Origin of the sequence: Streptomyces sp. NPDC021562 (assembly GCF_040640875.1) — a bacterium.
Lineage (GTDB): Bacteria > Actinomycetota > Actinomycetes > Streptomycetales > Streptomycetaceae > Streptomyces.
Map to the genome: position 1 here is coordinate 1 of NZ_JBFACN010000014.1, position 114,730 is coordinate 114,730.

The following is a 114,730-nucleotide window of genomic DNA, read 5'->3' on the forward strand; positions in this document are numbered from 1 at the left end:
CGTCGGTGCAGACTTCGCAATCCACACCGAACCCAGAAGGCCCTCACCTCTTCAAGCACCCAGCCCGCGTGTCACCAACGTCCTGGGACAGCACAGCTAGGGCGTCGCCGGCTTCGTGCCGGACTGCTCGTCCACCATGAACCGGGCGTACCAGTCCGGCCAGTCGGGGTCCTCCGCGCCCGTGCGGGCCTCGTGCTCGCCGTGTGCCGCAGCGGCCCGGCGCAGGGCATCGGCCAGGTCCGCGGCCGAGGCGAACGAGGTGGCCGCGGGGTCCAGCCGTCCCGGGAGCCTGGTGGTGACCTCCTGGAGGAGCCAGCCGTTGCCGTCCGGGTCGCTGAACGACAGGAAGGAGCCGTAGCTGGCGCGTTGCGGGTCCGGGCCGGAGACCCGGGCGTCGGTGCCGGCGTGGTGGAAGACGCCGCCCGCGTCGTGGAACACCTCGCTCGGGCCGGCGCCGCGCCGCGCCAGTTCCTTGTGGGCGGCCTCGATGTCGGAGACGACGAGGTGCAGGCCGCGGGCCGAGCCCGGGGGCTGCTCGGTGACCGCCGTGCCGAAGATGACCGACGCCGGGGAGCCCGGAGGGGTCACCTGGACCACGCGGAAGTCGCCGTCGGGGGCCACGTCCGCGTCCAGCCGCCAGCCGAGTGCCGTGTAGAAGTCCTTGGCCCGGTCGACGTCCGACACCGGCACCACGACGACCTCGAGTTTCATGTCCATGGCTCGCGCCTTCCGTAAGGGCCGTCAGCGGGCGACGAGCTGCTGGCCGCCGTCGATGTCGTAGGTGGCTCCGGTGAGGGCGCCGTTGACCATGAGGTGCAGGGCGAGGGCGGCGACGTCCGCCGGGCCGACCACCCGCCCGATGGGCAGCGTCCTCTTCAACTCCTCGCGCCGTGCGTCGAGTTCGTCCCCGAGGAGGGCCGCCGACAGTGGTGTGTCGACGAAGCCGGCCGCGATGAGGTTGACCCGGACGGGGGCGATCTCCAGCGCCAGGTTGGCGGTCAGGGCCGGCAGCGCCGCGGTGAGGGCGCCCGTCACGGCCATGCCGGCTGCGGGCCGCCGCCCGCCGGTGCCGCCGACGAACAGCAGGGTCCCCCCGGCCCTGACCTTCCGGCGGCTCGCCCGCGCCACCGCCAGCATCATCGCGAGCCGGCCGCCGAAGTCCTGGCCGGCCGCGGTCAGGTCCAGCTCGTCGAGGGGCGTGTACACGGGACTGCCCGCCGTGACCAGGACGTGGTCGACCCGGTCGGGCAGCTCCCCGAGGAAGCGCTCCAGCCGCTCGGTGTCGCGGGCGTCGAACGCCGCCGTGCCGAGCGGGCGCAGTTCGTCCGCGACCTGTTCCAGGCGGGCGGTGTCGCGTGCCACGAGGACCACGTCGCCGCCGTTCGCCCGCACCTGGCGCGCGGTCTCCAGGCCGATCCCGGCGCTGCCGCCGACCACCACGGCGGTCTGCCCGGCGAGTGCGCCGCTCGTGTTGCCGGTATCCGCGTCGGTCCCGTTCACGGGAGGTCACCGCCGTTCGCGTCGAACTCGCTGTGGCCGGAATCCCCGCCCCCGGTACGGTCGGCTCCCGGGCCTGCGCCGCGGGCCACCGACTCCGGGGACCAGTCTGTCACCGACCCGGGCGAACGGCATCCGGGGCCCGGAGGACGGCATCCGGGCCCCGCAGGAGCGGTGTCAGCGTCCCGGGCGCGGGTTCTCGGCGAGCGGTGCCTCCTCCCGCACGGAGGCGCCGTACAGCTGCTTCGACGTGGTGATCAGCTCGCGCTGCTCCGTGCGTGAACCGACCATGGGGCGCGACCCCTTGAGCGGCACCTGCGCGCTCTCGGGCAGGAACCACACCGTCACCAGGCCGATCGCACCGGCCAGCATCAGGTAGTAGGCGGGCATCAGGTCGTCGCCGGTGACGTTGACGAGTGCCTCCGTCACCAGGGGTGTGGTGCCGCCGAAGGCCGCCACCGCGATGTTGAAGCCGATGCCCATCGCGGCGTAGCGGACGGCCGTCGGGAACAGGGCGGGCAGGGTGGCGGCGCTCGGTGCCGCGAAGCACGCCAGCAGGGTCGAGAGGACCAGGACCCCGAGGATGGGCGGCCAGGTGCCGTCGGCCTTGATGAGCAGGAAGGACGGCACCGCGAGCACGATCATGGCGGCCGCGGAGACCCCGTAGACGGGGCGGCGTCCGATCCGGTCGCTGAGCCGTCCGACGAAGGTGATCAGCAGGACGATCCAGACCATGCCGATCAGCACCAGCACGTCGGCGGAACCGCTGGACCGGTGCAGGGTCTCCGTCTGGTACGTCGGCAGGAACCCGGTGACCATGTAGTTGGTGACGTTGTACAGCAGCACCAGGCCCATGCAGATCAGCAGCGGCCGCCAGTACCGCGTCACGATGCCCTTCAGCTCGCTGCCCGCCGACTCCTGGGCGAGGCTCTTCTCGTGTTCGTCCAGCTGCTGCTGGAAGGCCGGGGACTCCTCCAGCTTCAGCCGCATGTAGAGGCCGATCACCCCCAGGGGACCGGCGATCAGGAACGGCAGTCGCCAGCCCCAGGTGAGCATCTGGTGGTCGGTGAGGAGCAGGTTCAACACGGTGACCAGGGCGGATCCGAGGGCGTAGCCGACGAACGTGCCGAAGTCGAGCCAGCTGGAGAGGAAGCCGCGCCGCCGGTCCGGGGAGTACTCCGCGACGAACGTGGTCGCGCCGCCGTACTCGCCGCCGGTGGAGAAGCCCTGCACCATCCGGGCGAGCAGCAGCAGGATCGGGGCGGCGATGCCGATGGTGGCGTAGCTGGGGATGAGCCCGATGGCGAAGGTGCCGAGGGCCATCATGATCATCGTGGTGGCGAGTACCTTCTGCCGTCCGAGGCGGTCTCCGAGCGGACCGAAGACGAGTCCGCCGAGGGGCCGTACGACGAAGGCGGCGGCGAAGGTGGCGAACGAGGAGATGACCTGGGCCCCGGGAGACGCGCCGGGGAAGAAGACCTTGCCGATGGTGGCGGCGAGGTAGCTGTAGACACCGAAGTCGAACCATTCCATGCAGTTGCCGAGCGCCGACGCGCCGACGGCGCGCCGCAGCAGCGGTGGCTCGACGACCTGTACGTCGTCGGTGCGGAACGCCCGCCTGTTGCGGCGGAGCCTGCGCTGGAGCTCGTCGCGGACCTGCCTGGGCAGTTCGGCGACCGGCCGCGGTGTCCGCGTCCGGCCGGGTTCGGGGACCTCGTCGGGTAGCGCCTGGGTCACGCCGCCTCCCCCTTTCGGGTACTTCCGCGCGCTGCCGCGCTCAGATGTTTCACTGGAGCGAATTCCATGACAGGTGTGAACGCCTGGCACGAGAACCTGCTGCCCCGGAACACTGAGGCCATGCGTGCGGCCTGTGCAGCTGCAACAAGGGGTCAGGCCTGGGTGACGGGCTCCAGGGCCTCCACCGCCGCGGCCGCCGCGGACGAGTCCTGGCCGTAGAAGATGTCGATGTCGACTTCCTCGCCGCCCATGGTCAGCGTGTCCCACGCGCCGCTCAGGACGAGCATGCGGAGGGTGTCGGGTTGCAGGGTGCCGAGGCGTTCGAGGATCGCCTCGTCGTCCGGCATGCCCGCGAGCCGGGGCGCGAGCCGGTCACGGATGGCCCGCATGCGTTCCAGCAGTGTCCTGGTGTCGGCCTCGCGGTCGGGTTCCTCGGGGACCCCGTCGATGCCGTGGCCGATGATGTCCTTGATCGCCCATGTGACGCCCTGGTCGTCGGTGGTGACCATCGCCTTCCAGGCCCGGCTCTTGTGCCGGTACTGGAGCATGGACATCGCCGCCTCGTGCCGCAGGAAGTCCGCGTCCCGGAACGGCCGCCCGTTCCAGGCGCTGTTGAGGGAGCGGGCCAGCGAGACGGCGGAGGCGAGGCCGCTGTTGAGGCCGCGGCCCGGCCAGAAGTGGATCGCGTTGGCCGCGTCGCCCAGCAGGAAGCCGTAGGTACCGGGCGAGTGGGTGGTCGGTGGCAGCAACTCGGCGGAGAAGCGCGGGCGCTGCACCATGTCGAGGCGGAAGCCGGTGACCGCGGTGAGGTCCTCGGCCTCGACGCCGAACAGCAGCAGCCCCTCCCGCACCCGCCGCCACAGCGGTGAACCCTTCACCAGCGCGGGCAGGAAGAGCGTGCCGTGGGTCGAGCACCGGAAGTCGCCGTGCTCGTCGCGGTCCATCAGGCACGGCCGGGAGGCGACGCACTCCTCGAAGACGCGGCGGACCGGATCGAGACCGATGACCTCCGCGGCCTCGGCGTCGGTGAGCCGCATGTTGAGGAAGCCCTCGCCGCGCAACGAGTTGAGCAGGAAGCGGTTCTGGGCGACGGTGAGGAGGACCGCCATGGGGTCGGGCAGGCCCGACTTCACCCGCAGGCCGAGGACGACGTCCTGGAGGTGGCGGCCGTCGAGGGAGTAGATCGACTCGTCTGCCTTGCCGAACCGGGCGGCGAAGTGGTCCCGGGTGCGCGACCGGCCGCCGTCGCAGATCGCCAGCACGTGCTGGGTGGCCAGGGCCTCCTGCTCCGCCGCCGCGTCGAAGCGGGCGGGTATGAGCCGTATCCGGTCCCGCTTCTCGTTGGCGATGTCGAGCAGCCGGTCCTCGATGTAGGCGATGCGCATGTTCCGCGGGTGGTGGTCGCCGACCGAGTCGGGGCCGGAGGGCCACATCTCCGTGTAGTGCTCCGGGTCGAAGAGACGGGCCCGGACCTCCTCCGGCCAGGCCAGGTACTGCCGGCTCTGTACGGTCACCACCTGCTGGCGTCTGACGTTGCCCTCGTCCCGGCCCTTCCAGGTCACGGTCCGGCCCTGGCGGCGCCACCGGCCGTCGTAGACGGTGATCTGCGCCTGGGGTCCGAGGAAGTGCTCCAGCAGCAGGGCGAGGGACAGGCCGACCGGTCCCCCGCCGGCGACGGCGACCCTCAGGACGGGTCCCTGTTCGCTCTCCTTCGGGCCGTGCGTCACCGACCGGGGCAGCGAGAGCGCCATGAGCGTCTGCATGGCGTCGGCGACCTCGAAGCGGAACTCCTGGTCGCCCAGGGTGATCACGTCCCCGGGCTGCAGCAGCCGGGACTCCACTTCGGCCCCGTTGACCAGGGTGCCGTTGCTGCTTTCCAGGTCCCGCAGTACGTAACCGTTGTCCTCGTCGAAGACGATCTCCGCGTGGAAGCGGGAGACGCTCAGGCTGGAGATGACGACGGCGTTCTCGGAGTTGCGTCCGAAGGTGACGCGGGTGTCCAGGACCGGGATGCGCTCCCCCGCCAGGGGACCTTCGAGTCCGACCAGCACCGGTGCCACGGCACTCCCCCTCGCCATCCGCCCCTTATGGGCGAGCATAGTTGCCCCGCCGGGAATTTCCAGAGCGCTCGGCGCTCCGATTCCCGTGCGCAGGACGGCACTTGGCTGGTAGATGGCCGGCTGTGGGCCGGGCGGACCTGCGGGCCGGGCGGCAGCCGCCCGGCCCGCCGGGTCAGTGGCCGTGGCCGTCGGAACGCCTGCGGTGGAGGGTGAAGTTCTCGAAGACCGACAGCTCGCCGTGCGGCTTGTTCACGTTGTAGTACGTGACGTGCATCCGGGTGGTGTCACCGGGGTGCCGGCCGGGGTCGACGGTGAACGCGGCGAAGCCGTAGGGGTGGTCGGTGTCCCGGACGCCCATCCACACCGCCTGCTCCCTGACATAGGTCGGGGTGCGCTTGCCGTTGGAGCCGGCGGTCGCCGACACGGCGGTGATCACCTTGCCCGTGCCGTCCTTGAAGAAGTTCTGGTTGGTGGTGCCGGAGACCCCGCCACCGCCGAGGATCATGTGCACGGTGCCGAGGCCGGCGTCGATGTCGTCGGTGGCCTGCGAGACCGGGTTGGGGGTGAGTGTCTCGCTGCCGGTCACGACGCCGCGGACCGCCAGGGAACGCTCGTAGTTGTGCTCGTGGCCGCACAGGACGAGGTCGACGCCGTACCGGTCGAACAGCGGCCCGTACTTCTCGCGCAGCCCCAGGTCCGCGCCGTTGGCGTCGGAGGAGCTGATCATGACCTGGTGCATGGCCACGACCACCCAGTCGACGTCCTTCGAGTCGCGTGCCGCCTTCAGCTCCTTCTCCAGGAAGGCGAGCTGACGGCCGCCCGAGTAGCCGCTGATGTAGACGTCGCCGCCGTCCTGGAGGCAGTTGTCGTCGTTCTGCAGCACGATCACCCGCACCGAACCGGCCGTGAACGCGTACCACAGGCCCGCGAGTTCGGGGTCGGACTCGGTGGAGGGGAGGGAGAAGTAGGCCTGGTACGCGCCGAGTCCGAGCGGGCCGTTGGCCTTCTCGATCTCGTGGTTGCCGGCCGCCGGCATCCAGGGGCGGAAACGCGCCGAACGGGTGTTGTTGGTGAAGAAGTTGTTCCACGTCCGCACCCGGTCGACATCCAGGTTGGCGTAGCACAGGTCGCCGTTGAGGAGGTGGAACAGCGGGGCGACCTGCTCGATGCCGGTGACGATGTCCTTCGTGGCGGGCGTGGAGTTGGCGTCCAGGGCGACCGTGCCGGCGGCCGACCAGGTGACCTGCGGGGCGGACTGGTCGCCGAAGCTGGTGAAGGTGACCGGCTTGCGCCCGCGGGGCGCGGTGCGGAAGGTGCCGCTGTCCGGGGTCGCCCCCTCGTGCGTGGCGAGGTAAAGGTAGTCCGTGTCCGGGGTGAGCCGGTCGAGCCGGGCGTGGTGGACGTACACGGTGCGGCCGGAGGTGCCGTCGACGTACGTCACGGTACGGGCGGCGGCCCTGGAGCCGAAGCCGTGCTCCAGGGTGCCGTAGTGCACGACCGGCTTGGTCACCGGGCCGTCGGTGATCCATGACACCGTCATCTGGGTGCGCGGGTCGGCCCCGAAGGTCAGGTGCAGGCCCTGGACGGGGGACGCTCCCGAGGCGTCCGCGGTGAGGTGGAGGGCCGGGGCGGCGAGCGGCGCGGCCTGTGCCGTGCCCGCTCCCAGCAGTCCGGTTGCGGCGGCGCCCGCCCCCGCGGTCCCGAGCAGGCCCAGCGCGTGACGGCGGCTGAGCCCGTCCGGCTCCTCCGTCGGTCTGTCCTCTGCGGACTCTGTCTGTGCGGTCATGACGCCCTCCCGACGAGCAGCTGTGCTGACAACGACCGCACCCTGGCCCAGCCCAACTGCCGCCACATGAACACCACATGACCACTTGGTCCGCACGACTCGGGCATCGGGCCACCAAGACCGACACCTGCCCTCGTCTTTGCCTGCCGCCGTCCCGCCCTTGACCTGGTACCGGCCGGCGGACTGCTCCTCAGGCCCCGACCAGCACCGCCGTCAGGCACAGCCCCATGGCGACGGTGATGAGGATCATCGCGGTCAGGGTGCCGCGCAGCCAGTGGCCGAAGCGGGCCCGGTGCCGCTGCTCGGCCTCGCTGACGCAGGCGGCGATGTGATCGGTCACCATGCGGGCCACGTACGCCTGTTCCGCGAGGTACCAACGCTCGATGTCCGCCTTCTGCGCCGCGGTCAGTCCCGGCTCCCGGCCGGTGAACGCCGCGACGCGGCGCCGGGCCGCTCGCAGGTGGGCCTGCTGGTACAGGAAGTCCTGGATGTCGGTCAGGCCGCGGGCGGCCTCCTCGCTCGTGTCCATGGTGTGCTCCACAGGTGGGGCGGCGGCTGTCCGGCCGGTGGCTGTGGTGCGGGGGAGCACGGTCCGCGCGTCAGCGCCGGGAGGGAGAGCAGCGCGCACGTGCGTATCGAGCCGGGACGGGCCGGGACCGGCGGTCTCGCGGACCCCGCGGAGACGCCGGGCGGGCGGTCCGCAGGACCAGCGTGGCAACTTCCGTGGCAAGCCGCAAGGGTACGGATGCCGGACGCCCGCGCTCCGGTTCACGGGTGCCGACGTGCGCGGTCCTCAACCGTCGTAGTCGACCGTCAGCGAGTCGGAGACCGGGAACGTCTGGCAGGTCAGGACGTAGCCCGCCCGCACCTCGGCCGGTTCCAGGGCGTAGTTGCGGCGCATGTCCGCCTCGCCGGAGGTGATGCGGGCGCGGCAGGTGCCGCAGACGCCTCCCTTGCAGGCGAAGGGGAGGTCGGGGCGGACGCGTGCGGCGGCGTCGAGGAGAGTGCTCCCGCGCGGCAGCAGGGCGGTGGTCGAGCGGCCGTCCAGGGTGACGGTGACCTCGCTGGCCGGACCGGTCGCCGCCGCCTCCTCGTGCCGGAGGGGTTCGATCGGCTCGTCGGCGAAGAAGAGTTCCTGGTGGATCCGGTGGGCGGGGACGCCCAGTCCGGCGAGCACCTTGCGCGCCTCGAGGACCATGCCGTGCGGCCCGCACAGCCACCAGTGGTCCGCTCCGGCGATGTCGACCAGGCCCGCGACGAGCGCGCCGAGCCGGTCGCCGTCGAGGCGGCCGGAGAGGAGCTCGGCCTCGCGGGGTTCACGGGACAGGACGTGGGCGAGGTGGAACCGGGTGCGGTACTCGTCCTTCAGGTCGGCCAGTTCGTCGGCGAACATCACGGTGGCGGTGCGGCGGTTGCCGTAGAACAGCGTGACCGTGGAGCGCTCGTCGGCGGCCAGGACGGACTCGGCGATGGACATCATGGGGGTGATGCCCGAGCCGGCCGCGATGAGCACGTGGTGGCCGGGGACCGTGAGGTCGGGGGTGAAGGCTCCGGCGGGGGCCATCACCTCGACGGTGTCGCCCGGCCGTACCTCGTGGACCAGCCAGGAGGAGAAGAGTCCGCCGGGCACCTCGCGGACGCCGATGCGCGGCGGGGCACCGGCCGGTGCGCAGATGGAGTAGGAGCGCCGCTCGTCGCGCCCGTCGATCTCACGGCGGAGCGTGAGCGACTGGCCGGGGCCGAAGGCGAACTCCTCGGCGAGGTGGGCGGGGATGTCGAAGGTGACCGCCACGGCGTCCTCGCACAGGGGCTGGACCGCGGCGACGTGCAGGGGATGGAAGGCTGGGCGGCGCCGGTGCACCGCGGTCGCGGGGACACCGGCGGCCGGTGCCGTCAGCTCTGCCATCAGATCTCCTTGACGTACTCGAACGGTTCCAGGCAGCCGAGGCAGCGCCACAGCGCCTTGCAGGAAGTCGCCGCGAACCGGGAGGTCTCCTCGGTGGCGGCCGATCCGCAGCGGGGGCAGGCCACCGTGCGCCGGGTCGGCGACAGGTCCAGCGGGACGGGGCCCGCGGGGCGCCGTGGTGCGGGGTGGGGCGGAGCGATGCCGTGTCCGGCGAGTTTGCGGCGCCCTTCGGGGGTGATCCAGTCGCTGGTCCACGGCGGGTCGAGGACCGTGCGGATCTCCACGCGGCCGAAGCCGGCGTCGCGCAGCCGGGCGGCCACCCCGGCCCGCATCTCGGCCATGGCGGGGCAGCCCGAATAGGTCGGGGTGAGGTCGGCGACCACGGTTCCGTCCGGCTCGACGGTGACGTCCCGCAGCACGCCGAGGTCGGCGAGGGTCAGCATGGGAAGTTCCGGGTCGGGCACCTGTCCGGCGATGTGCCGGGCCCGCCGGGCGTCGGCGAGGACGGTCACCATGTCGCCTCCGGGTGGGCGCGGGCCACGCTCTGCAACTCGGCCAGCAGCGGGGCGAGACGGTCGGTGTGCTCGCCGTCGCGGCCCTGTCCGGGCAGCGGCGCGGCGGTCGGCATGGGGAGTCCGGCCGCGTCGAAAACCTGGTTCAGGTCCGCCAGCACCGCGTCGCGCGCGTCGTGGGCGGCGAACAGCTCCTCCCAGTAGGGTGCCTGTGCTTCCAGGGCGGTCAGCATGCGCGCGTGGGACTCCTCGGTGCCGTCGCCCAGGCGTACCACCCACTCGGCGGCGTACTGCCGGTGGTAGGTGAGTTCCTTGACGCCCTTGGCCGCGACCGCCGCGAGCACCGGGTCGGCGGCTGCGGCCAGTGCGGTGAAGTGGGCGAGCCGCCAGCAGGCGAAGACCAGGAGTCGCAGGACGGAGAAGGCGAAGTCGCCGTTGGGGAGTTCGACGAGGCGTACGTTGCGGAAGTCGCCGGGGTCACGGAAGTACGCGTAGGCGTCCTCCCCGCGGCCGGTGCCGTCGGTCTGGCCGCAGCGGGCGTACAGCAGGCGGGCCTGGCCGAGCAGGTCGAGCCCGATGTTGGCCAGCGCCACCTCCTCCTCCAGTTCGGGGGCGCGGGTCACCCATTCGGCGAGCCGCTGGGCCAGGACCAGGGCGTCGTCGCCCAGTGCCAGGCACAGGGCGGCGAGCTCGGCGGCGTCGACGTGCCGGGGCACGGTGGTGTCGACGCCGTGCAGCGGGTCCTCGAAGCCGGTGCCGAAGGCCCACCGGGCGTCGCCGTCGTCATGGCCCTCGGCCAGGCTCAGGTAGACGTGGTCGTCGCTCATCGCCGGCTCCTAGATGTGCGGGACGTCGTCGGGGATGTCGTAGAAGGTCGGGTGGCGGTAGACCTTGTCGGCGCTGGGGTCGAAGAAGGGGTCCTTCTCGTCCCGGGCGGAGGCGGCGATGTGCTCGGAGCGCACGGCCCAGATGCTCACGCCCTCGTTGCGCCGGGTGTACAGGTCGCGGGCGTGGGTGAGGGCCATCCGGTCGTCCGCCGCGTGCAGGGAGCCGACGTGGACGTGGTTGAGGCCGCGCTTGCCGCGGATGAAGATCTCGTACAGGGGCCAGTTCTGCGCGTCGCTCATGCCGCTGCCTCCTTGCGCGCCCGGGCGGCCTGCTTGGCGGCGTGGGCGCCGGCGGCCGCGCGTACCCAGGCGCCCTCCTCGTGGGCGGTGCGCCGGCGCTCCATCCGCTGCGCGTTGCACGGGCCGTTGCCGCTGATGACGTCCTTCAGCTCGGCGAAGTCGGGGGTGCCGAAGTCGTGGTGGCCGCGCTCCTCGTTCCAGCGCAGCTCGGGGTCGGGCAGGGTGACGCCCAGCCTGGCCGCCTGGGGGACGGTCATGTCGACGAAGCGGCGGCGCAGTTCGTCGTTGCTGTGCCGCTTGATCTTCCACGCCATCGACTGCGCGGAGTTGGGCGAGTCGTCGTCGGGCGGCCCGAACATCATCAGGGACGGCCACCACCAGCGGTTCACGGCGTCCTGCACCATCTCCCGCTGGGCCTCGGTGCCGCGCATCATGGTCATCAGCAGTTCGTAGCCCTGCCGCTGGTGGAAGGACTCCTCCTTGCAGATCCGGACCATCGCGCGCGCGTAGGGGCCGTACGAACTGCGGCACAGCGGCACCTGGTTGCAGATGGCCGCGCCGTCCACGAACCAGCCGATGACGCCGACGTCGGCGTAGCTGAGCGTCGGGTAGTTGAAGATCGACGAGTACTTCTGGCGGCCTTCGAGGAGGCGCTCGGTGAGGTCCGTGCGGTCGGCGCCCAGGGTCTCGGCGGCCGAGTACAGGTACAGGCCGTGACCGGCCTCGTCCTGGACCTTGGCGAACAGGATCGCCTTGCGGCGCAGTGACGGCGCCCTGGTGATCCACTCGCCCTCCGGCTGCATGCCGATGATCTCCGAGTGCGCGTGCTGGGCGATCTGCCGGATCAGCGTCCTGCGGTACCCCTCCGGCATCCAGTCGCGGGGTTCGATCCGCTGGTCACGGGCGATCGTGGCCTCGAAATGAGACTCCAGCTCGGGCTCGGCGTCCCTTCCGGCCGCTTCAGTCATCTCCACCACTCCCAACCGACCATTCGTTCGGTTCATCATACGGCGCACCCTCCCCGGTCTGGCAAGGGTCCCCGCCGGGCATGTCCCCGGCCCGCCGTCGACCTCTTGACATGCGGGTGCCCGGCTGGATTACTTGACCTCGCCGCACGCTAACCGAATGTTCGGTCGGTTCACAAGATGGTGAACGGCCCCCGAGGAGCCGCGATGAGCAGCGAAGTGATCACGCCCGGCCCCGGGGGCACCCGCCGGGGAGCACCGCTCCCCGGGGCGCTGCTGGACGAGGCCGAGCGGCTGTCCCGCGAGGAGGTCCTGGCACTCCAGCTCACCAGACTGCGCGCGACGCTCCGGCACGCGTACGACAACGTGGAGCTGTACCGCAGGAAGTTCGACGCGGCCGGTGTGCGCCCGGACGACTGCCGCACCCTCGCGGACCTCGGCCGCTTCCCCTTCACCACCAAGGCGGACCTGCGGGACACCTACCCCTTCGGCATGTTCGCCGTCCCGATGTCCGAGGTACGGCGCGTGCACGCGTCCAGCGGTACCACCGGCCGCCCCACGGTGGTCGGCTACACCGAGCACGACCTGTCGGTGTGGGCGGACGTCGTCGCCCGTTCCATCCGGGCCGCCGGCGGCCGCCCGGGACACAAGGTCCACGTCTCGTACGGCTACGGCCTGTTCACCGGTGGTCTGGGCGCCCACTACGGCGCCGAACGCGCCGGCTGCACCGTGATCCCCGCCTCCGGCGGCATGACCGCCCGCCAGGTGCAGATCATCCAGGACTTCCGGCCCGAGATCATCATGGTCACCCCCTCCTACATGCTCACGCTGCTCGACGAGTTCGAACGCCAGGGCGTCGATCCTCGCTCGACCTCCCTCGAGGTCGGCATCTTCGGCGCGGAGCCGTGGACGGAGGAGATGCGCCGCGAGATCGAGGAGCGCCTGGACATCCACGCGGTCGACATCTACGGGCTGTCCGAGGTGATCGGCCCCGGCGTGGCGCAGGAGTGCGTGGAGACCAAGGACGGGCTGCACGTCTGGGAGGACCACTTCTACCCGGAGATCGTGGATCCGCTGACCGACGAGGCACTGGCCGAAGGAGACGGCGGCGAACTGGTCCTCACCTCGCTCACCAAGGAGGCGCTGCCGGTCATCCGCTACCGCACCCGCGACCTGACCCGGCTGCTGCCCGGCACGGCGCGCCCCGGGTTCCGCCGGATCGAGAAGATCACCGGCCGGTGCGACGACATGATCATCCTTCGTGGGGTCAACGTCTTCCCCAGCCAGGTGGAGGAGATCGTGCTGCGGACGCCGGGAGTCGCCCCGCACTTCCAGATCCAGATCGGCCGGCGCGGCCGGATGGACCACATGACGGTCCGGGTGGAGGCACGGCCGGACGCCGCCCCCGCCGACCGCGCGGCCGCCACCCGGATCATCGCGCAGGGCATCAAGGACGGCGTCGGGGTCAGCGTGGAGGTCGCCGTCGTCGACCCGGAGACGCTGGAGCGGTCGCTCGGCAAGCTCCGCCGGGTCAGGGACCTGCGGGAAGGATAACTCCGTGGCGGTGACCGGGCTTCGGTGCCTACTGTCGCCCGCATGCCGGAACTCCAGTTGCTCCGTCCCGACCACATTCCGCCGCTGTCGTCTTCGAGCAGGAGAACCGCGCCTACTTCGCGGCGACCGTCCCCGATCGCGGCGACGACTACTTCGCCCGGTTCGAGGAGCGGCTCCAGGCCCTGCTGGCCGAGCAGGAGGCCGGGATCTGCCACTTCCATGTGCTGGTCGACCCGGCGGGCGCGGTGCTGGGCCGGGTGAACCTGACCGATGCCGTTGACGGCGCCGCCGACCTGGGATACCGGATCGCGGAGCGGGCCGCCGGCCAGGGCCTCGCCACCTGGGGCGTGCGGGAGGTGTGCCGCCGCGCCGCCGGCGCCTACGGACTGGCCGCCCTGCGGGCCGCCACCACCCTCGACAACACGGCGTCGCGTGCCGTGCTGGCCCGGACCGGGTTCACCGTCACCGGCGAGACCCGGCTGTCGGGCCGTCCGGGGCTGACGTATGTGCGGCGGCTCCAGCCGTAGCCCCCTGGGGCGCTGCCGGGCCGTCCGCTCCCCGGCGGCCGCGGTGTCCGGGAGCACCGCGGCCGCCGGGGCGTCGGTCAGCCGGCCACCGGCCGGCCGCGGCCCCAGGCCCAGGCGAGGCGGTCGGCGCCGGACTGGTTGGTGGTCTCCAGCCAGGGCCGGTCGGCGGGGCCGGTCAGCTTCTGCATCGAGTAGATGTCGTCGGTGCGCAGACCGGGCCAGTACACCGAGCCCATGCCGAGCTTGCGGAAGGTGTCGGTGTCGGCCTGGATGAAGTTGACCGGGTTGCTCGACGGCGTCGGCACGTCGTAGTTCAGGCCCGTGGTCATCTCGGCGCCGAACTCGTCCGCGACCGTGCGGTTCGCGCAGTCGCCGAGGCGTTCCTTGAGGTCGGCCACCCACTGGTCGTAGGTGGCGTAGCTCTTCCAGAAGCCGTAGTGGTGCAGGGAGAGGTAGGTGCCCTTCAGACGCGGGTCGGCACAAACGCTGGTGACGTGGTCGTTGTAGCCGGCACCGCTGACGAAGACGCGGTCGTGCGGGACGGACGGGTAGGTGGCGAGCCACTTCGCGGCGATGTCGGCCCACTGCGCGTCGGTGTAGCCGTGCGGCTCGTTCATCGGCTCGAAGTAGACGCGCGGGTCGTGCCGGTAGGCCTTCACCACGGTGTCCCACATGGGCCAGTAGGTGGCCTCGTCGTCGATGAAGCCGTCCTTGTCGGCGCCGGTGCCCTCCCAGTAGGAGACGATCACCTTGAAGCCGCGGTCGGAGGCCGCGTCGATGACCGCCCGGTAGGACTTCCAGTAGGCGCCGTTGACCGTGTAGGGGTTGATGGGCAGCCGCACGGTGTTGGCGCCGAGGTTGGCGCGGAAGGCCGAGATGATCCGGCTCGACTTGGCGTAGGTCCGCGCGTAGTCGTCCGAGGTCGACAGGCCGGAGAGCTGCAGGTAGTCGTCGGCGTAGTTGTCGCGCGGGTCGGCCCAGTTGACGCCCTTGAACTGGCTGGTGCCGTGGCCCGGCGCGGCGGCGGCGGGACTGCCGGTGAGGGTGGTGGCGCCGATCGCGGCGATCGCGACCGCCGCGAGGGCGGCGCGGGTGCGAGGGGTGACACGGGTTCTGGCGGGGGTCTTGCGCATCAACGTGCCCTTTCGGAAGACGGCGGCTCGGCGCGAGGGGGGATCGGGACCCAGGCAACGTGTTCACGTAAACATCGGGCAGACGTGTTCACGTGAACATCCGTTGCGCGGCCCGCGGACGGGATCTCCGTCAGGGCTGGTCACGCGGCGATGTTTACGTAAACTCGAAAGCGTCGGAATCGTGGCACCCGCTTCTGCGGCCGTCAAGATTCCCGGTCCCGACTTCCCGCGCATGAAGGAGATTTGAGGGATGGGCCGATGGTCCTGAACGAACCCGGGCGGCCGGCCCCGCCGGCCGCGGGCGGTGCGGGGCGGGGCGGTTCCGGGGTGCCCGGCGGGCGCCGCAAGCAGCGGGTCTCCATGGCGGACGTCGCCCGACTCGCCGGAGTCTCCTCGCAGACGGTCTCGCGGGTCTCCAACGGGCATCCAGGGGTGATCGGTTCCACCCGGGAACAGGTGCTGGCCGCGATGCGCGAGCTGGGCTACCGGCCCAACAGCGCGGCCCGCGCGCTGCGTTACGGCCGGTTCAACACCATCGGCGTGATCCTTTTCAGTCTGTCGTCCACGGGCAGCAGCCGCACCGTGGAGGCGATCGCCACGCATGCCGCCGCCGAGGGCTACGCGATCACGCTCATCCCCATCGACGTGGCCACGCAGGACAACGTGCTGGGCGCCTTCACGCGGATGGGCGAACTGGCCGTGGACGCCGTCATCGTCATCATGGAGATCCATCTGCTGGACACCGCCACCGTGCAACTGCCGCCCGGCGTCCACGTGGTGGTCGTGGACTCGGACGCCGGGGACCGCTACGGCGTGGTCGACACCGACCAGGCCGACGGCGCGCGCCGGGCCGTACGGCATCTGCTGGAGCTGGGCCACCGGACCGTGTGGCACGTGGCCGGTCCCGAGTCCTCGTACGCGGCCCAGCGCCGCGCCCAGGCCTGGCGGACGGTGCTGGAGGAGGCGGGGCGCCCGGTTCCGGCCCCGCTCCGGGGTGACTGGTCGGCCGAGTCCGGTTACGCGGCCGGGCTCGTGCTCGCCGAAGAGCCGGAGTGCACGGCCGTGTTCGCGGCCAACGACCAGATGGCCCTGGGGCTGCTGCGCGCCTTCCACGAACGGGGCCGGTCCGTCCCGGCCGACATCAGCGTGGTCGGCTTCGACGACACCCCGGACGCGGCCTTCTTCATCCCGCCCCTCACCACCGTCCACCAGGACTTCGCCGAGGTCGGCCGGCGCTGTGTGGAGGACGTCCTGCGCCAGCTGCGCACCGGCGACGACTGCCGCCCCGGCACCGACCTCGTCCCGGCCCGTCTGGTGATCAGGGACAGCACCGCCCGGCCGCGCACGGCGTGACGGCGCCGGCGGGTCTGCCCGCGGGTGAGAGGGGCGGGTGCGGGGTACCCGGGGCGGGACCGTGGTGAAGGGCACCGCGCGGACCCGGGAGTCGCCCTGTGTCCATGACGCATCCTGCCGAGCGCTCCCGTGACGGTCGGGGCTGGTTCGAGCGGCTGGCCGAGGCGGGCTCGAACGTCACCAGTTCCGCGCTGTTCATGGGCTTCTGCGTGGCCCTGGTCGCCGCGTTCGTCGCCGTGCACCTCTCGGGCCTCGGCCTGACCTGGCAACTGTTCGTCGGCGATGTCATGACCTCCGTGAACCTGCTGCTGCTCGCCCTGCTGAAGAACTCCGAGCGGCGGGCGGAGCACGCCCTCCAGCGCAAGCTCGACAGCATCGCCGGAGCGCTGCTGGAGCAGCGGGAGGGCGGGGGCGCTCAGGAGTCGGCCGGGGACCTGCGCAAGGCGATCCGCATGGAGGAGGAGCTCTGATCGGGCGCGGCCGGACGCGATGACCGGCCCGGACACGGGTCGGGTCCTCGTACCCTGTGGGCTGTGTCTGCCGTCCGTCTGCATCGCGTCGCCGTCCTCGTGCTGGAGGGCGCCAAGCCCCTCGACGTCGGTATCCCGGCGCAGGTGTTCACGACCCGGGCGAGCATGCCGTACGAGGTACGGGTGTGCGGCGCGGCGCCCGGTCCGGTCACCGGCGGCGACGGGTTGTCGTACCACGTCGCCGACGGCCTGGACGCGCTGGAGTGGGCCGAGATCGTGTTCGTCCCGGGGTACCGGTTCCCGGACCGGGAGGACCCGCCGCGGGCGGTCGTCGACGCGCTGCTGGGCGCGCACCGACGCGGGGCGCGGCTGGCCGCCATCTCGACCGGGGCCTTCGCGCTCGCCGCGACCGGTCTGCTCGACGGCCGGCGCGCCACCACCCACTGGCACTACACCCGGGCCCTCGCCGAGCGGCATCCCCTGGTCAAGGTCGACGAGAACGTGCTCTTCGTCGACGAGGGCAGCGTGCTGACGTCGGCCGGCGCGGCCTCGGGCATCGACCTGTGCCTGCACATCCTGCGCGGCGACCTCGGCGTGGCCGCCTCCAACCACGCGGCCCGGCGGCTGGTGGCGGCCCCCTACCGCAGCGGCGGCCAGGCCCAGTACGTGCCGCGCAGCGTGCCCGAGCCGCTCGGTGAGCGGTTCGCCTCGACCCGCGAGTGGGCGCTGCACCGGCTCGGCGAGCCGCTCACCCTCGACGCGCTGGCCCGGCACGCGGGGGTGTCGGCGCGCACGTTCTCGCGGCGGTTCGCGGAGGACACCGGGTACACGCCGATGCAGTGGGTGATGCGGGCCCGCGTCGACCTGGCCCGGGAACTGCTCGAACGCTCGGAGCGCAGCGTCGAGCAGATCGCCGACGACGTCGGCCTCGGCACCGGAGCGAACCTGCGGCTGCACTTCCGGCGGATCCTCGGCACGACGCCGAGCGACTACCGGCGCACCTTCACCAAGGGCGAGTAGGGCGGCCGGTGTGACCGGTGGGCGGGGGGCTGGCGGGATCCTTGTGAACCATGGCGATCTCGCCGCTGTCAGGGCCGGGCCGGGGCCGCGAACCTGATGGCGTAGCGAAGGGACACCACTTATGACTCGTATCGCCGTCAACGGATTCGGCCGCATCGGACGTAACGTGCTGCGCGCCCTGCTGGAACGGGACAGCAGCCTGGAGATCGTCGCCGTCAACGACCTCACGGAGCCGGCCGCCCTCGCGCGGCTGCTCGCCTTCGACTCGACGGCCGGCCGCCTCGGCCGCCCGGTGAGCGTCGACGGGGACGTCCTCGTGGTCGACGGCCGCCGTATCAAGGTCCTCGCGGAGCGCGAGCCGGCGCGACTGCCGTGGGCCGACCTCGGCGTGGACATCGTGCTGGAATCCACGGGCCGTTTCACGTCGGCGAAGGCCGCCCGCGCCCACCTCGACGCGGGCGCGCGGAAGGTGCTGGTCAGTGCGCCGTCGGACGGTGCCGACGTGACGCTGGCGTACGGCGTGAACACCGACGCGTACGACGCGGAGCTGCACACGGTCGTCTCCAACGCCTCGTGCACGACCAACGCGCTCGCCCCGCTGGCCGCGGTGCTGGACGAGCTCGCCGGCATCGAGCACGGCTTCATGACGACCGTGCACGCGTACACCCAGGAGCAGAACCTCCAGGACGGTCCGCACCGCGACCCCCGGCGCGCCCGTGCCGCCGGTGTCAACATCGTGCCGACCACGACCGGCGCCGCCAAGGCGATCGGGCTGGTGCTGCCGAACCTCGACGGCAAGCTGTCGGGCGACTCGATCCGGGTACCGGTGCCGGTGGGCTCGATCGTCGAGCTGAACACCACGGTGTCGCGGGACGTGACGCGCGACGAGGTGCTGGCCGCCTACCGCGCGGCGGCCGAGGGACCGCTCGCGGGCGTCCTCGAGTACTCGGACGACCCGCTGGTGTCGTCGGACATCACGGGCAACCCGGCCTCGTCGATCTTCGACTCGGCCCTCACCCGCGTCGACGGCCGCCACGTCAAGGTGGTCGCCTGGTACGACAACGAGTGGGGTTTCTCGAACCGGGTGATCGACACCCTGGAGCTGCTGGCGCGCTGACGGGTACCGACGCCGGCCGGCGGGCCGCTCGCCGGAGGTGGGGGGACGGCCCCCCGTCCGGCGAGCGGCCGCGCGCCGAGCGGTCAGTGCTGCGGGTGTGCCCGGGCGTGGAAGAGCGGGCGCCGCCGGGTGGCCGTGTCGGGAGCGGCGTGGCCGAGTTCGACGCGTGTCCTGACGGCGCGGAACGCCTCGGTCAGGCCCAGGACGATGGCCATGACCCCCGTCACCAGGGTGAGGGTGGCGATGGAGGCGAACGGCAGAATGATCATCACGATGCCGGCCATGGCACCGATGATCCCGAAGGCCACGTGCCAGCCGCGCGCCGGCATGGCCGGATCGGAGGCCGCGGCGGCCGTCTCCAGGATGCCCCGCAGCAGCCAGCTGAAGCCGATCCACAGGGCGAGCAGGAAGATCGACTCAAGGGGGCCCCGGAAGCAGATCAGCCCCAGCAGGATGTAGGCCGCGCCGGTGAGGAAGTGCAGGACGCGAAGGTTCCGGCGCACGTGCGTGCCGAAGGCGGCGGCGAGCTGGAAGACGCCGGTGGCCAGCAGGTAGACACCGAAGAGCACGCCGACGACGCGGAGTGTCGGGCCTGGCCAGACGAGGGCCACGACGCCGAGGGCGATGGTGGCGAGCCCCATGGTGAGCAGGAGCTGCCAGCCCAGGTTCGCGAGCGCGGCCGCGCCGTCGGCGAGCGGAGTCTGCTGTGGGCCGGTGTCCCGTGGCGGGACAGGACCGGTGGAAGCGGAAGGAGATGTCATGTCAGCTGCCTCCTTCTGGGAACAGCGTCGTCAGGTCCCTACAGGTCCATCGTCACCCGATCGGCCGCATATCGCGTGCGGAGTGATGACGGCGCGTCCCTGGATCCTTCCGTCGTGCAGGAGCTGGTAGGCCTCGGCGGCGCGGTCCAGGGGGAAGTGTTCGACCACCACCTCGATCTTCTCCTGCTGGGCGAGGGTGACCACGTCCATCAGTTCGGTGAGGGAGCCCCAGTACGGCGAGGCGACCGAGCACTCGTGCGGCGGGCTGGAGAAGTTCACCGGCAGCGCTCCCCCGCCGAGGCCGACGATGGTCAGGTGGCCGAGCACCCGGGCCACCTGAGCGGCCATCCGCAGCGTCGGGTCCGTGCCGACCATGTCCAGCACCAGCTCAGCGCCCTGCCCTGCCGTCATGTCCTTGATACGGGCGATCGCCCCGTCACCCGGGAGCAGTGCCTCGTCGGCGCCCAGGCGCGTGGCGGTCTCCAGTTTGACCGGATCGGTGTCGACGGCCACGACGGTGGTCGCCGCGCTGAGCGCGCGCAGGATCTGGAGGGTCATCTGGCCCAGTCCGCCGGCTCCGATCACGACGGCGGTCGAGCCGGGGCCCAGCAGGTGCAGCGACCGTTTGACGGCGTGACAGCCGGTCAGTCCGGCATCGCTGAGCGGGGCGGCCCGGCAGGGGTCGAGACCGCCCAGCGGCACGAGGTGACGCGCCGCCGGGACCAGCAGGTACTCGGCCATGCCGCCGTGGTGCCCGCCGCCCAGGCCCGGGCCCTGACCGGCGAGGTGCTGGCAGTAGTTCTCCCGGCCCTGACGGCACTGGACGCACACCCCGCAGCCCCAGCAGCCGTACACGACGACCGGGTCTCCCGGTGCGAACCCGGTGACGCCTGCTCCCAGCCGGGCCACCCGTCCCGCGTTCTCGTGGCCCAGCGTGAGGGGGAGGTCCGTGAAGCCGGGCAGCGGTCCGGGTGCCCCCATGACGTGCAGGTCGGAGTGGCAGGCGCCGGCACCCGCCACCCGCACCAGGACCTGGCCCGGCCCGGGCTCGGGTACCGGCACCTCGCGCAGTTCGGGCGGCTGCTGCCAGCCGACGAGTTGGAAGGCCCACATGGCGGGATCAGTCGACGATGCCGTCGATGTCGACCAGAACGTGCCGCGGGCCGCGGAAGATCTGGTTGTGCCGGTACGGCGGCGGGTCCTGCACCAGCCGGGGGTTCTGCACCCGCCGGACGAACTCGCCCACCGCGATCTGCACTTCGAGCCGTGCGAGCGGAGCACCGAAGCAGAAGTGGATGCCCTGGCTGAACCCGAGGTGCTGGTTGTCGCGGCGCTCCAGGTCGAGTTCGTCGGGGTCGGTGAACCGTTCGGGGTCGCGGTTCGCCGAGCCGTACGCCAGGAAGATGGGCGCCCCCTTGGGGATGGTGGTGCCGGCGATGTCGATGTCCTCCACGGCGGAACGGGTGTGCCAGAACTGGACCGACGACTCGAAGCGCAGCAGTTCCTCCACCGCGGGCACGATCAGCTCGGGCCTGCGGCGCAGTTTTTCGAGCGCGTCGGGGTGCCGCAGCAGGGTGAGCACGCTGTGGGCGATGAGGTTCACCGTCGTCTCGTGCCCCGCGAAGATCAACAGCAGGGCGTTGCTCACGAGGACGCCCTTGGACAGCGGCCCTTCCGGGCTGTCGTCGTGCACCAGGGCCGAGAGCATGCCGGGGCCGGGCTCCCGGGCGTACCGGTCGAGCAGTTCGGCCGTGAACCGCCCGAAATCCTGCACGGCCTGTTGCCCTCCGGACTGCCGGCTCCGGATCTCCTCGGAGGCGGCCTCGGGGCCGAAGTCCAGGGCGTCCAGGGCCGTCTCCACCCAGTGGTGGAAGCGTGGCTCGTCCTCCAGCGGCACGCCCAGCACCTTGCAGATCACCGTCACCGGCAGGGGGTAGGCGAAGTCGTCGACGGCGTCGATCCGGTCCTTGCCCCTCATGTCGTCCAGGAGTCCGCCGACGATCCGGCGGATCTCGGGCTGCAGGTCGGTGATCAGGTGAGGCGCGTGGGGCGGCCCGACGAAGTGCGGCATCATCAGCCGGCGGTCCCGGTCGTGCTCGGGGGGATCACAGGTGATGATGTTCGGCTCGGTCAGCACCGCCCTGATCGGTTCGGCCTCCGGATCCGCCGGGCCCTCGCCCGGCGCCGCGCCCGGCCCGGGACGCTTGCGCGGGTCCGAACTGACCCGGGGGTCGTGCAGCAGCGCGACGACCTCCCGGTAGGTGCTGACGACATAGGTGCCGTCCGGCTGCCGCGCGACCGGCTCCTTGCGCAGTTCCTCGTAGAACGGGTACGGATTGGCCCGGTTGGCATAGCGGAGGGCCTGTTGCCAGGGGGTTTCCTCGACCACGAGGCTCCCCTCCTTCTTCCTGTCGGTGCTGTCCGCGGGTCGCACAGGACCCGACGGGCCGGGTCAGTGGCGCCGCGGCCGGAACTCGGCCTTGCGCTCGCTCGGCGCGTGGCCGGTCAGGACGACGTCGGGGATCGCCGTCGGGACCCTCGGGTCCGGGAACTCCGCCGGCACCGGCTTCGCGTCGGTCGGCCGGTCCCAGCCCGGCGGCGGAGGCGGGAACGGACCGGACCGTTCGATCAGCTTCCCGTAGTACTCCAGCCACTTGCCGTGGTCGAAGGTCACGGCCGCCACGATGCGGCCCCGGCGACCGTAGGCCGCGGCGAAGCGACGGTCGGCGACGGACCCCTGCGTGACGACGATCTCGTCACCGAAAGGCGGCACGCCGACGGACTTGATGTTGACGCCGAACTGACCGGACCAGAAGCCGGGCAGCAGCAGATGCGGGCGGTAGTGGGGCTCCAGGTTGACCATGTTGTGGGCCGCCACCTCGGCGCCCAGCACGGCGTTGTCCCAGTGCTCCATCGCCAGGAACTGGTACTCGTAAAGCACATGCGGCGCGCGTGCCACGTCACCGGCCACGTAGATGCTGTCGGTGACCACGCCGTTGATGTCGAAGGCACGGCCGCCGGCGTCGCACCCGACGCCCCAGAAGCCGGCTGCCAGCCCCGACCCCTCCAGCCACTCGACGTTGCGGATCGACCCGAGCGAGGCCACCACCACGTCGGCGTCGACGGTGGCGCCGTCGGACAGCCGCGCGCGCCGCACATGCCCTGCGGAGTCGCCCTCCAGCGCCGACACGCCCAGCCCGCAGCGCAGGTCCACGCCGTGTTCGCGCTGCATCTGCGCGGCGATCTCTCCGATCACCCCGCCGAGCGCGCCCGCCAACGGCGCCGGGCCGCGCTCGACCACGGTCACCGCGATGCCCAACTCGCGGCAGACGGAGGCCACTTCCGAGCCGATGAAGCCGGCGCCGATGACCAGCACCCGGGAGGGCGACGCGGCCAGTGCCTTCTGCAGCCGGGCGGCGTCGTCCCGGGTGCGAATCGTGCAGACGCCCTCCAGGGCGGCCTCGTCCGGGTTCGGCCACTGCCGCGCCCGGGTGCCCGTGGCGATCAGCAGCCGGTCGTACGGCACCTGCTCCCCGTCTGCGAGACGCACCTGCTTGGTGACGCGGTCCAGCCCGACGGCGGCCACTCCGAGCCGCCAGTCCGCGTTCACCTCGCGCATCCGGGGCAGTTTGGTGTGGTCGGCCGGCACCCAGCCCTTGAGTACCTGTTTGGACAGCGGCGGACGGTCGTAGGGCTCGTACGGCTCGTCCCCGATGATGGTCAGGGAGCCGGTGAAGCCCTCCGCCCGCAGGGACTCCGCGGCCCGCAGCCCGGCCAGGGAGGCTCCCACGACGACGATCCGGCCGCTGGCCCGGAACTCGCGCACCAGTTCGGCGACCGTTGCCCGCAGGGTCATGACGCCGCACTTCCCTCCGCGCCGTCCACACGGTCGATCACGATCGCCTGCACCGGACACGCGGCAGCGGCCCGCTCGACCTGCAGGCGCTGCTCGTCGTCGGGGTTCGGCTCATAGGTGAGCGCCTCCTGGCCGCTCAGCCTGAAGACGTCGTGCGCCAGATACACGCACTGGGCGTATCCCTGGCATCGGTTCAGGTCCACGACGATGCGCATGGGCAGACTCCCTTCGATCTGCCGGCCCGGCTGAGCGGTTCGCCCGGCTGTGTGGGGAGCTCACCGACGAGGACCTCGTGTTCCGGCCGTTCCGCCCACAAAAAATGTTCGTCCCGTGCGCGGACGATCGCAAACCGCCGGCCGCTCGCCCGGCCTCATCCCTCGGCCGGCACCACCCTGACGACCTCGCCCTTCCTGTCCGTCTGGAGGTATCCGCTCTGGCTGTACCTGTTGCTGAGGTAGACGGACATCCCGGCGGGGTCGCCGAAGGCGTCGCCCGGCAGGTCCACGACCAGGTAGCGGCTGGTCGGGGCGGGCACCTTGAGCTGCTTTCGGGCCTGGGCCAGCAGGGAGGGGACCTTGTCCCAGTCGAAGCCGTCGAGGCGGACGGGGGTCCCGGAACCGGGCAGGGTGCCCGAGACGATGTCCTTCCGCACGCCCTGCCCGGCGCGGTAGGTGTACATGTCGTACGCGGTGTCGCTGCCCTTCACCATCAGCCAGGCGATGACGTACTCCGGGTACACCGTGAGCTTGCCGAAGCGGTCCCGGCCGGTCTGCTTCTCGAAGGCCGCGACGGCGGTGCGTATGCCCTGCGGGGTCAGCAGGTCCGTACCGGCGGTCTGCTGCGCGGCGGTGGGGGCGGCGGTGCTCCCGGCCGAGGGTGATGCCGTGGTGCGCGGGGTGCCGGAGTCCGCGGGGCCGGGGGTGTGGGCGCCCGTGCCCGGCAGCAGGTTCCACGCGAGCACACCGGCGACGGCCACCGCGGCCGCGGGCAGGAGGAGCAGCGTCCGGCGGCGGCGTGGAACGGGTCCGGGGGAGGTGGGCGTCGGGTCAGGCGGTGAGGCGTCCCGTACGACGGGAAGCGGTGCGTCCCGCGGTGGGGCGGAGGGGGGTTGCAGCGGGAAGGACGTGGGAGACCCGGTCTCCCGGGCGGCTCGGGCCAGCATGCGGTCCAGGGCGACGGCGTCCGGGCGGGCCGCCGGGTCGCGGACCAGGACGCGGGTGAGGACCTCCGTCAGGGGGCCGGCCTGGACCGGTGGCGGGACGTCCTCGGCGAGGACCGCGGCGAGCGTGGCGAGGGTGGTGCCGCGGCGCAGCGGATGGTGGCCCTCGACCGCCACGTACAGCATCATCGCGAGGGACCACAGGTCCGCGGCCGCTCCGCCGTCCTTGCCGGAGACGCGCTCCGGTGCCATGTAGTCCGGGGTGCCGATGACCGATCCGGTGGCGGTGAGGGCGGTGGCCTCCCGCACGGCGGCGATGCCGAAGTCGGTGAGCACCGGGCGGCCGTCGGGGCGCAGCAGGACGTTGGCCGGCTTCACGTCGCGGTGTTCGACGCCGGCCTCGTGGGCGGCGCGGAGCGCGGCCAGCACCTCGCGGCCGATCCGCGCTGCCTCGACCGGGTTCACCGGCCCGCCGGCAAGGCGGTCGGCGAGCGAGCCGCCGGTCACGAGCTCCATGACGATCCACGGGTAGGTCCCGGGCCCGCCGTCGACGATGTGATGGATCGTCACCACGTTCGGGTGGTCGACCCGGGCCAGGGCGCGGGCCTCCCGCAGCACCCGTTCGCGCAGCAGCCGGGCGGCCTCCGGGTCGTACTCGGCGAGGCCCGGGTCGGACGGCCGTACCTCCTTGACGGCCACGCTGCGCCGCAGCACCACGTCGGTGGCCCGCCAGACCGTGCCCATGCCGCCGCCACCGAGCCGGGCGACCAGCTCGAACCGCCCGTCGACCACCCGTCTGGCGGGGGCGTCCCTGCCCTCGTCGTCCTCGTCGTTCATGCGCCGGAGCATAGTTGGCCGGTCCGACAGCCTCCCGGCCCGCTCAGTAACCGGACGCTAGCGACTGTGTCGTGTACGCGCACTCGGTGTACACGTAGCCGTAGCGCAGCTTGGCGGTGTCGGAGCCCGGGGTGGCCGTGGTGTCGTTCTTCGGCTGGTGCACGAAGTACGTGGTGCCGGGCGGCAGACTGATCGTGCGCTGCGGGTAGTTCCGGCCGCTGTCGGCGCACGGCTGCCAGCCGGGGGTGATCGTGCCGGCGAACGAGTACGCCTTGCAGCCGCCGCACGCCTTCAGGGTGAAGCTGCCGGTGACCGGGCCCGTGTAGAGCACGGTGATGTCGTCGGGGCTGTCGTTCTTGACGGTCACGGAGATGCCGCCGCCGGAGGCGGTGGTGGGCAGCCTCTTGCCGGCGGCAGGGAGGGTCTGGGCGACCTCGGCGCCGATGACGATCTTGCGGGCGCGGGCACCGTTGCCGTCGTGCGGGTTGTCGGTGAGGAACTGCTGGAGGGTCTCCTGGGCCTTGGCGTAGTCCCCGTCCTCGTACTGCCTGACGCCGCACTGGTACTCCCCCGCGTCACCGCTGCGGTCGGCCCGGGACGCGACCTCGCCCAGCGCGCCGGCCGGCGCGCCCGAGCCGCCGGACAGCTGGGTGATCCCCGAGTTCAGGGTGTGCAGCCGCTCGACGGCGGTGCAGGGGTCGTCGCCGGAGACGGCCTTCGCCGCCTTCTTCTCGGCCGCGTCCAGGGCCGGGACGACCTTGGCGGTCTGACCGGCGTCCGGGAACGTGCGCAGCAGCTCGCCGAACCGGGGGACCCAGTCGGTGCCGTCACCGGCCAGGCCCTGCGCCCCGCACTCGTACAGCGAGGTGGCCAGCCGGTCGTCGGGCCAGTGCGCGAGCGCGCCGAGCTGGTCCTTCGGCACGGAGTCGGGCACCGTCCGCAGGTACTCCAGCGGCGCGACGGCCGTGCAGTAGTCGTGGTGGCCGTAGGCCGCGGCGACCGTCGTGTAGTAGGTCCTCAGCCGGTCGGGGACCTGGGCGGCGGCACGGGAACCGGAGTGGTGGACGGCGAGGTCGCGGTAGACGGCCAGGGCGTCCTGGTAGTCGGGTCTGGCTGCGGCGAAGCCCTCGTGGGCAGCGGCGGCGACGCGTTCGTCCGCGTGGTCGAGCCGGTCGAGGAGCGCGCGTTGCACGGCTTCCTCGTGGGCGCTGTCGTACCAGAGCGCGCCGCCCACCGGGACGGCGAGGAGGGCGACACCCAGCAGGAGGGCGAGGGGCCGCCGTCCGGGCAGGATCAGCCGGGTGCGCAGGCCGACGCGGGCGCCGTGCACGGCCGCCAGCAGCAGCACCACGGCGTAGCCGGCCGACGCGGCAGCGGGCACGCCGTCGGCGTCCGCGGGCAGGGCCACCAGGAGCAGCGCGACGGTCGCCGCCAGGCAGGCGGCCATCGGGAGCCGCCTGCGCACCAGCAGGTACCCGAGGCCGAGGCCGCTCAGGTTGAGGAGGGCGACGGCGGTGGCACGCAGGGCGTTGGGTGGAGCGGGCGGCGGACTCGACGGCATGGGCGGGACGAGGACTCCCGGCCCTGGGTAGGCGTGGCCCTGCGGTCCGGGGTCCGGAGGTCTTCGGTCCTGCGGTCCGTGGTCCGGTGGTTTCCGGCTCGGGCCGTACGCGTCCCCGGACATGGCGGCTCCCCCCATTGCAGCCGAATCCTCATCAATTGACAGCGTACGGCCAAACATGCGCATTCGACAGGCCCCCGTCGCCCGGCCCCGCCGGGCTCACGTCGCCGGGATCTCCTGCTCGGCCCAGATGATCTTGCCGTCGGCGGTGTGGCGGGCGCCCCAGCGGTGGGCGAGCTGGGCCACCAGGAAGAGGCCGCGGCCGCCCTCGTCGGTGCTGCGGGCGTGCCGCAGCCGGGGCGCGGTACTGCTGCCGTCGGCGACCTCGCAGGTCAGCCGGGAGTCGCGCAACAGCCTCAGGGTGATGGGCGGTTCGGCGTACCGGATGGCGTTGGTGACCAGTTCGCTGACGATGAGTTCGGTGGTCGTCACCAGCTCGTCGTAGCCCCAGGTGAGCACCTGGTGCACCGCCTTGGCCCGGACCTCGCCGACGGCGGCCGGGTCGACGGGTACGTCCCAGGAGACGACGTGGTCGATGCCCAGGGCGTGGGTGCGGGCCAGCAGCAGGGCGATGTCGTCGGGCTGCGGAACGGGGACCAGTTGCTGCACGGCCGACGCGCACAGCGTGTCGAGGTCGGTGTCGGGGACCGCCAGGGCGGCGCGCAGGCGGGCCATGCCCAGCTCGACGTCGCGGTCGGCGCCTTCGATGAGGCCGTCGGTGTAGAGGCCGATCAGGCTGTTCTCGGCGAGTTCGATCTCGGTGGCCTCGAAGGCCATGCCGCCGAGTCCGAGCGGCGGCCCGGCGGGCATCTCGGGGAACCGGACCTGCCCGTCGGGGGCCACGACGACCGGCGGCGGGTGCCCGGCCCGGGCCATGGCGCACCGCCGGGTCACCGGGTCGTAGACGGCGTACAGGCAGGTCGCTCCGACGAACGTGGCGGTGCTGCCCTCGGAGGCCGTGCCCGAGTTCTCCTCCTCCCCCAGCCGCAGCACCAGGTCGTCGAGGTGGGCGAGGAGTTCGTCGGGAGGCAGTTCCATGTCGGCGAGGGTCTGCACGGCGGTGCGCAGCCGGCCCATGCTCGCCGCCGCGGTCAGGCCGTGGCCCACCACGTCGCCGACGACCAGGCCGACCCGGGCGCCGGACAGCGGGATCACGTCGAACCAGTCGCCGCCGACGCCGTCCGTCGCGTCCGCCGGCAGGTAGGAGGAGGCCACGTCCAGGGCCGTACCGCCGGTCAGCGCCTGCGGCAGCAGGCTGCGCTGGAGGGTGACGGCCGCGGTGTGCTCCCTCGTGTAGCGGCGGGCGTTGTCGACGCAGACGGCGGCCCGTGCGACGAGTTCCTGGGCGAGCAGGACGTCGTCCGCCTGGAAGGGGGCCGGGTTGAGCGAGCGGGCGAAGGTGGTGAGGCCGAGGGCGGTGTTGCGCGCCCGCATCGGGACCGAGATGAGCGAGTGCAGTCCGAACTCCCGGATGCGGGCCGCCCGCGCGGGCTGCTCGGTGACCCACAGGAGGTCCTCCGGGTCGAGTTCGGGGATGAGGATCGCCTCCCCCTTGATGAGCAGGTCGAGGCCGTGCGGCGGCGGCAGGAAGTCCACCTTGTCGCCGACCTGTGCCACAACCTCGGGGTGGCCCTCGCGGACGGTCCGCAGCGCGGCGCGCCGCATCGCCGGTCTGGCCGGCGCCGGCCCCGCGTCGGTCAGCCAGGTGCCGTGCCCCTCGGTGCTGAGGACGGGCTCCAGGAGGTCGACGATGACGAAGTCGGCGAACCGGGGGACGGCGAAGTCGGCGAGTTCCTGGGCGGTGCGCAGCACGTCGAGCGTGGTGCCGATGCGGGTGCCGGCCTCGTTGACCAGGGACAGCAGCTGGCGGGCGGCCCACCGCTCGGTGACGTCGGAGACCAGGTAGCAGACGCCGGTCACGGAGTCGTCGGGGCCGACGAGGGGGAAGAAGGACGTGGAGTAGGCGTGCTGGCGGTGCGGGTCGGACCAGCTCCAGCCGAGGTACTCGTAGTCCGTGACCGGTTCCCGGGTCTTCAGCACCTCGCGCATCAGGGTCTCGAGGGTGGTCGCCTGCAGCCCGGGCAGCAGTTCGCTCAAACGCCGGCCCAGGCGCTGCTCGCGGGGGACTCCGCCGAACTGCTCCAGGGTGTCGTTCAGCCATACGTAGCGCAGCTCCAGGTCCATCACGGCCATGCCGATCGGCGAGCGGGTGAGGAACCCGTCGAGGACGGACTGCCCCATAGGCCACTGGGGCCGCTGCTCGCGTGCCGAGAGCAGGAAGCACTCCTCGTCGTCGATCCGGAAGGACGCGGAGACCCGCAGGTCGACCAGGACGCTGCGGCCGTCGCGGTGCCGCAGCGGTACGAGCCCGCTCCAGCCCATGCCGGAACGGCAGCGCTGGGCGACGCCGGCCGCCCGGGCCGGGTCGGCGCGCATGGCGAGCAGCCGCGCCGCGGGGCGTCCGGTCACCTCGGCGGGCGGATGCCCGAGCAGGGCCTCGGCGGCGCGGGTCCAGCCGACCACGGTACCCGCGGCCGACACGACCGCCGCGGCGTCGCTGGACGCGTCGAGGAGATCGCGTGCGCCCACGGGGGCCTGCGCGTCGAGGTCTTCTCGCGGAGAATCCATTGGCTACATCCTCTACGTACCCCCATGTTCCTGCTTGTCCGACCGCTGCGCACGGTCCGTGGGGAATCCGGGTGACCGGGACCGGCCGGGGCCGCCGCCGGCGGCGGGGTACCCGTCTGGAGTTGGGCGAGTGGCGGGGCGGGGGCAGCATGGAAGTGCCGTGGCGGCCGCGGCATCGGCCCGGCGGCCGGTGGAGGTGGTTGACGGATGGGTGCGGACTCCCTGGGGACCGGTGGTGCCGACGGCTCCGGCGGTGAGGGGTACGGACGGGGAAGGCTGCGTCCGACCGGCCTGCTGGACGTGCTGAGCGTGGCCGCGGTCGCCCTGGACTCCCAGGGCCGGATCGTCTTCTGGACCCCGCAGGCCGGGGAGCTGTTCGGATACTCGGCCGAGGAGGCCCTGGGCCGGTACGCGGCCCGTCTGCTCGTCGATCCCGAGCATCTGCAGGCGGCGGTCAGCCTCTTCTCGGAGGTGCTGGAGACCGGCCGGGCCTGGGCCGGCGCCTTCCCGGTCCGGCACAAGGACGGCGGCAGCCGCCTGATGGAGTTCCGCAGCATGCGGCTGCTGGACGACCTCGGGGACGTCTACGCCCTGGGGATCGTCGCCGACCACAACCTGCTCCAGCGGGTGGAGACCGACCTGGCGCTGTGCGAGCGTCTGATCAACCAGTCCCCGATCGGCCTGGCCCTGCTCGACCCCGACCTGCGTTACCTACTGGTGAACCCGGCCCTGGAGCGCATCGACGGCATCCCCGCCGAGGAGCACATCGGGCGGCATCTGCGGGAGACGCTGCCGCTGCCCGACATCGACACGGTGGAGTCGGCGCTGCGCCAGGTGCTGACCACCGGTACGCCGCTGCTCGACCAGTACCACGTGGGCCGGCCGCCCGCCGATCCGGACCACGAGCACGCCTGGTCGCTGTCGTTCTACCGGCTGGAGGACCCCGCCGGCCGGGTCCTGGGCGCGGCGGCGTCGGTCGTCGACGTCACGGAGCGGCACCGCGCGGCGGCCGAGGCCGACCGGGCCCGGCGCCGGCTCGCGCTGATCGCCGACGCCTCCGCGCGGGTGGGCACGTCGCTGGAGGTGGAGCGCACCGCCGCCGAGCTGGCCGAGGTCGCCACCCCGGTCCTCGCGGACGTGGTCGCGGTGGACGTGCTGGACTCGGCGCTCGCCCTGCGCCGCTCACGCCGTCCGGACAACGGCCCGGAGCTGTTCCGTGCCCTCGCCCTGAAGGCGGCGCATCCCACGGTGGCACTGCGGGCCGCCGACTCCCCCGGCGATCTGGCTGCGTACGAGGGTGACCGCCTGGTGACGCTGTGCGTGCACACCGCACGACCGGTCCTGGTCCCGCGCGTCGGCGCGCACGACCTCCCGCGGATCGCGCGCAACGCGGCGGGGGGCGAGCTGCTGGCGCAGGCCGGTGTCCACTCCTACCTGGCCGTGCCCCTCATCGCCCACGGCGAGGTGCTCGGCGTCCTGGACCTCAAGCGCACCAGCAATCCGCTGCCGTTCGACGAGGACGACGTGGTCCTCGCCAGCGAGCTGGCCGGGCGCGCTGCGGTCGCCATCGACAACGCGCGCTGGTTCCAGAGCGTCCGCAACACCGCGCTCACCCTGCAGCGCAGTCTGCTCCCCGACCACCCGCCGCACCACACGGGTCTGGAGCTGGCCTCCCGCTACCAGCCCGCGCAGGCGACCAGCGAGGTGGGCGGTGACTGGTACGACGTGATCCCGCTGGCGGGCGACCGGACCGCGCTGGTCGTCGGTGACGTCATGGGCAACGGCATCGACGCGGCCGCCACGATGGGCCGGCTGCGCACCGCCACCTGCGCGTACGCGGACCTGGAGCTGCCGCCCGCCGCCGTGCTCCAGCACCTGGACAAGATCACCTGCGATCTAGAGCACTACATCGTCACCTGTCTGTACGCGGTGTACGACCCGGCCACCAGGCGCTGCGAGATGGCCAACGCGGGTCACATGCCGCCCGCGCTGGTCCACTCGGGCGCAGCGCCGGCCCTGCTGGAGCTGCCGGCCGCCGCCCCGCTCGGCGTCGGCGGCATCCCGTTCGAGACCAGGTCCGTCGACCTGGCCGAGGGCGATCTGCTGGTCCTCTACACGGACGGTCTGGTGGAGACCCGCCGGCATCCGATCGACGACCGCCTAGACGTCCTGCTCGGTTTCCTGGAGGAGCCGGGCCGTCCGCTGGAGGAGACCTGCGACCTGCTGCTGCACGGTCTGCGCCACCCCGACGACCACGACGACGTGGCGCTGCTGGTGGCGCGGGCGCTGTAGTCCGGTGGACCTACGGGGTGCCGCAGCAGTCGGTGCGGCAGAAGCAGGACGCCGTGATCGGCACGTCGGCGCTCGCGGCGGCGAGTTTCAGCTGCTGGGCCACGATCCGGGCCTCGCCGTCCTTGCCGAGCCGCCGCAGGCATTCGTGGAGGCCGTGCAGGGCCCAGACGTTGCCCGGGTGCTGCAACGGCCGGGGCAGGGTGTCGTCCAGGCCGAGGTCGGCCCGGTAGACCGCCTCGGCCTCGGTGACGCGGCCGCGTTCGAGGAGGAGGGCGCCGTAGGCGTGCCGGGTGGGCTGCATCCAGCCCCAGGGTTCGTCGTAGGGGAGGTTGTCGTCCAGGTCGACCGCGTGCCGCAGGGCGCTGAAGGCGGTGTCGAAGTCGCCCTTGCGGTAGGCGAGTTCGCCGTCGAGCATGGCGGCGGCGATGGCCAGGACGTCGGCGCAGGTGTTGTTGAAGATCGTGCGCGTGCCGGGCACCGCGGCCACGGCCTCCCGGAACCGGGCGCGGTCCGTCTCCGCCTCGGCGATCCGGCCGGTCGCGGAGTGCGCGACGCCGCGCGCGTAGTGCAGCATCGCGGTGCTGACGCAGTACAGCACGGGGTCGGCGGGCAGCGGGAGCCGCAGGATGTCGTCCCAGCGGCCGAAGCGGATCAGGACGTGCACCCGCATCGCCAGGAAGCCCTCCAGCCAGTCGGCCATCGGCGGGCTCGGTACCCGCAGCAGGTCCTCCGGGACGGCGGCCTCGAGCAGTTCGGCGGTGGCGAGGGCGTCCTGGAGGCGGCCCAGGAACATCGCGCCGTAGATCCTGAAGTGCAGGTTGTGGCAGCGGTACAGGGTGTAGAAGTTCATGGCGCCGGCCCGCGCGTGGTACTTCTCGTCGGCGGTGACGGCCGCGGTGTTGTCGGAGAGGACGCGCCGGTAGTCGCCGCAGAGGACCTCCAGGTGCGAGGGCATGTGCCGCAGGTGCCCGGCGTCGGGGACGAGGTCGCGCAGCCGGTCGGCGACGGGCAGCGCGGTCTCGGGCGTGGGCGACATCTCCATCAGGTGGATGTAGAGGTGCAGCAGGCCGGGATGCCGGGTCCCCGCCTCGGTGGCGAGGGCCCGCTCCAGTACGGCCCTGGCCTCCAGGGTGCGGGCGCCGTCGGCCGGCACCCCGGTGCGGATGTCCCAGAGCTGCCAGGGCGTGAGGTTCATCAGGGCGTCGGCGTGCAGGGCCGCCACGTCGGGGTCGTCCGGTGCCAGTTCGTAGGCGGTGCGCATGCTGTCGGCGTAGTCCGTGTTCCACACCGAGCAGGCCGCCGCGTCCGGGGCGGCGGCCCGCGGGTAGCGGGCGCGCAGGGCCGACACGAGGGCGCGCTCCACGGGGGTCGCACGGACGGCGGCCTTGGCGTGGGCGCGCTGCACGGCGGCGTGGGTGCGCTCCACGGTGCGGGCGAGGTCCTGCTCGTCGAAGAACTCCCAGGGCTTGTTGTAGTTGGGGCCGAGGGCGTAGGCCACGCCCCAGTCGGCCATGGCGCAGTCCGGGTCGGCCGCGCCGGCCGCCTCGAAACAGCGCACGGCCTCCTCGTGGTTGAAGGCGTAGGTCCAGTTCAGCCCCCGGTCGAACCAGGTCTGTGCGTCGGGGGACGACGTCGTGACACGTCGGCTGTGACGGCCCAGGTCGTAGTAGTCCACGGTGGCGAACCTATCGACGCGGGGGATCCGGCGGATCGCGGTTCATCCGAAGTCATGACAGTGGCGCGGCGGTTGACGTGCCGCCGCGCCACCGGTGCCGCTGTTTCCTCAGGGTGCGACCGCGCGGCCGGTCTGGGGGGAGATCCGTCCGGGGCACAGCCCCTTGGCGGTGAGGGTCCCCGCGATGCGCGGGATCGCGGCCAGGGTGTTGGCCGGCCACTCGTGCATCAGGATGATCTGGCCGTTGGTGAGCCGGGAGACGGCCTGCACGATGGCGTCGGTGCTCGCGCCGTTCCAGTCCTGCGAGTCGACGTCCCAGATGATCTGGGTCAGTCCGTACTTGGCCTCGACCGCGCGCACGGTCGCGTTGGTCTCGCCGTACGGCGGCCGGAACAGGGTCGGTGTCCCGCCGCCGGCGGCGGCGATGGCGGACTGGGTGCGGGAGATCTCCGAGTCGATCCCCGCCTGGGACTGCTGGGTCAGATGCGGATGGGTGTAACTGTGGTTGCCGATCCACATGCCCGCGCCGGCCTCGGCCCTGACCTGCGCGGGGTAGGCGGCCGCGTACTGGCCCTCGTTGAACAGGGTGGCGCGCAGCCCGTTCGCCCGCAGGGCGTTGAGCAGGCTCGGGGTGTGGGCGTCGGACGGCCCGTCGTCGAAGGTGAGGCCCACGTAGCCGGTGCAGGTGGCCGCGTGGGACGGGACGGCGCCGACGGTGAGGGTGCCGGCGGCGGCCAGTGCGACGGCGGCGGCCACCACGGGGCGTAAGGAGCGTTCCACCGGGGCGCTCATCATGCCACCGTGATGTTGGAGCTGCCGCTGCTCTGGTAGCCCTCGGTGGCGAGGATCTGGTAGTAGCTGAAGCTGCCGAGGGACATGCCGGCCCTGGCCCAGGCGTCGAAGTGGTTGCCGGTGGTGATGGTGCCGCCGGTGCGCTTCGACTGGCGGACGCTCCAGTACTGGTTGAAGGTCTTGTTGCCCTCGACGGACGGCGCGTTGTACCGGGTCGTGAGGTAGATGTCGTAGGTGCCGCCGTCGCTGGTGACGCTGCCCTTGTAGGTTCCGGTGGGCCGGTAGTTGCCCCAGTTGTCGACGATGTAGTACTCGACGAGCGGGTTCGAGGTCCAGCCGTAGAGGGACAGGTAGCCGTTGCCGGAGGGGTTGAAGCTGCCGGAGTAGGTCACGTTGCGGCGGGCTCCGGTGCTCCAGCCCTTGCCGCAGACGAAGTTGCCGGTGTTGCGCCAGCTGGCGCTGTAGTTGCCGCCGGAGCCGAGCGTCATGGACACCGTGCCCTGGGAGTCCGTCCAGAAGGAGTAGTAGTAGCCGCCGTTGGAACCGGTCTGGTTCGTGGTGACGACGGTGGCGGCGCGGGCGGTGCCGGGCAGGGCGAGCCCGGCGGCGGCGCCCAGCAGCAGGGCGCCGGCGCTCCGGCGGCTGAGGGCGTGGTCGAGCGGGTTCATGCGGTGCCTCCTCTGTGGCCTGTGCGGGTTGCTGCGGGTGTGACTTGGTGGGGAGTGTTGGTCTGCCCATGCCACCTGTCAACAGTTTCGGTGATTATTTCGAAACCTTCGTTCCACCGTCGCGGCCATCCATGCAGTTCACAGACCCATTTCGGCAGTAGGAGATCGACGGGGTCGACAATCAGCCAACTGAAGATCCATTGAAGCGCCGAGAAATCCCGAATGTTTCGAAGAAGGTCACGAATACTGTCGACGGAACATGCCGCTGAACGGAGCAATCCGGGCGTGTCCCCCGGTGGCCGGGGACGCTGGTCGTCTTGTCGAGATGCGTAGGCCAGGAGTCCCGGGTGAGGCACGACGGTGGCAACCCAGCACTGCCCGCACCCCCCGCGTGGATGCGCTGGCTCCCCGTCATGTACGTCGCCGGCGTGCTGGTGGTCGAGCCGATCACGCCCGTGTCGTGGCCGGTGAGCTTCGCGCTGATCGCGCTGCCCCTGGTGACCGCCTTCGCCCACACGGCGGTCGTCGTCGCCGGCACCACCGTCTTCGCCGTCGGCTTCGAGATGCTGCTGGCCGGCACCCCGTGCTGCGCGGGCCGCGCCGTCGGCTACGTCTGGGAACGGCACTACGTCGCCGTCTACGCGTGCACGGCCCTGGTGGGCGCCCTCGGGACGGTGCTGGCCGCGCACCGCACGCGCCGCGAACGCACCCTGGCCGACGTCCGGTTCGTGGCCGAGATCGCGCAACGCGTCCTGCTCCGGCCGGTGCCGCACCGGATCGGCGACCTGCTTCTGGAGAGCTTCTACCTGTCCGCCGCCGCGGAGGCCCGCATCGGCGGCGACCTCTACGAGGCGGTGCCCACCGCCTACGGGGTACGGCTGCTCATCGGCGACGTGCGCGGCAAGGGGCTGCTCGCGGTGGAGACGGCGGCCGCGATGCTGGGGGCGTTCCGCGAGGCCGCGCACGACGAACCCGACCTGCACGCGCTGGTGGAGCGGGTGGACGTCAGCATGTCGCGCAGGGCCGACCAGCTGGGCGGGCACGAGACGGCCGAACGGTTCGTCACCGCCGTCTTCGCCGAGATCCCCGCCGACGAGCGGGTCGTACGCGTCCTCAACTGCGGCCATCCACCGCCGCTGCTGATCCGCCCCGGCGAGGTGCGCGAGCTGGACCGGGGCCGGCCGGGGCCGCCGTTGAACCTCGGCATGCTGGTCGGGGACCCCTACCGCGTGGACACCTACGCCTTCGGCCCCGGTGACCAGCTGCTGCTGTACACGGACGGCGTCACGGAGACCCGGGACCCCGACGGCGTCTTCTACCCGCTGTTGCAGCGGCTGCGGTCCTGGGGCCCGATGCCGCCGCCGGAACTGCTGGCGCGGCTCCACCAGGACCTGATCGACTACAGCCACGACCGGCTGCGGGACGACACGGCCGCCCTCACGGCGTTCCTGCTCCCCACGGGGCCCTGAGGGCGACGCCGGCCGGTGGGCGTACCGGAAACCCACTGGACCGACTGTCGTAGGTGATCCCTACCATGTGACCTCAAGACAACCATGCGACCGGCCCGTCGGGTGCGTGCCGGTCGGGGTCGCCGATGCCAGGGTCCGCTCCCCGGGCTGCGGTGATCTTCCTACTCAGGAGGACCTTCCGCATGTTCCGACGAATTGGCAGTGCCGTCGTCCGACATCCCGTCTGGACGATCGTGGCATGGCTGATCGCGGCGGTCGCGATCGTCGCCACCGCCCCGAGCCTGCCCTCGAACAGCGACGAGAGCAGTTTCCTGCCCAAGAGTTACGAATCGATCAAAGCGGCCGACCTCCAGGAGAAGGCGTTCCCCAGCGCCTTCACCCCGTCCGCGATCGCCCTGTACCAGCGCACCGACGGCGGCAGGCTCACCGCCGCCGACCTGAAGGACGTCGCCCGGATCACCACCGAACTGGGCGGCAAGCACATCGACCAGGTCCAGAAGGTCGTCCCCGGCCAGCCGTCCAAGGACGGCAGATACACCATGACCCTGGTCCAGATGGACAGCAAGAACGCCGGTCAGCCCGTACAGGCGGACGCGGCCAAGGTGTTGCGCGACGACGTCAAGCAACTGACCAAGGGCACCGACCTGGAGGCCAGGCTCGGCGGCTCGGCGGCGCAGGCACTGGATCAGCAGGACTCGTCCAAGCGCGGTGAGGCGCTGATCGGCATCGGCACCTTCCTGATCATCCTGGTGACCCTGCTGATCATCTTCCGGGCGCCGATCCTCGCGGTCCTGCCGCTCATCACGATCGGCCTGGTGTCCGCGATCGCCAACGGACTGATCGCCTACGCCACCAAGCTGTTCGGTCTGCAGGCCAACAGTTCCGTCTCGTCGATCCTGATCGTCGTGCTCTTCGGCGTGGGTACGGACTACTTCCTGTTCCTGATGTTCCGCTACCGCGAACGCCTGCGCGCCGGCGACGAACCCAAGGAGGCCATGGTCAACGCCGTGGCCCGGGTCGGCGAGGCCATCGCCTCGGCGGCCGGCGCGGTCATCATCGCCTTCCTCGCGCTGGTGCTGTCCACCCTGGGCTTCCTCAAGCAGATGGGCCCGGCGCTGGCCATCGCGGTCTCCGTGACGCTCGTCGCGGGGCTGACCCTGATACCGGCCGTCGTCTCGCTGATCGGCCCGAAGGTGTTCTGGCCCTCCAAGTCCTGGCAACGCGAGCCGGAGAACGCCCGGTTCGCGGCCCTCGGCCGTGGTGTGCAGCGCCGCCCGGCACTGACCGCCGCGGTCTCCGGCCTCGTCCTGGTGGTGCTGTCGCTGGGCACGCTCGGCTACCACGCCACCTTCGACCTGGCGTCGGGCTCGATGCCCAAGACCAAGGAGTCCATGGTCGTCTAGGACGAGATGCAGAAGGCGTACTCGGCCGGTGCCGCCGCACCCACCGACGTCTACCTGTCCAGCACCGCCGGCAAGCCGTTGGACAGGACCGCGTTCGACGCGTACGCGCAAAAACTCGGCGCCGTGGACGGTGTCGCCAGCGCCCGGCTGAACCAGCTCAACAAGCCCGGCACCACGGCGGACTTCACCGTCACGCTCAAGTACGAGGCCTCCACGGACAAGGCGATCGACACGGTCGGCCGGGTACGGGACGTCGCGCACGCCAGTGCTCCCGAGGGCACCGAGGCGGTGGTCGGCGGCATGTCGTCGATCTACAAGGACATCGACTCCGCGGTGAACCACGACTACCGGACGGTGTTCCCGGTCGCCGCCCTGCTGATCATGGTGATCCTGGGGCTGCTGCTGCGCAGCGTGGTCGCGCCCTGGTACCTCATCGCCTCGGTGGGCCTCGGCTTCGGCGCCACGCTGGGCGCGACGGTCTGGATCTTCCAGGACGCGCAGAACAAGCCCGGGCTGATGTTCATGCTCCCGGTGATCATGTATCTGTTCGTGGTCGCCATCGGCACGGACTACAACATCCTCATGATCGCCCGGCTGCGCGAGGAGGCCCGGGAGGGCCGGGAGCCGCGCGAGGCGGCCGGGATGGCGCTGCGGCACGCCGGACCGACGGTGGCCGCGGCGGGCTTCATCCTGGCGGCGACCTTCGCCACGATGATGCTGGCCGGGAACTCGCTGCTCACGGAGATGGGCTTCGCGGTGTCCTTCGGCATCGCGGTGGCCGCCTTCGTGATGGCGATGTTCTTCACCCCGAGCCTCACCGCCCTGATCGGTCACGCGGCCTGGTGGCCGGGCCACGCCGACCGGGCGCGGCCGGGGACGGACGGCGGCCCCTCCCCCGCCGCGGACGAGTACCAGACCGCGGGACGGCGCGGCTAGCGGCACGGCGACGCGGACAGCTGGGGCCGGCGGGCCGTGCGGCCCGCCGGCCCCAGCCCTTGGACCTACGCGGCCAGAGCGTGACCGGGGTGCAGGACGACCTTGGTGTAGCCCTCGACCCGCTGGTCGAACTTCTCGTACGCGACGGGTGCCTCCTCCAGCGGAAGTTCGTGGGAGACCACGAAGCTGGGCTTGGCCCGCCCCGCGATGATCAGGTCGCGGAGCTGCCGGTTGTACTGCTTGACGTTGCACTGGCCGGTGCCCATCCGCTGGCCCTTCTCGAACATCCTGCCGATGGAGACCAGGAGCTGGCCGTGCTTGGCGTGCTCGTCGGGTCCGCCGGGGTCGGACGGGACGTACAGGCCGGGTATGCCGAGCATGCCGGTCGGCCGTACCGTCTCGACGAGGGTGTTGAGGACCACGGCGGGTTCCTCGTGGCTCGCGTCGTGCGCCTGGGCCTGGTAGCCGACGGCGTCGACGCCCTTGTCGGTGCCCTCACCTCCGGTCTGTTCCTTGATCTGTTCCGCCGGGTCACCCTGGGTGAAGTCGATCGGTATCGCGCCGATCTCCTCCGCCTTGGCGAGTCGCTCCGGTACCCGGTCGACCGAGAACACCTTGGCCGCGCCGCGCAGCAGCGCGGAGTAGGCGGCCATCAGCCCGACCGGCCCCGCGCCGAAGACGGCGACGCTCTCGCCGGGGATCACCTGGGCGAGTTCGCAGCCGTGATAGCCGGTCGGGAAGATGTCGGCGAGCAGGACGAAGTCGGTCTCGAATTCGTTGCCCGGCGGCAGCTTCAGACAGTTGAAGTCGGCGAACGGTACCCGCAGCAGCTCCGCCTGGCCGCCCTTGTAGGGGCCCATGGCCACGTAGCCGTAGGCTCCGCCGGCGAAGCCCGGGTTCACCGTGAGGCAGAATCCCGTCTTCCCGGCCAGACAGTTCTTGCAGAAGCCGCAGGCGACGTTGAAGGGCATGACGACCCGGTCGCCCTGGGACAGCGAGGCGACACCCGAGCCGACCTCCTCGACGATGCCGAGGTTCTCGTGTCCGAAGACGATGCCCGACTCCGCGGCCGTGCGGCCCTCGTACATGTGCAGGTCGGACCCGCAGATCGCGGTGGATGTGACCCGTACCAGCACGTCGTTCGGGTGCTGGATGCCTGGATCGTCGACGTCCCTGACAGCGACGCTGAAGGGCTTCTCGTAGACAACGGCTTTCACCTGGTTCACCTCCGCGTCGAACGCCACGAGGCAGGGCCCCAGGTAGGTCAGTGCCGCAACCTTGGGCGCTCTTGTTTCACCGTCGGATACTTCCAGAAAACGCCGGTACGGCAGGCGGTGCAACTGCCGACGCCGCCCGTTCCACGACGTCGGCCCGTGCGCGTCCGGTCACGGGGCCCGCATGCGCGCGCTTCAAAGCGGCCGCTCAGCGGCGGAACAAGCGCACCTCCGGGTGGCCGGCCGGCAGTTCGGCCTCGTCGCGGCCGCGCAGCCACCGGTCGAAGAACGCGGTGAGGCAGGCCCGTTCGGCGAGGATCGCACGGGCCGGAGCGACCGTGCCGACGTTCTTGACGACCGTCGCGCGGGGCAGGCCCAGTTGGCGGGCGAGCTGCGGGATCATCGTCTCGGCGTCGGTGTAGGTGGCGTGTTCGGCGCCGCGCAGGGTCAGGCCCGCACCGGGTCCGCGGCTGTGCCGCCACAGGGCGTTCCAGGACGGTACCGTGCGCAGGTCGTTGCCGTCCTTGCCGACCAGCAGGAAGGGACGGTCCAGGCCGTCCGCCGCGACGCCGGACAGGTGGCCGTGGTCGCTGTCCTCCTGGACGTAGGCGAGCACGCCGTCGAAGTTCGCGCCGGCCGCGATGCGCGGGTCGTCGTGCATGGCCTGGAGGGCGGTGAAGCCGCCGGCCGAGTGCCCGAACATGCCGACGCGGGTCCAGTCCGGCAGGCCGCGCAGCTCCCCGGGCAGCACCCGCGGCAGCTCGTCGAGCAGGAAGCGGGTGTCCGCTACGCGTACGGCCATCGTCTTCTCCAGGAGCACCCTGATGCGCCCCTCGTCCGGGTAGGCCTTGGCGAACTCCGCGGGCAGCACGGTGCGTTCGACGCGGCCGCCGGGGAACTGCACGGCCGAGGCGTCGTAGGTGTGGTCGAGGGTCACCACCACGTAGCCCCGTGCGGCGAGGTCGTCGCTGAGAGTGGTGCCGAGGGAGCGAGGGTCACCGGTGCCGGGCGAGTAGACGACCACCGGGTACGGTCCCCGGGCGCGGTCGGCCGGGGCGCCTTCGTGGGCGTGGGTACGGGTGGCCGCCCAGTCGACCCGGTCGGCGGGCACGTCGGTGAAGTTGTTGACGGCGGCGAAACCGGCGGCCTCGCCGGGCAGCAGCTGCGGTGCCCTCGGGTGACCGTCGACGGCCCGTGCCGGGTAGCGGATGCTGATCATCAGCTCCCGGTACGGCTGCGACGGGACCCAGGGGTCGGCGCGTGCGGTGTCGACCAGCCGCACGGAGGCCGTCCCCACCGGGTGCGGGCCGCTGGGCGGGGGCAACGTCAGCCGTGCCCGCCCAGCGGCCCGGCGCGGTGCTGCCGACGCGGTACGGGCGGAGGCGGCGCAGAGGCCGGCGGCGGCGAGGGCCGACAGGACGGCGGAGCGGCGAGTGAGCAAGGGAGCCTCCTTGTGGATGTCCTTGGTGCGCGCGATCCCTCGCAGCTTCGCCGACCGCGACCGCCCACGGCCATCCGGCGAACCGGTCTCCGCACCGGGGGGTTGTCCCTACGACGGGCAGGGCCCGGTCGCCGGGTGAGCGGAAGTGTGGATGCCCTGGAGGGAACCGGGTACCCGGGCGCCGTGGCACAGCGATCAGAGCACTCCGAACACCACGAGAAGGACAGAACGGCCCCGACCCTCACGGACGAGGTGCTGGAGCAGGTCGGGCAGCGTGCCGCACGGGAGGACGCCGACCAGGGCGCGCCCGAACGTGCGGCGGACGGCGACCCGATCACGCCGAGCCCAGGGGCCAACAAGAGGACAGCCCGGGGCCGCAGGTCCGCGCCCCGGGAATAAGCCGCTCGCGACGAGGAGGAACAGATGAGCACGGTCAAGGAAGCCGTTGACGTCGGCGTCCCGCTCCACACGGCCTACAACCAGTGGACCCAGTTCGAGGACTTCCCGAACTTCATGGAGGGTGTCGAGGAGGTCAGGCAGGTCGACGACCGGCACAACCACTGGACCACCAGCATCGGTGGGGTGCGGCGCGAGTTCGACACCGAGATCGTCGACCAGCTGCCGGACGACCGGATCACCTGGCGGACCACCGACGGTGACACCCGGCAGCGGGGAACCGTCCGCTTCGAGTCCCTGGACGACGGCCACACCAGGGTGGAGCTCACGATGGACGTCGAGCCCTCCGGACTGGCCGAGAAGGGCGCGGACGCGCTCGGCATGATCGACCGGCGGGTCAAGGGCGATCTGCGCCGCTTCAAGGACTTCATCGAGCAGCGCGGCACCGAGAGCGGTGCCTGGCGCGGCCGGGTCCGACCCGGTGAGACCGGCGGCCCGCTCTAGAAGAGGTCCGCACAACGCCTCCAGCCCCTCGCCGTCGGCGAGGGGCTGGAGGCGTTGTGCGCGGGGCGCTGTGGGGAGGGCCACGAGCTTCGCCCATACCTCGGGGGGCCCGGCACGGGATACCGTTTTGTCGGTTCCCGGTCGTTTTCCCCTCAGGTGTTTCGGACGGTTGGCAGTGCTCGCAGATCTCTCTCCGCTCATCGCAGCGACGGCTCGCTGGCTCTCGGGCGCCTTCCCCGCCCACGGGGGCGCGTTCGCCGCCGCACGCTGTGAGGCGCAGGTCAGGCAGGCGGTGACGGTGGCGGCCTGGCTGCGCTACCCGACGGCGCTGGACGCCGGCCTGGTCGGGGTGGTGGGCCCCGGTGGCTCGGCGCGGCTCGACTGGGTGACCGGCGGGGACGCGTCTGACGACGCGGACGACGCCTGGCGCAGCTGGGTGGACGAGGTGGTGGCGAGCTGGGCGGCCGAACTGCTCTGCGAGCCCGAGCTGGCCCGGCTCGCCGTCCGCGCGCTCGCCGACGGGGAGCACCTGGGCGGCGGGTCGGTCGACTTCCGGCGCCTGCTCCTGCCCGACGGGGACGACCGGCGGGCGGCGGCCCTGCTGCGCCATCCGGACCTGCTCGCCCCGGTGGCACGACTGCACGCCGCCCAGCTCCACCAACGCCTCACCCCCGACGACACCCCCGCCAGGACCTGAGCCCCGCCCACGACGGCTTCCCGGCATTCGGACCGGCCGACCCGGCCCGCCGACACACGCCTCAGCCCCCGAACCCACCAACCGGCCGCGATTGCACGCCGCCCAGCTCCACCAACGTCTGACCCCGACGACACCCCCGCCAGGACCTGAGCCCCGCCCACGGCAGCTCCCCGGCCTTCAGACCGGCCGACCCGGCCCGCCGACACACGCCCAGGCCCTCCAACCCACCGGCCCGCCGACACGCCCCAGCCCTGGAACCCACCGGCCCGCCGACACGAGGCCGGACCGCCGGAACCCGGCCGAGCCGCCGCTGCCGGGGCCGGGGCCGGGCCCGTGGTTGGTGTCCGGGCGGGCGGCCCGGGTCTCAGGCCGCTGTCTCCAGTGCCTTCGTGAGGGCGGTCTCCCCGTTGCGGGGGCGGATCAGTACCGGCGCGTGGGGGCGCCGGATCCGTACCGCGAAGCCGGCCGCGATCGTGCCGGCGACCAGGAGGCCGCCGCCCACCAGCGCTCCGCGGGCACCGGCCGTCTCCATGAGGAGCCCGAGCAGCGGCGGTCCGCCGAGGCTCCACACGGTGCCGATGCTGCTCCAGATGCCGAGGACGCGGCCGCGCAGGTGCGCGGGCGGGTCGGTCTGGAGGACGGCCGTCATGGCGGTGTCGGAGACGGACTCCACCGCCGCCATGGGCAGCACCAGCACCAGCAGCACGAGCAGTGACGGGGACAGCCCCGCGACCGCCTGGAGCAGGCCGCCGGCCGCCGCGAGGACGCCCACCAGCCGTACCGAGGGCCGGCGCAGCCGGCCGCCGAGGACGGCCCCGACGATGCCACCGGCGGCCAGGACGGCCGACACGGTCCCGAACGCGCCCGCGCCCGCCGCGAGGGGGCCGGTGACGAGGACGGCCAGGGTGAGTCCGTAGTTGCGCCCGAAGACCGAGCTGATCGCGGACACACAGGCCAGCGCGACCAGCCGGGGGCGGCGGGCGAAGAAGGCCAGTCCCTCGCGCACGCTCAGTTCGGCGTCGGGCGGCGGGGGCGAGGGCGCCGCCCGCGGGCCGGTGTCCCCCTCGCCCCGCGGGTCCCGCACCGGACGCAGGAACGGCACGACCGACGCCACGAACAGGAACGACAGCCCGTTGGCCAGGTACGCGGAGGCCGTGCCGAGGAAACCCACGGTCACCCCCGCGAGCGCGGTGCCGACCAGCCGTCCCGCACTGTGCACGAGGGCGCCCACGCCGATGGCCGAGGGGAGGTCCTCGGCGGGGACCAGGTCGTTGCCCAGCAGGGCGCAGGCGGGTCCGTCGACGGTGGCGATGACGCCGGTCACCGCGGCCAGCAGGAGCAGGCCGGTCAGGTCGAGCCGGTCCAGGGCCACCAGGAGCGCCGTCGTGAAGGCCACGGCGCCGAGGAGCGCCTGGCTCACGGCGACGGTGGTGCGGCGGGGCCAGCGGTCCACGGCCGCGCCGCCGAACACGCTGATGAACAGGGCCGGGGCGGCCTGCACGGACACGGACAGGCCGGTGGCGGCCGCCGATCCGGTGATCTGGAGCACGAGCAGGTTCTGCACGGTGAGCTGCATCCAGGTGCCCGCGTTGGACAGGAAGTTCGCGGCGGACCACCAGCGCATGCCGGTGTGGCGCAGTGACCGCCACGGCGAGCGCGAGGCGGCTTCGGGCGGCGGGGCAGGGGTGGTGACAGGAGCAGCAGAGGGCACAGCGGTACTCGGCAACCGGGAGGTGGGAGGGGACCGGCGGAAGCGAGGGGGCCGGCTCCGCTGCGCGGCCGCTCCACCCGGTCGATCAGGCACCGCCATGGTGGCAGACCAGGCACCCGAGATGCGGCCCGCCGGTTCGCCCCGACGCCCGGTTCGTTCCCAATTTTCCGCCGTGTCAGGGCATTTGGACGCCAAGTGTGCTTGCTCACAGAGGTTTGAAGGGACTCACCGAGGGCATGCCCCCCAGTCGGCTTCACAACCTGAACATGACTCGGCCGCACAAAAGCCCTGGCGCACGACTCCGGGGCCCGGCGTGCTGCACGCCGGGCCCCGGAGTCGTGCGCCAGGGGCTGCGGGTCGGTCGGGCCTGCCGGGCCCAGGGTCAGTCGGTCTTCCCGCGGCCGGTCAGCGCGTCGCGGAGCCGGTCGACCAGGCCGGCGCCCGGGGCCAGCATCTTGTTCGCGGGCGGCTTGTCGGGGGCGGCGGGGTGCGGGCGGGTCGGCGCCGTCTTCTTCGCCTGCCTGACCTTGTCGCCCAGCTCGTTCAGGGCGTCCGCCGAGCAGGCCGCGCGCAGCCTCGGGAAGAGGTTCTGCTCCTCGTCCTCGACATGCATGCGGATCTCGCTCATCAGCGAGTTCATCAGCGTGTCGAACCGGGTGTCGTCCGCCTCGCAGCTCTCCAGGTCCTTCATGATCTGCTCGGCCTTGGCGTGGTCCTCGAGTTCCTTGTCCGCCAGGGCCTCCCCGCCCTCGACGTGCTCGCGCACCGCCGGATAGAGGTAGGCCTCCTCGGCCACCGAGTGCCGCACCAGTTCCATCGTGGCCTGGTCGGCGTAGATCTTGCGGTTCTTGTCACCGGGCGGCAGCGCCTCGATCTTGCCGAAGATCTCCTCCACCTCGCGGTGATCGGTCACCAACTCGTCGATGACGTTTCCACCGTGTCCCATGCCCTTCACCTCCGCTCGTGGCACAGCGGTCCGGGTTCGGATCCGCCGCGAGCCGAGTGCCCCCCGTCGGCCACGTCACACGAATCGCGGGACAGGAGGAGATACGCATACTGGAACCAACGTGTGAAAACAACTGCCCCGGGAACCCCGAGTCAGTGCCGTCGGGAAAACGGCGGCAGTCCGGAGCGGCACGTCCGTTCTCCGTCCCCCACGAGCGTTCCTTCTCGTTCACACATCAGCCCTCATCACCGCGCAGGACCAGCAGCGTCCGGGTGAGGTGGCCGCGTGCGCCGCCATCGCGGTGGAAGGACATTCCATGACTGATGCGCTTTCAGCCCTGCCCTGGCGGCGGGCCGTGGTCACCGGCGGTGCCGGTTTCCTCGGCAGCCACCTCTGTGAACACCTGCTGAATGCGGAGGTCGAAGTCGACTGCGTCGACAACCTGCTCTCCGGTTCGCGCGAGAACATCGCCCACCTGAGGGGCCGCCCCGGCTTCCGTTACGTCGAGCGGGACGTGTCCGCGCCCGACGTCCACGAAGACCTGCCCGGCCCCTACGACCTGGTGCTGCACTTCGCCTGCCCCGCCTCCCCCGCCGACTACCTGCGTCACCCGCTGGAGACGCTGGACGTCGGCAGTCTGGGCACCCGCACCATGCTGGGGCTCGCGGAGCGCGACGGGGCCCGCTTCCTGCTGGCCTCGACGTCCGAGGTGTACGGCGACCCGCTGGTGCATCCGCAGCGCGAGGACTACTGGGGCAACGTCAACCCGGTCGGCCCGCGCAGCGTCTACGACGAGTCCAAACGGTTCGCCGAGGCGCTGGTCACCGCGCACGTCGGCAACCGGGACGCCGACGCGGGCATCGTCCGGCTGTTCAACACCTACGGGCCGCGGATGCGGGCCCTGGACGGCCGTGCCGTGCCCACCTTCGTGTGCCAGGCGCTGGCGGGCGAGCCGCTGACGGTGGCCGGGGACGGCAATCAGACCCGCTCGCTGTGCTACGTCGACGACACGGTGGACGGGATTCTGCGGGTGGCGGCCAGCCGGTCGGTACGCCCGGTGAACATCGGCGGCACCGACGAGGTCACCGTCCACGAGATCGCCCTGCGGGTGGTGGAGCTGACCGGCTCGGCGTCCCCGATCGAGTTCGTCGCGCGGCCCACCGACGATCCGCAGCGGCGCCGCCCCGACACCACGCTGGCCCGTGAACTCCTCGGCTGGACACCGCACGTCCCCTGGGAGGAGGGCATCAAGCAGACCATCGCCTACTTCGCCGCCCGTCCGTCGTCCCCGCCGGACCCGCGCGGCTGACGCCCGCGCCCCACCCCCCAGCCACGGAGGCACCGCATGCGCGTCCTGGGAATCAACGCTCTCTTCCACGATCCGGCCGCCGCCCTGGTGGTGGACGGCCGGATCGTGGCGGCGGCGGAGGAGGAACGCTTCAGCCGACGCAAACACGGCAAACGGCCGGTGCCCTTCTCCGCGTGGGAACTGCCCGAGCAGGCCGCCCGCTGGTGCCTGGAGCAGGCCGGCCTGCACGCCGCCGACCTGGACGCGGTCGCCTACTCGTACGATCCTGAACTCGCGCTGCCCGCTGACCGGTTGGGACTCGACGACCCCTGGGACGGGCTGCGCCAGGAGTACGCCCGGCAGGCGCCGGGGTTCCTGGCCGAGGCGCTGCCCGGTCTCGACCCGGAGAAGGTGCGCTTCGTCGCCCACCATGTCGCGCACGCCGCCTCCGCGGGCCAGGCCTCGCCCTATCCGGACTGCGCGGTGCTGGTGCTGGACGGCCGCGGCGAGTGCGGCTCCCACCTGTCCGGGCGCTATGTCAACCGGGAGTTGGAGGTGCTGTCCGCGCAGGCGCTGCCCGACTCGCTGGGACTGTTCTACGAGGACCTCACCCAGCACCTCGGATTCCTGCGCAGCAGCGACGAGTTCAAGGTGATGGCGCTGGCCTCCTACGGCAGTCCGCGCTTCCTCGACGCGTTGCGCCCGTACGTCCGCGCGGACGGCGACGGCGGCTTCCGGGCCCGGCCCGTGCCGTGGGCGTCGCTGGCGCCGGCCCGGGCGGCGGGCGGCGACTGGACCCGCGACCACGCCGATCTGGCCGCCAGTGCCCAGGCCTGCCTGGAGGAGGTCCTGCTGCACCTGGTGCGCTCGCTGTACGAGCGGACCGGGCAGGACGTGCTGACGCTGGCGGGCGGGGTGGCGCTCAACTGCGTCGCCAACTCCGTGCTGTACCGGGAGGGCCCGTTCCGTACGGTCTGGGTGCAGCCGGCGGCCGGGGACGCGGGCACCGCGCTCGGCGCGGCCCTGCACGTCGCCCACCAGAAGGAGACGGTGGAACCGATGCCGACGGCCGCGCTCGGGCGGGGCTGGAGCGACGACGAACTGCGGGCGTGGCTGGAGCGGGCGGCCGTGCCGTACGAGGAGCCGGACGACATCGCCGAGACGGTGGCGGCCGAGCTGGCCCGGGACGGCATCGTGGCCTGGTTCCAGGGACGCAGCGAGTACGGCCCCCGGGCGCTCGGGCACCGCTCGTTGCTCGCCCACCCGGGCCACGCGGCCAACCTGGAGCGGCTCAACGCCGTGAAGGGGCGGGAGGAGTTCCGGCCGGTGGCCCCGATGGTGCTGACCGAGCGGGCCGCCGAGCTGTTCGACGGGCCGCTGCCGAGCCCGTACATGCTGTTCGTTCACGACGTCGCCGAGGAGTGGCGGGCGCGCATCCCCGCGGTCGTGCACGTCGACGGCACGGCCCGGATCCAGACGGTGGACCGGTCCGCGGAGCCGCTGGTGGCGAGGATGATCGACGGGTTCGAGGCCCGGACGGGCCTGCCCGTGGTCGTCAACACCAGCCTGAACACCGCGGGGCGTCCGATGGTCGACGATCCGCGCGACGCCCTGGAGTGCTTCGGCTCGGCGCCCGTCGACCTGCTCGCGCTGGGGCCGTTCGCGGTGCGCCGCCGGGAGGTCTTCGCATGAGCGCGCCCGCCTACAGCGTGGTCGTCCCGACCATCGGCCGGGCCTGTCTCGCCGACTGCCTGCGGGCGCTCGACGCGGCCACCGGCCACCCTCCCGAGGAGATCGTCGTGGTCGACGACCGCCCCGACCCCGCCGCGCCGCTGCCGCTCGGCGCGGCGGGCACCCTGCGCGACCGGGTCCGCGCGCTGCGCACCGGCGGCCGGGGCCCGGCGGCCGCCCGCAACGCGGGCTGGCGGACGGTCCGCACGCCGTGGACGGTCTTCCTCGACGACGACGTGCAGGTGCTGCCTGACTGGTCCCGCCGGCTGGCCGCCGACCTCGACGGGGCCGGACCGGCCACCGGCGGGGTCCAGGGGCGGCTGACCGTGCCGCTGCCCGACGGACGCAGGCCCACCGACTGGGAACGCGGCACGGCGGGGCTGGAGGAGGCGGCCTGGGCGACGGCCGACATGGCGTACCGGACGCAGGCGCTGAGCGCGGTCGGCGGTTTCGACGAGCGGTTCCGGCGGGCTTTCCGTGAGGACGCCGACCTGGCGCTGCGGATCCAGGAGGCGGGGTGGGCGCTGCGCCGCGGGCAGCGCGTCACCCGCCACCCGGTGCGGGCGGCGGACCCATGGGTGTCGGTGCGGGCCCAGCGCGGCAACGCGGACGACGCCCTCATGAACCGGCTGCACGGCGCCGACTGGTGGGACCGGGCCCGGGCGCCCCGCGGACGGCTGCCCCGGCACGCGCTCGTGACGGCCACGGCACTGGCCGCGGTCGCGCTCGCGCTGGCGGGCCGGCGCCGGGCCGCGGCCGTCGCCGGGGCGCTGTGGGCGGCCGGCACCGTCGAGTTCACCCTCGCCCGCGTCCTGCCCGGCCCGCGCACGGCGCGCGAGACCGCGACGATGGCCGCGACCAGCGTGCTCATCCCACCGCTCGCGGTCCGCCACTGGCTCACCGGTCTGATCCGCCACCGCCGCGCCGCCCCGCTGCGCCCCGGCCCCGTGACCGCCACCGACCTCACCCCCTCGCGGAGCGCACCATGACCCCCATTCGCTCCGCCCGCCCCGTCACCGCGGTCCTCTTCGACCGGGACGGCACCTTGGTCGTGGACGTCCCCTACAACGGCGACCCCGACCGGGTGCGGCTGCTGCCCGGCGCCCGGCAGGCCCTGGAGCTGGTGCGCGGTGCCGGCCTCGCCACCGGGGTGGTCAGCAACCAGTCCGGCATCGGGCGGGGCCTGCTCAGTCACGCCGACGTGCGGCGCGTCAACGCCCGGGCCGACGTCCTGCTGGGCGGGGTCGACGTCTGGCTCTACTGCCCGCATCCGCCCGAGGCCGGCTGCGACTGCCGCAAGCCCCGGCCGGGGCTGGTGCTGCGGGCGGCGCGGCTGCTCGGCCGGGTGCCCGGCGAGTGCGCGGTGGTCGGCGACATCGGTGCCGACGTGGCCGCCGCCCGGTCGGCCGGGGCCCGGGGCGTGCTGGTCCCGAACCCGGCCACCCGCCCCGAGGAGATCAGCGGGGCCCCGGAGCACGCGCCCGACCTGCTCACCGCCGTCCGGACGCTGCTGGACGGTGGTCGCCCGTGAAGGCACTGGTGGTACGCCTGGACAGCTTCGGCGACGTCCTGCTCGCCGGGCCCGCCGTCCGCGCCGTGGCCGCGCACTGCTCCCACGTCGCCATGCTCTGCGGCCCCCGCGGCGAACCGGCCGCCCGGCTGCTGCCCGGCGTCGACGAGGTCCTGGTGTGGGAGGCGCCCTGGGAGGGGTTCGACCCGCCCTCGGTCGCGGACGCGGACGTGGCCGGTCTGCTCGGACGGCTGCGGGCCGCCGCGTTCGACACGGCCCTCGTGCTGACCTCGTTCCACCAGAGCCCGCTGCCCACCGCGCTGCTGCTGCGGCTGGCCGGGGTCGGCCGGATCGGCGCCGACAGCGTCGACCACGCCGGGCGGCTGCTCGACGTACGGCACCGGCGGCGCGCGGGCCGGCACGAGGCCGAGGCCGCGCTGGACACCGCCGTCGCGCTGGGCTTCCTGCCCGGGCCCGGCGACGACGGACGGCTGCGGGTGCTGCCGCCCCCGGACACCGTGGCGCTCACCGGGCCCGGTCCCTACGTCGTCGTCCATCCCGGCGCCAGCGCACCGGCCCGGGCCTGGGGTGCCGACCGGTGCGCGGCGGCCGTCGAACTGCTCGCCGACGCCGGGCACCGGGTCGTCGTCACCGGTGGCCCCGGTGAGACGGAGCTGACCCGGTCGGTGAGCGGGGACGCCGGGATCGACCTCGGCGGTCGCACCGACCCCCGTGTGCTGGCGGGCGTGCTGCGGCTGGCCGACGTGGTGGTGTGCGGCAACACCGGTCCCGCCCACCTGGCGGCGGCCGTCGGTACGCCGGTGGTGTCGCTGTTCGCCCCGGTGGTGCCGGCCGAGCGGTGGGCGCCTTACGGCGTGCCGAGCGTGCTGCTCGGCAACCAGCGCGCGCCCTGCGCGGACACCCGGGCCCGGGACTGTCCCGTGCCCGGCCACCCCTGCCTGGCCGAGGTGTCGGCCGAGGACGTGGTCGGCGCGGTGCGGAAACTCCTGTGACGGCACTCCTGTGACGGCACTCCTCCGGCGGCACCTCTGACGGCATACGAGCAGGTGGGAGACGATGAACGTCCTGGTATGGCATGTGCACGGTTCATGGCTGACGTCGTTCGTGCAGGGCCCGTACACCTTCCTGGTGCCGGTGACCCCGGACCGCGGGCCCGACGGGCTCGGCCGGGCCCGGACCTGGCGGTGGCCCGCGTCGGTGCGCGAGGTGACGCCCGATCAGCTGCGGGAGGCCGACATCGACCTGATGGTGCTGCAACGGCCCCATGAGCTCGAACTCGCCCGGCAGTGGACCGGCCGCCGGCCCGGCATCGACGTGCCGGCCGTCTACGTGGAGCACAACAGCCCGCACGGGACGCCCGAGGGCACCCGGCACCCGCTGGCCGGCCGCGACGACGTCACCGTCGTGCACGTCACCCACTTCAACCGTCTGATGTGGGACACCGGGCGGGCGCCCACCGCGGTCGTCGAGCACGGCATCATCGACCCCGGGCACCTGTGGACCGGCACCGAGCCACGGGCCGCGGTCGTCGTCAACGATCCGGTGCGCAGGGGCCGTACGACCGGAACCGACCTGTTGCCCCGGTTCGCCGCGTGGGCGCCGCTGGACGTCTTCGGGATGCGCACCGCGGCGCTCCCCGCCCACCTCGGCCTGCCGCCGGACCGCTGCCGCTGCCGCGACCTGCCCCAGGGCGAACTGCATCCGGCGATGGCCAGGTGCCGGGTGTACGTCCATCCGGTGCGCTGGACGTCGCTCGGGCTGTCCCTGCTGGAGGCGATGTTCCTCGGAATGCCGGTGGTGGCGCTGGCCACCACCGAGGTCCGCGAGGCCGTGCCGGACGGCGCCGGGGTCGTCTCCAACCGCTTCGACGTCCTGGAGTACGCCGTGCGCGGCTTCCTCGCGGATCCGGCGTACGCCAGGCAGACGGGGGAGGCCGCCAGGGCCGCGGTACAGGCCCGCTACGGAGAACGACGTTTCCGGGACGACTGGGAGCGCCTGATCAAGGAGGTCACCCGATGAGCCACAGCTATCCCTCGGCCGGCCGCGTCGCCATGGTCTCGGAGCACGCCAGCCCGCTGGCCGAGCTCGGCGGGCCGGACGCGGGCGGCCAGAACGTGTACGTCGCGCAGGTCGCCGGGGTGCTCGCCCGCCGCGGCCACGAGGTCACCGTGTACACGCGGCGGGACGGGCCACGGCTGCCGGACCGGGTGGTGACCCCCGACGGCGTACAGGTGGTCCATGTGCCGGCGGGTCCGGCGGCACCCGTACCGAAGGACGAACTGCTCCCGTACATGCCGGAGTTCGGCGAGTGGCTGGCCCGGGAGTGGGCGGTCGCGACACCCGACGTGGTGCACGCCCACTTCTGGATGTCCGGCATGGCGGCGCTGGCCGGCGCCCGCGCCCTCGGCCTGCCCGTGGTGCAGACGTACCACGCCCTCGGCACGGTCAAGCGGCGTCATCAGGGTGCCGCCGACACCAGTCCGGCCGGGCGCATCGGGATCGAGCGGGCCGTGGGCCGGGAGTGCGCGGCGATCGTCGCGACCTGCCGGGACGAGGTGGCCGAGCTGAAGGCCATGGGGCTGGCCACGGACCACGTCTCGATCGTGCCCTGCGGGGTGGACCCGGTGCGGTTCTCCCCCGTACCCGGCCTGCGCCGCTCGCGGCCCGGCCCCCCGCGGCTGCTGACGGTCGGCCGGCTCGTCCCCCGCAAGGGCTTCGACCGCGCGATCCGCGCCCTGGCCGGGGTACCCGACGCCCGGCTGCTGATCGCCGGCGGACCGGAGCCTGCGCTGCTCGCCGCGGAGCCGGAGGCGGAGCGGCTGTGGGCGGTCGCCGACGAGTACGGGGTCGCCGACCGGGTGGAACTGCTCGGCGGGGTCGGCCGGGAGCACATGCCCCGGCTCATGTCCGGCGCGGACCTGGTGCTCTCCCTGCCGCGCTACGAGCCGTTCGGCATCGTGCCCGTCGAGGCCATGGCGTGCCGCACCCCCGTCGTGGCCACCGCCGTCGGCGGACAGCTGGACACCGTGGTGGACGGCGTGACCGGCCTGCTGGTGCCCTCCGAGGACGACCACGACACCGCCGCCACGATCCGCGGTCTGCTCGACGACCCGAGGCGGCTCGACGAGTACGGCGCCGCCGGCCGGCACCGGGTCCTCGCCCGCTACACCTGGGACCGGGTGGCCGACGGCCTGACCGAGGTCTACAGCGCGGTCTCCAGTGTTCCCTCCCTGTCGGGGGTGGTCCGATGAAGCTCGTCACCGACCTCACGCACTGCGACGACCTGATGAAGGCCCTGGAGGGCTTCCGCGCCGACGCCCCGCTCGTCGAGCGGTGGGGCACCGAGCTGGCCGGGCGGCTGACCGGCGGTGCCCGGCTGCTGGTCGCGGGCAACGGCGGCAGCGCCGCCCAGGCCCAGCACCTGACCGCCGAACTGGTGGGCCGCTACCGGGAGGACCGGCCGCCGTTCTCGGCGCTCGCCCTGCACGCGGACACCTCGTCGACGACCGCCATCGCCAACGACTACGGCGTCCAGGAGATCTTCGCCCGCCAGGTGGCCGCGCACGGCCGCGCGGGGGACGTCCTGATGCTTCTGTCGACCAGTGGCGCCAGCGCGAACCTGCTGGTCGCCGCGGCCGAGGCGCACCGCCTCGGGCTGTCCGTGTGGGCGGCCACGGGACCCGCGCCCAATCCGTTGCAGGCCTGCGCGGACGAGGCGCTGGCCGTGACCGCGGCGACCGGTGCGACCGTCCAGGAACTGCACCTGGTGGCCGTCCACATGCTCTGCGAGGCCTTCGACCGGGCCGTGGCGCGGGGGCCGGCCGGGCGACGCTGGTCGGCGGCCCGGAAGGGGCGCGCATGACCGGCCCGGCCCCGCTAATCGTGGTGGGCGACGCGCTGCTCGACCACGACCTGTGCGGAAAGGCGGAGCGGCTCGCCCCCGACGCGCCGGTGCCCGTGGTCGGCGGTGTCCGGCGCACCACCCGGCCCGGGGGCGCGGCCCTGGCCGCGTGGCTGGCCGCCAAGGACGGCCGTGACGTCACGCTGGTCACCGCGCTGGGCCGGGACCCGGCCAGCGAGCGGCTGGCCGAACTGCTCGCGGGCCGGGTGCGGGTGGTCGGGCTGCCCCTGCGGGGAACGCTGTCCAGCAAGACCCGGGTGCTTGCCGAGGGGCGGCCGATGCTGCGGCTGGACGACGGCGAGGGACGCGCCGGGGACGCCACCGAAGAGGCGCGCCGTGCGGTCGCCGACGCGGGTGCGGTGCTCGTCGCCGACTACGGCCGCGGCAGCGCCGACGTGCTGCGCGAGGTGCTGGCCGAGGCCGCCGGGCGGGCTCCCGTGGTGTGGGACCCGCATCCCCGTGGCGGTGCGCCGGTGCCCGGGGTGCGCATGGTGACGCCGTCGGCGACCGAGGCCCGCGCCTTCGCCGCCCGGTTCGGTGCCGGCGCCGGCGAGGAGCCGGAGGACCCGGCCGGACTGCGTGGCGCGGCACGGGACGCGGGCGCCCTCGTCGACGCCTGGCGGGCGGCCTCCGTCGTGGTGACGCTCGGCGGGCGCGGGGCGTTGCTGTCCCACGGCGGCACACCGCTGATGGTGCCCTCGCCGGTGACCGCCGAGGGCGACGCGTGCGGCGCCGGGGACCGGTTCGCGGCGGCGGCCGCGGGGGCGCTGGCCGACGGCGACCTCACGGAGACCGCGGTCCGCGCGGCCGTGCACGCGGCGACCCGGTTCGTGGCCGAAGGGGGCGTACGGTCCCTCGGCACAGGCTCCGAGGGCGCGCCGGAGCCCGCGGGCGGCTCGACGGACGACGCGCTGCGCACCGCGGCGCGGGTCCGTGCGGCCGGTGGCACCGTGGTCGCCGCGGGCGGCTGCTTCGACCTGCTGCACGCCGGGCACGTCGCGCTCCTCCAGGCCGCGCGCCGCAGTGGCGACTGCCTGATCGTGTGCGTCAACTCGGACGCGTCCGTGCGGCGCCGCAAGGGCCGGGGACGGCCCCTGGTGACCGTCGCGGACCGGATCCGGGTGCTGCGGGCGCTGGAGTGCGTCGACGGGGTCGCCGTCTTCGAGGAGGACACGCCGGAGCAGCTGCTCGGCGAACTGCGCCCGCACATCTGGGCCAAGGGCGGTGACTACGCGATGGCCCCGCTGCCGGAGGCGCCGCTGGTGGCGAGCTGGGGCGGGCAGGTGGTCCTCTTCCCCTACCTGGACGGCCGTTCCACCACCGGTATCGCGGCCCGTGCCGCCCTCAGGGGGTGACGGTGACCGCCGCCCCCGACGCGCCCTGCCTGCTGGCGCTGCGGGCGCTGGGGCTCGGTGACCTGCTCACCGGTGTCCCGGCGCTGCGCGGCATCCGCCGGGCGCACCCCGGGCACCACCTCGTGCTCGCCCTGCCCCCCGCCCTCACCGAGGCGGCCCTGGCGACCGGCGCGGTCGACACGGTGCTGCCGGCCGAGGCCCCGGGCCGGGCCGTGCCCTCCCTGGCCCACTGGCCGGGACCGCGCCCGCGGCTGGCGGTCGACCTGCACGGCAACGGCCCCGAGAGCCGCGACGCCCTGGCCGCCCTGCGGCCGCACCGGCTGCTCGCCCACGCCGACCCGGGACGGCCGCCGCTGTGGCGTGCGGACGAGCACGAGCGCGAGCGGTGGTGCCGTTTCCTCGGCTCGTACGGCATCGCCGCCGACCCGTCCGACCTGCGTCTCCCGCCGCCGGCGGCCCCCTCCCCCGCGCCGGGCGCGGTGGTGGTGCACCCCGGTGCGGACGCGGCCGCCCGCCGGTGGCCCGCCGGGCGGTTCGCCGAGGTGGCCCGGCGGCTGCGGGCGGCCGGTCACCGGGTGGTGGTCACGGGCGGGCCCGGCGAGGAGGCGCTGGTGCGGGCGGTCGCCGGACCGGCCGGTGTCCCCGGGCGGGACGTGCTGGGCGGCGGACTGCCCTTCGGGGCACTGTCGTCCCTGGTCGCCGGGGCCGCGCTGGTGGTCAGCGGCGACACGGGCCTCGCCCATCTGGCCGTCGCGCACGGCACGCCGTCCGTGACGCTCTTCGGGCCGGTCTCCCCCGAACTGTGGGGCCCGCCGCGTGTGCCGCGCCACGTGGCGCTGTGGCACCCGGGCCCGCCGGGCGACCCGCACGGCACGGCCCCCGATCCCCGCCTGCTGCTGATCCGGCCCACCGAGGTCGTCGCCGCCGCCCTGGCACTGCTGCCGTCCCGCCCCGTCCCGCCGAGGAGTTGACGCCCGTGTCCGACGGCCGGGTCACCGTCGCCGTGATCACCCGCGACCGGTGTGCCAGTCTCCTGCGCACCCTCGACGCGCTCGGCGCCCTGCCGGAGCGGCCCCCGGTCGTCGTCGTGGACAACGGCTCCGACCGCACCGCGCTGCGGGCGGTGCAGCGCCGTGCCCGCGGCGTCCGGGTGCTCAGCCCCGGCCGCAACACCGGCGCCCTGGGCCGCAACCTCGCCGTGCTGAACGCCGACACGCCCTATGTCGCGTTCAGCGACGACGACTCCTGGTGGGTTCCGGGCGCCTTGAGCCGGGCGGCCGACCTGCTGGACGCCTACCCCCGGCTGGGTCTGCTGGCCGCCCGTACGCTCGTCGGCCCCGAGGGTGCCGAGGACCCGCTCAACGCGGTGCCGGCCGCCTCCCCGCTGCCCGCCGAGCCCGACCTGCCCGGACGGCCGGTGCTGGGCTTTCTGGCCTGTGCGTGTGTGGTGCGCCGGGAGGCGTTCCTCGGGGCGGGTGGCTTCCACCCGCTGCTCTTCTTCGGCGGGGAGGAGACGTTGCTCGCCTACGACCTGTCGGCACGCGGCTGGGGCGTCAGTTACGAGCCGTCGCTGACGGCCCGGCACCATCCGGATCCGGGCGGCCGCCGGGGTCGCAGTCCCGTGCTGCGCCGCAACGAGGTGCTGACCCTGTGGCTGCGCCGGCCGCTGCCGTTGGCCGTCGGCGCGGCCGCACGACTGGCGGTCGCCGCGCTCGCCGCCCGGCCGGGCGCCCGGCGGGCGCTGCGCGAGACCCTGGCGCGGCTGCCCGGGGCGCTCGTGGCCCGCCGCCCGCTGCCGACGCGCGTGGAACGGGCGGCCCGGCTGGTGGACACGAGCGCCCCGGAGCGAGTGGCGTGACCGGCCCCGGCCACGTGCGGCCCCGCCGGCCGTACGCGGCCGGGCCGTCGCGCAGACCCGTGGCGCCCGCGGCGGGTGCCGTGGGCGCCATGAGGGGTCGTCACCGGGAGCGCGTCACTTGGTGCCGCCGCCCCCGCTGCCGAAGGATCCGCTGGACCCCGGACTCCAGCGGGGCCGGGTCTGGTCACTGCTGGGGCGGCTGGAGACGTTGCCGAGCTGGTGCGGGGTGAGGCGGTCGTCGTCACCCGACGCCCGGGGCACCTCGTTCGGCTCGCGCATGGCACGCTCCTCGCGCACCGGTCCCGTGGGGGGCAGCGTCGGCTGCTCCTCGCGCCGGGGCGTCGGGGACTCCCGGCGCCGTACCCGGATGCCCAGGCGCACGGCCCCCACCAACGCGGCCGTGATGAGCACACCGCAAACGACGATCGCTATCGCCCCCGCCACCGAACCGGCGGCGGCCAATTGCTCATGTGTCGTACGCATGGGCGGCGAGTACCCCGCGCCCGGCATCGAATGCCACCCGGGTGAGGCGTGGCGGACCCGGCATCGGCCGGGGCAACGGTAGCGTCGCCACGACCGAACAAAAGCCGTCTGTCCGTCATGTCGGCCGGTGGCGCGGTGGACACCCCGCATTCGCGGACCGGTGCCGGTTTCCCCGGACGACCGGCCGGGCACCCGCGAGGCGCTTTTCGCGCTCGGCCCGGCTGAGGAGGACCATGACCGAACTGTCGCAGCACGTCGACGAGGAGCCGTCCCCTCCCGCCGCCCCGGCACCCCTGGGGCGGCGCCTGCTGGACTGGGCCACCACGACCGACCACAAGGTGATCGGCCGGCTCTACATGGTGACCGCGTTCTGCTTCTTCCTGTTCGCGGGCCTGCTGGCGCTCGGCATGCGCGCCGAACTGGCCCGCCCCGGGCTGCAGTTCCTCAGCAACGAGACCTACAACCAGTTCGTCACCATCCACGGCACGATCATGATGCTGCTCTTCGCGACCCCGATGTTCGCCGGGTTCACGAACGCCGTCATGCCCCTCCAGATCGGCGCCCCCGACCTGGCGTTCCCCCGGCTCAACGCGCTGTCGTACTGGATGTACCTGTTCGGCGGCCTGATCGTGGTCTCCGGGTTCCTGGTACCCGGCGGTGCGGCGGCGTTCGGCTGGTTCGCCTACGCGCCGCTGAACAGCGCCTACTACACCCCCGGCGCCGGCGGTGACCTGTGGACGATGGGGCTGGTGGTCTCGGGTGTGTCCACGACGCTCAGCGCGGTGAACTTCCTCGCCACCATCATGTGCCTGCGCGCCCCGGGCATGACGATGTTCCGGATGCCGATGTTCACCTGGAACGTGCTGTTCACGTCCATCCTGGTGCTGCCTGCCTTCCCGGTGCTGACGGCCGCGCTGCTCGCCCTGGAGTGCGACCGGAAGTTCGGCTCGCACGTCTTCGACGCGCACAACGGCGGAGCGCTGCTGTGGCAGCACCTGTTCTGGTTCTTCGGCCATCCCGAGGTGTACATCGTGGCGTTGCCGTTCTTCGGCATCATCACCGAGATCATCCCGGTGTTCTCCCGCAAGCCGGTGTTCGGGTACCTGCCGATGATCGGGGCCACGACCTCCATCACCATGCTGTCCGCGGTCGTGTGGGCGCACCACATGTTCGCGACCGGGGCGGTGCTGCTGCCGTTCTTCTCCCTCATGTCGTTCCTGATCGCGGTGCCGACCGGGATCAAGTTCTTCGCGTGGATCGGGACGATGCGCGGCGGTTCGCTCTCGTTCGAGACGCCGATGCTGTGGGCGATGGGCTTCCTGGTGACGTTCCTGCTCGGCGGGCTGACCGGGGTGCTCCTCGCGTCGCCGCCGATCGACTTCCACGTGACCGACTCCTACTTCGTCGTGGCGCACCTGCACTACGTGCTGTTCGGGACGGTGGTGTTCGCGATGTTCGCCGGGTTCTACTTCTGGTGGCCCAAGTTCACCGGGAAGATGCTCGACGAGCGCTGGGGCAAGGTGCACTTCTGGCTGCTCTTCCCGGGGTTCCAGCTGACGTTCCTGGTGCAGCACTGGCTCGGCGCGGCGGGCATGCCCCGCCGGTACGCCGACTACCTGCCTGTCGACGGGTTCACGCTGCTCAACACCCTCTCGTCGGCGGGCGCGTTCCTGCTGGGCGTCTCCACGCTGCCGTTCCTCTACAACGTCTGGCTCACCGCACACAAGGGCAGGCAGGTCGAGGAGGACGACCCGTGGGGGTTCGGGCGCGGACTGGAGTGGGCGACGAGCTGCCCGCCGCCGCGGCACAACTTCGTGGCGCTGCCCCGGATCCGGTCGGAGTCGCCCGCCTTCGACCTGCACCACCCGGAGATCGTCCGGCAGGCGGAGAAGGAGGGTCTGCGGTGAAGGTCGAGGCCCTGCTCTTCGGCGGCGTGGCCGTCTTCTTCGGCGCCGCCGCCGCTCTGTACGGGGTGTGGTCGCACGCCGACCCGGCGGGGACGGCGGCGCTGATCGTGGCGTTCGGGATGGCCGCCGTGGTCTCCTTCTTCTGCGCCACCCACTACGTGCGCCGCGGCCCGCGTGCCCAGGACCGGACCGACGCGGAGATCGCGGACACCGCAGGGCCCCTGGAGTTCTTCCCGCCGCACAGCCCCTGGCCGATCGTCACCGCGCTCGGGTTCGCCGTCGCGGCGACCGGGGTGGTGTTCGGGCTGTGGCTGTTCCTCATCGGCTTCGGCGTTCTGGCTCGGGGTGTTGCCGGGCTGGTGTTCCAGTACGTGAACCGGGGGACGGAGGCGGAGGACTGATCGGCCGACGGGGGGCGCCCGGCCGGAAATCCGTCACCGGCCGGTGCCCCTCCTCGTAGCCGCCGGCGAGGTTCTGCCGTACCTGTCCGGTCTCCTCGCCCTCGACCAGCCGTTCCTGTTCGGCATGCAGCAGGGCGCGGCACAGCCCGCGTGCGACGAAGAAGGCCAGGACCGGGGCCACGACCAGGGCGATCCGGAAGATCCAGGTCAGGGCGTTCACCGAGATCCGGAACGTCTGCGCCGCCACGTCGTTGCCGCCGGCGAGGACCAGCACGCCGTAGAAGGTGACGCCGGCCGCGCCGAGACCGGTGCGCACCGGCCGTTCCCTGGGCCGCTCGCTGAAGTGCTGCTCCTGCCGCCACTCCCCCGTCAGCCGCTGCTCGACGAAGGGGTAGGCGTACAGGACGGCGAACAGCAGCGCCGGCAGGACGACGGCGGGCAGCAGGACGTTCCACATGAGGGTGTGGCCGGCGATGTTCGTCTCCCAGGGCGGGACGAGCCGCAGCGAGCCTTCCAGGAAGCCGACGTACCAGTCCGGCTGGGAGCCGGTCGACGCCTGGTCCGGGCGGTAGGGGCCGTACACCCAGACGGGGTTGACCTGCGCGACGCCGGCCAGCGCCACCAGCAGCCCGGCGACGGTGAGGGACAGGCCGATCGAGGAGGCCGAGAACTGGGGGTACAGCGGCTTTCCGACGACGTTGGAGTTCTGGTGGCCGGGTCCCCGCCACTGGGTGTGCTTCAGGTGGAAGACGAGGATCAGGTGGACGGTGACCAGGGCGATCAGCGCGCCCGGCAGCAGCAGGATGTGCAGGCTGTACAGCCGGGGGATGATGTCGTGGCCGGGGAATTCCGAGCCGAAGACGAACATGCCCACGTACGTGCCGACGATCGGGATCGACTGCATGATGCCCTGGGCGATCCGCAATCCGGTCCCGGAGAGCAGGTCGTCCGGGAGGGAGTAGCCGGCGAAGCCCTCGGCCAGGGTGAGTGCGAACAGCGTGACGCCGATGACCCAGTTCAGCTCGCGGGGCCTGCGGAAGGCGCCGGTGAAGAAGATCCGCAGCAGGTGCGCGCCGATCGCGGCGACGAAGACCAGCGCGGCCCAGTGGTGGGCCTGCCGCATCAACAGGCCCCCGCGGACGTCGAAACTGATGTGCAGGGTGGAGTCGAAGGCCCCCGAGACGAGCTGTCCGCGCAGCGGCACGTAGGGGCCCTGGTACACGACCTCCCGCATCTCGGGCTTGAAGAAGAAGGTCAGCCACACGCCGGTCAGCACCAGGACGATGAGGCTGTAGAGGGCGATCTCGCCCAGCAGGAACGACCAGTGGTCGGGAAACGCCTTGCGCAGCAGTCGCCCCGCCCCGTCGTCGAGGGGCAGCCGGGCGTCGATCGCCTCCGCGAACCGTTCTCCTGTCCCGCCTCGCTCAGGCTCCACCCGACGCTCCTCCCGACGGCTGCCGCCGCGCTTGCCTCATCCTTTGCCCGGCACGGGCGCGGGGCGGGTACCCAGCCGGCGCGAAACACTCGCGCGGCCGGGCGGCGGCACCCGATCGGCTGAGGCGGCCAGGGCCTCAGGTGTTGGGACGGGCCGCGCTGATGTCGCCGAGGGCGGACGTCTCGTCGCGTTCGATCGCCAGGTCGCCGAGGGCGAGGATGCCCACGGGGCGGTCCCCTTCGACGACCGGGAGGCGCCGTACGGCGTGCTCGCGCATCAGCCGGACGGCCTGGTCCAGGCTGTCGTCCGGGGTGACGGTGACCAGGTCGGTGCTGGCCGCCTGCATGATCGTCGTCTCGTCCGGGTCGGCGCCCTCGGCGAAGGCCCGCACCACCAGGTCGCGGTCGCTCACCAGGCACCGCAGGTGCCCTTCCTCGGTGACCAGGACCGCGCCGACGTCCTCGTCCCGCATCACCCGGGCCACGGAGGCGACCGAGGCCTGCGGTTCGACGGTCACCAGGTCGCTGGTCATGATGTCGCGTACGTGCTGGGCCATGACCGGCCCCCTTCTCACTGCTCGACGGTGTCTGTCGGCGACCGGGTACCCAGGGTTCGGGATCCGTCCCCGGACTGCGCCGGGTTCAGTGAGTAGACGTGGAAGGCCCGTCCGATGACGGGCTGGGCGACGTTGCGCACGGTCACCCCGCCGTCGGTCATGCCGTGTTCGGCACCGGCGTGCGCGTGTCCGTGGACGGCGAGGTCGGCGCCCGCCGTGTCGATGGCCTCCGCGAGCAGGTAGCTGCCGAGGAACGGGTAGATCTCCAGGGGTTCGCCGGCCAGGGTGTCCGGCACGGGGGCGAAGTGGGTGAGTGCGATGCGTACGTCGCAGTCGCGCCCGCGGAGCTCTTCGAGGGCCGCGCGCAGTCCGTCGGCTCGTCGGCGCGAGTACCGTACGAACTCCCTCATCACGGGCTCGCCGAACTCCCCGGCGCATCGGCCGACGAACCCGCCGCCGAACCCCTTGGTACCGGCGACGCCGATGCGCAGCCCGCCGTGGGTCACGACGGTGGCCTCGCCCTCCAGGACGTGCGCGCCGGCGTCCCGCAGGATGGCCGTGATCTCGTCGGGGTGGTCTCCGTGGTGGTCGTGGTTGCCGAGGACGGCGACGACCGGGACGCCCAGGTCCTTGATCTCCCGGGCGACCACCCGCGCCTCCTCGGGTGTGCCGTGCCGGGTGAGGTCCCCGGCGAGCAGGAGTACGTCGGCGCACCCGGGCAGGGTGTCGAAGGCCGGGCGGAGGGTGCCCTGGCTGTCGGGGCCCATGTGGATGTCCCCGACGGCGGCGACCCGGGTCATGTCAGCTCCTCGGGGTGGTCGGGCGGGGTGGTCTCCGCGACGACGATGTCGCAGTGCACCGGCACGCCGGCGAGTTCCTCACGGGCGACGCGCAGGATGTCCTCGCGGCAGCCGGCCGAGGGGACCGTCCCGGTCAGCAGGACCGTGTCGCCGCGGATCTCGGCGCGTACCCCCAGCTCACCGCAGTCTCCTTCGGCCAGCCGTTCGGCGACGTGGGCGACGCGGTAGTGCAGGTTCATCACTGCTCCGGTTCTGGGTCGATGACGTTCAGGCGTTCCAGGAGGTAGAGGAAGGCGGCGGGCATCGGTTCGTCCCCGCAGCGGCGCCGCACCTCCCGCCAGTCGACCTTCTCGCGCAGCGAGCGGGCCACCGGCAGTACGGCGCCGAAGTCGCAGTGGTGCTCGGAGAAGGCCGTGCTCAGGCTGACCAGCAGGTCGGTCGCCGAGAGGACCGGCATGTGCACCGAGTCGACGGAGAGTTCCTCGGCCCGGGCCAGCAGGTCGACGGTGACCGGCTGGTGGGCCAGCTCGAAGATGATGTCCACGTCCTGGTCGAGGCAGACGGTCTTCACCAGCCAGTCCTCCGGCGGCACCCGCACGGTCAGCCCGGCCTCGCGCAGCGATCCGGCCACCGCCTCTGCGTCCTCGGGCAGCACGCAGAAATCGGTGTCGTGCTGGAGCGTGCCGGTGCCGCCGTGGGCGTACACCGCCACGCTGCCGGCCAGGGCGAACTTGTGGCCCGCGCGTTTCAGGATGGCGCCGACCTGTTTGGTGGCCTCCAGGATGGCCTGGCTGCGGTCGGGCGGCAGCCTGCGCGGCCCGGGCGACCCGGGGTCCGGGGCGGCGAGACGCAGGTCGGGCGCGCCCTGGGCGTCTGTCATGGACGGCTCCCTTCGCGCGCCGCGGTGCGCAGGCAGCGCCGCAGTTCCTCGGCGTACGGCACGGCGACACCGGCGACGATCACCGCGGCGAGCGCGGCCAGGTACGCGGCGGGCAGCGGCCGCTCCTTGGGCAGCAGCCGCCAGTCGTCGGGGTGCGGTCCGCCCCGCAGGGCCCTGCGGACCTGGTCGGCGTGGAGACAGGCGGTGAACGACAGGGCGGTGAGCGGCAGCACCTCCAGGAAGCTGTGGATGTGCTGCTCGACGGGCCGGACCTCGCGCTCGCCGACGGCGAGGGACACGTCGTAGACGGCGGTGGCGCCGTGGGCGAGTGCCGCGCCGCCCATGACGGTGAGCACCAGGGGGTTGATCCGGGCGAGCAGGCCCATGAGCACCGGCACCCCGGCCTCGGTCATCATCAGCGCGTGGACCGCGGACTCCTTGGCGCCGCTGGTGTGCTCGATGCCGGTCCGCCTGTGCATCCACCAGTCCGCGAGGCCCGGCAGCACCCACAACGGCAGGACGCCGTACAGGAGGAACCGCCTGCTGGCGTCCTCCGCGTCGGTGGAGCGGATCGGGATCCGCAGGTCGGCGGAGCGCCGCCAGTTCTGCCAGGCCTTCCGGGGCAGCAGGCGCAGTGCCATGTGAACCTCCGTGAGGTCGGTCGTCGGGGACCCGCATCCCCGGTACCCCTCCTGATCCGTGCGACACGCCGTGCACAACCCGTCGGTCATCGGGTACTCGGCGGCGGACCCCAGAAGCACACATGGTTCAGGAGAGACGATGGCGGCCTTCGGATACTTCCTCTCGTGCGAGGAGCACACCCCGGCGGAACTCGTCGAGCAGGCGCGGATGGCCGAGCAGGCCGGTTTCGAGTCGCTGTGGATCTCGGACCACTACCACCCCTGGCACGACGGTCAGGGGCAGAGCCCGTTCGTCTGGTCGGTGATCGGCGCGCTGTCGCAGGCGGTGTCGCTGCCCGTGGAGACGGCGGTGACGTGTCCGCTGATCCGCACCCACCCCGCCGTGATCGCCCAGGCCGCCGCGACCAGCGCGGTGCAGCTGGGCGGCCGGTTCCGGCTGGGCGTGGGCACCGGGGAGGCGCTGAACGAGCACATCCTCGGGACGGTGTGGCCCGAGGCTCCGGTGCGGCTGGAGATGCTGGAGGAGGCCCTGCTGATCATCCGGCGGCTGTTCACCGGGGAGCAGGTCAGTCACCACGGCAAGCACTACACGGTGGAGAACGCCCGGCTGTACACGGTGCCGGACCAGCCGGTGCCGATCGACGTGTCGGCGTTCGGTCCGCAGGCCGCGGAGGTGGCCGCGCGGATCGGCGACGGGCTGATCACGATGATGCCCGACGAGTCGCTGGTGGAGCGCTTCCGGCGCGGGGGCGGTGGCACCAGTCCGGTGTACGGCGGGATGAAGGTGTGCTGGGGCTCCGACCGGCAGGAGGCGGTGCGCACCGCGCACCGGCTGTGGGCCAACGAGCAGCTGCCCGGCGAGCTCCCGCAGGTCCTGCCGACGCCGCGCCACTTCGAGCAGGCCATGGACCTGGTCACCGAGGAGCAGGTGGCCGGCTCCGTGCCGTGCGGCGACGATCCGGACGAACACGTCAAGGCGGTGTCCGCGTTCGTCGACGCGGGGTTCGACACCGTCTACGTCAACCAGATCGGCAAGGACCAGCAGGGCTTCTTCGACTTCTACCGCACCGAGGTGCTGCCCCGGCTGCGGAGCTGAGACGCACGAGGTAAGCACAGGGGAAGGTGGTGAACGCCGTGCCCGGGACCGCGTCGGACGACGGCCGTGCGCTCGTCGTCATCGACATGATCAACACGTACGAGCACGAGGACGCGGAGCTGCTGCTGCCCGCCGCGGAGCAGGTGGTGCCCGTGCTGGCGGACCTGATCGGCCGGGCCCGGGAGGCGGGCGCGCCGGTGATCTACGTCAACGACAACTTCGGGCGCTGGCGTTCCCACCACGGTGAACTGGTCGAGACGGCGTTGTCCCGGCCGCACGCCGCACTGGTGGAGCCGATCCGGCCCGACGACGACTCGCTGTTCGTGGTGAAGGCCCGGCACTCGATCTTCTACGAGACCCCGCTGGCCTACCTGCTGCGGGAGCTGGGCGTCGGGACGGTGGTGCTCACCGGCCAGGTCACCGAGCAGTGCGTCCTGTACTCGGCGCTGGACGCGCACATCCGCCATCTGGAGGTCACGGTGCCGAAGGACGCCGTCGCCTCGATCCACCCGCACCTGGCGGAGGCCGCGCTGGACATGATGGAGCGCAACATGGGTGCCCGGATTGTCCTGGCGAAAGAAGTCGACTTCCTGGGTACCCGGGGGGCCGTACCGGAGGAGACTCCACGTCAGCCCGGAGGTCGGCGATGAGCACACGCGTTCCCGGAGAGTCCTTGGCGGACCTGGTCACGGCCCTGCGGGCCGGGACCGACGCGGAGGTCCGTTTCGATACCGGGAGCCGGGGCGCCTACTCGACGGACGGCTCCAACTACCGGCAGGTCCCGCTCGGCGTGGTCGTGCCCCGCACCGTGGAGGCCGGTGCGCACGCGGTCGAGCTGTGCGCCCGCTTCGACGTGCCGGTGCTGTCGCGCGGCGGCGGCACCAGTCTCGCCGGCCAGACCACGAACGAGGCCGTGGTGATCGACTGGAGCAAGTACTGCAACGCGCTGGTCTCCGTCGACCCCGAGGCCCGTACCTGCGTGGTGGAGCCGGGCATCGTCCTGGACGACCTCAACCGGCGGCTGGCCGACCACAAGCTCATGTTCGGCCCGAAGCCGTCGACGCACAGCCACTGCGCGCTCGGCGGCATGATCGGCAACAACTCGTGCGGGGCGTCCGCGCAGGCGTACGGCAAGACGGTCGACAACGTGCGCCGGCTGGAAGTGATGACCTACGACGGGCTGCGGATGTGGGTGGGGCCCACGTCGAAGGCCGAGCGGGCCGGGATCGCCGCCGAGGGCGGCCGGCGGGCCGAGCTGTACGACGGCCTCGACCGGCTCGTCACCGAGTACCTGGGGGACATCCGGCGCGGCTACCCGAAGATCCCGCGCCGGGTCTCCGGCTACAACCTCGACTCGCTGCTCCCGGAGAACGGCTTCGACGTGGCCAGGGCCCTGGTCGGCAGCGAGGGCACGCTGGTGACCGTGCTGCGCGCCGAACTGGAGCTGGTGCCGGTGCCGTCGTACGAGTCGCTGCTGGTGCTCGGCTACGACGACATCTGCCAGGCCGCCGACCACGTGCCGCAGATCCTGGAGCACTGCTCCCCCGGCCAGCTGGAGGCGCTGGACGGGCGGATGGCGCAGCTGATGCGCGAGGAGCACGCCTACCTGGAATCGCTGCGGGCGCTGCCGGAGGCGGACAGCTGGCTGCTGGTGCAGTTCACCGGGGACAGCCAGGAGGAGGTCGACGCGCAGGCGCACGCCCTGCTGAAGTCGCTCGGCCGGTCGGAGCAGGACTCCTCGGTGGCCTTCTCCGACGACCCGCAGCGCGAGCAGAGGATGCTGAAGGCGCGGGAGGCCGGGCTCGGGGTGACCGCGCGGCCGCCGGACGGCCGGGAGACCTGGGAGGGCTGGGAGGACTCGGCGGTGCCGCCCGAGCGGCTCGGTGACTACCTGCGGGACCTCAGGAAGCTGTTCGAGGAGTTCGACTACGACCACCCGTCGCTGTACGGGCACTTCGGGCAGGGGTGCGTGCACACCCGGATCCCGTTCGGGCTGAAGACCGCCGAGGGCGTCGCGCACTTCCGGCGCTTCGTGGAACGGGCCGCCGACCTGGTGGTCTCCTACGACGGCTCGCTGTCGGGCGAGCACGGCGACGGACAGTCCCGGGGCGAGCTGCTGACGCGGATGTTCGGGGAGCGGCTGGTCGGTGCCTTCGGCGAGCTCAAGGCACTGTTCGACCCGGGCAACCGGATGAACCCCGGCAAGGTCGTCGACCCGAATCCGGTGGACGGCCAGCTGCGGCTCGGGCCCACCTGGCGGCCGGACACCCACGAGACCCACTTCGGGTATCCGGAGGACGACCACTCCTTCACCCGGGCGGTGCTGCGCTGCGTCGGCATCGGCAACTGCCGGAGCCTGAAGGGCGACGTGATGTGCCCGTCGTACCGGGCCACCCGCGAGGAGGAGCACTCCACGCGCGGGCGGTCACGGCTGCTGTTCGAGATGCTCGACGGGCATCCGGACTCGGCGGTCGAGGACGGCTGGCGCTCGACGGAGGTCCGGGACGCGCTGGATCTCTGTCTGGCCTGCAAGGGCTGCAAGTCGGACTGCCCGACCGGCGTGGACATGGCCACGTACAAGGCGGAGTTCCTCGCCCACCACTACGCGGGGCGCCCCCGCCCGGCCGCGCACTACTCGATGGGCTGGCTGCCCCTGTGGGCGCAGCTCGCCGAACACGCTCCCGGACTGGCGAACAGCGCGCTGCACGCGCCGCTGCTCGGCCGGGCGGGCAAGGCCCTCGCCGGGGTGGCCGGGCAGCGGCGGCCCCCGGTCTTCGCCGAGCGGTCCTTCGTGCGGTGGTGGCGTGCCCTCGGCACCGAGCAGCCGGATCCGGCCGACCCGGCGACCGTGCTCCTGTGGCCGGACACCTTCAGCAACCACTTCCACCCCTCGGTCGCGATGTCGGCGGTACGGGTCCTGGAGGACGCCGGGTTCCGGGTGGCCGTGCCCGAGGCCCCCGTGTGCTGCGGCCTCACCTGGATCTCGACCGGTCAGCTGGCCGTGGCCAAGAAGGTGCTGCGCCGCTCCCTGCGGGTGCTGGCGCCCTACCTGGAGGCGGGCACCCCGGTCATCGGCCTTGAGCCGTCCTGCACGGCCGTGTTCCGCTCCGACGCCCCCGAGCTGCTGCCCGACGACCAGGACGTGCAGCGGCTCGCCGGCCAGACTCGCACCTTCGCCGAGCAGCTCGTCCACCACGCGCCCGACGGCTGGCAGCCACCGTCCCTGACCCGGCAGGCGACCGTGCAGACCCACTGCCACCAGCACGCGATCATGAAGTTCGACGCCGACCGCGAACTGATGCGCCGGGCCCATCTGGACGCGGACGTCCTCGACGAGGGCTGCTGCGGTCTGGCCGGCAACTTCGGCTTCGAGCGCGGGCACCACGAGGTCTCGATGGCCGTCGGTGAGCTGGGGGTGCTGCCGGCGGTGCGCGGGGCCGCCCCCGACAGTCTGGTGCTGGCCGACGGGTTCAGCTGCCGCACCCAGATCGAGCAGGGCGGCACCGGGCGCCGGGCCCTGCACCTCGCGGAGGCACTGGCCCTCGCCCTCGACGGCCCCGTGCCCAGTGACCACCCCGAGCGGCTGGCCCGCAGGCCCGCCGAACCCTCCGGCGCGGCCCGGTGGGCGACCACCGCCGTCGCCGGAACCCTCGCGGCCGCGGCCGCGTTCGGCGCCGCACGCCAGGTGCGCCGCCCCTAGACACACGCAGGCACGCAGACGCACGCACGTCCACTTCAGGAAAGGTTGTCGAACATGTCGACGAAGGTCTCCGACTACATCCTCCAGCGACTGCGCGAGTGGGACGTGGACCACGTCTTCGCCTACCCCGGGGACGGCATCAACGGCCTGCTCGCGGCCTGGGGACGCGCGGAGAACAAGCCCCGGTTCATCCAGTCGCGGCACGAGGAGATGTCCGCCTTCGAGGCCTGCGGGTACGCGAAGTTCTCCGGCAAGGTCGGCGTCTGCGCCGCCACCTCGGGACCCGGCGCCATCCACCTCCTCAACGGCCTGTACGACGCCAAGCTGGACCATGTCCCGGTGGTGGCGATCGTCGGCCAGACCAACCGCAGCGCCATGGGCGGCTCCTACCAGCAGGAGATCGACCTGCTCAGCCTGTACAAGGACGTCGCCTCGGACTTCTGCGAGATGGTCACCGTCCCCGAGCAGCTCCCGAACGTCCTGGACCGGGCCATGCGCACGGCCATGGCGCGCCGCTCGGTGACCGCCCTGATCATCCCGGCCGACGTGCAGGAACTCGACTACTCGCCGCCCGAGCACGCCTTCAAGATGGTGCCGTCCAGCCTCGGCATGTCGCACTACGCGCCGGTCCCCGACGACGGCGACCTCCAGCGGGCCGCCGACGTGCTCAACTCCGGCGGCAAGACGGCCATCCTGATCGGGCAGGGCGCGCGCGGCGCCCGCACGGAGGTCAAGGAGGTCGCGGACCGGCTCGGGGCGGGGGTCGCGAAGGCGCTGCTCGGCAAGGACGCCCTCGACGACGACCTGCCCTACGTCACCGGCTCCATCGGGCTGCTCGGCACCCGGCCGTCGTACGAGATGATGCGTGACTGCGACACGCTGCTCGTCATCGGTTCGTCCTTCCCCTACACGCAGTTCCTGCCGGCCTTCGGGAACGCGCGGGCGGTGCAGATCGACATCGATCCGCACATGGTCGGGATGCGCTACCCCTTCGAGGTCAACCTCGTCGGGGACGCCGCCCGGACGCTGCGCAGGCTGCTGCCGCTGCTGGACCAGATGGAGGACCGGTCCTGGCGGGAGACGATCGAGAGCAACGTGCGGGACTGGTGGGAGGTGATGGACCGGCGGGCCGCCGTCTCGGCCGACCCCGTCAACCCCGAGTACGTCGCCCACGCCCTCGGCGAGCTGCTCCCGGACGACGTCATCCTCTCCTCCGACTCCGGTTCGGCCGCCAACTGGTACGCCCGGCACCTGAAGCTGGGCGGAGCGATGCGCGGCTCGCTGTCGGGGACGCTGGCGACGATGGGGCCGGGCGTGCCGTACGCGATCGGCGCCAAGTTCGCCCACGGCAACCGGCCGGCCATCGCCCTGGTCGGGGACGGGGCGATGCAGATGAACGGCATGGCCGAGCTGATCACCATCGCCAAGTACTGGCAGGACTGGGAGGACCCGCGGCTGATCGTCGCCGTCTTCAACAACCGGGACCTGAACCAGGTGACCTGGGAGATGCGGGCCATGGAGGGCGCACCGCAGTTCCTGCCCTCGCAGTCCCTCCCGGACGTCGGCTACGCCGACTTCGCCCGCTCGCTGGGCCTGACCGGCATGCGGATCGAGGAGCCGGGCGGGGTGCGGGGCGCGTGGGAGGCCGCGCTCGCCGCCGACCGGCCGTGCGTGCTGGACTTCGTGACCGACCCGGCCGTACCGCCGATCCCGCCGCACGCCACCCTCGACCAGATCGAGGCGGCGGCCGCCGCCGTCCTCAAGGGCGACAGCGACCGGGTCGCGATGGTCCGCCAGGGCTTCAAGGCCAAGGTGCAGGAGTTCCTGCCGCACCGGCACGAAGCGGGCCGGAGGTGAGCGACCTCCCTGCCGTCGAGCGGGTGGACACCTCGGTCTACACCGTGCCGACGGACGCTCCCGAGGCGGACGGGACGGCGGCCTGGGACAGCACCACGCTCGTCCTGGTCACCGTCCGCTGCGGGGACGTGACGGGGCTCGGGTACACCTACGCCCCGGCAGCGGCCGCGCGGGTCGTCGACGACCTGCTCACCGGGGTGGTCACCGGCCTGCCCTCCCTCGACGTGCCGCGTGCCAACGAGGCCATGCAGCGTACCGTGCGCAACGCCGGGCTGCCGGGGATCGCCGCCGAGGCGATCTCCGCGGTCGACATCGCGCTGTGGGACGCCAAGGCCCGGCTGCTCGGGCTCCCGCTGGTGGCGCTGCTGGGCGCCGCCCGTGACGACGTGCCGGTGTACGGCAGCGGCGGCTTCACCACGTACGACGCCGACCGGCAGGACCGGCAGCTGCGGGGCTGGGTGGACGGGGAGGGCATCCCCCGGGTCAAGATCAAGATCGGGGAGTCCTGGGGCAGCCACGAGACGCGCGACCTGACGCGGGTGGCCCGGGCCCGCGAGAGCATCGGCGACGCGGCCGAGCTGTACGTGGACGCCAACGGCGGCTACGGCGTGAAGCAGGCCGTGCGGGTGGCGGCGGCGCTGGACGGGGAGGGCGTGACCTGGTTCGAGGAGCCGGTCTCCTCCGACCGCCTCGACGCGCTCGCCGCCGTCCGCGGCCGGGTCATGGCCGACGTGACGGCCGGGGAGTACGGCTACACGCTGCCCTACTTCCGGCACATGCTCGCCGCCGGGGCCGTCGACTGCCTCCAGGCGGACGTCACCCGCTGCGGCGGGATCACCGTCTGGCTGCGGGTGGCGGCGCTGGCGCTGGGCCACGGCCTGGAGATCTCGGGGCACTGCGCACCCGCCGCCCACGCGCACGCGGCGGCCTCGGTGCCGAACCTGCGGCACCTGGAGTGGTTCCACGACCACGTCCGCATCGAGCGGCTCCTCTTCGACGGCGCACCGGACCCGCAGGGCGGCGCCCTGGTCCCGGGCCGGGACGGGTCCCCCGGCCTGGGCCTCACGCTCGACGCCGAACGGGCCCGCCCGTACCGCGTCGGCTGACGGAGGGAGCACACGAAGGCCCCCGCAAGCTCTCACGAACCGAAGGAAAGGACCATGTCGCAAGTCGTCGTCATCACCGGAGCAAGCGCCGGTATCGGCCGGGCCACGGCCCGGCTCTTCGCCGAGCGCGGTGCGCGCATCGCGCTCGTGGCCCGGGGTGAGGCCGGGCTGGAGGCGACCGCCGAGGAGGTCACCGAACGCGGCGGCCGCCCGCTGATCCAACGGGCCGACACCGCGGACCCCGCCCAGCTGGAGGCCGTCGCCGACGCCACGGAACGGCTCCTCGGCCCCATCGACGTCTGGATCAACTGCGCCTTCACCAGTGTGTTCGCGCCCTTCACCGAGATCACCCCGCAGGAGTACCGGCGGGTGACAGAGGTGACGTACCTCGGGTTCGTCAACGGCACCCGGACCGCCCTCGGCCGGATGCTCCCGCGGAACCGGGGGACGATCGTGCAGGTCGGCTCGGCGCTCGGCGAGCGGGCGATCCCGCTCCAGTCGGCCTACTGCGCGGCCAAGCACGCCATCAACGGCTTCACCTCGTCGGTCCGCGTGGAACTGCTGCACCAGGGCAGCGACGTGCACATCACGGTCGCCCAGATGCCGGCCGTCAACACCCCGCAGTTCTCGTGGGTGCGCACCCGCCTCCCCCGCCACGCGCAGCCGGTGCCGCCGATCTACCAGCCCGAGGTGGCCGCCCGCGGTGTCCTGTACGCCGCCGACCACCCGGAACGCAAGCAGCGCTACATCGGGGCCACGACCGCGGCGACCGTCTGGGCCAACCGGCTGGCGCCGGCCCTGCTCGACCGCTACCTGGCGCGGACCGGCTTCGACTCCCAGCAGACGGGCGCGCCCGCGCCGGCCGGTTCCGGCAACCTCTACGCGCCGGCCGACGCCGCTCCGGGCACCGATCACGGCGCTCACGGCGCGTTCGACGAGCAGTCCCACCCGCGCTCCGTGCAGGCCGCCCTGGCCCGGCATCCCGCGGCGACGGCCGTGACCACGGCGGCGCTGACCGCGGCGGCGGTGGGCGGCATCCGGCGGCTGCTGGGCGACGGGAGCGCGTAGCGGGCGGCCCGGTGTTCCGGTGCGGTTTCCGGCGGGTTTCGGGCAGCACCGAGGGACGGAACGATGGTCAAGACTTGACCCTGAGCGCTTGTGACGTGGTGCGGCGCGACGGATCATTGGCCGAATCCCGCCCCTCCTCCGAGCACGCTGGAGCCCCCGGTGACCGCTGGCCCTCTCGCTCCCGACCCGGTCGACACCACGGCCGCGGCCCAGGCGGAACGGCGGAAGCTGCGCAAGCACTTCGGCCGCTTCGACATCCTGTTCTTCCTGCTGTGCACGATCGTCGGCGTGGACACCATCGGCGCCGTGGCCGCCCGCGGTGCCGAGGCGTTCACCTGGCTGATCGTGCTGGCCGTGGTGTTCTTCGTGCCGTCGGCGCTGCTGATCGCCGAGCTCGGAGCCGCCTTCCCCGACGAGGGCGGCCCCTACATCTGGACCAGCCGGGCCTTCGGACGACTCGCCGGGGCGGTCAACAACTTCCTGTACTGGATCACCAACCCGGTGTGGCTGGGCGGCACCCTCGCCGTCTCCGCCGTCACCGCGTACACCACCTTCTTCAACGGCGGGAAGGACCTGAGTGCCCCGGCCTTCTACGCCTTCACGCTAGTCTTCGTCTGGGTGGGCGTGCTCGCCGCGATCCTGTCCTTCGACATCGGCAAGTGGATCCCCACCATCGGCGCCTGGAGCCGGTTCCTGCTGCTGGGCCTGTTCACGGTGACGGTCGTGGTGTACGGCGTGCGGCACGGCCTGCACGGCTTCGGGATGGGCGACTTCTCGCCGAGCTACGCGGGCTTCGTCGCCCTGGTGCCGGTGCTGATGTTCAACTACGTCGGTTTCGAGCTGCCCAACACGGCCGGTGACGAGATGACGGACCCGCAGAAGGACGTCCCCTACGGGATCTTCCGCAGCGCCGTCCTGTCGGTGCTGCTGTACGCGCTGCCGATCCTGGGCATCCTGCTCGTCCTGCCGGTCAAGGCCATCACCGGTCTCGGCGGGTTCGTCGACGCCCTCCGCCAGGTCTTCACGGTGTACGGCGGCCATGTCGCCGCCGACGGCACCGCCACGCTCAGCGGAGCGGGCTCCGTGCTCGGCGACCTGGCCGCGATCATGTTCATCCTCACCGTGCTGTCCTCCGGCGTCACCTGGATCATGGGCTCCGACCGCGCCCTGGCCGTCTCCGGCTACGACGGCGCGGCCCCCCGCTTCCTCGGCGTCATCTCCAGCCGGTTCGGCACCCCCGTCCGGGTCAACGTCCTCAGCGGGCTCGTCTCCACCGCGGTCCTGGTCCTGGCGCACGAGCTGACCAACGGCAGCGCGGCCAAGCTCTTCGGCGCCGTGCTCGGACTCGCGGTGTCCACCACCCTCGTCAGCTACCTGGGCATCTTCCCGGCGCTGCCGGTGCTGCGCCGGAAGTACCCGGACACGCCGCGGCCGTACCGCAGCCCGCTCCCCCGGCTCGTCAGCGCGGTCCTCACCCTGCTCATCCTGTTCGCGAGCGTACAGCTGGTCGCGCCGGGGCTCGGCGACCACTGGTTCGGCGCCGGCTACGCACCGGACGGCTGGAGCCACGCCGAACGCTGGCAGTACCTGCTGACGGAGCTGGTTCCACTGATCGGGTTCATGCTGCTCGGAGTGGTGTTCTGGGCGTCGGGCAGGCCCACCCGGCAGGCGGCGGGAGACCGCTGACCCGGGGCCTGCCCCGCGGCCGGGCCGGGGCGCCACCCGAAGATCATTGCGCGTACGCTCGTGCACATGGTCCAGCATCGAATGATCGACGTGAACGGGATCCGGCTGCACATCGCCGAGCAGGGTTCCGGCCCGCTGGTCGTGCTCCTGCACGGCTTCCCCGAGTCCTGGCACTCCTGGCAGCACCAGTTCGGCCCGCTGGCCGCGGCCGGGTTCCGGGTGGTCGCCCCCGACCAGCGCGGGTACGGCGCCAGCGACCACCCCGAGGACGTCGCGGCGTACAGCATCTTCCACCTGGTGGGCGACGTCGTCGGGCTGATCCGGGAGCTGGGCGAGGAGCGGGCGTTCGTGGTCGGGCACGACTGGGGCGCGCCGGTGGCCTGGCACACCGCGCTGCTGCGGCCGGACCTGGTGCGCGGGGTGGCCGGGCTGAGCGTGCCGCCGCCGTTCCGGGGTGAGCGGCCGCCGCTGCGGGCCATGGACGAGATGTTCGACGGCCGCTTCTACTGGAACTACTTCGAACGGCCGGGTGTCGCGGACGCCGAGTTCGGCCGCGACCCGCGCACCACGCTGCGGAAGTTCTTCACCATGGGGGCCGGTGACGCCCACGGCGGTGAGGTCCGGCAACCGCTCGTCGATCCCGAGCGCGGCTGGCTGGCGGACCTGCCCGACCCCGAGACGCTGCCCGACTGGTTCACCGAGGCCGACCTCGACGCGCTCACCGAGAGCTTCTCGCGGGGCTTCACCGGCGCCCTGAACTGGTACCGCAACCTGGACCGCAACTGGGAACTGACCGCCCCCTGGCAGGGCGCCGCCGTCACCCCGCCCGCGCTGTACGTCTACGGGGACCGTGACATCGTCCCGGCGTTCCCCGGCACGCCCGAACTCATCGCCCGCCTGCCGCAGTTGATGCCGAACCTGGTGCGCGAGCCGCTGCGGCTCGCGGGCTGCGGGCACTGGACCCAGCAGGAGCGCCCGGACGAGGTGAACGCGGCGCTCCTGGAGTTCCTGAAGTCCCTTTCCTGAGGCCGCGGTTCGGGGCGGGCGGCGGGGTGGTCCGCGATTGCCTCTACGATCACCGGGTGAGCGCGTGGGACAAGACCCTGACCGCCGCCGGCATCACGGAACCGCGGCTGCGCCGGGACTTCGGCGCCCAGCGGCGGACGGTGCGGCGGTACCGGCGCAGTGCCTACCTGGCCTGCCGGGTGCTGCTGCCGCCCGCCGTCCTGCCGCATGTGATCGCCGCGACGGCCGTGATGCACCACGGGGACGTCCTCCTGGACTCCGGCCCGAAGCCGGGGCGGGCCGCCGCCTGGGCCGCCTGGGAGGAGCGGGTGCGCACCGCGCTGGAAACGGGGGTCAGTGACGATCCGCTGATCCGCACCCTGCTGCACACCGTCTCCGTGTTCCCACGGCACCGGGAGACGGTGGAGACGTATCTGACCACGGCGGCCGCCGAGTTGGCGTTCGACGGCTTCGCGACGGAGGCCGACTACCAGGCCTACGTGGACGCCTACTCCCTTCCCGCCTTCCTGCCGATCGCCGGTCTGCTGGGACCGGAAAGCGACCCCGACGGGAAGTACCGGGTGGGGTGCCGCACGCTCATCGACGGCAGCCAGCGGCTGGACTTCGTCAACGACCTGGCCGAGGACCTGCGAGAAGGGCATCCGGGCATCCCGGAGGAGACGCTGAAGCGGTTCTCGGTCACGGTGGCGGACCTGGCGGCGGGCCGGGTCTCCGCAGGTCTGCGCTCCCTCGTGGAGCAGGAGGTGGCGAGAGCCCGCGCCGATCTCCGGTCGGGCCGGGAGGTGCTGGCGCTGATGCCGGCACCCCACCGGCCGATGGTGCGGGCCCTCATCGAGATCGAGCTGATGACGGCGGAGGCCGTCCTGGCCCGCGGCACCGGGGTGCTGCGCGGTTCCGCGTCGCCGTCCACGGCGGGCACGCTCCGGCTGCTGCTCGGCGCCCGCCGCGAGGCGGTGCGGGCTCAGCGGTAGCAGGTGGTGACACCCGGCCGCCAGCGGCAGGCGAGGGCGGCGAAACCGCCGTTCGCCACCACGTCGACGGTCAGCTCCTGCCCGCCGCGCAGGACTCGCCGGTCCTGCACGAGCCCGTCCGCGCCGTCCCTGACCGTCTGCAGCAGCCAGCGGCCGGCTCCGAGCGTCAGCGGCACCTCGGCCGTGTGCGCGGCGCCCGCGTACACCCCGCCCAGGAACCAGCGGTCCCCGCTGCGGCGGGCGAGCACTGCCTCCTGTCCCGGGCTGCCGGCCAGCAGCCGGGTGTCGTCCCAGGCGGCGGGCTCCTGGTCCAGGAAGTCCCGGGCGAGCGGGCGCTGGTCGTACGAGTCGGGGGTGCCCGCGAACATCTGGAGCCCGGACTCGTAGGCGACGGTGAGCCCGAGCTCGGCGGCGTCGGAGTCCGGGCGCAGGCCGACCCGCTGGAAACCGCCGGGGGTGAAGTCCATGGAGCCGATCACGTTGCGGGTGAAGGGCAGGGTGGTGAGGTGGACGGCGGTGTTGGTGCGCTTCTCCTCGCCGCCGACGGCCTCCATGGTCATCACCTGGGGCCAGGTGCGCTGGATGCCCTTGGGGAGGGTGGCGCCGTGGAAGTCGACCATCAGGTGGTGGGCGGCGGTCTCCGCGAGGACGGCGTCGTACCACTGGAACATGGACTGCGCCTCGGAGTTCATGAAGTCGATCTTGACGCCCTTGACGCCCCAGCGTTCCAGTGTCGGCAGCCACTGGGCGCGCTCCTCGGGGGTGTCGAGGTCGCGCTGGTGGATCCAGACGATGATCCCGACGCCCCTGGCACGTGCGTAGTCGACGAGTTGCGGCATCCAGCTGTCGGCCGCCCAGTCGGGGTCGGTGACGTCCCACTCGTCCTTCTTGAAGTACCAGCCGGAGTCCACGGCCTCGTACGGCCAGTGGTGCGCGGCGGCGTAGTCGACGTACGCCTTCTGCGCGTCGAGGCTCTGGCCCGCCGTGCGGCCGCCGGCCAGCCAGGTCCACAGCACGGTGCCGGGGCGGATCCAGGAGGGGTCGCGGACCTTGGAGGCGGCGGCGAGGTCGTCGGTGAAGGTGGACCGGGTGACGGTGGCGAGACCGCCGGTGATCATCGCCCGCCAGGGGGTGGTGAGGGCGCCGTCGGTGTGGACGCGGTCGTCGGCGAGCCGGACCCGGTAGGTACCGGTGCCCTGGGTGTGCGCGAGCCGGGCGCCGGAGTAGCTGCCGGTGAGGTCGGACTCGGCGAGCAGGGTGTAGCCGCCCGGCGTGGCGAAGAGGGCCTGGTCGGAGTAGGCGCCGGTAGGGGCGGTCGCGGCGGTGTACGGGCTGAACTGGCCCTCGTTGTCGACCCGGTAGGTGCTGAGCCAGGCGCCCGCGTCCGGGGGCAGGTCGAAGGCGGAGGTCTCACCGAGGACGTCGCCGTACCCGGTGGGCAGGACGTACCGGTAGGCGACGCCGTCGGCGGAGGCGCGGACGACGAGGTCGAGGCGGGCCCCGGCGGCGGTGGCGAAGGACAGCCGGGTCTCGTCCATGTGCACCCTGCGGTCCAGGCGCTTGCCGGACTTCGCCCGGTAGTGCTCGTCGACCGTGCGGTCCGTACGGTGCAGGAACCGCAGCCCCTGGGACAGGTCGGCCTGTTCGGTGACGATGCCGACGGGTGACGGCTCGATGACGGTACGGCCGTCCCGGGTGACGGTGAGGCTGAGGGTGCCGGTGGTGTCGTCGAGGGCTATCCGGGCGCGGGGTGCGTGGGCCGACTCGGTCACGGTCCAGGCGTGGGGGCGCTGTCCGGCCCGGGCGGCGGGCGCGGTGGTGAGCAGGGCGGTCGCGAGACCGGCGCAGAGCGTGGCGACCACGGTCCTTCTGCCGGGGACGACGCGAATGACGGGACCAGCCATGGGGGAACCCCTGTCTTCTGTCTTCCGGTGGGTGGTTACGGCAGTCCCCACGCCGCGCCCGGTTCGCTGACGGCGACGGGGGCGATGACGAGATCGGGGCGGGCGCCGGAGTACACGAGGACCTCGCGGCCGCGGGGCAGGTCGACGGCGAGGGTGCCGTCACCGAGGTCGTGGGTGCGGGCCGGTGTGCCGTCGTCGAGGAGGGCGGTGAGGGGGCCGGTCAGGCCGTGGCGGAGCCTGAGGGGTTCACCCGCCAGGCTGCGGACCCGGACGAACCGCGTCTCCCCCGCCTTCCGCACGGCGCTGACCAGGAAGGCGCCCTGGGTGCGGAAGTTGTGCAGGGTGAGGTCCGCCCAGGCGGTCGGCACGGCCGGGAAGACCCGGATGGTCCCGCCCCAGCTCTGGCAGAACATGTCGTGCAGGGACTGCGAGGCGGACAGCGGGGTCTCGATGACCGGACCGGCCTCGGTGTAGTGGGTGTTGGCGCGGCACGGGTAGCGGGTGGTGGGGTCGAAGAACCTGCGGAGATAGCCGATCGCGGTGTCGCCGTCGCCGGTCATGGCGTACATGGAGGCCGCACCCGTGTAGCTGTAGCCCCGGTGGGCACCGGTCAGCGCGTGCCAGCGGGCCACCGACCTCGTGATCAGGTCGCGGTTCTCGGGCTGGTCCCAGTTGACGAGGTACAGCGGGTAGACCATCAGCAGGTGGGAGTAGTGCCGGTGGGACTGCGCGTACGGGGTGTCGGCGCCGATCATGAAGCCGTTCTCGTCGACCGGGTACGGCGTGAGCTTGGCCAGCACCTCCCGCCAGCGGGGAGCCAGCTCGTCGTCGAGGCCGAGGAGTTCCGCGGATTCGAGGAGGGTCCGGCAGCCCCAGCGGATCAGGGCCAGGTCGTAGTTGGTGTCCTGCGGCGGGACGACCGGGTACTCGGGCGAGAGCGTGCTCGGGAGGTGCAGCCGGCCGTCGCTGCCCGGGGTGAGGAAGTGGAGGTAGTAGGAGATCGTGCGGCGCAGCACCGGGTAGATCGTGTCGCGCAGCAGGGACGTGTCCATGGAGTGGCGGTAGGACAGCCAGACGTTGTGCAGGGCCCAGGTCAGGTCGCCGGTCTCGGCGCCGGTGCCGGGCTCGCCCACCTCGCGGGTCGCGAACATGTCGGAGCTGCGGCCGATGCCGGCGCTGTCCGTGCGGTAGGGGGCGGGCACGTTGGCGGTGAGCTGTTCCTGGTTCTGGCGCAGGGTGGTGGCGAGGGCGTCGAGTTCCGGGTGGTTGAAGGCGTGGATCAGCCAGTACTCGAGCTGGACGTTGAGGTTCCACCAGACGGCGGGCCACGGGGTGGGCTCCAGCCAGGGTCCGGAGGTGGCCATCACGGGTCCGCCGGCGCGGCTGGCGCAGGCGACCTTGTAGAGCTGGATCCAGTGGAAGCTCTGCAGCCGCTGGTCCGGGAACGACACGAAGCTCTTCCGGTAGAAGGCGTGCCACCAGCGGGTGTGCCGGCCCCGCAGGTCGGCGTACGACCGGGCGCGGCGCAGGTTGCGCCGGGAGTCGGCCTCGGCCGCGGTGTCCGAGGGGAAGCTGTGGCCGACGCTGAGCAGCAGTTCGTCGCCGCTGCGGCGGTAGGAGGTGGCCGTCTGTCCGCCGCCGGTGAGCGGCTGGAGTACCTGTTCGGTGCCGTCGGCCGTGGTCCGCGTGGACCAGGGCGGGTTGGCGGTGTAGCCGGCCGGCGGCGCCTCCTGGATCCTGCGGGGGCTGACGGCCTCCTCGGGATGGAAGGTCCAGGTGGCCCGTTCGCCGCCGTGGGCCGTGGCGCGGACGGCGAGGACCTCGCCGTGGATGAGCGCGGCGAGGGTGAGGGTGCCGGCGGTGGTGGTGACGGTGCCGGTGAGTTCGGCGTTCCACAGGCTGAGCCGCCAGTCGACGGCCGTGATGGTGCCGACGGGTTCGAGGGTGAGGTGGCCGACCGGGAGGCGGGCGGTGCCCCAGCCGCTGCCGAACTGCGGCCGGTGGTCCTGGACCCGGCCGTGCTGCACGGTGAAGCGGATCTGGTCGGCGCCCGGTTCCTGGTAGATCATGCTCCCGAGCAGCCCGTCGCCGAGGAACGGCGCCTCGTACCAGAGGGTGGGCAGTCTGCTCCACAGCAGGTCCTGGCCGCGCAGGAACCGGTCCCAGGCCTCGTCGGTGGTCATGGTGTCGCGGAGCTTCCAGGGGTGCCCGGCCCGCGCGTCGGCCGGTTCCGCCGGGGCCGCGTGGGCGGGGCCGCCGGGCAGGGCCGCGGCCGCCGCTCCCCCGAGGGCGGTGCCGAGCACGGCTCTGCGGGGCACCGGTGAACGTGTCTCCGGCTGTGAGGTCATCATCGTCCTCCGAGCTGACGGATCCTTGATACATCGGGTGTATCCGCGAACCTAGGGACGCGATGCACACCTGTCAACAAGCCCAACAGTCGGCCTGTCTCCAGTACTTGTCCTCCTCATGCCGACTTGAGCTGCGGGTTCACAACAGTGACTTCTGCTCGCCCCCTTGACTCATCGGATGTATTGAGGTTGCCTGCGTTCGCGCGCCGCGGGCGGCGACGTCAAGCTGCTCGGCTCGACCAAGAAGCAGGTGCCGGTCTTCGAGCGCCGGGTGCTGCCCGGTGCCTCCGGTGACGTGGTCGACTCCTTCCGCCGGACCGACACCATCGACTTCGCCCGCACCAACCGCCGTACCCAGTGGGTGCGCTGGGACGACACCGGCACGCCGGTCGGCACGGGCAGCCGGCACTACGACACGGCGGGCACCGGCTGGCGGGACACCGACGGCCGGGGCCGCACGGTGCGCGAGTACCGCGACGGGCTGCAGAAGTTCAACGGCCGGACCGGCCACACCCTGGGCGTCGACGACGGCGACGGGGCCTGGACCTGGCACCGCTACGACGGCGACGGCACGGTGATCGCCTCGGGCCCGCGGACCCGGGAGCGCATGAGCAGCGGCTGGACCGACCGCACCGCGGACGGCCGGATCGCCCAGCGGCAGTGGGGCATGGCCGAATCGCCCGAACGGGCCGGCCAGTACCAGGAGCACGCCATGGACCCGGCCGACGGCTCCCTCCGCGCCACCTGGGAGCGGCACTCCCCGCACGGCAAGGAGGTCGGCAGGCGCGAGCCCCTCGCCGACGGCTTCCTGACCACCGACCGCTGGCGCGAGCAGCGCCCGCCCCCCTGGGTCCGTACCCGCTGGCTCGCGGGCGCGGACCACACCCGGCCGCCGTACGCCCATGTCCGGGGCGACGACACCTACCAGTTGTTCACCTGGACCAAGGAGGCCGGCGACGGCACCACCACCTCCGGAGTGCGCTACGTCGGGATGGACGGCAGCGCCCAGGAGACCGCCCGGCTGAGCGCCTCGGGCTGCTCGGTGGCCGACGCGGGCGCCAACGGACTGCTGGTGACGGGCTCGGGCGAGGCGCTGCTGGCCGACTGCCGGATCGACCGCAGCGCGTTCAGCGCGGTCCATCTGGCCGGTACGGCCGTCGGACGGCTCGCGGACTGCCGGGTCCGCGGCGGCTCGGAGCACGGTGTGCACGCCACCGGCGAGGCGCGGGTCGAACTGACCGACTGCGGGATCACCGACGTCGCCATGACCGGGGTCAGCGTCCTGGAACGCGCGGTGGCCACGCTCTCGGGCTGCCGGGTCGCCGGGGCGGCCGCCGGGATCGGTATCGGCTCGGCCGCCAAAAGCACGGTCGCCGACTCGACGGTGACCGGTACGAACGAGATCGGGGTGCAGATCGCCAAGGGCGCCGCCGCCTCCCTGACCGGGATCCGGATCCGTCCACCGTCGCCTCGGCGCCCTCGTCGACCACGAGACCGGCCGCGCCCGCGAGGACTGCGTCGACCGGCCGGGCAAGAACGGCGTGTTCCTGGCGGAGGGCGCGGGCGGCACGTTCACCGCGCTCGACGTGACCCGCGCCGGGTTTCCCGCCCTGCACGTCGCCAAGGGTGCCGACCCGGTCTTCCGGCACTGCCGCGTCCGGGACTGCGCGCAGGCGCTGGGCACCGACGACGGCGCCAGGCCGGTCCTGGAGGACTGCACGGCCGACGGCACGCCGCTGGTCTTCGGCGCCCCGGCCGGGGCCCCGGCCGACCGGTCCGCCGGGGGGCACCGCGTCCGGCGCGTCCGGCGCGGACACGGAGGAGCCGGAGGAGGAGAACCTGGAGGACCTGCTCGGCGAACTCCACGAACTGGTCGGCCTGGACCGCGTCAAGCAGGACGTCAGCTCCCTGGTCAAGCTGATGCAGACGGTCCGCCGCCGTGAGGAGGCCGGACTGCCCGCCCCGCCGCTCAGCCGCCACCTGGTCTTCGCCGGCAACCCCGGTACCGGCAAGACCACGGTCGCCCGCCTGTACGGCCGCCTGCTCAAGGCCCTCGGACTGCTGCGCCGGGGCCATCTGGTCGAGGTGGACCGGACCGCGCTGGTCGGCGAGTACGTCGGCCACACCGGCCCGAAGACCACCGCGGCCTTCACCCGTGCGCTCTGGGGCGTGCTCTTCATCGACGAGGCCTACTCGCTGGCCCCGGCGCTGGCGGGCAACGACTTCGGCACCGGGGCGGTGGCGACGCTGGTGAAGCTCATGGAGGACCACCGCGACGACGTGGTGGTGATCGCCGCCGGCTACCCCGGTGACATGCACCGCTTCATCGGTTCCAACCCCGGCCTCGCCTCCCGTTTCGGCCGCACCCTGCTCTTCGAGGACTACGAGCCGGTCGAGCTGGTGTCGATCGTGGAGTACCAGGCCGGGCAGCACCGCTACGAGCTCACGCCCACCGCCCGCGCGGAACTCCTCGCGCTCTTCGAGTCCATGCCCAAGGGCGAGGGGTTCGGCAACGGCCGCTCGGCCCGCCAGGTCTTCCAGGAGATGACCGAGCGCCAGGCCCAGCGGGTCGCCGAGCTCACCGCGCCGACCGCGGACCAGTTGATCAGCCTGGAGGCCCACGACCTGCCCCAGCCGGCAGCCCGCTGACGGCCGGGCGCTGACGGCTCGGGCGCTGACGGCGACCGCGGCGCGGCCGGTCCGTCAGAGGTTGATCATGTGTCCGGCCAGTCCGTGCAGGGCGTCCTGGACGGCCTCGCTCAGCGTCGGGTGGGCGTGCACGTTCCGGGCGAGTTCGTGCACGGTGAGGTCCCATTTCTGGGCGAGGGTCAGCTCCGGCAGGAGCTCGGTCACGTCCGGCCCGATCAGGTGGCCGCCGAGCAGTTCCCCGTACCGGGCGTCGCTCACCAGCTTCACGAACCCGACCGTGTCGCCCAGGCCGTGCGCCTTGGCGTTGGCCGTGAAGGGGAACTTCGCCACCCGTACGTCGAAGCCCTCGGCACGGGCCTCGGCCTCGGTCCAGCCGAAGCTGGCGATCTGGGGCTGGCAGAAGGTGGCGCGCGGGATCATCCGGTAGTCCAGCTCCATGGTCTCCGCGCCGGCGATGCTCTCGGCGGCGACGATGCCCATCGCCTCGGCGGTGTGCGCGAGCATCAGCTTCGCCGTGACGTCACCGATGGCGTAGATGTGCGGCCGGCTGGTGCGGCAGTGGCCGTCGACGTCGATGGCGCCCCGCTCGGTGAGCCGTACCCCGGTGCTGCCGAGCCCGTAGCCCGCGGTGCGCGGTTGGAAGCCGGTGGCCTGGAGGACCTTCTCCGCCTCCAGGACCTGTTCGGTGCCGCCCTGCCGTACGGTCACCCGGACGCCGTCGGCGGTCTCCTCGACCGCCTGTACGGCGGTGGAGGTCAGGATGCGGATGCCCTGGCGTCTGAACCGGCGGGCGAGCTCGGCGGAGACCTCCTCGTCCTCCAGCGGTGCGATCCGGTCGAGGTACTCCACCAGCGTGACCTCGACGCCGTAGGACCGCAGCAGGTAGGCGAACTCGACGCCGATGGCACCGGCGCCCGCGATGACCAGGCTGGCCGGGAGAGTGTCGGAGAGGATCTGCTCCTCGTAGGTGACGACGCGCCGGCCGAGCACCGTGCCGGGCAGCAGTTTCACGGTGGAGCCGGTGGCGATGACGCAGGAGCGGAAGGAGAGCGTGGTCTCGCCGTCCCGCATCCGCACCTGCAGGGTGCCCGGGTCGAGGAAGGTGCCCTGCCCCTCGAACTGGTCGATCCCGTTCTTGCGCATCAGGTAGCCGACGCCCTTGACGCGTCCGTCGGCCACCACCCGGCTGCGCTCGTAGGCGGCGCGGTAGTCGAGGGCCACCTCCCCGCTGATCTTCACGCCGAATTTCTCCGCGTCGTGCTGGATCAGCTGGGCGACCTCGGCGTTGCGCAGCAGCGCCTTGGCCGGGATGCAGCCGATGTTGAGGCAGACCCCGCCCCAGAAGCGCCCCTCCACGATCGCGGTGCGCAGGCCCAGCTGCGCGGCGCGGATCGCGGCCACGTAACCGCCGGGTCCGGCTCCCAGGACGACGACGTCGAAGTCCGTCTGCATGGCTCCACCTCACCTCCGGGGACCGGACCGCTCCGGTCACCAGCGCGACCGATGCCCGAGCGCGCACCCAGACTCCCGTCATAACCAGTGAAAGCGCGCGGGGCGCGGATGTCCACGCGGCCGTCCGCCAGGACCGTCAGCTGAGTTTCTTCATGAGACTGCCTGGCGGCCCCGCTATCGTGAGGACATGAAACGGACCTCGTTCGCCAAGTGGCCGTGCTCGATCGCGCGGACCGTCGACCTGCTGGGTGACCACTGGACGCCGCTGGTGGTGCGGGAGGCCTTCTACGGGATCAGCCGCTTCGACGAGTTCCAGCAGGAACTGGGCATCGCCCGCAACACGTTGACCGACCGGCTGCGCCTCCTGGTCGACGAGCGGATCCTGGAGAAACGGCAGTACGAGGCGGAACCGCCGCGCTACGACTACGTCCTCACCGAGAAGGGACGCGACCTGTTCGCGGTGCTCGCCGCGATGTCCGCGTGGGGCGACCGGTGGCTCGCCGGGGAGCGGGGCGTACCCGTGGTGTTCCACCACGGGGCGTGCGGCCACGACACCGCCGCCGAGGTCGTCTGCGCCCAGTGCCGGGCGCCGTTGCGGGCCGGGGAGACGTCGATGCGGATGGGGCCCGGATATCCCGAGCGGCTCGCGCAGCGGCCGGAGATACGACGGCGGTTCGGCGTCGAATGAGCCCGTCGCACTCCCTTGACAAGCAGAGTCTCATTTCGCAACTCTGGGTGGGAGAACTCTGACGGCGAGGAGGCCGACGGTCTTGGAGTGGACGGGCGCACGCTACGCGGACAAACCCACGGTCGAGGTGCGGACCTGGATCGACGCCCCGCCGGCCACGGTGTGGGCGCTGGTCAGCGACATCGAGCTGATGCCGGGCATGAGCACGGAACTGCGGTCCGTCTCCTGGCTCGACGGTGCCACCGGACCCGCGGTCGGGGCCAGGTTCGTCGGCCGCAGTGAACACGAGGCGTTCGGCAGCTGGGAGACCACGTCCGAGGTGACCGAGTGCGAGCCGGAGTCGGTCCTCGCCTGGGCCGTGCAGGACCCGTGCGCCCCCTCCGCGGTCTGGCGGTTCCGGCTCCGCCCCGAGGCGGGCGGGACCGAGCTGTCGCAGTGGATGCAGCTGGGACCGGGGCGTTCCGGGCTGTCGGTGGCGATCGACCGGATGCCGGACAAGGAACAGAAGATCGTCTTCGTACGGCTGCGGGAGTTCGAGCGGAGCATCACCGCCACCCTCGCCGAGATCAAGAAGCGGGCGGAGGCGTGATGCGCGCGGCCACCACGATCGAGGCCTCGGGCGGCGAACACTGGTCCCGGCAGGCCGATTTCGTCGTCGAGGCGGAGAAGCTGGGCCTGGACGTCTGCTGGGTGGCCGAGGCGTGGGGCTCCGACGCCCCCTCCGCCCTGGGCTACTACGCGGCGCTCACCGACCGGATGCTGCTCGGCTCCGGTGTGCTGCAGCTGGGCACCCGGACCCCGACGGCCGTGGCACAGACGGCCGTCACGCTCTCCAACCTGTCCGGCGGGCGTTTCCTGCTCGGTCTCGGCGCATCCGGCCCCCAGGTCATCGAGGGACTGCACGGCGTCCCCTTCGCCAGGCCACTGCGCCGGATGCGGGAGACCGTGGAGATCGTGCGGCGCGTGCTGGACGGCGGCCGACTCACCTACTCCGGCGCGGAGTTCACCGTCCCGCTGCCCGGCGGCGAGGCCGTCCCGATGCGGCTGTCGATGCGCGCCGAGCACGAGATCCCGGTGTACCTGGCCGCTCTGTCCCCGGCCATGCTGCGGCTGACCGGTGAGGTCGCCGACGGCTGGCTGGGCACCAGCTTCGTGCCCGAGGGCGCCGGCGACGCCTACTTCGCGCACCTCGACGAGGGCCTGGCCCGTGGCGGTCGTACCCGCGCGGACCTGGATGTCTGCCAGGGCGCCGAGGTCGCCTTCGCACCCGACGAGGAGGCCCTCGGGGCGATGGTCGCCGGACGGAAGAAGGAACTCGCCTTCAGCCTCGGCGGGATGGGCTCGGCCTCCACCAACTTCTACAACAACGCCTACAGCCGCCAGGGCTGGGCCGAGGTCGCGGCCGAGGTGCGCGAACGCTGGCAGGGCGGCGACCGGGACGGGGCGGCCGCGCTGGTGACGGACGAGATGGTGCTCGGTACGACGCTGATCGGCACGGAGACCATGGTCCGCGAGCGGCTGGCGGTCTGGCGCGACGCCGGGGTGGACACGGTCCGGCTCTACCCCGCCGGGGCGACCGTGGAGGACCGGCTGACCACCCTGGGACGCGCGATCGAGCTGGTCCACGAGACCGACCGGGGCAACAGGGGGACGTGACCCGACCGCCCTGCCCGGGGGCGTCGGCGCCGCGATCTACGATGACCGCATGCTGACGTTCACCGATGTCATCCTCGACTGCCCCGACCCCTGGAAGCTGGCCGAGTTCTACGCCGAACTGCTGGGCTGGGAGATCAACACCGAGATCAGCCAGAAGGACTGGGTCAACCTGCGCAACGACGGCATCGAGCTGTCCTTCCAGCGGGTGACGGACTACCAGCCGCCCAGCTGGCCGGGCCAGGAGCATCCGCAGCAGTTCCACCTCGACTTCGAGGTGGACGAGTTCGAGCCCGAGCGGCGCCGGGTGACCGAACTGGGCGCCACCTTCCAGAAGAGCTTCGTCGGCGAGTCCGGCTACGGCTGGGAGGTGTACACCGATCCGGCCGGTCATCCGTTCTGCCTGTGCCGCAACCCTCCCCGGTCCACACCGTGATCTCACGATGACCGCCAACACCGATCGTGGCGCCCGGCGTTAGAGATCACGCAGAGAGCCTGTCGCAGAACTCCCGCGGAATTGTCCGCGATCGGTAACGGACGGATCCGGTGGCCGCCGCCGTCCGTCCTGACGGGTGCACGGGATCGACGGAACGACAAGGATCGGGGCGGACATGGCGCGGCACGGCGCACGGGGTTGGTACGGCCAGATGGTCGCTGGGGCGCTCGGGGTCACGGCGGTGGCCGTCGCCGCCTCGCTGTGGACCGCGCAGGCCGGTCCCGTCAACGGGTCCGGGGGCGCGGGGAGTTCGGCGCACCGCGCGGTTCCGGAGGTGGCCCCGGTGTCGGTGGAGATCACGCACGCCTCGGACCGGGGCGCCGGGGGTGTGAACATCACCATCGACGACGGCCCGGACCCGGTCTGGACCCCGCGGGTGCTGGAGGTGCTCGGGGAGTACGGCGTGAAGGCCACCTTCTGCATGATCGGCCCGCAGGCGCAGGCGCATCCGGACCTGGTCAAGGCGGTGGTGGCGGCCGGGCACCGGCTGTGCGACCACACGGTGTCGCACGACGTCACCATGGACAAGAAGTCCGAGGCCTACCAGTCCCAGCAGATCCTGGACGCCGAGCGCATGATCACGAAGGCGTCCGGTGGGGTGCGGCCGCTGTACTACCGCGCCCCGGGCGGTGCCTTCACTCCGTACAGCCGCAAGATCGCCGCCGCCCACGGCATGCGCCCGCTGGGCTGGAACGTCGACTCCAAGGACTTCGAGCGCCCGGGCACCGCCGCCATCGTCGCCACCGTGAAGAACGAGATGTCCAACGGTCCGACGATCCTCTTCCACGACGCGGGCGGCGACCGCTCCGAGACGGTGGCCGCGCTGCGCGAGGTCCTGCCGTGGCTGAAGGAGCAGGGGCGTTCGTTCGGCTTCCCGGTGCGCTGAGTCCCGGCCGCGGTCCGGTTCCGGCCCGGCGCGCGGCGGGTCGCCGCACATGTTGCGGACGGTCCGGTGGTGGCAGCATATGAGGCGTGTGCACGGTGCGGCGGCGGGGCCGCCCGTGCCGTGGCCGGCGGGAGGTGTGCATGTCGGGGCGGGCGCCACGGTGGCTGACGTGGTTGCGTCGCAGGGACCCGGACCTCGCGGCGACCCGGCGGGCCGGGCGTACGGCGGTGGTGATGCCCGCCCTGTTCGCCCTGTGCACCGAGGTGCTGCACTCCCCGACGACGGCCAGCTTCGCCGCGTTCGGGTCGTTCTCGATGCTGCTGCTGGTCGACTACTCCGGCCCGATGGTGGAGCGGCTGCGGGCGCAGGTGGCGCTGGCGCTGGCCTGGCTGGTGCTGATCTGCGTGGGGACGCTGGCGGGGCGGGAGATCTGGTCGGCCGTGGCGGCGACGGTCGTGGTCGGTTTCCTGGTCCTCTTCGCGGGCGTGGTCAGTTCGGTCCTGGCGGGCAGCTCCACGGCCCTGCTGCTGGCCTTCGTCCTGCCGGTCAGCGCGCCGGTGCCGCTGTCGCAGCTGCCCGACCGGCTGGCGGGTGCGGGGCTCGCGGCGGCGGTGGCGCTGCCCGCCGTCGCCCTGCTGTGGCCACGGCCGGTCGCCGACCCGCTCAGCGCCCCGGCAGCCGCCGTCTGCCGGGCCGCCGCCGACTACCTGCACACGCGCGCCTCCCTACCCACCCCGAACCCGCCGAGCACCGACCCACCGATCACCAACCCTCCCCGCCCAGACCAGCCAAGCACCGACCCGCCGGGCACCGACCTGCGGGGCACCGACCTGCGCGGCCCCGACCAGCCGGACACCGACCCACCCGACCCGGACCAGCCGAGCACCGCCCCGCCCCACCCGAACCAGCCAAGCACCGACCTGCAGTGCCCCGACCAGCCGGACACCGACCCGCGCCGCCCGGACCAGCCAAGCACCGCCCCGCCCCACCCGGACCAGCCGAGCACCGCCCCGCCCCACCCGAACCAGCCAAGCACCGACCTGCGCGGCCCCGACCAGCCGGACACCGACCCGCCCCACCCGAACCAGCCGGGCACCGACCTGCAGGGCCCCGACCAGCCGGACACCGACCCACCCCACCCGGACCAGCCAAGCACCGCCCCGCCCCACCCGGACCAGCCGGGCGGCGATCTGCTGGGGGCCGGTCGGGTGGTGCGTGGCGGCGATTTGTGTCGGGTGGCGGCCGAGCGCACCGCTCGGGCCGGTGTCGAGCTGCGGGCGGCCTTCGATGCCACCCCGTACCGGCCCACCGGCCTGTCGGCGACGTCCCGTGCCCTGGTCCGGCTGGTCGACGAGCTCACCTGGCTGTGTGCCGTGCTCGTGGACCGGTCCGACTACACCGACGAGCCGCCCGGCTGCGATCCGGCCGCCCACACCGTGCGCCTGGCCGGCGCGCTCGTCCTGGAAGCGGCCGCTGACCTGCTCGCCGACCTCGACGGCGACACCGGTCCGCTGCGGGCCCGCGCCGCGCAGCTGCGGACCGCCTTGACCGGGATGGAGCACAGCTCCGCCGTCCGGGTGCCCGCCGAGCAGCCGGGCGGGAACAGTCCGGCCGAGGTCTTCGGGTTCATCGCGACGCTCGACGTCTCCTTCCGCGCCCAGGAGCTGGGCTTCGCCGTGCTCCAGATCGCCGACAACGTCGGCACGGCGGCCTCCGCCTGGCAGCGCAGCTGGCCCGAGCGGCTGCTCGGCCGGGAACCGGGCGCGCTGACCGCCCCGCTGGCCGCCGCCCGCGAACGGGCCCGCACCCACCTCACGGCGGACTCGGTGTGGCTGCACAACAGCCTGCGCGGCGCCGTCGGCCTCGGCATCGCCGTGTTCCTCGCCGGGGTGACCGGCGTCGAGCACTCCTTCTGGGTGCTGCTGGGCACCCTGTCCGTGCTGCGCTCCAACGCGCTCAGCACCGGGCAGAACGCCGTCCGTGCCGTCCTGGGCACCGTGGCCGGATCCGTGATCGGGGCCGGGCTGCTGCAGCTGATCGGCCATCACGGCACCGCCCTGTGGTTCGTGCTCCCGGTGGCCGTCCTGCTCGCGGGCGTCGCGCCCGCGGCCGTCTCCTTCGCCGCCGGGCAGGCGGCGTTCACGGTGACCCTCGTGGTGCTGTTCAACATCGGCCACGACCCCAGCTGGCACATCGCCCTGCTGCGCGTCCAGGACATCGCGCTGGGCTGTGCGGTCAGCGTCGTCGTCGCCGTGTTCTTCTGGCCGCGCGGCGCACGGGCGGCCGTGCACCGGGCGCTCGCCGAGGCGTACGACGACAGCGCCCGGTACCTGGGCGCCGCCGTCGACTACGCCCTCGGCCACAGCACCCCCACGGATCCCGGTCCGCAGAGCCGGGCGGCGGCGGCCTCCGCCCGGCGGCTGGACGACGCGTTCCGCAGCTACCTGGCCGAACGCGGCGCCAAACCCCTGTCGTTGGCCTGTACGACCACGCTGGTGACCGGGGTCGTGGGCCTGCGGCTGGCCGCCGACGCGGTCGTGTCCCTGTGGCAGGGCGAGGACCGGGCCCGGGTCCGGGCCGTCCGGGCCGACGCGCACGGTGCCGTGCTCGGGTCCGCGGCCCTGGTGACCGGCTGGTACCACGAGTTCGCCGCGAGCCTCGGCGACCACGCGCCGGTGCCCGACGTCGTACCGCTGCGGCCCGAGGGCGCCACCCGGCTCGTCGCGTCCGTCCGCACCGAACTCAGCGACGAGGAGGGGCGGGCCACCCCCGTCGCGATCCGGATCATCTGGACCGACGACCACGTGGACGCCGCCCGCCGGCTCCAGCCCGGCCTCGCTGACGCGGCGAAGGCCCGGGCGAGAGCACGCCACCACGGGACGCGGACGGCATCCGCCTCCTGAACCCCCGGGGCCGGGCAGACCCGGGCGCACGTGCGGTGGCCGGACGCGACGAGGGTTGCCGAACGTCCGTACGTCTGATTGGGTACGGCGCGACGGAGCGGGGGGGCAGTCGCGTGGACCAGGTGGCGCAGCAGGATGTCCGAGGGGCGCTGCCCGAAGGGCTCGGGCGGGCGATACGGGGGACCGCCGACGACATCGCGGTGGTGCTGGGCGTCGCACGCGACCCGGGGCTCGCGGTGCCCGGGTCGACGTGGACGCTCGGCGAGGCCGCGGCCCATCTGGCGCTGGCCAACGCGCTGATGGCCGACCTCGCGGAGGGCCGGGAACGCCCCTACGGCGACGGCACGCCGCAGAGCCTGGCGGCGGCCAACGCCGAGTCGCTGGCCGCGTTCGAGGAACGCCGGCCCGGGCCGCTCGCGACGATGATCAGCGAGCAGGCCGGGCGCTGCGCCGACGCCCTGCACGCGGCGGCCGACGGTCCGGCTCCCGTCACCCCGCTCGGCCCGATGAACCGCTCCGTCCTGGGGTCCTACCTGCTCACGCACATGCTGGGCCACGGCTACGACATCGCCCGCACCCTGGGGCTCCCGGACATGCTCGACCCCGACCGGGTGACCTGGTGCCTGCCGTTCCTGCTGTCGGCCATGCCGGTCGTGGCGGACGGCGCGGCCGTCGCGCGACTGACCGCGAGCTACTCCGTCCGGCTGCGCGGTGGCGGCGCCTTCGGCGTCACCGTCGGCGACGGTGCCGTACGGGTGACGGCGGAGCCGCCGGCCCGCCCGGACTGCACGATCGTCGTGGAACCCGTCGCCTTCCTGCTCATCGCCCTCGGCCGCCGCAACCCCTGGGCGGCGATGGCGAAGAGCCAGGTGCTCGCCCACGGCCGCCGCCCCTGGCTGGCGCCCCGCTTCCCCGCCCTGTTCGTCGCCCCCTGACCGGGCCGCCGCCCCGGCATCCCCCGTCCGGCGCAACGCCGCTCAGCCAGAAGAGGCGGGCGGGCGTGACCGATGTGACGGTGGTGGAAGGTATGGGCGCGCGCACGGATCCGAGGAGGCTGCATGGCCGAGGGAATGGTCGACGGCAGAGCGCCCCGCACTGCCCTGGTGGACGGCTCCGGCCGTCCTCTGCCGTCCTTCGAGGGCATGAGCGCCGTCGCCGATGCCGTCCTCTACGAGGGCTACCTCCTCTACCCCTATCGGCGGTCCTCGCCGAAGAACCGTGCCCGCTGGCAGTTCGGGGTCCTCTTCCCCCGTTCCTGGGTGGAGGCGGACGGGCCGGTCAGCCCGGGCGTGTCGGGCTCGGCGGACTCCTGGTACCAGCAGACGGAGTGTCTGGTGCGGGTGCGGCGGCCGGGCGCGGTCCTGCGGCTGCGGGTGCGGTACCTGCAGATGCAGCACAAGCAGGTCGAGGACGCCGACGGGCGGCCGGTGGAGTCGCTGGCGTGCGACGACGGCACGGTACAGCTGACCTTCGAGGAGGCGGTGCCGCGCACGGCGGACCTCACCGTGGCCCTGGCCGAGGGTGAGCGCACGTTCGCGGTGGGCGCCCCGGCCGGTACCGACGCACAGGTGCTCCCCGGGGGCGCCGGGCGGGTCGTGCGGCGTCGTGAGGAGGTGCGGGCGAGCACCACGCTGGTGGCCGAGCGGCTGGGCGGGGAGGTGCTGCGGCTGCGGGTGCGCACCGCGAACGAGGGCCGTGCGGCGCAGCCGCGTGCTGCCCGGGACCGGGCCCTGCGCCACGCCCTGATCGCCACCCACACGCTTCTCGGTGCGGACGGCGCGGAGTTCGTCTCCCTGATCGACCCGGGCCCGGACCTCGAGGAGGCGGCCCGGGGCTGCCGCAACGACTTCACCTTCCCGGTGCTCGGCGGCCCGCCCCCGGCCTGCTCACCCGTGGACGGCGCGCTCTCCCCCCTGCTGCTCTCCTCGCCGATCATCCTGCCCGACCATCCGCAGGTGGCCCCGGAGAGCCCCGGGGACCTGCACGACGCCGGTGAGATCGACGAGATCCTCACCCTGCGCACGATGCTGCTGACGGACGAGGAGAAGCGGGAGGCCCGGGCCACGGACGCCAGGGCCGCCGAGATCCTCGACCGGGTGGACACCATGCCCCCGGAGGTCTTCGGCCGCCTGCACGGCGCGATCCGCTCACTGACCCCCGCGGACGGCGAAGGGCGGTCCGGCGCGCGCCCCGCGTGGTGGCAGGAGGGGGGCGACGACGGGTTCTCGCCCGCCACCGACACGGTTCTCGTCGACGGTGTGCGCGTCGGGGGCGGCTCGGCGGTGCGGCTGTGTCCGCGGGGCCGGGGGGCCGACGCCCAGGACATGTTCCTGGTCGGCCGGACCGCGACCGTGGCCGCCGTCTTCCACGACGTGGACGGCAGCACCCGGCTCGCGGTCACCGTGGACGACGACCCGGCGGCCGAACTGCACGGCTGGTACGGCCGTTTCCACTACTTCCGGCCCGACGAAGTCGAGCCGCTCGGGGGCACCGACGTCCCGGATCCAGAGACGGCGACCACGTCGTCCCCGGGGCCCACTCCATCGGAGGCCTAGCGTATGAGCACCACAAGCGGCACCACCGCCGTCGGCGGCGAACCGAGCCGAGCCGAGGAACGCAAGGGGTTCGACGAGATCACCATCCTGTGGATCTCCGAGGGCATGAGCTGTGACGGCGACACCGTCTCCGTGACGGCCGCCGACCAGCCGTCCATCGAGGACCTGGTCCTGGGCCTGATCCCGGGGATGCCGAAGGTCAACCTGGTCAACAAGGTGCTCTCGCCGAGCCTGGGCGGCGAGGACTTCCTCGCGCCCTACCGGGCGGCGGCGCGGGGCGAGCTGGCACCGTTCATCCTCGTCATCGAGGGCTCGATCCCGAACCAGAACATCATCGAGGGCGAGGGCTACTGGACCTCGTTCGGCAACGACCCGGAGACCGGCGAGCCGCAGACCATCAACACCTGGATCGACCAACTGGCGCCCAAGGCCTGGGCGGTCGTGGCGATCGGCACCTGCGCCACCTTCGGCGGCATCCACGCGATGGCCGGCAACCCGACCGGTTCCATGGGCCTCGCGGACTACCTGGGCTGGGACTACAGGTCCCAGGGCGGACTGCCCGTGGTGAACGTCCCCGGCTGCCCGGTCCAGCCGGAGAACTTCATGGAGACCCTGGTCTGGGTGCTCTACCACGCCGCCGGCACCGCTCCCCCGCCGCCGCTGGACCACATGCTGCGTCCGCAGTGGCTGTTCGGGAAGACGGTCCACGAGGGCTGCGACCGCGCCGCCTACTACGAGCAGGCGACCTTCGCGACGGACTACAACTCGCCCAAGTGCCTGGTCAAGACCGGCTGCTGGGGCCCGGTCGTGAACTGCAACGTGCCCAAGCGGGGCTGGATGGCCGGGATCGGCGGCTGCCCGAACGTCGGCGGCATCTGCATCGGCTGCACCATGCCGGGCTTCCCGGACGCGTTCATGCCGTTCATGGACGAGCCGCCCGGCGGCACCCTCTCCTCGCTGGCCATCAAGCCGTACGGCGCGGTCATCCGCCGGCTGCGCGGCTTCACCAACGAACTGGTCAACCACGAACCCAAGTGGCGCCACAACAAACGCAAGCTCACCAGCGGGTACGCCCCGCGCTGGCGCCCCTGACGCGTCACGGCTCCCGCCACGGCGAATCCCCCCACCCCAGTCCCCCACAGCAAAGGTCAGCGAACGCCGATGACAACCGAGGCCCGGCACAAGGGGCGCAAGCCCGCGCAGATCGTGGACATGTCCTGGGATCCGATCACCCGGATCATCGGAAACCTGGGCATCTACACGAAGATCGACTTCGCCAACCGGGAGGTGGTGGAGTGCCACAGCACCTCCTCCCTCTTCCGCGGCTACTCCGTCTTCATGAAGGGGAAGGACCCGCGCGACGCGGGTTTCATCACCTCCCGCATCTGCGGCATCTGCGGCGACAACCACACCACCTGCTCGGACTACGCCCAGCAGATGGCGTACGGCGTGAAGCCGCCGCCGCTCGCCGAGCACATCGTGAACCTCGGCGAAGCGGCCGAGTACATGTTCGACCACACGATCTTCCAGGACAACCTGGTCTTCGTGGACTTCTGCGAGCAGATGGTCAAGGCCACGAACCCGAGCGTGCTGGCCCGCGCGCAGAAGACCACCGCGCCGCGCGGTGACATCCACGGGTACCGGACCATCGCGGACATCATGAAGGCCTTCAACCCCTTCGAGGGCGAGGTCTACAAGGAGGCCCTGAAGGTCTCCCGGACCACCCGCGAGATGTTCTGCCTCATGGAGGGCCGCCACGTGCACCCCTCCACGCTCTATCCGGGCGGTGTCGGCACCATGCCGCAGCCGACGGTGTTCACCGACTACCTCAGCCGGCTGATGCACGTCATCGACTTCGTGAAGAAGGCCGTCGCCATGAACGACGACGTCTTCGACTTCTTCTACGAGGCGCTGCCCGGCTACGAGGAGGTCGGCAAGCGCCGCATCCTCCTGGGCTGTTGGGGCGCCTGGCAGGACCCGAAGGTCGTCGACTACACGTACGAGAACATGGAGCGCTGGGGCAGGGCGATGTACGTCACCCCGGGCGTCGTCGTCGACGGCGAGCTGGTCACCAACAGCCTGGTCGACATCAACCTCGGCCTGCGGATCATGCTGGGCTCCTCGTTCTACGAGGACTGGGTCAACGAGGACCCGTTCGTCACCCACGACCCGCTGGGCAACCCCGTCGACATGCGCCACCCGTGGAACCAGACGACCCTCCCGGTGCCGCAGAAGCGGGACTTCGAGGGCAACTACAGCTGGGTGATGAGCCCGCGCTGGTTCGACCGGCGCACCGGCGACCACCTCGCCCTGGACACCGGCGGCGGGCCGCTGGCCCGGCTCTGGTCGACGGCGCTGAGCGGTCTCGTGGACACGCCGTACATCAAGGCCACCGGGCACAGCGTGCGGATCTCGCTGCCCAAGGGCGAGTCCCTGCCCGAGACCACCCTGGAGTGGAAGATCCCCCAGTGGTCCAACACCCTCGAACGGGACCGCGCCCGGCCGTACTTCGTCGCCTACGCGGCGGCCATGGCCCTGCAGTTCCTGGAAGAGGCGATGGGTCTGGTGCGCTCCGGCGACACCAAGGTGTTCGAGGACTTCGAGGTCCCGGACGAGGCGATCGGCTGCGGCTTCCACGAGGCCGTGCGCGGGGTCCTCTCCCACCATCTGGTGATCAAGGACAAGAAGATCGCCAACTACCACCCCTACCCGCCGACCCCGTGGAACGCCAGCCCCCGCGACAAGTTCGGCACCCCCGGCCCCTACGAGGACGCCGTGATGGGCCAGCCGATCTTCGAGGAGAACGGCCCGGACGACTTCAAGGGCGTCGACATCATGCGCACGGTCCGCAGCTTCGACCCCTGTCTGCCGTGCGGCGTCCACATGTACACCGGCAAGGGGAAGACCCTGACCGTCACGCACTCGCCGACGTACGGGGCGAACCATGGCTGAGGCCGTCGGGCGGCTCGACGGCCCGGAGGTCGAGGCCCGGCTGGCCCGCCTCGACACCCTCCTGGAGGGTCTGGAGACCGCCCAGGGCCCGGCCGGCCGCTCGGCCGTGGAGGCGGTACGTCTGCTCATCGAGGTCTACGGCGAGGCACTCGCCCGCGTCCTCGACCGGGCGGACGCGCCGCTGGCCGCGTCACTCGCCGACGACGAACTCCTCGACCACCTCCTGGTGCTGCACGACATCCACCCCGACGCGCCCGAGCGCCGGGCCGCCCGTGCGGTGGAGCGGCTGCGCCCGGCGGTGCGCGAGCGCGGCGGCGACGTCGAGTGGGCCGGGGTGGAGGGCGAGGTGGGCCGGGTGCGGCTGGCCTCGGGCGGCGGTTGCGGCTCCGGGTGCGGCGGAGGTACGACGGAGGTGACCGACGCGGTCCGGGAGGCCGTGCTCGCCGCGGCCCCGGAGCTGGCCGGCGTGGAGCCGGTGGCCGAGGCCCCGGCGCCCGCCTTCGTCCCTCTGGACGCCCTGCGCCGGCCGCAGGAGGCACGGTGACCGCCGACGGAGCCCTGGCCCGCCTCATCCGTTCCGCCGCCGACCACCGGCCGACGGCACGGACGGAGGAGTGCGACCTGTGCGCCGCCCCGGTCGCCGCGGACCATCCGCACCTCTACGACACCGGTCAGGACCAGGTCCGCTGTGCCTGCCGGCCCTGCTCGGTGCTGTTCGCCGACGGCCGTCAGGGCACCGGCGAGGGGCAGTTCCGGCTGATCCCGACCCGCCGGGTCCGCCTGGGGAAGGTGGACACGGCGGCCCTCGGGGTCCCGGTGGGCCTGGTCTTCTTCGTACCGCGCGCCGACGGCTCGGTCACCGCCCAGGGGCCGAGCCCGGCGGGTGCCATGCGCTGGGAGGTGGACGCGGCCGCCTGGCAGCGGGCGGTCGCCGGCTGTCCGCCCCTGGCCGGTCTGGCCCCCGATGTCGAGGCCCTGCTGGTCAACACCGTGCACGGCCTCGACCACCACTGGATCGCACCGGTCGACGACTGCTACCGCATGCTCGCCGTGGTGCGCCGGGAATGGCGGGGCCTGTCCGGCGGCGGCCGGATGTGGCCGGCCGTGGCGCGTTTCTTCGAGGAGCTCACCGAACGGTCCTAGGAAGGAGAGAACCATGGGCAACATCAGAGTCGGCCGCCCCCAGGCGCGGCCCGACACCCCGTCCCACGTGCCCGGCATGCACCAGGGCAACGAGGGCCCCTACCAGAAGCAGACCGGACACCACCAGGACGGCACCGCCGACGCGCGGCGCTCGACCAACATCCACTGGAAGCGCCACGACGCCCTCCTGGACGTCATGCCGAACATCCCGCCCGGATGACCCCGGTCCCGGGCCGGCCCAGCGAGAACAAGGAGTCCCCCACGTGAAGACCAGAGCAAGCGTGAAGACCAGAGGACGAAGGACAGGGACGGCCGCCCAGCGCGTGCTGACCGCGGAGATCGCGGTGGTGGGCGCGCTGGTCCTGACGCTGTTCGTCACCGAGATCCCCAGCATGATGCGCGAGATGAAGATCTGGCGCATCGCCGGGGGCCTGCGCGCCCGTCACCGGTATCCGTGAGCCGGACGTGCACGAACTGTCGATCGCGACCGCGATCGTGGAACAGGCCGACGCATGGGCCCGGGCGGACGGCGCGGACCGCGTGACCGCGGTGACCGTCCGGGTCGGCGAGCTGTCCGGGGTCGTCCCCGACGCCCTGGACTTCGCCTTCGAGGTGGCCCGCGACGGCACCGCCGTCGCGGGTGCCCGGCTGGTGGTGGACGAGGTGCCCGCGGTGGCCTGGTGCACACCGTGCGCCGAGGAGTTCGCGGTGGGCATGCCGCCGTTCTTCTGGTGCCCGCGCTGCGACCGGCCCGCCACCGAGCTGCGCAGCGGCCGCGAACTGGAGATCACCGCCGTCGAATGACCCCGCCGGCGCCCGGCGGCGCGGGCGGGATCCTCGTCGGCGGACCTGTCAGCAGATGCGGGGCAGTTGCTCCCCGAGCGGCAGGTCCACGACCCGGGTGCCGCCCAGGCCGGTGGCCATGACCACCATCCCGGGGTGCTCGGCGACGCACTCCCCGACGATCACGGCGCCCGCTCCCTGCGGGTGGGCGCGCATCGCCGCCAGCACGGCCTCGGCGTCGGCGGGCGGTACGAAGGCCACGAGGCGGCCCTCGTTGGCCACGTAGAGCGGGTCGAGGCCGAGGAAGCCGCAGGCGTTGGCGACCGCGTCCGGCACGGGGACGGCGCGCTCGCTGAGCCGCACGCCGGTCCCGGAGGCGCGGGCGATCTCGTTGAGGGAGGCCGCCAGACCGCCCCGGGTGGGGTCGCGCAGGACGTGGATCTCCGGGGTGACGTCCAGCATGGTCGCCACCAGGTCGGCCAGCGGAGCGGTGTCGCTGGCGATCTCGACGCCGAACTCCAGCCCCTCGCGCACGCTCAGCACGGCGACGCCGTGCAGGCCGATCGGCCCGCTGACGATGACGGCGTCCCCGGGCCTGGCCCGCTGCGGCCGGATGTCCACCCGCTCGGGGACCAGTCCGACCCCGGCGGTGGTGACGTACACCCCGTCCCCGTGTCCGGCCTCGACGACCTTGGTGTCACCGGTGGCGATGGTGACCCCGGCCGTCTCGGCCGCCGCGCCCATGGCCCGCGCGACGCGTTCCACGACGGACAGTGCCACGCCCTCCTCCAGGACGAAGGCGGCGGAGAGGTAGGCGGGCCGGGCGCCGCTCATCGCCAGGTCGTTGACCGTGCCGTTGACGGCGAGGTCGCCGAGGCAGCCGCCCGGGAAGAACAGCGGCCGTACGACGTAGGAGTCCGTGGACAGGGCCAGGCGGGCGCCGCCGAGGTGCAGGACGGCCGAGTCGGTCAGGCCGGCGAGCAGGGCGTTGCCGTAGGCGGGGGCGAAGACCTGTTCGATCAGTTCGGCGGAGAGCGCGCCGCCCCCGCCGTGGCCCATCACCACGACCGGCTGGTCCCGGATCGGTGCGGGGCAGCTCCAGTTCGCCGGGTCGACCACGGTCTGTTCAGCCAACGGGGTTCATCTCCTCGCGCGCGGGCGCCGGTTCGGACATCCGGCGGTACAGGTAGTAGGCGGCGCAGGCGCCCTCGCTGGAGACCATGGTGGCGCCGAGCGGGGTGCGCGGGGTGCAGGTGGTGCCGAAGGCCGTGCAGTCGGTGGGCTTGATCAAGCCCTGCAGGACCTCGCCGGCCCGGCATTCGGCGGGTTCCTCGGTGCGGATGCCGGTGACGTCGAAGCGGTGTTCGGCGTCGTACGCCCGGTAGGCCTCGCTGAGCCGCCAGCCGCTGCCGGGGATCCGGCCGATGCCGCGCCAGGAGCGGTCGGCTACCTCGAAGACCTCCTCGATCATGCGGACGGCGGCCGGGTTGCCGGCCTCGCGCACGGCCCGGGGGTAGGCGTTCTCCACCCGGTGCTCGCCGTTCTCCAGCTGGCGGACGGTACGCCGGATGCCCTCCAGGATGTCGAGCGGTTCGAAGCCGGTGACGACGATGGGGACCCGGTGCCGTTCGGCCAGTTCCGGGTACTCGCTCATGCCCATCACGCTGCACACGTGCCCGGCGGCCAGGAAGCCCTGCACCCGGCAGCTGGGCGCGGTCATGATGGCCTCGATGGCCGGGGGGACCCGGACGTGGGAGACCAGGAGGCTGAAGTTGGTCAGGCCGAGCCGCTTCGCCTGGTGGACGGCCATGGCGTTGGCGGGGGCGGTGGTCTCGAAGCCGATGGCGAAGAAGACGACCTGCTTCTCCGGGTGCCGGACGGCCAGCTGGAGCGCGTCCAGCGGGGAGTACACCACCCGGACGTCACCGCCGTCGCCCTTGACCCGGAACAGGTCCCGGTCGGTGCCGGGCACCCGGAGCATGTCGCCGAACGAGCAGAAGATCACGCCGGGGCGGGCGGCGATCTCCAGCGCCTTGTCGATGCACTCCAGCGGCGTCACACAGACCGGGCAGCCCGGCCCGTGGATCAACTCGACCTCTTCCGGGAGCAGTTGGTCGATGCCGTGCCGGATGATCGAGTGGGTCTGACCGCCGCACACCTCCATCAGGGCCCAGGGCCGGGTGGCAATGGCGCGGATCTCGTCCAGCAGCCGGCGTGCCAGCTGGGGGTCGTTGAACTCGTCGATGTACTTCACCGCGCCTCGCTCCCCTCGGCCTGCTGGGCGGCCTGCCGCCAGGCGTCGCCGAACTCCTCCTCCAGGAGGCCGAGTTCCTCGAAGAGCTTGAGGGAGGCCAGGGCGGACTCCTCGTCGAGCCGCTGCAGGGCGAAGCCGACGTGGACGATCACGTACTCCCCCACCCGCACGTCGGACACGTACTCCAGGCACGCCTGTTTCTGCACCCCGCCGAAGTCGATCAGGCCGGTGAGCGGATCGGCGGTGGCGTCGATGCTCACAACCCTGCCGGGCACTGCCAAACACATGGGTCACTCCGTCTCGTAGCGGGCTGTTGTCCGTCCCTCGTGGCCGGGCCGTCCGTGGGCCGCGACCATCAGCTGCCCGAGCGCCAGCCCGCCGTCGTTCGGCGGGACCTCGCCGTGCAGGAGAACCGTGAAGCCGTCGTCGCGGAGCAGTTCGGCGCTCGCGCTCTCCAGCAGCGCGTTGGCGAAGACCCCGCCGGTGAGGGCGACGGTGTCCAGTCCGGTGTCCCGGCGGGCCCGTCGGCAGACGGCGGCGACGGTGTCGGCGACGCCCCGGTGGAAGCGGGCCGCGATCACCGGTACCGGGGTGCCGCGCCGCAGGTCGGTCAGGAGCGCGCGCAGGGCGGGGGCCGGGTCGAAGCGGTCGCCGAACGGGTACGCGGCGGTGTCCAGGTCCCAGGCCAGGCAGGCCTGGGCCTCCAGCTCCAGGGCGGCCTGGGCCTCGTAGCCCGCGCGGTGGCACACGCCCGCGAGGGACGACACCGCGTCGAAGAGCCGGCCCATGCTCGACGTGGTCGCACAGCCGACCCCGCTGGTCAACTGGCGTTCCAGCAGCCTGAGTTCCTCGGCCGTGCAGGCGGACACGCTGGGCAGGTCCGGGTCCCAGGGCAGGCCGGCCGCCCACAGCCGGGCCAGCGCCGTCCGGCACGGGTTGGCCACCCCGGCGTCCCCGCCGGGCAGCGGGGCCGGGGCGAGGTGGGCGAGGCGGCGGTACCCGGCGTAGTCGGCGACGAGCACCTCGCCGCCCCAGACGGTGCCGTCGTCGCCGTAGCCGGTGCCGTCGAAGGCGACGCCGAGGACGGGGGTGGTGCCGTCCAGGCCCGCCTGGGCCATGACGGAGGCGATGTGTGCGTGGTGGTGCTGTACGAACACCGGTGTCGACGCGGGGAGTTGCGCGCCGCGGCGGCGGGCCCAGGCGGACGAGTGGTAGCCGGGGTGGCGGTCGGCGGCGACCAGTTCGGGGCGGACGCCGGTCAGCCGGCGCAGCTGCCGTTCCGCCGCGGCGGCGGCCTCCAGGGTGGCCAGGTCGCCCATGTCGCCGATGTGCGGGCCGAACCAGGCGAGGTCGCCCTCGCCGAGGCAGAGCGCGTTCTTCAGGTCGCCGCCCACCGCGAGCGCGGGCCGCACGGGCACCGGCAGCCGCAGGGGGCGTGGGACGTATCCGCGGGAGCGGCGCAGGACCTGTTCGGTGCCGTCGGCGCGGATCCGCAGCAGGGAGTCGTCGCAGGGCGAGGCGATGGGCCGGTCGTGCGCGAGCCAGGCGTCGGCCAGCCCGAACAGCCGGGTCAGCGCCTCGTCGTCGTCGGTGACGATGGGCTCGCCCGAGCGGTTGCCGCTGGTCATGACGAGGACGCGGGGGCCGGGCGGGTCGCCGGGCAGGCCGAGCAGGAGGGTGTGGACGGGGGTGTAGGGCAGCATCACACCGAGGTGCGGGCTGCCCGGGCAGACGCCCGGCGCCAGCCGGCCGCCCCGCTTGGGACGCAGGAGGACGATGGGGCGGCGGGGGCCGGTGAGGGCGGCGCGCTCGGCCGTGCCGACCTCGGCGATCCGCTCGGCCTCGGCGAGGTCCGCGCACATCACGGCGAACGGCTTGTCGCCGCGCGCCTTGCGGGTGCGCAGGGTGTCGACGGCGTGGGCGGCGGAGGCGTCGCAGGCCAGGTGGTAGCCGCCGATCCCCTTGACGGCGAGGATCCGCCCGGCGGCGAGCAGTTCTCGCGCCTGTGAGAGGGCGTCGCCGTCGCGAGCCGCTCTCACCCCGCTCCCCTCGGCGGGCACCAGGCGCAGCCGGGGACCGCAGTCGGGGCAGGCCACGGGCTGGGCGTGGAAGCGGCGGTCGGCGGGGGCCTCGTACTCCCGGGCGCACTCGGGGCACATGGCGAATGCGGACATGGTGGTGACCGCGCGGTCGTAGGGCATCGCGGTGGCGATGGTGAACCTGGGTCCGCAGTGGGTGCAGGTGATGAAGGGGTGCCGATGGCGGCGGTCGGCCGGGTCGGCGAGTTCGCGCAGGCACGCGGCGCAGGTCGCGGTGTCGGGCGGGAGCAGGGTGCGGCCGGGGGCGGACTGTTCGGTGGCCCGGATCGTGAAGCCGGTGTCCGTGCCGGTGGCGGGCGTCTCCTCGACGGCGACGGCGGTCACGGTGGCCAGCGGCGGCGCCTCGGCCGCGAGCCGCCCGCAGAACCGCTCGACGTCCGCCGCCGGGCCCTCGACCTCGATGAACACCCCGTGCGCCGTGTTGCCGACGAAGCCGGTGAGGCCGAGGCCGGCGGCGAGGCGGTGGACGTAGGGGCGGAACCCGACGCCCTGTACGGTGCCGCGTACCGTGACGCGCCGGCGGACGGCCGCCGTGGTGGTGGGCGCGGTCACGAGGCGGTCGGGGCGTGGCTGTGGCCGTGCGGGTGCGGGGCGAGCGGCGGCCGGTGCGCGGGGGCGCCGTCCCGGACGGCGAGCACCCGGTCGAGCAGGGTGTCGACGCCCTCACCGGTGCGGGCGCAGGTGGGGACGATCTCCACCCCGGGGTTGACCCGCCGTACCTGGTCGGCGAAGGCGGTCCCGTCGAATCCGGCCGGCCCCGCGAGGTCGGTCTTGGTGAGCACCACCAGGTGCGCGGAGCCGAAGGCGGTGGGGTACTTCGCGGGCTTGTCCTCGCCCTCGGTCACCGCCATCAGCACGATCCGCAGGTGTTCGCCGAGGTCGTAGGAGGCGGGGCAGACGAGGTTGCCGACGTTCTCCACGAACAGCAGCGCGGTGTCCGGCGGCAGCCAGCCCTCCAGGTGGCCGCGGACCTGGCGGGCCTCCAGGTGGCACAGCCCGTCGGTGAGCAGTTGTTTCACCGGAGCCCCCGAGCGGGCCAGGCGCGTCGCGTCGTTCTCGGTCGCGAGGTCGGCGGTGAAGGCGGCGACGGGGACGTCCCGCTCCAGCGCTCGCGCCAGCACCCGGCCGAGCAGTTCGGTCTTGCCGCTGCCGGGGCTGGAGAGCAGGTTGAGCACGCTCACCCCGCGGGCGGTCAGGTCGTCGCGCAGGCTCGCGGCCAGGCCGTCGTTCCTGGCCAGGACGGCCCGGGTGACCTCCTCCGACTGACACATGGGCGATCCGCTCCTCGGTCGCTGGGGTGGGGGAAGGACCGGCGGAGCGGTGGGTTCCGTCCTGGTCCCGCGGCGCCGCGGCGGGACGGGGTTCGCCCCGTGGCGGTACTCAGCGATCCTCCGCGCCCGGGGTGGCCGTCGCCGGGCGACCGGCCGTGACGGGGGGCGCGGATTCCTCCGGGCGGGCCAACGCGGGCGTGGCCGACGGGTCCGCGAGCAGTGCCGGGACGAGGGTGTGCAGGGCGGCGACCGCCTGCCCGACCGCGTCCCGCACGGGTGCGGTGAGACCGGGGGCGATGTCCTCGTCGCCGCGCGGCAGCTCGCCCGGTTCGCAGGCGAGGACGAGGACGCGGGGCAGCGGTTCGTCGCCGAGGTGGGCGGCGAGGGCGAGCACCTTCGCCGGGTCCATGCCGTGCGCCTCGGGCGCGGCCGCCGGGGCCCCGGCGGGCGGTTCGGGCTCGATGAGGGAGAGGGTGCCGGGGCGTTCACCGCGGGCCGCCGCGTCCACGAGGACGGCGACCGTCCAGCCGTCGAGCAGTTCGTAGGCGAGGTCCATGCCCCGGATGCCGAAGTCCCGCACCCGTACGCCGGACGGCAGCGGGCGGTCGGCCAGGGCGCGGATCACCTCCGGGCCGAAGGCGTCGTCGCCGAGGAAGATGTTGCCGACGCCGGCCACCAGCAGCCGGGTCACCGCGCGCCGCCGGGGACCTTGCGGACGAAGTCCGAGCGCAGGACGTGGTAGGCGGCGCCCGGGTCGAAGAACAGGGCGTGCATCCGGGCGAGCTCCTCCGCGCGGTACGCGGCGAGCGGGCGGGCCTCCTCGTCCGCCCGGCGGGCCTCGGCCTTGGCGGCGATCCGCCGGTCGAGGTCCGGGGCGCCGGCGAGGGCGGCGGCCAGACGCTCGACCTCGGCGGTGAAGTCCTGGGCGGGAACCGGTACCAGCCGGTCGACGAGTCCGAGCCGGGCCGCCGTGACGGCGCTCACCGGCTGCGCCTCCTCGGTGAGCCGCCGGGCGGTCTCCGCTCCGGCCCGGCGTGGCAGCGAGTACGTCCAGAACTCCGACCCGTACAGGCCCATCCGCCGGTAGTGCGGGTTGAGGACGGCGCCCGAACGGCACCAGACCTCGTCGGCGGCGAGGGCGAGCATGACGCCGCCGGCCGCCGCGTTGCCGCCGAGCGCGGCGACCACCAGGCGGTCGGTGGTCCGCAGCACGGCCTCGACGAGGTCGTCCATGGCGTTGAGGTTGGCCCAGGACTCCACGGCAGGGTCGGGGGCCGCCTCGATGACGTTGAGGTGGATGCCGTTGGAGAAGAAGTCGCGCCGGCCGCCGAGCACGAGGACCCGGGTGGGCCGGGCCAGGGCGTACTCGTAGGCGGCGAGCAGCCTTCGGCAGTGGTCGGTGCTCATGGCGCCGCCCGGGAAGGAGAAGGTGACGAGTCCGACGTCGCCGTGCTGCCGGTAGCGGATGTCGCTCCAGGTGCGGCGGTCGGGGGCCCGTTCCAGCGGGGCGGGGCTCTCCGGGAGCGCCGGGTCGGCGAGCACGTCGGCCGCGGGGCGGCGGAAGGGGGCCGGGTCGCCGGAGTTCCTGCGGGGACGCAGCTCCGGGATCCACACGGCGCCGTCGCGGGTGGCCCGGCACACCGCACCCGCCCGCGTCGCCAGCAACTCGCCGGGGAAACCTCGCAGTTCACCCTCGGGGTGGCCGCCGTGCAGGTACACCTCCCGGCCGCGGATCTCGTCCAGCACCCCCGGCTGCGAGTCCGCCCCGCGCAGCTTGCGCACCACCGTGTCCGTGTCGTCGGCCGTCCAGTCGATCCGCCGCCGCTCCTGCGTGAACACGTCACGCCAGACCACCCGGGAGCGGATCGCCGGATCACTCTGCGGCAGCGGCTTGTACGAGCCGTCCGCGTACCGTCGTACGGCCCGGTGGACGGCGGTGACGGCGGCGTCGGCGGCCTCGTTGCGATAGAGGTCGCTCTTGCCGACCGGCGCCACCTCGAACGGTTCGTTCGCCCAGACGGCGCCCGCGTCCATCGCGGCCTCGGCCTGCAGGACGGTCACCCCCCAGGTGGAAGCCTGCTCGGCGATCGCCCAGTCGAGGGAGGACGGGCCCCGGTCGCCGAGCGGTCCCGGGTGCACGATCAGGCAGGTGTGCCGCTGCCAGACGTCGTCGGGCAGGGCCGTCCTCAGCATCGGTGCGATGATCAGCTCCGGGTGCCGTGCGCGGACGGCGGCGCGGACGGCGTCCGGGCCCCGGACCGCCAGAGCGACGTCCACGTGGTGGCCGAGGTCGGTCAGTTCGGCGTGGATCCGCTGGGACAGGCTGTTGAACGCGCTGGCGATGAGCAGAATGTCCATGGTGCGGCATGTTCGCCGCTTCAGCGGCTCCCGGGAAGGACCCGCGCGGCGTTTCGCCGCCCGTGCTGGGCCACTCGGCCGTCCTCACCGTCCCCGGTCCGGAATGCCCAGCGCATCCTGGGCTCCATCACGCACCGGAAGACCCGGCGCACCGGTGGGGTGCACAGCAGGGTCACCACGACGGCGGCGACGAGGGTCGCCGTCACCGACCCGAGGGGTCCGTGCATCCAGGTCGGGGCGTACCAGTGGGCGGGCTTGGCGGCCTGTGCGACGAAGCCGTGCAGCAGGTAGCCGTAGAGCGTGCCGGCGCCGAGGACGGTGAACCAGGTGCGGCGCCCGGGCACCCAGGCGAGGAAGCAGGCGACCAGCAGCAGGGAGCAGCCGAAGGTGGCGAAGGTCATGACGGGCCCGTACCAGGCGGGCACGCCGAGCTGCTCGGCGCTGTCCCGGTGGAAGAACCAGCGGTAGCCCAGGTGCGGCACCGACCAGTACGCGACGGCGAGGGCCGCCGCGGCCACCGGTACGGCGCACAGCCGGGCGCTCCGGCGGCGCAGCAGGCCGAAGTGCTCGGGCCGCAGGGACAGACCGAGCACGAAGTAGGGCAGGAACTGCAGCACCCGCTGGAGGTCGAGGTCGCCGCCGATGGACGACGAGACGCTCGCCAGCGTCGCGACGGCGAGCGCGACGGGCAGCGGCCACCGCAGCTGGCGCCAGATCGGGGTCGTCAGCCGCCAGATGAACAGGGCCGCCAGGAACCAGGTCAGGTACAGCGGGTTCAGCAGGCTGATGTCCCGGTCCGGGGCGTGGTCGCTCCACCGGGTGAAGAGGGTGTAGGCGACCTCGAAGACGACGTAGGGCACGACGACGCCGGTGACCAGCCGCCGGACGCGGGCCGGGCTCGCGTCGAAGCCGCGGGAGAAGTAGCCGGAGATGATGATGAACGCCGGCATGTGGAAGGCGTACACGAACGTGTAGAGCGCGGTGACGGTACGGCTGTCCGAGCGCAGCGGCTCCCAGGCGTGCCCGACGGCCACGAGCACGATCGCCAGGTACTTCGCGTTGTCGAAGTAGGCGTCCCGCCGCGCGACCGGTGGACCGTCGCCCGGGGCCGGTGGGGGGTTGTCGGTGGCCTCGGACGGGCCCGGCGGGGGGACCGGCGGCCGGTTCGCGGGGTGTGCGGGGGACGCGTCGGCAGCCGGGGGTGCCGGCTCGCGGGGGCCGGACAGACCAGAACACCTCTCACATGGACGTGCGCTCCGCGGAGCGACCGGGGGGACGGGACGGACCGGCGCCGGGCCCGGGACGGGGGGCACTGTTCCGGAGACGCTGCTCTCCGGGATTCGCCGCCGTAAACCCCCCGTCGTGCCCCGGCCGTCTCGCGGGAAACGGCGCCCGTGCCACGCCCCCGCCGCGAGAATGGGTGCCGCCCCTGTCGACCGATGCCTTCTGGGAGCGTGCCGCGTGACGTCGTCGGACCGTGCTGTGTCTGCCTCCGCCGGATTCGTGGACCTGCTGGACACCCGCCCGGAGACGCTCCGGGAAGCGGCAGCGGACTTCGGAGGTCTCGTGCACTGCCCGCCGCTGGGCGTGCTGCGGCCCCGGTCCGCCGCCGGGATCAGGGACGCGCTGGCGCACGCCGGCCGGCACGGCATCCCGGTGGCGGCGCGCTCCGGCGGCCACTCCCTGTACGGGCAGGGACAGGCGCCGGGCGGGATCGTCCTCGACCTGGGTGAGCTGAACGCCGTCGGGCCGGTCACCGGCGACCGGGTCGAGGTACGGGCGGGAGCGCTGTGGCGGGACGTGCTGGCGGCGACCCTCCCGTCCGGGCTGACCCCGCCCGTCCTCACCGACTACCTGGGCGCGGGCGTCGGCGGTGTGCTGAGCGCGGGCGGTCTCGGCGGCGCGAGCCACCGGCACGGGCTGGTGGCGGACTCGGTGCTGGAGCTGGAGGTGGTGACCGGGGCCGGTGAGCACGTGGTCTGCTCGCCGGACCGGCACGGCGCCCTCTTCCACACGGTGCTCGCGGGCCTCGGCCAGGTGGCCGTCATCGTCCGGGCCACCCTGCGCCTGTCCCCCGCGCCCACCCGGGTCCGCCGCTACTGCCTGTACTACCCCGGCCTGGACGGCTACCTGTCCGACCATCGCCTGCTGGCCACGGACCGGCGCTTCGCCCATCTGGAGGGCCAGGTCCGCCCCGTCCCCGGCGGCTGGACCCACATGATCGAGGCGGTGGCCGCCCACCGGGACGCGAGCGCTCCCGACGACGACAGGCTCCTGCGCGGCCTGTCCTTCGACTCGGCCGAGACCGAGGACCTCGGCTACGCCGAGTTCGCGAACCGGGTCGCCACCGACGAGGAGATCCTGCGGGCGACCGGTGAGTGGCTGTACCCGCACCCCTGGCTGAACCTGCTGCTCCCCGAGGACACCGCCGCGTCCGTGGTCACCGGCATCCTCGCCGACCCCGCTTTCCAGGACCTGCGCGCGAACGGCCTGGTCCTGCTCTACCCCCTGCTCACCGGCACCCTGCGCGCGCCGCTGTTCCGCCGTCCGCGGGGCGAGGTCGTCCTCCTGTTCGCGCTCCTGCGCACGGCGGCCCCGGGCACGGCCGGCCCGATGGTGGCCGCGAACCGCACGGCGTACGCGTACGCGCGGGCCCAGGGTGCCGTCGCCTACCCGGTCAACGCGCTGCCGATGTCCCCCGCGGACTGGCGGGAGCACTACGGCAGCCGGTGGGAGACGCTGGCCGAGGCCAAGAGCGTCCACGACCCGCGGGGAGTCCTGGGGCGGGGACACGGGATGTGGGCGCGGACGTAGGACGAGCACCCGGGCACCGCTCGGGGATTTCCTCAGGCCGTGGTGTCGATTCCGCCCGGCGCCGTTCGTCGGTGGGGTGTAGGAAGCTTTCGAGCACCGGGAGGAACGATGAAGTACATGCTGCTGGTCTGCGGCGACGACACCGCCGACGCCTCCGCGATGGCGCCGGTCGAACCCTGGGTGGAGGAGCACGGCGTGCGCGGCGGGACCCGGCTGTACGGGCACCGGCTGCGGCTGCCGGACACGGCGGTCACCGTGCGGGTGCGGGACGGTGAGGTGCTGCGGACCGACGGACCGTTCGCGGAGACGAAGGAGTACGTCGCCGGGTTCGACGTCGTCGACTGCGACAGCCTGGAGGAGGCGGTACGCATCGCCGCCGGGCATCCGGTGGCCACCGTCGGGGCGATGGAGGTGCGGCCGTTCTGGGACGAGGGCCTGATGGAGGACGCCGGGACGGCCGTCCGCCGGATCGACGCCGAGCTGACCGCGGCCTCGCGCGAGCGGGACGTCGACCGGCTGACGGCCTGCTACGCACCCGACGCGGAGCTCTTCGGGCCCGCCGACGTCGAGGGGCGGTCGGGGATCGCCGAGGTCCGCAAGCAGGCCGAGGCCTGGTTCGCCGCCTTCGCGGGGCCCGTGCACCGCGAGGTGCGCCACCTCACGGTGCGTCCCGGGGAGGGCAGCTGTTTCAGCCACGCCCTCGTCCGGATCCACGGCACCCGCGTGACCGGGGAGCCCCTGGACCGGCTCGTCCGGGTCACCACCGGCTACCGGGACACCGGCTTCAGCTGGGTCATCGCCCACGAGCACGTCTCGGTCCCGCTCGGCGGCGCGGACCGGAAGGAGCGGTCATGAAGTACGTGCTGTTCATCTGCACCCCGGTCGGCGGCACGGAGCTCAGCCCAGCCGAGATCGCCGAGGATCCGCGCTTCACCTCGTACATCCAGGAGGTCCGCAGTCGTGACCTCGTCAAGGGCGGTGCCCGGCTGCGGCCCGCCGCCGACGCCACCACCGTGCGCGTCCGGGGCGACGAGGTGCTGCTGAGCGACGGGCCGTTCGCCGAGACCAAGGAGTACGTCGCGGGCATCGACATCATCGAGGTCGCCGACCTCGACGAGGCCCTCGCGCTCGCCTCCCGGCACCCCGCGGCGCTCGCCGGCGGCTCGGTGGAGGTACGGCCGGTCTGGGAGTGAACGACACGTGAGTCCCCTGGACGAGGTCGAGGAGGCCGTCTCCGCCGCCTTCCGCGAGGAGTGGGCCCAGATCGTCGCCACCCTGATCCGGGTGACCGGCGACTGGGACCTCGCCGAGGAGTGCGCGCAGGACGCCTTCGCCCAGGCCCTGGAACGGTGGCGGCGCGACGGAGTGCCGCGCCGCCCCGGGGCCTGGCTGACCACGACCGCCCGCAACCGCGCCCTGGACGTGCTGCGCCGGGAGGCGGTGGGGGCGGCGAAGCTGCGGGAGGCGGCGGTGGCACGGGACGAGGGGCCGTACGACCCCGATGACGACGGGGACGACAGCGGGGTGGCGGACGACCGGCTGCGACTGATCTTCACCTGCTGCCATCCCGCCCTGTCCGTCGAGGCGCGGGTGGCGCTGACCCTGCGCACCCTCGGCGGGCTGACCACGCCCGAGATCGCGCGTGCCTTCCTGGTGCCGGAGGCGACGATGGCGCAGCGCCTGGTGCGGGTCAAGCGGAAGATCCGCAACGCCAAGATCCCGTACCGGGTGCCGCCCGCGCACCTGCTGCCCGAGCGCACCACGGGCGTCCTCGGCGTGCTGTACCTGCTGTTCAACGAGGGGTACGCGGCCAGCGGCGGCCCGGATCTGATCCGCGCCGGGCTGTGCGCCGAAGCCGTCCGGCTGGCCCGGCTGCTGGCCCGGTTGATGCCCGACGAACCGGAGGTCACCGGTCTGCTGGCGCTTCTGCTGCTGCACGACGCCCGCCGGGAGACCCGGGTGGACGCGGCCGGAGACCTGGTGACCCTGGAGGACCAGGACCGCACGGCCTGGGACCGGGCCGAGATCGACGAGGGCGTGGCGCTCCTGGCGGGCGCCCTGCGCCGCGGCCGCCCCGGCCCGTACCAGATCCAGGCGGCCGTCGCGGCCTGTCACGCCACCGCGGCGGCCGCCGCCGACACCGACTGGGCCGACATCGCGGGGCTGTACGGCGAACTCCAGCGGTTCGTCCCCTCGGCCGTGGTCCGGCTCAACCGCGCGGTCGCGGTGGGCATGGCCGAGGGCGCCGAAGCCGGGCTCGCCCTGGTGGCAGAACTGGAGGCGGAGGGCGAGCTGGCCGCTTACCACCTGCTGCCGGCCACCCGGGCGGATCTGCTGCGGCGCGCGGGCCGGATGGGCGAGGCGGCCGAAGCGTACGAACGGGCCCTGGAATCGGTGGAGAACGCCGCGGAACGCAGGTTCCTGGAGAAACGGCTCGCACAGTGCCGGTCAGGTCCGGCGGGCGTCCCGGGCCAGTGATCTGAACTCCTGCCACTGGACGCGGGGCCGGGACAGTCCGCGCCGGGACAGGTAGCGGTCGGTGGCCCGCCTCGTGGCACGCAGCACGCCCACCGCGTCGCCCGCCCGGCCCGAACCCATCGGCTCGACCACCTTGGCGGGCACCAGTACCGGTCCCGCGTCGCCCTCCCGCAGTTCGCCGCGCACGAGCGCGTTGTGCATGTGGTTCAGCCGCTCGTCGTGGCGGTGCACGAGGAGGGAGGCGGGGCCCGGTGCCGCGGCGCAGTCGGCGGGCACCTCCACGGCGAAACCGTCGGCCGTGGGCATCGGCCGGGTCCGGGCCAGCACCGGCGCCCCGGAGGCGTCACGGGCGGCCAGCACGGCCGTCGGGAACCGGGCGAGCTGCGCGGCACCCACCAGCCCGCCGCCGTGGGCCGGTGCCTGCGCCGGGGTCGCAGCCGGTGCGTCGGGCGCGGGCAACCGGGGCCGCAGGACGACCTGTCGGGGCGTCACGGTGATCAGCAGGCGCAGGTAGTACCAGTCCGTCAGCGGCCGCAGCGGCGGCAGGAGGTACGACCTGCTGTGCGGCTGCCGTTCGAACAGCATCCGCCAGTAGTCCTCGGCGCCCCGGGGCCCGGTCATGATCTCGTCGGGGCATTCGGCGAGTCCGCCGACGAAGATCTGCGGGGGCTCCGTACGACCGCTGCCGGTGGGGTCGGAGAAGAGCAGGGCCACCCGCGGGTCCCGGCGGATGTTCAGCGCCTTCTGCGCGAACGCCAGCGACGTGCTGAGCAGCAGCGTTCCGTCCGGGCGCCGCCACACGGCCGTCGGCCAGGCCAGCGGCGTGCCGTCGCGGCCCAGGGTGGCGAACTCGCAGGTGCGGTAGGCGTCCAGGACGTCGAGCGGGGCGGAGTCGAGTACGGTCACCGGTCTACTCACCGGCCAGCGGTGCGCGCATGGTCCGGCACAGGGCCTCGTACTGGCGACGGCCCACGGCCCGCCACAGCAGCCGGCCGACGAGCGGGACCCTGCCGAGGAAGTAGGCGCGCTCCTCGGGTGTCGCCTCCTCCAGGATCGCCCCGAGGGCGAGCAGCCGCTTGTTCTTGGGCAGCTCTTCCATGCCGCGCTGTCCGACCAGGTCCCATTCGGCGACGGTCAGATGCTCGGCGACCAGCGGCAGTACGGACCGCTCCTCCTCGTCGAGGTGGGCGAGCAGCGCGGCGCGGTGGGCGTCCAGGGCCAGGGCGAGTTCCTCGCCGGGTATCCGGTCGGCGGACCGCTCCCACAGGGGCGCCCACTCGGCCACGGCCGCCAGGGTGCGGTCGATCGCCTCGTGCTGTTCGGTCATCCGCTCCACCAGCGCCTCGTCGTGCGCCGCCCGGGACCGCAGCAGCGGCCAGATCAGCTCGTCCTCGGCGTGGTGATGGTGGTGCAGGCCCGTCATGTAGTCGTCCAGGACCGCGCGGACCCGGGCCGCGCGGTCCGTGTCGCCTTCGGGCACGGTGCGCACCAGGCGCGGCAGGAGTGCCGACTCCCGGCGGAAGACCCGGTGGACCACGACCATTTCGTGGACATGGGGACGCCCGGTGGTGGCCGGGGCGTCGTGGCTGCTGTTGAGGGACACGCTCACTTGCTCCAACGATCAGATGTCTGCGTCGGCCGCCCAGCGTGGCGCCTGCCTCTTGGCGTACGCTTGGCGGCCGGCTTGGCGGGTGCCGGGCGGTCCGGGACGTGCCGCGTTTATCGTCCGTTGACGGGATCGACGCTCCGCTCGGGTAGATTCCCGCGCCGTGCTGTGTTTGCGAGTCCTGGGCCCTCTGGGTGCCGAAGTCGACGGGAGACCGGTCGAGTTGGGTGCTCCGCGGCAGCGCGCCGTCCTGGCGCTGCTGATCGCGGCCCGGGGCGGTGTCGTACCGGTCGAGCGGATGGCGGACGCGTTGTGGCGGGGAGAGCCACCGGCCAAGGCCACCGTGTCGTTGCACGCCTACCTGTCCAACCTGCGCCGGTCCCTGGAACCG

The 114,730-nt window shown here is 72.9% G+C and carries 101 protein-coding genes and 2 pseudogenes (1 of these 103 cut by a window edge); 56 read left to right on the forward strand and 47 right to left on the reverse strand.

Features of this window, described 5'->3' with window-relative positions; genetic code table 11:
• Positions 1-96 precede the first annotated feature (96 nt).
• The 11 genes from AB0G52_RS22300 to paaA all read right to left on the reverse strand — a co-directional run bounded on the left by AB0G52_RS22300 (position 97) and on the right by paaA (position 11,593).
• Positions 97-717, reverse strand: a complete 621-nt coding sequence (locus AB0G52_RS22300; RefSeq protein WP_132890816.1) for a VOC family protein — start codon at positions 715-717, stop codon at positions 97-99.
• Positions 718-741: 24 nt separating this feature from the next.
• The gene (locus tag AB0G52_RS22305; protein WP_132890815.1) at positions 742-1,500 is read right to left on the reverse strand and encodes an SDR family oxidoreductase; all 759 of its coding nucleotides are present in this window, start codon (positions 1,498-1,500) and stop codon (positions 742-744) included.
• A 174-nt stretch (positions 1,501-1,674) separates the two neighbouring features.
• Positions 1,675-3,234, reverse strand: coding sequence for an MFS transporter (locus tag AB0G52_RS22310; RefSeq protein WP_132890814.1), 1,560 nt, complete (start codon positions 3,232-3,234; stop codon positions 1,675-1,677).
• Positions 3,235-3,386: 152 nt separating this feature from the next.
• Complete coding sequence (locus AB0G52_RS22315) at positions 3,387-5,294, reverse strand: FHA domain-containing protein (protein ID WP_361338099.1); 1,908 nt, start codon at positions 5,292-5,294, stop codon at positions 3,387-3,389.
• A 172-nt stretch (positions 5,295-5,466) separates the two neighbouring features.
• Positions 5,467-7,080 carry a metallophosphoesterase family protein gene (locus AB0G52_RS22320; protein WP_361338101.1) on the reverse strand — a complete coding sequence of 538 codons (1,614 nt, stop codon included), beginning with the start codon at positions 7,078-7,080 and terminating at the stop codon, positions 5,467-5,469.
• Between the two features lie 190 nt (positions 7,081-7,270).
• Positions 7,271-7,609 (reverse strand): hypothetical protein, encoded by a 339-nt coding sequence (locus tag AB0G52_RS22325; RefSeq protein ID WP_132890812.1) that lies wholly within the window; start codon positions 7,607-7,609, stop codon positions 7,271-7,273.
• A gap of 264 nt (positions 7,610-7,873) precedes the next feature.
• Entirely contained in the window at positions 7,874-8,986 is a 1,113-nt protein-coding gene (gene paaE, locus AB0G52_RS22330) for a 1,2-phenylacetyl-CoA epoxidase subunit PaaE (RefSeq protein WP_132890811.1), read from the reverse strand.
• The gene (gene paaD / locus AB0G52_RS22335) at positions 8,986-9,501 is read right to left on the reverse strand and encodes a 1,2-phenylacetyl-CoA epoxidase subunit PaaD (RefSeq protein WP_132890810.1); all 516 of its coding nucleotides are present in this window, start codon (positions 9,499-9,501) and stop codon (positions 8,986-8,988) included. Before paaD ends, paaE begins: the two co-directional genes overlap by 1 nt.
• Complete coding sequence (gene paaC, locus AB0G52_RS22340) at positions 9,495-10,325, reverse strand: 1,2-phenylacetyl-CoA epoxidase subunit PaaC (RefSeq protein ID WP_361338104.1); 831 nt, start codon at positions 10,323-10,325, stop codon at positions 9,495-9,497. Before paaC ends, paaD begins: the two co-directional genes overlap by 7 nt.
• A gap of 9 nt (positions 10,326-10,334) precedes the next feature.
• The gene (paaB, locus tag AB0G52_RS22345; RefSeq protein ID WP_132890808.1) at positions 10,335-10,625 is read right to left on the reverse strand and encodes a 1,2-phenylacetyl-CoA epoxidase subunit PaaB; all 291 of its coding nucleotides are present in this window, start codon (positions 10,623-10,625) and stop codon (positions 10,335-10,337) included.
• The gene (gene paaA, locus AB0G52_RS22350) at positions 10,622-11,593 is read right to left on the reverse strand and encodes a 1,2-phenylacetyl-CoA epoxidase subunit PaaA (protein WP_132890807.1); all 972 of its coding nucleotides are present in this window, start codon (positions 11,591-11,593) and stop codon (positions 10,622-10,624) included. Before paaA ends, paaB begins: the two co-directional genes overlap by 4 nt.
• Positions 11,594-11,797: 204 nt before the next feature.
• Here paaA and paaK point away from each other — a divergent pair, with 204 nt between their 5' ends.
• Together paaK and AB0G52_RS22360 are read left to right on the forward strand one after the other, a co-directional pair.
• Entirely contained in the window at positions 11,798-13,144 is a 1,347-nt protein-coding gene (gene paaK, locus AB0G52_RS22355; protein WP_361338107.1) for a phenylacetate--CoA ligase PaaK, read from the forward strand.
• Between the two features lie 185 nt (positions 13,145-13,329).
• Complete coding sequence (locus AB0G52_RS22360) at positions 13,330-13,671, forward strand: GNAT family N-acetyltransferase (protein ID WP_361338322.1); 342 nt, start codon at positions 13,330-13,332, stop codon at positions 13,669-13,671.
• Positions 13,672-13,748: 77 nt separating this feature from the next.
• On the opposite strand, the gene AB0G52_RS22365 is transcribed toward AB0G52_RS22360, so the two are convergent.
• On the reverse strand, positions 13,749-14,804 hold the full coding sequence (locus AB0G52_RS22365; protein ID WP_132890804.1) for a cellulase family glycosylhydrolase: 1,056 nt from the start codon (positions 14,802-14,804) through the stop codon (positions 13,749-13,751).
• Between the two features lie 258 nt (positions 14,805-15,062).
• On the opposite strand from AB0G52_RS22365, the gene AB0G52_RS22370 reads away from it, so the two are divergent.
• From AB0G52_RS22370 to gap, 4 genes are all read left to right on the forward strand, one after another.
• Complete coding sequence (locus AB0G52_RS22370) at positions 15,063-16,157, forward strand: LacI family DNA-binding transcriptional regulator (RefSeq protein ID WP_207921820.1); 1,095 nt, start codon at positions 15,063-15,065, stop codon at positions 16,155-16,157.
• 104 nt (positions 16,158-16,261) lie between these two features.
• On the forward strand, positions 16,262-16,627 hold the full coding sequence (locus tag AB0G52_RS22375) for a hypothetical protein (protein WP_132890803.1): 366 nt from the start codon (positions 16,262-16,264) through the stop codon (positions 16,625-16,627).
• Between the two features lie 63 nt (positions 16,628-16,690).
• Positions 16,691-17,647, forward strand: coding sequence for a helix-turn-helix domain-containing protein (locus tag AB0G52_RS22380; protein ID WP_132890802.1), 957 nt, complete (start codon positions 16,691-16,693; stop codon positions 17,645-17,647).
• 121 nt (positions 17,648-17,768) lie between these two features.
• Positions 17,769-18,764: a type I glyceraldehyde-3-phosphate dehydrogenase gene (gene gap / locus AB0G52_RS22385; protein ID WP_132890801.1), complete on the forward strand. Its 996-nt coding sequence runs from the start codon at positions 17,769-17,771 to the stop codon at positions 18,762-18,764.
• Positions 18,765-18,847: 83 nt separating this feature from the next.
• On the opposite strand, the gene AB0G52_RS22390 is transcribed toward gap, so the two are convergent.
• From AB0G52_RS22390 to AB0G52_RS22425, 8 genes are all read right to left on the reverse strand, one after another.
• Positions 18,848-19,525, reverse strand: a complete 678-nt coding sequence (locus tag AB0G52_RS22390) for an HdeD family acid-resistance protein (protein WP_132890800.1) — start codon at positions 19,523-19,525, stop codon at positions 18,848-18,850.
• 30 nt (positions 19,526-19,555) lie between these two features.
• A complete protein-coding gene (locus tag AB0G52_RS22395; protein ID WP_361338110.1) occupies positions 19,556-20,638 on the reverse strand; it encodes an NAD(P)-dependent alcohol dehydrogenase in 1,083 nt (360 codons plus the stop codon).
• A gap of 7 nt (positions 20,639-20,645) precedes the next feature.
• Positions 20,646-21,914, reverse strand: a complete 1,269-nt coding sequence (locus AB0G52_RS22400) for a cytochrome P450 (RefSeq protein WP_132890799.1) — start codon at positions 21,912-21,914, stop codon at positions 20,646-20,648.
• 63 nt (positions 21,915-21,977) lie between these two features.
• Positions 21,978-23,381, reverse strand: a complete 1,404-nt coding sequence (locus AB0G52_RS22405; RefSeq protein ID WP_361338112.1) for an FAD-dependent oxidoreductase — start codon at positions 23,379-23,381, stop codon at positions 21,978-21,980.
• Positions 23,378-23,596 carry a ferredoxin gene (locus AB0G52_RS22410; RefSeq protein ID WP_132890797.1) on the reverse strand — a complete coding sequence of 73 codons (219 nt, stop codon included), beginning with the start codon at positions 23,594-23,596 and terminating at the stop codon, positions 23,378-23,380. Before AB0G52_RS22410 ends, AB0G52_RS22405 begins: the two co-directional genes overlap by 4 nt.
• A gap of 155 nt (positions 23,597-23,751) precedes the next feature.
• Complete coding sequence (locus AB0G52_RS22415) at positions 23,752-25,377, reverse strand: serine/threonine-protein kinase (RefSeq protein WP_132890796.1); 1,626 nt, start codon at positions 25,375-25,377, stop codon at positions 23,752-23,754.
• Between the two features lie 43 nt (positions 25,378-25,420).
• Positions 25,421-26,938 (reverse strand): hypothetical protein, encoded by a 1,518-nt coding sequence (locus AB0G52_RS22420; RefSeq protein ID WP_132890795.1) that lies wholly within the window; start codon positions 26,936-26,938, stop codon positions 25,421-25,423.
• A gap of 219 nt (positions 26,939-27,157) precedes the next feature.
• Entirely contained in the window at positions 27,158-29,626 is a 2,469-nt protein-coding gene (locus AB0G52_RS22425) for a SpoIIE family protein phosphatase (protein WP_132890794.1), read from the reverse strand.
• Positions 29,627-29,833: 207 nt separating this feature from the next.
• Between AB0G52_RS22425 and AB0G52_RS22430 the strand changes: the two genes are divergently transcribed.
• Positions 29,834-31,918, forward strand: a complete 2,085-nt coding sequence (locus AB0G52_RS22430; protein WP_132890793.1) for a SpoIIE family protein phosphatase — start codon at positions 29,834-29,836, stop codon at positions 31,916-31,918.
• A 10-nt stretch (positions 31,919-31,928) separates the two neighbouring features.
• Here AB0G52_RS22430 and AB0G52_RS22435 read toward each other — a convergent pair whose 3' ends face one another.
• The 3 genes and pseudogenes from AB0G52_RS22435 to AB0G52_RS22445 form a co-directional block, all read right to left on the reverse strand.
• Positions 31,929-33,593 carry a hypothetical protein gene (locus AB0G52_RS22435; RefSeq protein ID WP_361338116.1) on the reverse strand — a complete coding sequence of 555 codons (1,665 nt, stop codon included), beginning with the start codon at positions 33,591-33,593 and terminating at the stop codon, positions 31,929-31,931.
• A 111-nt stretch (positions 33,594-33,704) separates the two neighbouring features.
• Positions 33,705-34,385 (reverse strand): annotated as a pseudogene (locus tag AB0G52_RS22440) (polysaccharide deacetylase family protein); the annotation flags it as partial.
• Complete coding sequence (locus AB0G52_RS22445) at positions 34,385-35,053, reverse strand: glycoside hydrolase family 11 protein (protein WP_132890790.1); 669 nt, start codon at positions 35,051-35,053, stop codon at positions 34,385-34,387. The gene AB0G52_RS22445 and the pseudogene AB0G52_RS22440, both read right to left, overlap by 1 nt.
• 347 nt (positions 35,054-35,400) lie before the next feature.
• On the opposite strand from AB0G52_RS22445, the gene AB0G52_RS22450 reads away from it, so the two are divergent.
• Both AB0G52_RS22450 and AB0G52_RS22455 read left to right on the forward strand, forming a co-directional pair.
• A complete protein-coding gene (locus AB0G52_RS22450) occupies positions 35,401-36,522 on the forward strand; it encodes a PP2C family protein-serine/threonine phosphatase (RefSeq protein ID WP_361338118.1) in 1,122 nt (373 codons plus the stop codon).
• Between the two features lie 182 nt (positions 36,523-36,704).
• Positions 36,705-38,861, forward strand: a pseudogene (locus AB0G52_RS22455) (MMPL family transporter).
• A 65-nt stretch (positions 38,862-38,926) separates the two neighbouring features.
• On the opposite strand, the gene AB0G52_RS22460 reads toward AB0G52_RS22455, so the two are convergent.
• Both AB0G52_RS22460 and AB0G52_RS22465 read right to left on the reverse strand, forming a co-directional pair.
• Positions 38,927-40,078, reverse strand: a complete 1,152-nt coding sequence (locus AB0G52_RS22460; RefSeq protein ID WP_132890788.1) for a glutathione-independent formaldehyde dehydrogenase — start codon at positions 40,076-40,078, stop codon at positions 38,927-38,929.
• A 205-nt stretch (positions 40,079-40,283) separates the two neighbouring features.
• Positions 40,284-41,516, reverse strand: a complete 1,233-nt coding sequence (locus tag AB0G52_RS22465) for a hydrolase (protein WP_132890787.1) — start codon at positions 41,514-41,516, stop codon at positions 40,284-40,286.
• Between the two features lie 183 nt (positions 41,517-41,699).
• Here AB0G52_RS22465 and AB0G52_RS22470 point away from each other — a divergent pair, with 183 nt between their 5' ends.
• From AB0G52_RS22470 to AB0G52_RS22480, 3 genes are all read left to right on the forward strand, one after another.
• A complete protein-coding gene (locus AB0G52_RS22470) occupies positions 41,700-41,915 on the forward strand; it encodes a hypothetical protein (protein ID WP_132890786.1) in 216 nt (71 codons plus the stop codon).
• A gap of 24 nt (positions 41,916-41,939) precedes the next feature.
• Positions 41,940-42,416: an SRPBCC family protein gene (locus AB0G52_RS22475; protein ID WP_132890785.1), complete on the forward strand. Its 477-nt coding sequence runs from the start codon at positions 41,940-41,942 to the stop codon at positions 42,414-42,416.
• A gap of 175 nt (positions 42,417-42,591) precedes the next feature.
• A complete protein-coding gene (locus AB0G52_RS22480; RefSeq protein WP_132890915.1) occupies positions 42,592-43,113 on the forward strand; it encodes a hypothetical protein in 522 nt (173 codons plus the stop codon).
• Positions 43,114-43,477: 364 nt separating this feature from the next.
• Here the strand turns inward: AB0G52_RS22480 and AB0G52_RS22485 are convergent, their stop codons facing one another.
• Together AB0G52_RS22485 and AB0G52_RS22490 are read right to left on the reverse strand one after the other, a co-directional pair.
• Positions 43,478-44,824, reverse strand: coding sequence for an MFS transporter (locus AB0G52_RS22485; RefSeq protein ID WP_361338121.1), 1,347 nt, complete (start codon positions 44,822-44,824; stop codon positions 43,478-43,480).
• A gap of 382 nt (positions 44,825-45,206) precedes the next feature.
• Entirely contained in the window at positions 45,207-45,770 is a 564-nt protein-coding gene (locus AB0G52_RS22490) for a hemerythrin domain-containing protein (RefSeq protein ID WP_132890783.1), read from the reverse strand.
• Between the two features lie 316 nt (positions 45,771-46,086).
• Here AB0G52_RS22490 and AB0G52_RS22495 point away from each other — a divergent pair, with 316 nt between their 5' ends.
• The 11 genes from AB0G52_RS22495 (at position 46,087) to AB0G52_RS22545 (ending at position 57,434) form a co-directional block, all read left to right on the forward strand.
• Positions 46,087-47,079: an NAD-dependent epimerase/dehydratase family protein gene (locus tag AB0G52_RS22495; protein ID WP_132890782.1), complete on the forward strand. Its 993-nt coding sequence runs from the start codon at positions 46,087-46,089 to the stop codon at positions 47,077-47,079.
• A 36-nt stretch (positions 47,080-47,115) separates the two neighbouring features.
• A complete protein-coding gene (locus tag AB0G52_RS22500) occupies positions 47,116-48,750 on the forward strand; it encodes a carbamoyltransferase C-terminal domain-containing protein (RefSeq protein WP_132890781.1) in 1,635 nt (544 codons plus the stop codon).
• Positions 48,747-49,778: a glycosyltransferase gene (locus AB0G52_RS22505; RefSeq protein ID WP_361338124.1), complete on the forward strand. Its 1,032-nt coding sequence runs from the start codon at positions 48,747-48,749 to the stop codon at positions 49,776-49,778. The genes AB0G52_RS22500 and AB0G52_RS22505 overlap by 4 nt, the downstream gene beginning before the upstream one ends.
• Complete coding sequence (locus tag AB0G52_RS22510) at positions 49,775-50,320, forward strand: HAD-IIIA family hydrolase (RefSeq protein WP_361338126.1); 546 nt, start codon at positions 49,775-49,777, stop codon at positions 50,318-50,320. Before AB0G52_RS22505 ends, AB0G52_RS22510 begins: the two co-directional genes overlap by 4 nt.
• Complete coding sequence (locus AB0G52_RS22515; protein WP_361338128.1) at positions 50,317-51,312, forward strand: glycosyltransferase family 9 protein; 996 nt, start codon at positions 50,317-50,319, stop codon at positions 51,310-51,312. Before AB0G52_RS22510 ends, AB0G52_RS22515 begins: the two co-directional genes overlap by 4 nt.
• 64 nt (positions 51,313-51,376) lie before the next feature.
• Positions 51,377-52,339 (forward strand): glycosyltransferase, encoded by a 963-nt coding sequence (locus AB0G52_RS22520; RefSeq protein ID WP_132890777.1) that lies wholly within the window; start codon positions 51,377-51,379, stop codon positions 52,337-52,339.
• Complete coding sequence (locus AB0G52_RS22525) at positions 52,336-53,571, forward strand: glycosyltransferase (RefSeq protein WP_132890776.1); 1,236 nt, start codon at positions 52,336-52,338, stop codon at positions 53,569-53,571. The genes AB0G52_RS22520 and AB0G52_RS22525 overlap by 4 nt, the downstream gene beginning before the upstream one ends.
• Complete coding sequence (locus AB0G52_RS22530) at positions 53,568-54,182, forward strand: SIS domain-containing protein (protein WP_132890775.1); 615 nt, start codon at positions 53,568-53,570, stop codon at positions 54,180-54,182. The genes AB0G52_RS22525 and AB0G52_RS22530 overlap by 4 nt, the downstream gene beginning before the upstream one ends.
• Positions 54,179-55,576, forward strand: coding sequence for a PfkB family carbohydrate kinase (locus AB0G52_RS22535; protein ID WP_132890774.1), 1,398 nt, complete (start codon positions 54,179-54,181; stop codon positions 55,574-55,576). The genes AB0G52_RS22530 and AB0G52_RS22535 overlap by 4 nt, the downstream gene beginning before the upstream one ends.
• Before the next feature lie 2 nt (positions 55,577-55,578).
• Positions 55,579-56,547, forward strand: coding sequence for a glycosyltransferase family 9 protein (locus AB0G52_RS22540; RefSeq protein ID WP_361338132.1), 969 nt, complete (start codon positions 55,579-55,581; stop codon positions 56,545-56,547).
• A gap of 5 nt (positions 56,548-56,552) precedes the next feature.
• Positions 56,553-57,434: a glycosyltransferase gene (locus AB0G52_RS22545; RefSeq protein ID WP_361338134.1), complete on the forward strand. Its 882-nt coding sequence runs from the start codon at positions 56,553-56,555 to the stop codon at positions 57,432-57,434.
• A gap of 114 nt (positions 57,435-57,548) precedes the next feature.
• Here AB0G52_RS22545 and AB0G52_RS22550 read toward each other — a convergent pair whose 3' ends face one another.
• Positions 57,549-57,917 carry a DUF6479 family protein gene (locus AB0G52_RS22550; RefSeq protein ID WP_132890773.1) on the reverse strand — a complete coding sequence of 123 codons (369 nt, stop codon included), beginning with the start codon at positions 57,915-57,917 and terminating at the stop codon, positions 57,549-57,551.
• Positions 57,918-58,150: 233 nt separating this feature from the next.
• Here AB0G52_RS22550 and ctaD point away from each other — a divergent pair, with 233 nt between their 5' ends.
• The gene (ctaD, locus tag AB0G52_RS22555) at positions 58,151-59,824 is read left to right on the forward strand and encodes a cytochrome c oxidase subunit I (protein WP_361338136.1); all 1,674 of its coding nucleotides are present in this window, start codon (positions 58,151-58,153) and stop codon (positions 59,822-59,824) included.
• Positions 59,821-60,225 carry a cytochrome c oxidase subunit 4 gene (locus tag AB0G52_RS22560; protein WP_132890771.1) on the forward strand — a complete coding sequence of 135 codons (405 nt, stop codon included), beginning with the start codon at positions 59,821-59,823 and terminating at the stop codon, positions 60,223-60,225. Before ctaD ends, AB0G52_RS22560 begins: the two co-directional genes overlap by 4 nt.
• Here AB0G52_RS22560 and AB0G52_RS22565 read toward each other — a convergent pair.
• The 6 genes from AB0G52_RS22565 to AB0G52_RS22590 form a co-directional block, all read right to left on the reverse strand.
• Complete coding sequence (locus AB0G52_RS22565; RefSeq protein WP_361338138.1) at positions 60,143-61,660, reverse strand: ubiquinol-cytochrome c reductase cytochrome b subunit; 1,518 nt, start codon at positions 61,658-61,660, stop codon at positions 60,143-60,145. The two genes, AB0G52_RS22560 and AB0G52_RS22565, sit on opposite strands and share 83 nt — an antisense overlap.
• A 136-nt stretch (positions 61,661-61,796) precedes the next feature.
• Positions 61,797-62,216, reverse strand: coding sequence for a CBS domain-containing protein (locus AB0G52_RS22570; RefSeq protein WP_132890769.1), 420 nt, complete (start codon positions 62,214-62,216; stop codon positions 61,797-61,799).
• Between the two features lie 14 nt (positions 62,217-62,230).
• Positions 62,231-63,016, reverse strand: coding sequence for a metallophosphoesterase (locus tag AB0G52_RS22575; RefSeq protein ID WP_132890768.1), 786 nt, complete (start codon positions 63,014-63,016; stop codon positions 62,231-62,233).
• Positions 63,013-63,255 carry a BON domain-containing protein gene (locus AB0G52_RS22580; protein WP_361338141.1) on the reverse strand — a complete coding sequence of 81 codons (243 nt, stop codon included), beginning with the start codon at positions 63,253-63,255 and terminating at the stop codon, positions 63,013-63,015. The genes AB0G52_RS22575 and AB0G52_RS22580 overlap by 4 nt, the downstream gene beginning before the upstream one ends.
• Entirely contained in the window at positions 63,255-63,896 is a 642-nt protein-coding gene (locus tag AB0G52_RS22585; protein WP_361338143.1) for a hypothetical protein, read from the reverse strand. The genes AB0G52_RS22580 and AB0G52_RS22585 overlap by 1 nt, the downstream gene beginning before the upstream one ends.
• Positions 63,893-64,537, reverse strand: a complete 645-nt coding sequence (locus tag AB0G52_RS22590; protein ID WP_132890765.1) for a diguanylate cyclase — start codon at positions 64,535-64,537, stop codon at positions 63,893-63,895. Before AB0G52_RS22590 ends, AB0G52_RS22585 begins: the two co-directional genes overlap by 4 nt.
• 139 nt (positions 64,538-64,676) lie before the next feature.
• Here AB0G52_RS22590 and AB0G52_RS22595 point away from each other — a divergent pair, with 139 nt between their 5' ends.
• The 9 genes from AB0G52_RS22595 (at position 64,677) to AB0G52_RS22635 (ending at position 77,047) form a co-directional block, all read left to right on the forward strand.
• A complete protein-coding gene (locus AB0G52_RS22595) occupies positions 64,677-65,633 on the forward strand; it encodes an LLM class F420-dependent oxidoreductase (protein ID WP_361338145.1) in 957 nt (318 codons plus the stop codon).
• Positions 65,634-65,671: 38 nt separating this feature from the next.
• Positions 65,672-66,283 (forward strand): isochorismatase family cysteine hydrolase, encoded by a 612-nt coding sequence (locus AB0G52_RS22600; protein ID WP_361338147.1) that lies wholly within the window; start codon positions 65,672-65,674, stop codon positions 66,281-66,283.
• A complete protein-coding gene (locus AB0G52_RS22605; protein ID WP_361338149.1) occupies positions 66,280-69,333 on the forward strand; it encodes an FAD-linked oxidase C-terminal domain-containing protein in 3,054 nt (1,017 codons plus the stop codon). The genes AB0G52_RS22600 and AB0G52_RS22605 overlap by 4 nt, the downstream gene beginning before the upstream one ends.
• 54 nt (positions 69,334-69,387) lie before the next feature.
• Positions 69,388-71,190, forward strand: coding sequence for a thiamine pyrophosphate-requiring protein (locus tag AB0G52_RS22610; protein WP_132890762.1), 1,803 nt, complete (start codon positions 69,388-69,390; stop codon positions 71,188-71,190).
• On the forward strand, positions 71,187-72,296 hold the full coding sequence (locus AB0G52_RS22615) for an enolase C-terminal domain-like protein (RefSeq protein ID WP_361338152.1): 1,110 nt from the start codon (positions 71,187-71,189) through the stop codon (positions 72,294-72,296). Before AB0G52_RS22610 ends, AB0G52_RS22615 begins: the two co-directional genes overlap by 4 nt.
• A 54-nt stretch (positions 72,297-72,350) precedes the next feature.
• Positions 72,351-73,364, forward strand: a complete 1,014-nt coding sequence (locus AB0G52_RS22620) for an SDR family oxidoreductase (RefSeq protein ID WP_132890760.1) — start codon at positions 72,351-72,353, stop codon at positions 73,362-73,364.
• A gap of 159 nt (positions 73,365-73,523) precedes the next feature.
• Positions 73,524-75,050, forward strand: a complete 1,527-nt coding sequence (locus tag AB0G52_RS22625) for an APC family permease (protein ID WP_132890759.1) — start codon at positions 73,524-73,526, stop codon at positions 75,048-75,050.
• Between the two features lie 66 nt (positions 75,051-75,116).
• The gene (locus tag AB0G52_RS22630; RefSeq protein WP_132890758.1) at positions 75,117-76,076 is read left to right on the forward strand and encodes an alpha/beta hydrolase; all 960 of its coding nucleotides are present in this window, start codon (positions 75,117-75,119) and stop codon (positions 76,074-76,076) included.
• Between the two features lie 56 nt (positions 76,077-76,132).
• On the forward strand, positions 76,133-77,047 hold the full coding sequence (locus AB0G52_RS22635; protein WP_132890757.1) for a squalene/phytoene synthase family protein: 915 nt from the start codon (positions 76,133-76,135) through the stop codon (positions 77,045-77,047).
• Here the strand turns inward: AB0G52_RS22635 and AB0G52_RS22640 are convergent.
• Positions 77,038-78,951 (reverse strand): glycoside hydrolase family 97 protein, encoded by a 1,914-nt coding sequence (locus AB0G52_RS22640; RefSeq protein ID WP_207921819.1) that lies wholly within the window; start codon positions 78,949-78,951, stop codon positions 77,038-77,040. The two genes, AB0G52_RS22635 and AB0G52_RS22640, sit on opposite strands and share 10 nt — an antisense overlap.
• 35 nt (positions 78,952-78,986) lie before the next feature.
• Entirely contained in the window at positions 78,987-81,299 is a 2,313-nt protein-coding gene (locus AB0G52_RS22645; protein ID WP_207921823.1) for a Tat pathway signal sequence domain protein, read from the reverse strand.
• Positions 81,300-81,549: 250 nt separating this feature from the next.
• On the opposite strand from AB0G52_RS22645, the gene AB0G52_RS22650 reads away from it, so the two are divergent.
• Together AB0G52_RS22650 and AB0G52_RS22655 are read left to right on the forward strand one after the other, a co-directional pair.
• The gene (locus AB0G52_RS22650) at positions 81,550-83,220 is read left to right on the forward strand and encodes a right-handed parallel beta-helix repeat-containing protein (protein ID WP_361338155.1); all 1,671 of its coding nucleotides are present in this window, start codon (positions 81,550-81,552) and stop codon (positions 83,218-83,220) included.
• Positions 83,220-83,948 carry an AAA family ATPase gene (locus AB0G52_RS22655; protein ID WP_361338157.1) on the forward strand — a complete coding sequence of 243 codons (729 nt, stop codon included), beginning with the start codon at positions 83,220-83,222 and terminating at the stop codon, positions 83,946-83,948. Before AB0G52_RS22650 ends, AB0G52_RS22655 begins: the two co-directional genes overlap by 1 nt.
• Before the next feature lie 54 nt (positions 83,949-84,002).
• Here the strand turns inward: AB0G52_RS22655 and lpdA are convergent, their stop codons facing one another.
• Positions 84,003-85,400 carry a dihydrolipoyl dehydrogenase gene (gene lpdA / locus AB0G52_RS22660; RefSeq protein ID WP_132890756.1) on the reverse strand — a complete coding sequence of 466 codons (1,398 nt, stop codon included), beginning with the start codon at positions 85,398-85,400 and terminating at the stop codon, positions 84,003-84,005.
• A 187-nt stretch (positions 85,401-85,587) separates the two neighbouring features.
• On the opposite strand from lpdA, the gene AB0G52_RS22665 reads away from it, so the two are divergent.
• From AB0G52_RS22665 to hypA, 15 genes are all read left to right on the forward strand, one after another.
• Positions 85,588-86,088, forward strand: coding sequence for a helix-turn-helix domain-containing protein (locus tag AB0G52_RS22665; protein WP_132890755.1), 501 nt, complete (start codon positions 85,588-85,590; stop codon positions 86,086-86,088).
• Between the two features lie 82 nt (positions 86,089-86,170).
• On the forward strand, positions 86,171-86,677 hold the full coding sequence (locus AB0G52_RS22670) for an SRPBCC family protein (RefSeq protein WP_132890754.1): 507 nt from the start codon (positions 86,171-86,173) through the stop codon (positions 86,675-86,677).
• A complete protein-coding gene (locus AB0G52_RS22675) occupies positions 86,677-87,744 on the forward strand; it encodes an LLM class flavin-dependent oxidoreductase (protein ID WP_132890753.1) in 1,068 nt (355 codons plus the stop codon). Before AB0G52_RS22670 ends, AB0G52_RS22675 begins: the two co-directional genes overlap by 1 nt.
• 49 nt (positions 87,745-87,793) lie before the next feature.
• The gene (locus tag AB0G52_RS22680; RefSeq protein ID WP_132890752.1) at positions 87,794-88,177 is read left to right on the forward strand and encodes a VOC family protein; all 384 of its coding nucleotides are present in this window, start codon (positions 87,794-87,796) and stop codon (positions 88,175-88,177) included.
• 175 nt (positions 88,178-88,352) lie between these two features.
• Entirely contained in the window at positions 88,353-89,123 is a 771-nt protein-coding gene (locus tag AB0G52_RS22685; RefSeq protein ID WP_132890751.1) for a polysaccharide deacetylase family protein, read from the forward strand.
• Positions 89,124-89,296: 173 nt separating this feature from the next.
• The gene (locus tag AB0G52_RS22690; RefSeq protein WP_361338161.1) at positions 89,297-92,026 is read left to right on the forward strand and encodes an FUSC family protein; all 2,730 of its coding nucleotides are present in this window, start codon (positions 89,297-89,299) and stop codon (positions 92,024-92,026) included.
• A 113-nt stretch (positions 92,027-92,139) separates the two neighbouring features.
• Positions 92,140-92,961: a maleylpyruvate isomerase family mycothiol-dependent enzyme gene (locus AB0G52_RS22695; protein WP_361338163.1), complete on the forward strand. Its 822-nt coding sequence runs from the start codon at positions 92,140-92,142 to the stop codon at positions 92,959-92,961.
• Positions 92,962-93,168: 207 nt separating this feature from the next.
• The gene (locus AB0G52_RS22700) at positions 93,169-94,581 is read left to right on the forward strand and encodes a hypothetical protein (protein ID WP_361338324.1); all 1,413 of its coding nucleotides are present in this window, start codon (positions 93,169-93,171) and stop codon (positions 94,579-94,581) included.
• A gap of 3 nt (positions 94,582-94,584) precedes the next feature.
• Positions 94,585-95,673 carry a hydrogenase expression protein HypE gene (locus AB0G52_RS22705; protein WP_132890748.1) on the forward strand — a complete coding sequence of 363 codons (1,089 nt, stop codon included), beginning with the start codon at positions 94,585-94,587 and terminating at the stop codon, positions 95,671-95,673.
• A 69-nt stretch (positions 95,674-95,742) separates the two neighbouring features.
• Complete coding sequence (locus AB0G52_RS22710) at positions 95,743-97,533, forward strand: nickel-dependent hydrogenase large subunit (protein ID WP_132890747.1); 1,791 nt, start codon at positions 95,743-95,745, stop codon at positions 97,531-97,533.
• On the forward strand, positions 97,526-98,077 hold the full coding sequence (locus AB0G52_RS22715; protein ID WP_132890746.1) for a NifU family protein: 552 nt from the start codon (positions 97,526-97,528) through the stop codon (positions 98,075-98,077). The genes AB0G52_RS22710 and AB0G52_RS22715 overlap by 8 nt, the downstream gene beginning before the upstream one ends.
• On the forward strand, positions 98,074-98,676 hold the full coding sequence (locus AB0G52_RS22720) for a DUF5947 family protein (protein WP_132890745.1): 603 nt from the start codon (positions 98,074-98,076) through the stop codon (positions 98,674-98,676). The genes AB0G52_RS22715 and AB0G52_RS22720 overlap by 4 nt, the downstream gene beginning before the upstream one ends.
• Before the next feature lie 13 nt (positions 98,677-98,689).
• The gene (locus AB0G52_RS22725) at positions 98,690-98,896 is read left to right on the forward strand and encodes a hypothetical protein (RefSeq protein WP_132890744.1); all 207 of its coding nucleotides are present in this window, start codon (positions 98,690-98,692) and stop codon (positions 98,894-98,896) included.
• A 43-nt stretch (positions 98,897-98,939) separates the two neighbouring features.
• Entirely contained in the window at positions 98,940-99,134 is a 195-nt protein-coding gene (locus AB0G52_RS22730) for a hypothetical protein (protein WP_132890743.1), read from the forward strand.
• A gap of 7 nt (positions 99,135-99,141) precedes the next feature.
• Entirely contained in the window at positions 99,142-99,480 is a 339-nt protein-coding gene (gene hypA, locus AB0G52_RS22735; RefSeq protein ID WP_132890742.1) for a hydrogenase maturation nickel metallochaperone HypA, read from the forward strand.
• A gap of 48 nt (positions 99,481-99,528) precedes the next feature.
• Here hypA and hypE read toward each other — a convergent pair whose 3' ends face one another.
• The 8 genes from hypE to AB0G52_RS22775 form a co-directional block, all read right to left on the reverse strand.
• On the reverse strand, positions 99,529-100,518 hold the full coding sequence (gene hypE / locus AB0G52_RS22740) for a hydrogenase expression/formation protein HypE (protein ID WP_132890910.1): 990 nt from the start codon (positions 100,516-100,518) through the stop codon (positions 99,529-99,531).
• A gap of 67 nt (positions 100,519-100,585) precedes the next feature.
• Positions 100,586-101,713, reverse strand: coding sequence for a hydrogenase formation protein HypD (hypD, locus tag AB0G52_RS22745; protein WP_132890741.1), 1,128 nt, complete (start codon positions 101,711-101,713; stop codon positions 100,586-100,588).
• A complete protein-coding gene (locus tag AB0G52_RS22750; protein ID WP_132890740.1) occupies positions 101,710-102,000 on the reverse strand; it encodes a HypC/HybG/HupF family hydrogenase formation chaperone in 291 nt (96 codons plus the stop codon). Before AB0G52_RS22750 ends, hypD begins: the two co-directional genes overlap by 4 nt.
• Positions 102,001-102,003: 3 nt before the next feature.
• Positions 102,004-104,364, reverse strand: coding sequence for a carbamoyltransferase HypF (hypF, locus tag AB0G52_RS22755; protein ID WP_361338167.1), 2,361 nt, complete (start codon positions 104,362-104,364; stop codon positions 102,004-102,006).
• Positions 104,361-105,083, reverse strand: coding sequence for a hydrogenase nickel incorporation protein HypB (gene hypB / locus AB0G52_RS22760; protein WP_132890738.1), 723 nt, complete (start codon positions 105,081-105,083; stop codon positions 104,361-104,363). The genes hypF and hypB overlap by 4 nt, the downstream gene beginning before the upstream one ends.
• Positions 105,084-105,192: 109 nt before the next feature.
• Positions 105,193-105,774, reverse strand: a complete 582-nt coding sequence (locus AB0G52_RS22765; protein ID WP_361338169.1) for a hydrogenase maturation protease — start codon at positions 105,772-105,774, stop codon at positions 105,193-105,195.
• Positions 105,771-107,441, reverse strand: coding sequence for a hydrogenase maturation protein (locus AB0G52_RS22770; RefSeq protein WP_361338171.1), 1,671 nt, complete (start codon positions 107,439-107,441; stop codon positions 105,771-105,773). Before AB0G52_RS22770 ends, AB0G52_RS22765 begins: the two co-directional genes overlap by 4 nt.
• A 20-nt stretch (positions 107,442-107,461) precedes the next feature.
• Entirely contained in the window at positions 107,462-108,754 is a 1,293-nt protein-coding gene (locus AB0G52_RS22775; RefSeq protein ID WP_361338173.1) for an acyltransferase family protein, read from the reverse strand.
• 169 nt (positions 108,755-108,923) lie between these two features.
• Here AB0G52_RS22775 and AB0G52_RS22780 point away from each other — a divergent pair, with 169 nt between their 5' ends.
• The 4 genes from AB0G52_RS22780 to AB0G52_RS22795 all read left to right on the forward strand — a co-directional run bounded on the left by AB0G52_RS22780 (position 108,924) and on the right by AB0G52_RS22795 (position 112,733).
• Positions 108,924-110,255 (forward strand): FAD-binding protein, encoded by a 1,332-nt coding sequence (locus AB0G52_RS22780; protein WP_361338175.1) that lies wholly within the window; start codon positions 108,924-108,926, stop codon positions 110,253-110,255.
• Between the two features lie 108 nt (positions 110,256-110,363).
• Entirely contained in the window at positions 110,364-111,110 is a 747-nt protein-coding gene (locus AB0G52_RS22785; protein ID WP_132890733.1) for a nuclear transport factor 2 family protein, read from the forward strand.
• Positions 111,107-111,448, forward strand: a complete 342-nt coding sequence (locus AB0G52_RS22790; RefSeq protein ID WP_132890732.1) for a YciI family protein — start codon at positions 111,107-111,109, stop codon at positions 111,446-111,448. The genes AB0G52_RS22785 and AB0G52_RS22790 overlap by 4 nt, the downstream gene beginning before the upstream one ends.
• Before the next feature lie 7 nt (positions 111,449-111,455).
• Positions 111,456-112,733, forward strand: coding sequence for a sigma-70 family RNA polymerase sigma factor (locus AB0G52_RS22795; RefSeq protein ID WP_361338177.1), 1,278 nt, complete (start codon positions 111,456-111,458; stop codon positions 112,731-112,733).
• On the opposite strand, the gene AB0G52_RS22800 is transcribed toward AB0G52_RS22795, so the two are convergent.
• Both AB0G52_RS22800 and AB0G52_RS22805 read right to left on the reverse strand, forming a co-directional pair.
• Complete coding sequence (locus AB0G52_RS22800) at positions 112,704-113,639, reverse strand: pyridoxamine 5'-phosphate oxidase family protein (protein WP_361338179.1); 936 nt, start codon at positions 113,637-113,639, stop codon at positions 112,704-112,706. The two genes, AB0G52_RS22795 and AB0G52_RS22800, sit on opposite strands and share 30 nt — an antisense overlap.
• 4 nt (positions 113,640-113,643) lie before the next feature.
• Entirely contained in the window at positions 113,644-114,342 is a 699-nt protein-coding gene (locus tag AB0G52_RS22805; protein ID WP_361338181.1) for a hemerythrin domain-containing protein, read from the reverse strand.
• Between the two features lie 220 nt (positions 114,343-114,562).
• On the opposite strand from AB0G52_RS22805, the gene AB0G52_RS22810 reads away from it, so the two are divergent.
• Positions 114,563-114,730: the beginning of a BTAD domain-containing putative transcriptional regulator gene (locus AB0G52_RS22810; RefSeq protein WP_361338183.1), read on the forward strand. 3,153 nt of this gene lie beyond the right edge of the window; only the first 168 of its 3,321 coding nucleotides appear in the window; it begins with the start codon at positions 114,563-114,565; its stop codon lies off the right edge, out of view.

Excerpts from the sequence above, each read along its gene's own strand:
- AB0G52_RS22680 (WP_132890752.1), top strand. The coding sequence starts at position 87,794 with ATGCTGACGTTCACCGATGTCATCCTCGACTGCCCCGACCCCTGGAAG.
- AB0G52_RS22430 (WP_132890793.1), top strand. The coding sequence starts at position 29,834 with ATGGGTGCGGACTCCCTGGGGACCGGTGGTGCCGACGGCTCCGGCGGT.
- AB0G52_RS22370 (WP_207921820.1), top strand. The coding sequence starts at position 15,063 with ATGGTCCTGAACGAACCCGGGCGGCCGGCCCCGCCGGCCGCGGGCGGT.
- lpdA (WP_132890756.1), bottom strand. The coding sequence starts at position 85,400 with ATGCAGACGGACTTCGACGTCGTCGTCCTGGGAGCCGGACCCGGCGGT.
- AB0G52_RS22500 (WP_132890781.1), top strand. The coding sequence starts at position 47,116 with ATGCGCGTCCTGGGAATCAACGCTCTCTTCCACGATCCGGCCGCCGCC.
- AB0G52_RS22750 (WP_132890740.1), bottom strand. The coding sequence starts at position 102,000 with ATGTGTTTGGCAGTGCCCGGCAGGGTTGTGAGCATCGACGCCACCGCC.
- paaA (WP_132890807.1), bottom strand. The coding sequence starts at position 11,593 with ATGACTGAAGCGGCCGGAAGGGACGCCGAGCCCGAGCTGGAGTCTCAT.
- AB0G52_RS22320 (WP_361338101.1), bottom strand. The coding sequence starts at position 7,080 with ATGACCGCACAGACAGAGTCCGCAGAGGACAGACCGACGGAGGAGCCG.
- ctaD (WP_361338136.1), top strand. The coding sequence starts at position 58,151 with ATGACCGAACTGTCGCAGCACGTCGACGAGGAGCCGTCCCCTCCCGCC.
- hypE (WP_132890910.1), bottom strand. The coding sequence starts at position 100,518 with ATGGGCCACGGCGGGGGCGGCGCGCTCTCCGCCGAACTGATCGAACAG.
- AB0G52_RS22655 (WP_361338157.1), top strand. The coding sequence starts at position 83,220 with ATGCAGACGGTCCGCCGCCGTGAGGAGGCCGGACTGCCCGCCCCGCCG.
- AB0G52_RS22580 (WP_361338141.1), bottom strand. The coding sequence starts at position 63,255 with ATGAACCTGCACTACCGCGTCGCCCACGTCGCCGAACGGCTGGCCGAA.
- AB0G52_RS22390 (WP_132890800.1), bottom strand. The coding sequence starts at position 19,525 with ATGACATCTCCTTCCGCTTCCACCGGTCCTGTCCCGCCACGGGACACC.
- AB0G52_RS22395 (WP_361338110.1), bottom strand. The coding sequence starts at position 20,638 with ATGTGGGCCTTCCAACTCGTCGGCTGGCAGCAGCCGCCCGAACTGCGC.
- AB0G52_RS22490 (WP_132890783.1), bottom strand. The coding sequence starts at position 45,770 with ATGGGACACGGTGGAAACGTCATCGACGAGTTGGTGACCGATCACCGC.
- AB0G52_RS22645 (WP_207921823.1), bottom strand. The coding sequence starts at position 81,299 with ATGACCTCACAGCCGGAGACACGTTCACCGGTGCCCCGCAGAGCCGTG.
- AB0G52_RS22665 (WP_132890755.1), top strand. The coding sequence starts at position 85,588 with ATGAAACGGACCTCGTTCGCCAAGTGGCCGTGCTCGATCGCGCGGACC.
- paaB (WP_132890808.1), bottom strand. The coding sequence starts at position 10,625 with ATGAGCGACGCGCAGAACTGGCCCCTGTACGAGATCTTCATCCGCGGC.
- AB0G52_RS22505 (WP_361338124.1), top strand. The coding sequence starts at position 48,747 with ATGAGCGCGCCCGCCTACAGCGTGGTCGTCCCGACCATCGGCCGGGCC.
- AB0G52_RS22710 (WP_132890747.1), top strand. The coding sequence starts at position 95,743 with ATGACAACCGAGGCCCGGCACAAGGGGCGCAAGCCCGCGCAGATCGTG.
- AB0G52_RS22495 (WP_132890782.1), top strand. The coding sequence starts at position 46,087 with ATGACTGATGCGCTTTCAGCCCTGCCCTGGCGGCGGGCCGTGGTCACC.
- AB0G52_RS22700 (WP_361338324.1), top strand. The coding sequence starts at position 93,169 with ATGAGCGCCGTCGCCGATGCCGTCCTCTACGAGGGCTACCTCCTCTAC.
- AB0G52_RS22620 (WP_132890760.1), top strand. The coding sequence starts at position 72,351 with ATGTCGCAAGTCGTCGTCATCACCGGAGCAAGCGCCGGTATCGGCCGG.
- AB0G52_RS22725 (WP_132890744.1), top strand. The coding sequence starts at position 98,690 with ATGGGCAACATCAGAGTCGGCCGCCCCCAGGCGCGGCCCGACACCCCG.
- gap (WP_132890801.1), top strand. The coding sequence starts at position 17,769 with ATGACTCGTATCGCCGTCAACGGATTCGGCCGCATCGGACGTAACGTG.
- AB0G52_RS22550 (WP_132890773.1), bottom strand. The coding sequence starts at position 57,917 with ATGCGTACGACACATGAGCAATTGGCCGCCGCCGGTTCGGTGGCGGGG.
- AB0G52_RS22415 (WP_132890796.1), bottom strand. The coding sequence starts at position 25,377 with ATGAACGACGAGGACGACGAGGGCAGGGACGCCCCCGCCAGACGGGTG.
- AB0G52_RS22715 (WP_132890746.1), top strand. The coding sequence starts at position 97,526 with ATGGCTGAGGCCGTCGGGCGGCTCGACGGCCCGGAGGTCGAGGCCCGG.
- AB0G52_RS22570 (WP_132890769.1), bottom strand. The coding sequence starts at position 62,216 with ATGGCCCAGCACGTACGCGACATCATGACCAGCGACCTGGTGACCGTC.
- AB0G52_RS22675 (WP_132890753.1), top strand. The coding sequence starts at position 86,677 with ATGCGCGCGGCCACCACGATCGAGGCCTCGGGCGGCGAACACTGGTCC.
- AB0G52_RS22365 (WP_132890804.1), bottom strand. The coding sequence starts at position 14,804 with ATGCGCAAGACCCCCGCCAGAACCCGTGTCACCCCTCGCACCCGCGCC.
- AB0G52_RS22300 (WP_132890816.1), bottom strand. The coding sequence starts at position 717 with ATGGACATGAAACTCGAGGTCGTCGTGGTGCCGGTGTCGGACGTCGAC.
- AB0G52_RS22525 (WP_132890776.1), top strand. The coding sequence starts at position 52,336 with ATGAGCCACAGCTATCCCTCGGCCGGCCGCGTCGCCATGGTCTCGGAG.
- AB0G52_RS22510 (WP_361338126.1), top strand. The coding sequence starts at position 49,775 with ATGACCCCCATTCGCTCCGCCCGCCCCGTCACCGCGGTCCTCTTCGAC.
- AB0G52_RS22405 (WP_361338112.1), bottom strand. The coding sequence starts at position 23,381 with ATGACCCTGCGGGCAACGGTCGCCGAACTGGTGCGCGAGTTCCGGGCC.
- paaC (WP_361338104.1), bottom strand. The coding sequence starts at position 10,325 with ATGAGCGACGACCACGTCTACCTGAGCCTGGCCGAGGGCCATGACGAC.
- AB0G52_RS22610 (WP_132890762.1), top strand. The coding sequence starts at position 69,388 with ATGTCGACGAAGGTCTCCGACTACATCCTCCAGCGACTGCGCGAGTGG.
- hypB (WP_132890738.1), bottom strand. The coding sequence starts at position 105,083 with ATGTGTCAGTCGGAGGAGGTCACCCGGGCCGTCCTGGCCAGGAACGAC.
- AB0G52_RS22575 (WP_132890768.1), bottom strand. The coding sequence starts at position 63,016 with ATGACCCGGGTCGCCGCCGTCGGGGACATCCACATGGGCCCCGACAGC.
- AB0G52_RS22605 (WP_361338149.1), top strand. The coding sequence starts at position 66,280 with ATGAGCACACGCGTTCCCGGAGAGTCCTTGGCGGACCTGGTCACGGCC.
- paaE (WP_132890811.1), bottom strand. The coding sequence starts at position 8,986 with ATGGCAGAGCTGACGGCACCGGCCGCCGGTGTCCCCGCGACCGCGGTG.
- AB0G52_RS22640 (WP_207921819.1), bottom strand. The coding sequence starts at position 78,951 with ATGGCTGGTCCCGTCATTCGCGTCGTCCCCGGCAGAAGGACCGTGGTC.
- AB0G52_RS22375 (WP_132890803.1), top strand. The coding sequence starts at position 16,262 with ATGACGCATCCTGCCGAGCGCTCCCGTGACGGTCGGGGCTGGTTCGAG.
- AB0G52_RS22685 (WP_132890751.1), top strand. The coding sequence starts at position 88,353 with ATGGCGCGGCACGGCGCACGGGGTTGGTACGGCCAGATGGTCGCTGGG.
- AB0G52_RS22595 (WP_361338145.1), top strand. The coding sequence starts at position 64,677 with ATGGCGGCCTTCGGATACTTCCTCTCGTGCGAGGAGCACACCCCGGCG.
- AB0G52_RS22630 (WP_132890758.1), top strand. The coding sequence starts at position 75,117 with ATGGTCCAGCATCGAATGATCGACGTGAACGGGATCCGGCTGCACATC.
- AB0G52_RS22445 (WP_132890790.1), bottom strand. The coding sequence starts at position 35,053 with ATGAACCCGCTCGACCACGCCCTCAGCCGCCGGAGCGCCGGCGCCCTG.
- paaK (WP_361338107.1), top strand. The coding sequence starts at position 11,798 with ATGAGCAGCGAAGTGATCACGCCCGGCCCCGGGGGCACCCGCCGGGGA.
- AB0G52_RS22410 (WP_132890797.1), bottom strand. The coding sequence starts at position 23,596 with ATGCGCATCGTCGTGGACCTGAACCGATGCCAGGGATACGCCCAGTGC.
- AB0G52_RS22770 (WP_361338171.1), bottom strand. The coding sequence starts at position 107,441 with ATGGACATTCTGCTCATCGCCAGCGCGTTCAACAGCCTGTCCCAGCGG.
- AB0G52_RS22785 (WP_132890733.1), top strand. The coding sequence starts at position 110,364 with ATGAAGTACATGCTGCTGGTCTGCGGCGACGACACCGCCGACGCCTCC.
- AB0G52_RS22585 (WP_361338143.1), bottom strand. The coding sequence starts at position 63,896 with ATGACAGACGCCCAGGGCGCGCCCGACCTGCGTCTCGCCGCCCCGGAC.
- AB0G52_RS22520 (WP_132890777.1), top strand. The coding sequence starts at position 51,377 with ATGAACGTCCTGGTATGGCATGTGCACGGTTCATGGCTGACGTCGTTC.
- AB0G52_RS22325 (WP_132890812.1), bottom strand. The coding sequence starts at position 7,609 with ATGGACACGAGCGAGGAGGCCGCCCGCGGCCTGACCGACATCCAGGAC.
- AB0G52_RS22420 (WP_132890795.1), bottom strand. The coding sequence starts at position 26,938 with ATGCCGTCGAGTCCGCCGCCCGCTCCACCCAACGCCCTGCGTGCCACC.
- AB0G52_RS22790 (WP_132890732.1), top strand. The coding sequence starts at position 111,107 with ATGAAGTACGTGCTGTTCATCTGCACCCCGGTCGGCGGCACGGAGCTC.
- AB0G52_RS22425 (WP_132890794.1), bottom strand. The coding sequence starts at position 29,626 with ATGGATTCTCCGCGAGAAGACCTCGACGCGCAGGCCCCCGTGGGCGCA.
- AB0G52_RS22475 (WP_132890785.1), top strand. The coding sequence starts at position 41,940 with ATGAGCACGGTCAAGGAAGCCGTTGACGTCGGCGTCCCGCTCCACACG.
- AB0G52_RS22705 (WP_132890748.1), top strand. The coding sequence starts at position 94,585 with ATGAGCACCACAAGCGGCACCACCGCCGTCGGCGGCGAACCGAGCCGA.
- AB0G52_RS22530 (WP_132890775.1), top strand. The coding sequence starts at position 53,568 with ATGAAGCTCGTCACCGACCTCACGCACTGCGACGACCTGATGAAGGCC.
- AB0G52_RS22535 (WP_132890774.1), top strand. The coding sequence starts at position 54,179 with ATGACCGGCCCGGCCCCGCTAATCGTGGTGGGCGACGCGCTGCTCGAC.
- AB0G52_RS22590 (WP_132890765.1), bottom strand. The coding sequence starts at position 64,537 with ATGGCACTGCGCCTGCTGCCCCGGAAGGCCTGGCAGAACTGGCGGCGC.
- paaD (WP_132890810.1), bottom strand. The coding sequence starts at position 9,501 with ATGGTGACCGTCCTCGCCGACGCCCGGCGGGCCCGGCACATCGCCGGA.